This is a genomic window from Planococcus sp. TJ-302 (genome assembly GCF_058268455.1).
Genome location: NZ_JBZDOI010000004.1, coordinates 1 through 113,777, shown reverse-complemented (window position 1 = coordinate 113,777; position 113,777 = coordinate 1). Strand labels below are relative to the sequence as shown.

The following is a 113,777-nucleotide window of genomic DNA, read 5'->3' as shown; positions in this document are numbered from 1 at the left end:
CAATGGATTGCGAATGTCAGGAGGAACCCAGATGAGCAAGTTTCAGATTTATCCCGCGATTGATTTGCGCGGGGGCAAATGCGTGCGCCTGTTTCAAGGAGATTATGCACAGGAAACGGTCTACGGCGATTCGCCGGTAGATATGGCGAAAAAATTCGTCGAAGCTGGAGCCGAGTGGATCCATATGGTCGATTTGGACGGTGCCAAAGACGGCGTGCGTATCAATGATCAAGTGGTGATCGAAGCAGCGAAACTGCCGGTCCAAATACAAATCGGCGGCGGCATCCGGTCCCGCGAAGACATTCAATATTATCTCTCGAACGGCGTCAGCCGTGTCATCATCGGCAGTTTGGCAATCCGTAACCCGGACCTTGTCGTGTCGTTTATCGAAGAATTCGGAGCAGACCGCATTGTCATAGGCATTGATGCCAAGGACGGCATGGCTGCAACCGAGGGCTGGATCGAAACATCCGGCCAGTCTGCACAAGGCGTCGCTAAGTTTTTTACAGAACACGGCGCAAAGCATTTCATCTATACCGATATTGCGACTGACGGCACCTTGCAGGGGCCGAACATCGATGCCAATAAAGCACTGGTTGCTTCAAACGATGCCGGCGTCATCGTTTCCGGCGGCATCGGAACATTGAACGACATCAAGAACGTCAAAGCAGCCGCAGAAGACAGCCCGATTTCAGGCGTCATTATCGGCAAGGCGCTTTACGAGAACCGCTTTACGCTCGAGGAGGCGCTGTCATGCTGACGAAACGCATTATCCCGTGCCTGGACGTCAAAGAAGGGCGCGTCGTCAAAGGCGTCAGCTTTGTATCTCTCCGCGATGCCGGGGATCCGGTGGAGCTTGCGCGTTTCTACGACAAGCAAGGCGCGGATGAATTGGTGTTCCTCGATATTTCCGCTTCCCACGAAGGCAAGGAAACGATGGTCGAAGTCGTGAAGACTGTTGCGACGGAATTATCGATTCCGTTTACAGTTGGCGGCGGCATCCGTACGCTTGAAGACATGAAGCGCATGCTTCGTGCTGGGGCGGATAAAGTGTCACTGAACACCGCGGCGCTCGACCGTCCGGAACTGATCAAGGAAGGCGCCGATTATTTCGGCTCTCAGTGCATCGTTATCGCAATCGATGCGAAACGAAGCGGCGACCATTGGGATGTCTATACGCATGGCGGCCGCAACAAGACGCATTGGGACGCCGTGGAATGGGCGAAGAAGATCGTCGAAATGGGCGCCGGTGAAATCTTGCTGACAAGCATGGACAAAGACGGTTCAAAAGACGGCTTTGACATCGAGCTGACAAAAGCGGTTCGCGATGCAGTGGAAGTGCCGGTCATTGCGAGCGGCGGTGCAGGGAACCGGGAGCATTTTGCAGAAGTGTTTAAACAAGCTGATGCCGATGCAGCACTGGCGGCATCGATTTTCCATTACAAAGAAACAAGCGTCGCAGAAGTGAAAGACTATCTGCGGAAAGAGGGAGTGAATGTCCGATGAATAATGTGAAATTTGATAGCCAGGGACTCGTTCCCGTCATCATACAGAATGCCGAAACGAAAGAAGTGCTGACGCTCGCATACGCGAACGAAGAAGCGCTGGCGAAAACGATCGAAACGAATGAAACGTGGCTTTATTCCAGAAGCCGCAGTGAGCTATGGAATAAAGGCGCGACAAGCGGCAACACGCAAGAAGTGACGGCTGTGCGCCTTGACTGCGACGGCGATTCATTGATCTATGAAGTGATTCCAAACGGCCCGGCTTGCCATACTGGAGCAGAAAGCTGTTTCTACGAAACCTTGTCCGGCACGCCGAACGAGTCGAAGTCGGATATGTTCGGTGCACTGGCGTCGATGATTGAAAAACGCGAAATCGAAATGCCGGAAGGCGCGTATACGACTTATTTATTCCAAGAAGGCGTCGACAAAATCTGCAAAAAAGTCGGTGAAGAAGCGGCGGAAGTCATCATCGCTGCAAAAAACCGCGATTCAAAAGAATTGTCGATGGAGACAGCGGACCTCTTTTACCACGTTTTGGTCTTGCTGCAAGAACAGAAAGTCAGCCTGGATGCCGTTATTGATGTGCTGAAAGAGCGCCATGAATCAAAAACAACAAGTAAATAACAGGGAAATATGCTATAATAACAGCACATTTGAGTAAAGGAGCGATTTCATCGTTCCTTTTACTTTTTCGGAGGCATATTTTGGAGAATAAAAAGAAAAAACACAATGACAACCTTCTTTCATTCATACCGACAGGAGAATACTATTACAAAAAGGCAATGCGCGAGCTGCAGCGGGAACGGTATCCGAAAGCCCATAAATACCTGCAGCGTGCGACAGAATTAAGTCCACAGGATGCGGATATCTGGGTTCAATTCGGAATCGTGCTCATGGAGACGGGCGAATTCGAGCAGGCAATGGACGCGCTGCGCACGGCTCACGGGCTTGATGTGGACAAATCCGAAACCTTATTTTTCCTGGCAGAGGTCCACGCGCATCTCGGCATGTTTTTGGATGCCCGCAATTACGCGAAAAAGTATAGCGAAAAAGAGCCGCAGGGCGAATATAACGAAGAGGCTTTGGAAATCATCGATTTTGCGGAACAGGAAGACTGGCAGCTTTTTGATGATGAGGGTGAAGCACAGGATAGCGAATACTTTTATCAGCAAGAAAAGGCGCGCCGCATGATGGAGAAAGGGAATTTCCCAGAAGCGATTGAATTGCTTGAGAAGCTGGTGGAAGAAAAGCCTGATTTCTGGGGAGCGCATAATAATCTGGCGCTCGCCTATTTCTATGTCGGCGAAGCTGAAATGGCGAAAGCGTTGCTGCATGATGTGTTGAGACGTAATACCGGCAATCTTCATGCATTATGCAATTTAGCTGTCTTTCATTATTACGAGAAAAATGAAGAGCTAGAAGATGTTCTGGAACTCTTGAAAAAGATTCAGCCGTATGTCTTCGAGCACCGCTATAAACTAGGAGCAACATTTGCGTTGGTCGGCAAATACAAAGAAGCGTACCGCTGGCTGAGAAGCCTGCAAAAGCGCGGATTTGACGGCGACCCGGCCTTTTATTTCTGGCTGTCGCACGCCGCCTTCCATTCGGGGCATGAAGATGTCGCCAAACAGGCATGGAAACAATTGACGCAAATGGATCCGACCAAAGGCGGCTACGAACCGTGGGCCGATAATGGCGTGATGCCGCATGAAGACGCATTGGAGCATAACCGCGATTACCTCGTGAAAAAGCTTGACCATAGCCATAAAAGTGAGCGGCTATTTGGCATGTTCCTGCTGGGCAAGTCCGCCCATAAACAGGAAATCATCTCGCATCCGAATTGGCTCAAATCCGAGCAACCGTCCGTTATCGAAACATATATGCTCGGATACGCACTTGGGCATCCGTTTAAAGTGGAAGTGGCGGAAGAGCGCGCATTCAAGCGCGCAATGGAAGTAGCGGAACTGCTTTATGCCGAAAACGGCATGGTGACGGAACAAGGGTCTTATACTTTCCAAATGTGGTTCATGCTGGTTGAAAAGGCATTTGAACAGAATTACAACTTTAAAAATCCGAAAGCCTTGGCAGCAGCGGTCACCTATATGGTGAAGTCATCAAGAGACACGGCAGCGACGAAAAAATCCGTTGCCGCCCATTATGGCATTACGACTGCCACATTGACCAAATACGTCACAGAACTGATCCGTTTTTTGCCGCTGTTTGAATCATAAGCAAATAAGTTGCTGATAAGCGCGGATTCTTATACGATTTACTTACTGAGATTTAGGAGGCCATAAAATGACCGAAACTACGAATGTTTATGATGTTATCATTATTGGAGCAGGACCTGCAGGCATGACTGCCGCAGTTTACACATCACGCGCAAATCTGACGACGTTGATGCTAGAGCGTGGAATTCCGGGCGGCCAAATGGCGAACACGGAAGAAATTGAAAACTATCCAGGTTTCGACCACATCCTGGGGCCGGACCTTTCAACAAAAATGTTCGAGCACGCGAAAAAATTCGGAGCGGAATATGCTTACGGAGACGTCAAAGAAATTATTGACGGTGAAGAATACAAAACCATAATTACCGGTTCGAAAGAATTTAAAGCCCGCGCAATCATCATTACGACTGGGGCAGAGTACAAGAAAATGGGCGTTCCAGGCGAAAACGAACTTGGAGGCCGCGGAGTCAGCTATTGTGCAGTCTGCGATGGTGCATTCTTCAAGAACAAAAACCTTGTTGTTGTCGGCGGAGGAGATTCAGCAGTAGAGGAAGGCGTCTACTTGACACGTTTTGCGGATAAAGTGACAATTGTCCATCGCCGCGACGAATTGCGCGCACAAAAGATCATTCAAGACCGCGCATTCGCCAATGAAAAAATCGATTTTATTTGGAGCCACACAGTAAAAGAGATCAATGATGAAAAAGGCAAAGTCGGAAGCGTCACACTTGTTTCGACGAAAGATGACAGTGAACAGGAATTCGACGCGGATGGCGTGTTCATCTACATCGGCATGCTGCCATTGACAAAACCTTTTGCTTCGCTTGGCATTTTGAATGACCAAGGCTATATCGTAACCAATGAAAAAATGGAAACAAGTATTCCAGGAATCTACGCAGCGGGAGACGTCCGCGACAAAATGCTGCGCCAAGTAGTGACCGCTACAGGTGACGGAAGTATCGCAGCACAGGCTTCCCAGCATTATATTGAAGAATTGGTTGAAAAAATCGGCCAAAAAGCGTGATTTTAATCACTTCTTAATGGCATTGTCACACCGTTGTCATGAAGTGGTGCTAATATAGGAAGAGTAAATTGACCCCCTTTTTATAGAATACTTTGATAGACCGCTTTCCGGAGATTCCGGGGAGCGGCTTTTTTTTGTGCAGAATTATCCTTTTGAACATAGGCGTGAAATAGCGTTATTGGGCTAGTGGCGGTTAAATTATAAACAGTTCATGTTGACAGCTTGTTAGTGCTTGTTAATTTCTTTGTAGGGCATGTCAACGCCGAATTGGTGCGTGTTAAGAAAGCAATCACCGGAAACTTAGAGGTAGCTGGCTCCAGACGCCACTGTAATAGAGCCGCTTCGAAAGTTCATCAAAAACCCATTGCTCCTGTCTCTGTCCCTGCAACGCTGCGCTAGCTTCGGGACATGAAAAACCGTTGCATCGCTTCGCTAGCTTCGAGACATTAAAATGCGTTGCAGCACTTCGTGCTTCGTCGCAAAGTTCTGGCCAAATGGATTTGGCCAGAACTTGCCTGTCGAAGCTAACGGGCTCTTTCCGCTTTTCTTTTTTTGCATGACACACCAGGATAGATGTATAATGGAGAGAGTTTACAAAAGATACGGAGTGTCGATAGTGCAGCGAATAGCGAATTTACTAGTTGTCCGCAACGGACAAGTCTTATTATTAAAAAAACCTCGGCGCGATTGGTACGTTGCACCGGGCGGGAAAATGGAAACCGGTGAATCGATTTACGAAGCGGCAATCCGTGAGTTTATTGAAGAAACGGGCGCAACGCCATTGAATACGCATTTAAAAGGAATTTACACGATGATGATCCATGACGAAGGCCGGATTGTGGATGAATGGATGTTGTTTACGTTCGTTGCACACGGCTTAGAAGGAAAAACTTTCGAAGAAACGCGCGAAGGGCTGCTTGAATGGCATCCGGTTGAAAGCTTAGCGTTTCTGCCAATGGCCGAAGGGGACCGCACCAACCTTCAGTTTGCGGTGCACCAGGCGGGCATGCAATACGGCACGTTCCACTACACCCCAGAATTTCAGCTGCTGGCTGAGCACATACAAATTTCAACAGAAGAGGTGACACGCCTGAATGGAAAATCATAATAACGACGAAACTGAATTGATCATCATAACCGGCATGTCAGGAGCGGGCAAAACCGTGGCAATCCAAAGCTTTGAGGATCTCGGCTTTTTCACGATTGATAACCTGCCGCCTGCTTTATTGCTGACGTTCATCAAATTGATGAGAGATTCAGGAAAGTCGATGAAGCGTGTGGCTGCGGTCATGGATCTGCGAGGCGGAGATTTCTTCGACAGCCTGGTGGACGCCATCGATAACCTTTTGAAAGAACCGAAAGTTTCCGTGACCATCTTGTTCCTAGACGCTGACAATCAGACGCTCGTGAGCCGCTATAAAGAATCACGGCGTTCGCATCCACTGTCGCCCGGAGGCTTAGTGCTCGGAGGCATCAAAAAAGAGCGGGACATGCTGACGGATCTGCAGGGCCGTGCGAAATACATGTACAACACGTCAACGATGAAACCGCGTGAGCTGAAAGAACGGATCATGAAGGATTTCGCGACCAAGACCAGTAACGTATTCACGGTCAACGTCATGTCGTTCGGCTTTAAGCATGGAATGCCAATCGATGCAGATTTAGTATTCGATGTTCGCTTTTTGCCGAACCCATATTATATTGAAGAACTGAATCCGTTGTCCGGGCTCGATAAGCCTGTATCGGATTACGTGCTGCAATGGAGCGAAACCCAAACCTTGATCGATAAATTGACCGACCTGTTTGAGTTCATGATTCCCCACTACAAAAGCGAGGGCAAGGCACAGCTTGTCATCGCGTTCGGTTGCACAGGCGGCCAACACCGCTCGGTAACATTGGCTGAATACTATGGAAAATTATTAGCTGAAAATTATAAGACGATTGTTACGCACCGTGATGTTAAAACAAGAAAGGGCTGAGTGCATGGAAGATTCTTTGCGCCGGAAGCGTGTAGTTATCATTGGAGGAGGCACTGGCCTCTCCACGTTATTAAGAGGTTTGAAAATGTTTCCGCTCGATTTAACAGCGGTCGTGACCGTTGCTGACGACGGCGGAAGCTCTGGCCGGCTGCGCAATGATTTGGATATTCCGCCGCCAGGAGATATTCGCAATGTGATGGCGGCATTATCTGATGCTGAACCGCTCGTCGCGGAAATGTTCCAATACCGTTTTAAACAGTCCCTGGATTTGGATGGGCATTCACTCGGCAACTTGATGCTTGCCGCGCTCACTGAAATTACTGGGGACTTCTCGCATGCTGTTCGTGAGATGAGCCGGGTATTGAATGTCAACGGCACAGTGCTGCCAGCGGCCAATCAATTGGTGACGCTGCACGCTGAGTTCGAAGACGGCACAATTGTCAGTGGGGAATCAAAGATTCCGATGTACCTGCAGCCAATCAAGCGCGTGTTCTTAGAACCGCATGACGTCAAAACGCTGCCAGACACAATCACTGCCATCAGCAAAGCGGATGTTGTTATCATTGGCCCGGGATCTTTGTATACAAGCATATTGCCAAATCTTTTGGTCAAGGACATTGAACAAGCTTTGATGGCTTCGACAGCGAAGAAGATTTATATCTGCAATTTAATGACCCAGGCTGGGGAAACATATAACTATACCGCCTCAGATCATGTTAAAGCCCTATATGCACATGTAGAAAAACCATTTTTGGATGCAATTTTGCTCGATAAGATCCAAGTGCCGTTGACGGTTGCGGAGCGCTATAAGAGAGAACTGGCATCGCCAGTTGAGTGCGACGAGGAAGAACTGGAGAAAATGGGCCTTGAGGTTTACAAACAAAACATTACCAGTATATTCGGAAAAGCCGTTCGGCACGAACCGATGAAAGTGGCGCAGTGGCTGTTTGAATACGCCGGAGGCCTCGAAAAAGAAACACCGAAGCATCTGTATTTTTGATGTGAGGAGAGGGGGGACGGCATGTCATTTGCTTCCGAAACAAAAAAAGAAATGACCCAAATTGAAGTGGACGATTGCTGCGGCAAAGCCGAGCTATCTGCTTTAATCCGCATGAATGGGACTTTGTCGTTTTCGAATCGGCAGTTGAGCCTTGATATACAAACAGAAAACGCAGCGATTGCGCGGCGCATCTATACCTTCTTGAAACGTTTTTATCCAACATATCCGGTCGAATTGCTGGTCCGGAAAAAAATGCGCCTGAAAAAGAACAATATTTATATCTGCAGAATCAGGGAAGGGTCGAAGCATGTCCTGGAGGACTTGGCTATTATTTCGGAAGGCTTCCAATTTCAGCATGAAATTGATAAAAGCCTGATCGAAAAGACTTGTTGCAAGCGCGCTTATTTGCGAGGTGCTTTCCTGGCGGGGGGATCTGTCAATAATCCGGAAACTTCTTCCTATCACCTTGAAATCTACTCGCTTTACAAAGACCATGCGGATTCACTGGTCGAGCTGATGAATCACTTTCATTTGAACAGCAAGACCATTGAACGGAAAAAAGGCTTTGTAACTTATTTAAAAGAAGCAGAAAAGATTTCAGATTTCCTTAGTATCGCCGGAGCACATGTGGCATTATTGAAATTCGAGGACGTCCGCATTATCCGGGATATGCGCAATAGCGTCAATCGACTGGTGAATTGCGAAACCGCAAACCTAAACAAGACGATTGACGCGGCGCTGCGGCAAGTCGAGAATATCCGCTTTATCGACTCAGTAATTGGCATTGACCAGTTGCCTGAACGCCTTCGGGAAATTGCCAGACTGCGCGTTGAGTATCAAGATGTTACACTGAAGGAACTTGGAGAGATGGTTTCAAGCGGCAATGTGAGTAAATCGGGTGTCAATCACCGGTTGCGCAAAATCGATGAAATCGCGGAGCAATTGAGAAAAGGAGAAACGATTGGCCGGTAGCACCGCGCCAATCTTTCATATATGATTAAGTCCAGTTACGTTTTAGAGGAGGGACAGCATGGTAGAGAAACAAGTGGAAGTCCAATTGAAATCCGGATTGCAAGCAAGGCAAGCAGCTTTGTTCGTCCAAGAAGCCAACCGCTACAACGCGGATGTCTATTTGGAAAAAGACGAAAAGAAGGTTAACGCGAAAAGCATCATGGGCATAATGAGCCTGGCCATCAGCAAAGGCACGAATGTAACCATTTCAGCAGACGGATCGGATGAAGAGAAAGCAGTAAATGCATTGTCATCCCTAATCGAAAAAGAAGCATAAGAAATCCCGCAGCCTTCGAGGCTTGCGGGGTTTTTTCAACGTGTTGAGAAAGCTGCTTACTCTTTAAATGGTAAAGGGGGTATAGGTGCAGATATTCCGCAAAACAGCCCCGATAAAACATATGCTCCTGCAGCGCTGCGCTGCTTCGTCGCTACGCTGCCCCGCGGGAGTCGAAGCTGTTTTGCTACATATCTGGATAGCATGAAGAAATTGCAGAAATTTTATCTTTCATGATTTTAAAAAGTGAAATGATTTGCTATTAAGAAGGACCTTTGAATGAAGCGGAAGGCGGAGACTGAAGCCAGGCCCGCGGAACGCGTCCGCCTAGAGCGAAATGAAAAGATTAACAAGAGTTTCTCTACCACACAAAAAAATCCCGCAGCATCGAAAAGCTGCGGGATTTTTGTTTAGATATCTTCTTTAGTGTGCTGAGGCAATTTGCTGCGAGTGATGATTTGGTCGATCAAACCATACTCAAGCGCGCGCTCTGCAGTCATGAAATTATCGCGGTCTGTATCTTTGGAAATGACATCCAAAGATTGGCCAGTGCGTTCTGACAAGATCGTGTTCAATTTTTCACGAAGGAATAAGATGCGTTTTGCGGCAATCTCAATTTCTGTCGCTTGGCCTTGTGCTCCACCAAGTGGTTGGTGAATCATGACTTCAGCATTCGGCAAAGCATAGCGTTTGCCTTTCGTGCCTGCTGCCAATAGGAAAGCACCCATAGAAGCGGCCATGCCGATGCAGATAGTTTGGACATCCGGACGGATGAACTGCATTGTGTCATAAATCGCCATACCGGCTGTGATGCTGCCGCCAGGGCTGTTGATGTAGATCGAAATATCTTTATCTGGATCCTCAGCTTCGAGGAACAGCAGCTGCGCGACGATAGAGTTTGCAACATTATCGTCAATTCCGCTGCCCAGCATGATAACGCGGTCTTTCAGCAAACGTGAGTAAATATCATAGGCACGTTCGCCGCGGCTCGTTTGTTCAATTACTGTTGGAATTAAATTCATAGGTAATTTCCTCCTCATAATAAGGTATTGGCTAACTATACTGAAATCTTCTTCAGCTGTAATAATATCATACACATGATGGTCAATGAAGGTCAAATCTAACGAATTGAAAAAACAAGCTTGAAATGTTTTGTATCTCTGTATATAATAGAAAAGTCGCTAATAACGATTTGCCCTCGTAGTGTAATGGATCACACGTAAGATTCCGGTTCTTGAGATGGAGGTTCGATTCCTTCCGAGGGCATAAAATGAAAGCAGCACGCCTACTCCAGTAAATTGGAAAAGGTGTGCTGCTTTTTCTTTTGCTGCTGTAATTGCATGTAGAATATCCCGCCAAGCTAACCAAAATATCTGCCCGACACTTTACCAGAAAGCGGCTGCCGAATATAATTGGAGGAGTGAACCGGCCGAAACACAGGCTGCTTCTTTACCAGAAAACGAAGATGCCGGAACAGGTTTTTTTGGCCCTGCTTCTTCCTGCGGCGGAGCTGGACAAAGATGGCAACGAAAGAAGGGTGAACATGATTACGTTATTCACGCGGGCAAATTGTCCGTTATGCGATGAGGCTAAGCTAATGCTAAAACTGGTCCAGGAGGATTTTAATATCGACTGGACGGAAGTGGACATCGAAAGCGACGACGCCTTGCATGAAAAATACATGCTGATGATTCCGGTGATTGAGCGCAATGGCGAAACGATCATCTATGGCAATGTCGGATATATTGAATTATTGGAAGCGTTAGAACTTTAACGCTTCTTTTTATTTGCATTTATTGAAAAGCTCAGCTAAAATGAAATAAGTGGGACAGAAAAAAAGTATCGGGACGAAAAATGTCCCATGCGTAAGGAGTGAATTAATGGATCCATTAACGGAAGCGCAGAACAAGCTCGTGCCGGAAATGACCGACCTCCTGAAAAAACGTTATCAAATTTTGCAGGCTATCCAGAGAGAAGAGCCGATTGGCAGGCGCGCACTTAGCGAACTTGCCGGTATGAAAGAACGCGATATCCGCAATGAAACTGATTTGTTGCGTAGTCAGCAGCTGATAAAAGCAAAAACCGCTGGAATGGCTGTCACTCTTCAAGGTGCAGCTGTTCTGGAAGCATTAAAAGAATTCATGCGTGAAGTTTCCGGACTTTCACACATGGAGCAGCAATTGAAATCCATTTTGGGAATAGCGCGCGTGCACATCGTGCCGCAGGACAGTGATGAAATGCCGGCTGTTAAAGGCGATATCGGCAAAGAAGCTGCCCGGCTGCTTGAATCCAGGTTTGCTCAACACAAAATTGTTGCGGTGACCGGCGGCAGCACGATGGCGGCCATCTCGAAAGAATTATCCGCTGACAGGAAAGACAACGCGCTCCAATTTGTTGCTGCACGCGGCGGACTGGGCGAGGATGTCCTCCACCAGGCCAATACGATTGCATCGGCATTTGCCGCAAAAACTGCTGGCTCGGTCAAGACACTCTATCTGCCGGATCATCTCAGCGCGGAAGCGTTCGAAATGATGCTGCGCGAACCGGTCATCAAAGACATGATGGACAGTTACGACCGGACGGATATCGTGGTGCACGGAATCGGCAATGCCGAGGAAATTGCATTGCAGCGCAAATCTTCCAGCGAGGAAGTGGAGCATATCCGTTCCGGCGGTGCAGTAAGCGAAGCATTCGGCTACTACTTCAACGATCAAGGAGAAGTGGTTTATCGCATCCGTACAGCGGGAATTCAATTGGAGCAGGTCAAAAATGCCGCATTCATCCTGGCAGTAGCCGGAGGGCATTCAAAAGCACAGGCAATTCTCTCGTATTGCAAAATTGCAGCCAAGGGAACGGTGCTCGTCACTGATGAAGGGGCGGCCCGGCAAATAATAGAACTTACACAAAAACTGGAGGAATTATAAATGACTTTAAAATTAGCTATTAACGGATTCGGACGCATAGGACGCATAGTTTTCCGCCAAGCATTGATTCACGAAGAAGTGGAAGTAGTAGCAGTGAACGATTTGACAGACGCTAAAATGCTTGCGCACTTGCTGAAATACGATTCTATCCACGGCACTCTGGACGCTGAAATTTCTTCTGAAGGCGACTACTTGATCGTCAACGGCAAGAAAATCAAAGTCTTCTCAGAAAAAGATCCTTCTAACCTTCCATGGGGCGAATTGAACATCGATATCGTTGTTGAATCTACTGGATTCTTCACTGACGCTGAAGCAGCTGAAAAACATATCACAGCTGGCGCGAAGAAAGTCATCGTTTCTGCACCAGGCAAAAACATGAAAACTCTCGTTATGGGCGTTAACCATGAGAGCTACGATCCAGAACAAGACAAAGTGGTTTCAAACGCATCATGTACTACAAACGGCTTAGCCGGAATCTCTAAAGTATTGAACGAAAAATTCGGCATCAAACATGCGATGATGACAACGATCCACTCATACACAAATGACCAGATTTTGCTTGACTCACCGCATAAAGATTTCCGCCGTGCCCGTGCAGCTGCGGAATCGATGATTCCTACAACTACAGGCGCAGCAGTTGCAGTAACAAAAGTATTGCCGGAATTGGTCGGCAAATTGGATGGTATGGCAATCCGCGTTCCTACACCAAACGTTTCATTGATCGACTTGGTCGCGGAACTTGAAACTTCAGCATCTATCGAAGATGTAAACAAAGCGCTTAAAGAAGCATCCCAAAACGAATTAAAAGGCTTCTTGGAATACAGCGATCTTCCGCTCGTATCAAGAGACTACAATGGCGTAGAAGCTTCAGCAACTGTAGACGGCTTGTCTACTATGGCAATCGGCGACAACATGGTTAAAGTCTTGGCTTGGTACGATAACGAGTCTGGCTACTCAGCTCGCTGCATCGATTTGGCTCTACACATGTACAAAACGGGTTTGTAATCCCAAAATCATAGCTTAATTTCCGATGAACCTCTATAATGAAAGAGGGTAAAAGGGGTGGGGATTTACCCCGCCCCTTATTTTTTTATATGAACGGGAGGATTTTCATGTTGAAGAAAATGACCATGAAAGACGTGGACTTAAAAGGGAAACGCGTATTTTGCCGAGTGGATTTTAATGTGCCGATGTCTGAAGGAAAAGTGACAGACGACACACGGATTCGCGCAGCTGTCCCAACGATTGAATATTTGGTCGAGAACGGGGCAAAAGTTATTTTGGCAAGTCATTTAGGCCGCCCGAAAGGCGCAGTCAACGAAGACATGAGACTGGCAGCAGCAGGAGTCAGGTTAACCGAATTATTACATAAACAAGTTAAGAGCCTCGATGAATCGATCGGGGGAGGAGTGGAGCAGGAAATTTCGGCAATGGCCGAAGGAGATGTTATTCTGCTTGAAAATGTTCGCTTCCATGAAGGTGAAGAAAAAAATGATCCTGAACTCGCAAAAGCATTCGCATCGCTGGCAGACCTTTTCGTCAATGATGCGTTTGGCGCAGCACATCGTGCGCACGCGTCGACAGCTGGCATCGCAGAGCATCTGACCGCTATATCCGGCCTGTTGCTGGAAAAGGAATTGGATGTCCTCGGCAAAGCATTGTCTGAACCGGAACGTCCGTTTACGGCAATCATCGGTGGAGCCAAAGTCAAAGATAAAATTGGTGTCATCGACCATCTTTTGGATAAAGTCGATAATCTGATTATCGGCGGCGGCTTGTCTTATACGTTCAGCAAAGCGCAAGGCAATGAAGTCGGAAACTCACTTCTTGAGGAAGACAAGATCGACCTCGCCAAATCCTTCATTGAAAAAGCGAAGGAAAAAGGCGTCAACTTATACATGCCAGTCGATGTCGTAGTGGCAAAAGAATTTTTAAATGACGGCGAAACAAAAGTTGTAGGGATTTCAGAAATTCCTTCTGACTGGATGGGCCTCGATATCGGACCTGAAACCGCTAAAACCTATGCGGATGTCATCAAAAATTCGAAGCTGGTGATCTGGAACGGGCCTATGGGCGTGTTTGAAATGAGCTCATTCGAAAATGGCACCAAATCCGTCGCTCAGGCGATGGCGGAAACAGAAGCCTATACGATTATCGGCGGAGGAGACTCTGCAGCGGCTGTCGAGAAATTCAACGTAGCCGACAAAATGGACCATATCTCTACGGGCGGCGGTGCTTCCCTTGAGTTTATGGAAGGCAAAGATTTGCCTGGCGTTACTGCATTAACCGATAAATAGAAGGAGTGGTTTTGTTGAGAAAGCCGATTATAGCGGGAAACTGGAAAATGTATAAAACTTTTTCTGAAGCAAAACAATTTGTCGAAGAAGTGAAAGGCCTCGCGCCGGACGCGGACAAAGTCGATTCAGTTATTTGTGCGCCGGCGCTGTTTCTTCAGCAGCTGGCAACAGCAGCGGAAGGCAGCCCGCTTCAACTAGGGGCGCAGACGATGCACGAAGAAAAAGAAGGAGCGTTCACCGGCGAAATCAGCCCTGTGCAATTAGCGGATCTTGGCATCCAATACGCCATTATCGGCCATTCGGAGCGCCGCCAGTATTTCAACGAAACTGACGCTTCAGTAAACAAAAAAGTGCATGCCGCGTTTGCATACGGCATTACCCCGATCATGTGCGTCGGCGAAAGCTTGGAGCAGCGGGAAAGCGGTTCTACAGGCGACGTCGTCGAACAGCAAGTGGCTGAAGGACTGAAAGGCTTGTCAGCGGACCAAGCAGCTCAAACGGTCATCGCTTACGAACCGATCTGGGCAATTGGCACCGGCAAAACCGCCACAGCAGAAGATGCCAATGAAGTATGCGGCATTATCCGCAAAAAAGTGGCATCGTTATACGATGAAAATACAGCACAGCAAGTACGCATCCAATACGGCGGCAGTGTGAAACCAGCGAACATCGAGGAATTGATGGGCATGGAGCATATCGATGGCGCATTAGTCGGCGGAGCGAGCCTGGAAGCGGAGTCTTATGTGAAATTGCTAGAGGCGGGATTGCATGCGTAATACAGAATATCCAGTAGCGTTGATTATCTTAGACGGTTTCGGCTTCCGGGCAGAAAACTTCGGCAACGCAGTAGCTCAGGCGAAAAAACCGAATTTTGACCATTTGTGGAATAAGTATCCGCACGGCTTGCTGACGGCATCTGGTGAAGCGGTCGGCTTGCCGGAAGGGCAAATGGGCAATTCTGAAGTCGGCCACTTGAATATCGGCGCCGGACGGATTGTCTATCAGAACTTGACGCGTATCCATAAATCGATCAAGGACGGTGATTTCTTCGGCAATCCAGCATTCTTGGAAGCTGTTGCGAATGCCAAGCAAAATGGCACTGCACTGCATTTGATGGGGTTGTTGTCTGATGGCGGCGTCCACAGCCATTTTGAACACTTATTTGCGTTATTGAAACTAGCGAAACAGCACGGGTTGACTGAAGTTTACGTACACGGATTCCTGGATGGACGCGATGTCGGCCCTCAGACAGCATTGCAATATGTGCAAGAAACTGAGCACAAAATGGCTGAAATCGGCATTGGCAAGTTCGCTTCCATTAGTGGACGCTATTACGCCATGGACCGCGACAACCGCTGGGAGCGGGTTGAACTTGCTTACCGCGTGCTTGTCGATGGCGTCGGCGGAGCAGCGGAAAGCGCGAGCGAAGGAATTGCCAAATCGTATGATACAGGCGCTAATGACGAATTCGTCTTGCCTTTCGCGGTGACCGAGAACGGCGTACCGGTGGGCACGATTAAAAAGGGCGATTCTGTCCTGTTCTTCAATTTCCGTCCCGACCGTGCCACTCAATTGACTTCGGCATTTGTAAAAGAAGATTTCAATAACTTTCCACAAGGGCCGAATAAACCGCAAAACCTGACATTTGTTACATTTACCAGCTACACCGATGAGCTGCCTACGCGTGTTGCATTCGACACGTTGAATCTGGAACAGACAATCGGGGAAGTGTTGTCGGAAAACGGCTTGCGCCAATTGCGCATTGCCGAAACCGAAAAGTACCCGCACGTTACGTTCTTTATGAGCGGCGGGCGCGAAGATGTATTTCCAGGTGAAAAACGGATTTTGGTTGATTCACCGAAAGTAGCGACTTATGACCTCAAACCGGAAATGAGCGCTTATGAAGTGACGGACCAATTGTTGCAGGAGATCCATGATGATGCGTTTGATGCGATTATCTTGAACTTTGCAAATCCGGATATGGTGGGCCACAGCGGAATGCTGGTGCCGACAATCCGAGCTATCGAAGTTGTCGATGAATGCCTCGGCAGAATCGTCGAAGCGCTGCATGCAAAAGGCGGCGCCGCAGTTATCACAGCCGACCACGGCAATGCGGATGAAGTATTGACGTTAGAAGGCAAGCCAATGACGGCGCATACGACGAACAAAGTACCATTAATCGTTACAAAACCAGGCGTTGTACTAAGAAATGACGGTATTCTTGCCGATTTGGCACCGACTGTCTTGAAATTATTGAACGTTGACCAACCGGTAGAAATGACCGGAAAACCATTATTCTAAACTAAGGGAGCTGTTTTTAATGCCGATTATCACTGACATTCTTGCACGCGAAGTACTAGATTCACGAGGAAATCCTACTGTTGAAGTAGAAGTCTTCACAGAAAGCGGTGCATTCGGTCGAGCAATCGTACCTTCTGGCGCGTCAACTGGAGAGCATGAAGCTGTAGAACTTCGCGATGGCGATAAAAGCCGTTACCTTGGAAAAGGTGTATTAAAAGCTGTTGACCACGTAAATAATGAAATCGCTGCTGAAATCGAAGGGAAATTCACAGTGCTTGAACAAATTGCAATCGATCAGGCGATGATTGAACTTGACGGCACAGAAAACAAAGGGCGTTTAGGCGCAAATGCAATCCTTGGCGTTTCCATGGCTGTCGCACACGCGGCTTCAGATTACTTGGATATTCCTTTATACCAATACTTAGGCGGCTTTAACGCGAAGCAATTACCGGTGCCGATGATGAACATTTTGAACGGCGGCGAACACGCGGACAACAATGTCGATATCCAGGAATTCATGGTAATGCCAGTCGGTGCTAAAACTTTCCGCGATGCCGTGCAAATGGGCGCAGAAATTTTCCATAACCTGAAAATTGTTTTGAAAGAAAAAGGCTATAACACTTCAGTCGGCGACGAAGGCGGATTTGCGCCGAACCTTGGTTCAAACGAAGAAGCTTTGTCGACTATCATGGAAGCAATTGAAAAAGCGGGCTACAAGCCAGGCGAAGACGTATTGCTGGCAATGGATGTCGCTTCATCTGAATTGTATGATAAAGAAAAAGGCGTTTATAACCTGCCAGGCGATAACACGGTTAAAACTTCTGCTGAAATGGTCGACTGGTACGCGGAACTTTGCGAAAAATACCCGATCATTTCAATCGAAGACGGCTTGGATGAAAACGACTGGGCTGGCCACAAATTATTGACTGAGCGCATCGGCGGCAAAGTCCAATTGGTCGGCGATGATTTGTTCGTAACGAATACGAAAAAACTGGCTCAAGGAATCGAAGAAGGCGTATCAAACTCGATCTTGATCAAAGTGAACCAAATCGGTACATTGACAGAAACGTTTGATGCAATTGAAATGGCTAAACGCGCGGGCTATACGGCTGTAATCAGCCATCGTTCAGGCGAATCGGAAGATGTGACGATTGCGGATATCGCAGTTGCAACAAATGCCGGCCAAATCAAAACAGGTGCTCCTTCACGTACTGACCGTGTAGCGAAATACAACCAATTGCTGCGCATCGAAGACCAGCTTAACGATTCAGCACAATACCTTGGGTTGAAAACTTTCTACAACTTAAAGAAATAAGGCTTTAGCTGCAGCTTTCTTCTATTGCTATTGTCATATTTCTAAGTTTTTGGTAAACTAGGTCTTGTTGTGAAAGTTCTTTTCAGGAGGTGGAATTTATGCATACGTTGTTAATGACATTATTGGTCATCGTATCGCTCGCTTTAATTGTTGTTGTATTATTGCAATCAGGAAAAAGTGCAGGTCTTTCAGGAGCCATCTCCGGTGGAGCAGAGCAACTTTTCGGCAAGCAAAAAGCTCGTGGAGTAGACTTGGTCCTTCATCGGGTAACGATTGTACTTGCTGCCTTATTCTTTATTTTGGCTATTGCCGTAACTAAAGCTTAATGTAGACGTTTAAATCGCCTGACCATTTCACTGGTTAGGCGTTTTCTTTTTATAACGATATAATAATACTTACCTAAACAAGTTGAAGTAAAGAAGTATATGTTGAAAAACGCTTCGGACGCTTTGGGCTAGACGCGCCGCGCTAAGATATCTCTCGATATGGAGCAAAACAACGGAGAAAACCGTACTGCTCCTGTCTCTGCATCGCTGCGCTAGCTTCGAGACATTAAAGTGCGTTGCAGTGCTGCGCACTTCGTCGCAAAGACTTGCCCTCGCAGGCTTCGGGTAAGTCTTGCCCGCGGCAAGCGTAGCTGTTTTGCGGAATATCGACTATGATCATTGATTAGTTCAACTTATATAACAACTGTACAGTAGCCTATACTTGAAGTGTTCAATGAAAACTGAAAAAATGAATGGAGGATCTTTATGCGAGTTTCGCAGCCAAAACCATTTTTCTTTAAAGCAGGCCCCAGAGCGGTCCTGTTATTGCACGGCTTTACAGGGAATTCAGCGGATGTCAGAATGCTTGGCCGCTTCCTGGAGAAAAATGGCTATACGTCTATCGCACCTCATTACGCAGGGCATGGTGTCGAACCTGAAAAACTGATTCCAACAGGTCCAGAAGACTGGTGGCAAGATGTCGAATCGGCATTAAAGCAATTGAAAGAAGAAGGCTATGAAGAAATCGCAGTAGCCGGATTGTCGCTTGGTGGCGTATTCGCCCTGAAGATAGGGTATACATTTCCAATAAAGGGCCTTGTAACAATGTGCGCCCCCATGTACATGAAAACGACTGATTTGATGTACGAGGGCGTGTTGCAATATGCGCGTGAATACAAGAAATATGAAGGAAAAGACGATGCACTTATCGAAGAGGAAATGAAGAAGTTCCAGGAGCGCCCGATGGAATCTCTGCAATATCTCCGGGAACTGATTCAAGAAGTTCGTGGACAGGTGGATCATATTTACGCACCGCTCCTTGTAGTCCAAGGCTCATTGGATGATGTCATCGATACCGATTCTGCAAATGTCATCTATGACCAGGCAGAATCGATCCAGAAACACATCAAATGGTACGAAAAATCGGGACACGTCATCACACTCGATAAAGAGAAAGAACAATTGCACAAAGATATTTTAGAATTTCTTGAATCGCTCGATTGGAGCGAGTGAGATTTCGAATAGGAGGAATTGGGAATGAGTAACAATGAAATGTCGCTTGAACAGCGATTATTGGCGTTTATGCGTGAAGATGCATACAAGCCGTTAACCGTACAAGAAATTGAAGAACAATTCGGTTTTGAAGATGCAGACGAGTTTAAGGAACTTGTGAAAACACTGGTTAAACTTGAAGAAAAAGGGATGCTGGTGCGCTCGCGCGCTGACCGTTATGGCGTACCTGAGCGTATGAATTTGATGCGCGGGAAATTTATCGGCCACGCAAAAGGCTTCGGCTTTGTAGCATCGGAAGAGCCGGGTATGGACGATGTCTTTATTCCGCCAACAGAAGTGAACGGGGCAGTGAATGGCGATAAAGTCATGATCCGCGTGTCAGAAGGCTCGTCAGGCGACCGCCGTGAAGGCGCGATTATTCGCATTTTGGAGCGCGGCACGACGAAAGTGGTCGGCACGTTCCAGGATAACCGCGGTTTCGGTTTTGTCGTACCGGATGATAAAAAGATGAACATGGATGTCTTTATTGCCAAAGACGATACGCTTGGTGCAGTGGACGGCCATAAAGTCGTGGTTGAAATCACGGGATGGCCGGAAGGACGCAAGTCCGCAACAGGCATGGTGTCTCAGATCCTTGGCCATAAAAATGATCCAGGCGTCGACATTTTGTCGATTATCCATAAGCACGGCATTGAAACTGAATTCCCGCAGGATGTTCTAGACCAAGCGAATGACGTGCCGGAAGAAATCGATCCAGCTGACTTGAACAATCGCCGCGACTTGCGCGGGGAGCAGATCGTGACGATTGATGGCGCCGACGCGAAAGATCTTGATGATGCTGTACAAGTGGTGAAATTGGAAGACGGAACGTATAAATTAGGGGTCCATATTGCCGATGTCAGCCATTACGTGACGGAAGGTTCGCCGATTGACCGCGAAGCTTACGACCGGGCGACGAGCATTTATCTGACAGACCGTGTTATTCCGATGATTCCGCACCGCCTATCGAACGGCATCTGTTCGCTTAATCCGCAAGTGGACCGCTTGACGCTATCGTGTGAGATGATTTTCAACGATATGGGCGAAGTTTTGTCGCATGACATTTTCCAAAGTGTCATCAACACTTCAGCGCGCATGACGTACACGGACGTCTATGAAATATTGGAAACTGATAACCCGGAATTAAAAGAGAAGTACTCCGAGCTTGTGCCGATGTTCGAATTGATGAAAGATTTGGCGGAGGTTCTTCGTGGACGCCGCATGCGCCGTGGGGCAATCGATTTCGATTTCAAGGAAGCGAAAGTACTTGTCGATGAAGAAGGCTATCCAATTGACGTCGTTGTCCGTGAACGGACGGTTTCTGAGCGTTTGATCGAAGAGTTCATGTTGGCTGCCAATGAAACAATCGCTGAACATTTCCATCGCATGGAAGTGCCATCTCTTTACCGGATCCACGAAGATCCGAAGCCGGAAAAACTTCAGCGTTTCTTTGAATTCATTACAAACTTCGGTATCGTTGTTAAAGGCAGCGGGACGCAAGTCGAACCGAGTGCGCTTCAGGAAATCATCAATTCGATAAAAGATTCTCCAGAAGAAGCGGTTGTTTCGACGATGATGCTGCGCTCAATGCAGCAAGCGAAGTATTCGGCAGACAGCGTAGGGCATTTCGGTCTTGCGAGTGAGTTTTATACGCATTTCACCTCACCAATTCGCCGTTATCCGGATTTGATCATCCACCGCTTGATCCGTACGTATTTGATCAATAAAGACTTGTCGAAATCGACAATCATGCATTGGGATGCGAATATGGCTGACATCGCTGAACACACATCGTTGCGCGAACGCCGTGCTGTTGATGCTGAACGCGATACGGATGCTTTGAAGAAATCTCAGTATATGGCTGATAAAATTGGCGAAGAATTCGAAGGCATCATTTCGTCTGTGACGAATTTCGGCTTGTTTATCGAATTGCCGAATACGATTGAAGGCTTGGTCCACGTTTCTAATATGACGGATGATTTCTACCGTTTCGACGACCGCCAAATGATGATGATCGGTGAACGCACAAACCGCCAATTCCGCATCGGCGATGAAATCCAGATCAAAGTAATCGGAGTGAAACCTGAGGAATCTTCGATCGATTTCGAAATTGTCGGCATGCCGCAAAGCAAGCGCCGTACAAGCCGAGATGCACCGAAAGTGATCCGTGCCGGCAAACGGGACGGAGACGATAAAGGAAAAGGCCGAGGCGGCAAGCCAGGCGGCGGAAAACCGGGAAGCAAACCGGGAGCCGCTCCAGGGCGCAAACCGAAGAGCCAGAAGAAAAAGTTCTATGAAGGCGCCGCTAAACAGGGAGCCAAAAAGAAAAAGTAAAGATGCGGCTTTCAGGCCGCTCTTTTCAGATCAATTATGAGGTGAAATATTATGGCGAAGGGTGACGGGAAAGTAATAGCCCAGAACAAAAAAGCCGGATTCGATTATGCAATCGAAGAAACAATTGAGGCCGGAATTGTGTTGCAAGGAACAGAAATCAAATCTGCCCGCAATGGCAAGGTCCAGCTGGTGGATGCATTTGTCCGGATCCGGAACGGTGAAGCGTGGATTTCCAATATGCATATCGCACCTTACGAACAAGGCAATATCTTTAACCACGATCCGACGAGAGTCCGCAAATTGCTAATGCATAAAAAGCAGATCAACGAATTGATCGGCGTGTCGAAAATTCAGGGAGCGGCAATCATCCCGTTGAAAATGTACCTGAAAGACGGCTACGCGAAAGTGTTGCTTGGCGTCGGTAAAGGGAAGAAGAACTATGATAAGCGCCAGGACCTGAAAAAGAAAGATGCGAAACGGGAAATTGACCGTGCGATGAAAGAACGCAGCCGTTAAAGCTTGATGTCTGACCAATCTTGTCTTATACTGATGGTATAGCACTTAAGGCTGATCGCCTTTCCGTGTTCCTTTAATATGAGGGGACGTTACGGATTCGACAGGGATGATCTGGGCTTGGGTTGCGCGTCGGAGGGTCGGCTCCGTAAAAACGCGATTATAACAACTGGCAAAACAAACCAAAACCTAGCATTCGCAGCGTAAGCTCGGATCTGCTTTATCTATCTATCGCCCATGTGGCTAGGTAAAGCTCAACTTTAGTGGGATACGGCAGGCAGTGCCACTTGAGCTGCATGCAAGAGATTCTCAAGTTAGTGCCCAGGACGCCCGCTTATTGGCAGATTGAGGCATGAAACCCTAATAAGTAAGCTACACGCGTAGACGCTCAAGTAGCGGAGTTTCTGGACGCGGGTTCGACTCCCGCCGTCTCCATTTTGGAGAAAAAGGATTTTACGAAAACGCCAAAACCTATACTTTAGGTTTTGGCGTTTTTTTGTTGCTATTTTGCCTAAGCATCCTTGAAACACAAAAGTTCATCTTAGTGGATAAGTTTTAAGCAATATAAAAAAAGCTGAACTTGGATCATAGATGAATGACAGATCAAGTAGGAGTTCAGCTTTTCGAAAGAATCAACTATGCAGTTTTCTTATTGCTTCGGCCAAGGAGCATGATTCCGCCCGCTAATGCCAAAAGCATCCCAATCATTGTGTAAAGAGGGCCATTAGAAGCAGTAGTTGGCATTTCTTCACCAGCCATTTCTACTTGACCGCGAATTTCGCCTTCAGGATACTGCTCTGTATGGAGGTTTACATAGATATCACCTGCGACCATCGCTTTCGTGAAATCACTCCAGTTCATATCCCCCGCAAGGTCGGCTTCTGTTAGAGTGCCAGTTGCAACTTCACCGTCGTAATCCATCGGTTCTGCATTTTCAAATAACAATAATTCTACCGGTCCATTCTCTCCAGGGGGGCCGCTATGAAAATGGCCAGCAACTGTGTTGTCCAATCCATCGGCATTTACCGTAAATTCCAAAGACATGCCATCTTCGCTGAATTTTACAGTTGCGTCTCCGGTTGCGTTGCTTTCAACTTCCGCCGGTTCCTGGTCTGGCGTCATTTCCGCCATAAATTGCTGGCCTTCATGTGCAGCAAAAACCGATCCGGCAAACCCTGCGACTGCCAATACTGAAGCTAATGGTAAAGCCATGCGTTTTTTCATATATCAATCTCCTTCTTGCAAATTTCGCCCGTAGGCGATACCATATTATACAACACATTAATCTTAAAAATGTGAATTTTCTGATAAAATGAACATGAAATCCTGTCTGAAGACCTAAATTTTCCATATAATAAGTTATAGGGTAACGAAAATAGTTATATCCTTGGTAAACCTTTTCTGTATTTTACAGTTCACAAACTGATAAACTTTTCGAAAGCTGTAGAGTTCGTTAATGGAAATGAGAAGATGAAAAAGAGTCCTATTCTATTTGTTTAATGGGAGTGAAAGGCATTGAGACGAAAATTTGGAGTGATGCTCATATTAGCGGGGGTGTTGTTCGCCAGTTGGAACGGTTATGTATGGCTTTCAGAAATGTCTTCAGGCCGTGAATCCATTGATGAAAATGATATTGCAAAAGCTGTTGAAATTGACAAAGTAGAAAGCGGCAGCATCGATGTTAAGGCGCATATCAAGGAAGACAGACCGGCTGGCAAGTGGGAAGACCCTCTTAAAGAAAAAGCCATTCTCTCTTCAAAAAAAGTTGAAAAAACGGCAGAACAAAAACAGCGAAACTACGAGGAATACGAACGCGGAGAAAAAATAGGCTGGCTGCTGATTCCTTCCCTCGATAAGAAGTACCCATTGTTTTGGGGGACGGATGATGAGACGTTAACTCAAGGGGTCGGTTATCATGTTGGAAAATTCACCACACCTCCAGACGGGCAACGCCATACAGTGCTTTCTGGCCACAGGGATACGGTTTTTCGTGAACTTGGCGACTTGGATGTGGGCGATAAAATGTACGTGCAATTTGAAGACGTGCAGTATGAGTATAAAATAAAACGGACCTGGGTGACCGCTGCGGAAGACCGAACCGTGATTGTTGCAAAGGATAAACCGGTTTTGACATTGACCACCTGTTATCCGTTTACATTTTTAGGAGCAGCTCCCGATCGCTACATCATAGAAGCACCGCTTGTGGATATAACTAAAATGGAATCTTGATCATTTCCTAAAATTATCTTTGATCTCATGTGCTCCTATAAAGCTAGACAGGGTTTGCGAAGGAGAGAGGACGTACGATTGAATGAAAAAAAGCAGAAGACAGCGGAATTTTCTCCCGCTGTCTTCTGCTTTTATCTTTCCTTTAAGCTATTATTCTTTTGTAGTATCAACAAATGCACCGTACTGGCGGCGTTCGTGCTGCACCGACAGCCATTTCAATGTCGTGAACTCTTCAAGCACCCATTCGCCGTTAAAGCGGCCGAGGCCAGATTCTTTTTCGCCGCCAAATGGCATATGCGCCTCGTCGTTGACCGGTTGGTCGTTGACGTGGATCATGCCTGTGTGGATTTGGTGGGCGATGTTCGTGCCGTGATTGATGTTTGCGGAATGGACGGCTCCGCTCAATCCGAACGGATAGGCGTTGGCCATTTCAATGACTTCCTCATCGGTTTTGAAAGAAATCAGGATGGCTACAGGGCCGAATATTTCATTTTCAGCAAGCGGCATGTCGTTGGTGACGCCTGTCAATACAGTTGGCTCAAGGACATTGCCATCGGCTTTTCCGCCAAGGCGCAATTTTGCTCCTTGTTCAACGCTTGCTTCAATCTCTTTGAGGATCCGGTCGACTTGGCCGCGGTTGATCAGCGGCCCGACTTGGGTATCCTGATCCCTTGGATTGCCGAACTTCACGTTGCCTGCGCGGACAATAAACTGTTCTGCAAATCTATCGTAAATATCCTCGTGGACGAAAATGCGGTTAATCGCCATGCAGATCTGGCCCTGATGGTAAAATTTTCCAAACAATGCGGAATCGACAGCCTGGTCGATATCAGCATCGTTCAAAACGATAAAGTTGTTATTGCCACCGAGCTCCAATGCTGTTTTCTTCAACGCGCCTCCGGCAAGTTCGCCGATGCGTTTTCCGACAGGTGTTGAACCAGTGAAGGAAATCAAACGCGGTGTTGGGTGGGTAACGATGTCATCGCCAATTTCAGAGCCGCGTCCGACAACTACGTTCAATAAACCTTTAGGCAAACCAGCTGCTTCGAAAATGCTGGCGAACAGTAAACCGCCGGTTACCGGTGTGTCGGTAGCGGGTTTAATGACCACTGCATTGCCTGTAGCGATTGCCGGTGCGATAGAACGAATCGCGAGGTGCAACGGGAAATTCCAAGGGCTGATGATGCCGATGACACCCAATGCATTGCGGTACACACGGTTTTCTTTGCCTGCTTGCTGAGATGGGAGAATCTTGCCTTCCATGCGATATGGGAAGGTTGCTGCTTCTTTCAGGATGTTGATCGATGCCCCGAACTCAACTGTTGCTTTGATGACGGTGCTGCCAGCTTCTTTGACGAGCCAGTCGATGATAAGCTCTTTGTTTTCCTGCATGACTTCCAGCGCTTTTTCAATCACTGCGCGTTTGGTCTGCGGCAATTCTTTCGCCCATTCAATCTGTGCCTCAGCGGCAGCTTTATAGGCAGCATCCAAGTCGCTCTTATCGGCTGCTTGTGTAGTGACCAGTTCTTCGCCTGTAAAAGGGTTTGTATTTTTCATTTGGTTGTCACTTGAACCTGTAATCCACTCACCATTTATATAAATCTTGGAAAAATCGGTTTTCATTCAAAATCGTCTCCATTCTTTTGGGTTCCCGTTCTATTTATCATGCGTTAATAAAAAGCGGGTCCGTGTTAAATGCACCTTCTCTGTTTACCCATCCGGCTAGTTACTTTAAACAAGTTACACACCTTTCAGCCCATTAGCTTCACTGAACTTCATAAGTTTGACTTATTTTTGCCAGCATGCTAAATTGGATTTAATTAGAGATAACAAGAGTCTTTAATGTCTTTAAAATAAAAACTCAGGAGGCTCCTATGAAATATTCCAATGCAACGAATTATGCCTTGCACACGATGGTGCATTTGATGCGGCTGCCGCAAACGAGTACGATCGGCGTTCAGGAATTGGCGGAGATGCAAAAGCTATCGCCTACCTACCTGTCCAAAATTTTGACGAAGTTGACCAAAGCAGGATTGATTGAATCAATGACAGGCGTAAAAGGCGGCTACAAAATTGCCCGGTCGAAAAGCCGGATCTCTTTTTTGGATGTGATCAACGCGATTGAAGGAGACACGCATTTATTCGATTGTTCAATCCATCATGGCGAAGGCTGCCTGATTGAAAACGCCATGCGGCAGGCGGAAGAAAACATGAAAGCGGAACTGGAAAATACACTCATCAGCGATATTGTAAAAATGGCGGAATCCGCACAGCATAAAAAATAGAAATTGGAAGGAGGGAAAGCGATGATACTGGATTGTGCAGTAATTGGCGGAGGTCCGGCTGGGCTCAATGCCGCGTTGGTTCTGGGTCGGTCACGGAGGAAAACCGTTCTTTTTGATGACAATCAACCGCGGAATGCGGTGACTTCAGAGTCCCATGGCTTTATGACAAGAGATGGCATCGACCCGCAAGAGTTGAAAAGGATTGCACAGGAAGAACTGGGCAAGTACCCGGACGTGAAAGTGGAAAAACAGCGGGTACTGGATGTTGGCAAGAAAGAGGGGCTGTTTGAGATTAAAGCCACTGACGGAAAGGTCTTTCTGGCTAAAAAGCTTATTCTGGCAACCGGCTTTAAAGAAGTTCTTCCCGATACGATGAGAGTGGAAGAGTTTTACGGCAAAAGCTTATTCAGCTGTCCGTTCTGTGATGGATGGGAAATGCGGGATCGGCCGCTTGCGGTCATTTCGGAGAATGAAAACGCGTTTCACCTGGCGAAAGTCGCGTCGAATTGGACCGATGATTTGATTGTCTGTACAAATGGCAAATCTTTGTTGTCGACTGAAGAAATGAACAGTTTGGAAAGCAAGGGGATTCAAGTTTACGCAGAAAAAATTGCGAGATTGGTTGGCGATCATGGAGCTTTGGAGAAAATCGAATTTGAAAGTGGAGCGGCTGTATTGCGCGAAGGCGGATTTTTCACACCCCACTGGGTACAGGCGTCAGACATAAGTGCCTCGCTGGGCTGTAAACTGAATGCGCTCGGCGGCATCGAAACGGATGGCATGAAACGCACCAATGTAGAAGGTGTGTTTGCTTGTGGAGACACTTTGATGGCAGGGCCGTCACAGCTGATCATGGCAGCAGCCGATGGCAGCATGGCAGCAATCTGTGTAAACGCCGCTTTGATCGAGGAGAAATTCAAAAAATGAACGCTTGGAGGAATGAAAGAATGCATGAAAGTTCAAGCAAGCCTCACGAAACACCTCCTCACAAAGGGAAAATAGCGTATTTGGAAAGCCGCGAACGAAGAGGTGAATTTTCGCCAGAGCAATTGTTCAGCAAGATTCCATTGCAGCAAAGCGACAATGTGTTGGACTTCGGCGCAGGCACAGGCTATTTTTCATTACCGCTATCCAAAAAAGTGAATGGGAAGGTATACGCCATGGATATCGATCAAAGCATGCTCGACATCATTGGGGCAAAAGCGATAGAGGAACACATCACGAACATTGTGCCGCTCCACGCCGGAAGCGAAGGAATCCCATTGCTGGATGCATCCATCGATCTTGTCATCGCCTCGCTTGTGCTGCACGAAATCAAACCGCTGGCGCCAACATTGGACGCGATCAGCAATGTTCTCAAAGAAGGTGGCTTTCTGGTGTGCATCGAGCTTGAACCAAAAGGCGATCCGCTTCACAAAGCACCCCGAATCACGGCAGCCGGAATGGAAGAGGCGATAACAGCAGCAGGTTTGCGCATCACGGAAAAGTTTTTTCCAGCTGCATCGTTATACGTGCTGATTGCACAGAAAAAAGACGAAATGAAAGGTCTATTTTTTTAATTTAATTACGGATAACAAGTATCTTTAAAGTATCTAATTAACGGAAAAAACAGGAGGCAGCCGGATATTCCCGGATGCCTCCTGTTTTCAGTTCTCATCTTATTCTTGCGCAGTCTTCCAAAAGAAGACCCGGCCTTTAAATGCGATCAGGCTGGCTGCTGCCAGCAACAGGCCAGCTATCATAAAGACAGCACGGATGCCGAATGCATCCGCCAGCACACCCATCAATAAGGAAGCGACTCCGAAGGTTCCGGTGCCGATCGCACCGAGCGTCGTGAAAACGGTCGGCAGCGCATCCCTTGGGACGCTCGTCTGGATGACTGTCTGCTGCGGAATGTTCTTGAGCTGGCCAAATATGCCGACAAGAAAAGATAGGGCTAGCGCTAATAATGGCACACTATTCATTCCGAACAGCATCGTTACGGCACTGCTGAGAAAAGCACCGGCAAAAATGAACGTGCCGAGGTTCTTTTCAATCGATGCGGCAAAGCGCAGGCAAAGGAGGCTGCCACCGATCAAGCCCAAGAAGAAGGAACCGTTGATAAAGCCCCACCATTTCTCGTTCACCAATAAGGCGTCGCTGACAAAAACATAGAGGATGGCGGCAATCCACACCGTGCCAGCAATTGTCTCCAACACGTCCATCCAGGCAAGGCGTTTCAAGACCGGCGTCGAAGATACTGTCCGCCAGCCTTTGGTGATTTGCTGCCATCTTCCTTGCTCTTTGATTGGCTTTAGATTGACAGGCTCCAAAAGGCTTAATAACAAGCTGGACAATAAAAACAATCCCGCTGTTAACCACAGCAACTCGTCCGCTGCCAACCAGATCAACAAGGAGCTGCCGATAAACCACATAGCGGTCTGAATGCCTTGCGTCACGGATTCGGTGATGCTGTTCGCTTTCAAGAGCAGGCTGTTGTCCACATAAGCAGGTATCAGCGAGCGGGTGACTGGATTGGCGCAGCCATCAAGAAGCGCAATCAAAGCCAGCACGACGAACAACAGAATGTAATTTGCCATGGAGAGCTGAGGCAGCAGCAAAGCAAGCACAACCAACAAAGCTGTTTTCCCAAACTGGGATACTACCAATAGCCATTTCAAGTTGAAGCGCTCCATCAGCAGAGGTGTTAACGTGTTCGAAACAAACATGGCACCGGTAATCGTAAAAGGCACAAAAGCTGCTGCAGTTGCTGAGCCGGTCAATTCAAAGATGGCGTAGATGACGCTGACGATATACAAGATGTCGCCGGTATTAGCAAGAGACTGTCCTGCCAGCAGCAAATGGAAATTTCTATTCAGTTTCATGATTCTTATCCCCCAAGAGTTTAATGCGGATACTGTTTGATCAAGGGGTTATCAAATTGGACAAATAGTCATGAGCGATGTTCCTTTCAGATGGACGATAAATCTTGGGGGCATTTATCGTGCGTTTTTGTTATTTTCATTATACTTGAAACAGTTGGAAAATAAATGGCGAAGGAAGAAGATAATGGATATAGTGAAAAGTAAAAGGGATATTGAAACGGAGGTATATAGATGATTCAGCGTTCGTTGCAGTTAATGGGAAAACGGAACATGGCATGGCAGGAAAGCGAATTGCCGCCGCTCGGCAAAGATGAAGTGCTGATCAAAACAATCTCCACAGCAATCAGCATCGGTGCCGAACTGCCGCAATACGAACAAAGCGACGCTGCCGATCCGTTCCCTGTGTATCCGCGCAAAGTCGGCTACGAAAGCTATGGCAAGGTTGTGGCAAAGGGATCTTCAGTGAGCACTTTGAAAACTGGCGACAAAGCCATCGCTTTTTATGGCCAGAAAAACTTCGGCATTGTGAAGGCTGACAATGCCTTACCCGTCCCTGAACACATCGATTCCAGGACGGCGCTATTGGCCATCTTGTCGTGTGACGCGGCGAAGGGAGTGCGCAAGTTGAATCCCGAGAAGCAGAGCCGCGTAATGGTCACCGGCATGGGGACGATGGGGTTGCTCGCCGTCCATTATTTGAAAAACTTCTTTAAGGTCCAGCACGTGGATGTGATCGAACCCGATCGCAGCCGATGGAAGGTTGCGGAAACGTTTGGCGTCAACGTGATTTATTCGCCGGCTGACTGCCCCAAAGACCTCTATGATTTCGGGATTGAATGTTCCGCAATGACCGAAGGATTTGCTTGTTTGCAGCAAGCGCTAAAGAGCCAGGGAGAAATCTGTGTGCTGTCGGACGGCAACAAGGAAACGCTTTCGCTGCAGCCGGAATTCTTTGAGAAGGAATTGCGCATTGTGGGGTCAAGCGATGGATGGGATTACCGTGAGCACGCGCAGTGGTATTATGGAGCGGCGCAGGACACGCCTTATGTAAAAGAAATTTTTCAGCACGAGATCAATCATGCGGAAATTGAGCAATGCTTTGAAGAATTGTCCAAAAGGGAGATCAATCCGATTAAAGTTTTTGTAAGTGGCTGGGAAGGCTAAGAGAACGTGGGAGTTATAGATAGTGATTTGGGAATCGTTAAGAATTTTATGGGATAAACGCTTAAGGGCGCTTGTCCCACGGTTCAGTCTTGCCAATCACTGATTCGGGTTTTCTTGAGCGTACGGCTTCGATGACGCCTTGTGAAATTTCTTCATTTGTCAGCCATCGGGAAATTCCATTTTCTACTTTGAACCCTAACTGAATCTGATGATAAAAAACATGCTTGGGTGCTGCTGTTTTAGCTTTTAGGTCCTTCAAATTTGAACTACTGCCATTCACGTGGAAAAATTCCACGGGCTGAATGACCGGGAGCATTTCAAGTACACAAGGAATGACGTGCGGTCCGGTTGAATGCACCCAAGCAACGATTAATTCGATTGGACCATTTTTTTGTTGGATGCAGCGGATTTGTTCAGCCAATTCATTGGTTTTGGTGTAGTCAATCAAGACCGGTGTCAGCTGCGCAGGGTTTTGTTCCAATAAGCGCTACATCTTTTCCGGATTTCTGCCGTTTACAGACACTTGATAGCCATTTTTCGATAACCAAACGCATGCATTCGCAAGCATGCCAGTCCCACCGATGACCAATGCGTGTTTCATTCGCTTCACTCCTCTTCGCTTTTACAACAAAGGTGGCTTCAATTATTAATAGACAAGTATTTTCATTATACTATAATATTCAGGAAATTAATTGGATTAAAATGGAGGAATTGGATATAGTTAAAGATAGGCAGCAACTATTTTCTCGAATCAATGGAGCTGAAAAATGCCGTTAAAGTGATGAGGGCATATGTTTTATTCGTGAAAAGCGCGCTATACATATCAGAAGGTAAAACTGGAGTTGAGAAGATGTTTACTGTAAATGTTGAAGGTGCAATTTATAAGGATGAAAAGTGGCTGATTGTACGGAGAAGCGACAAAGAAGATCATGCACCGGGTGCGTTGGCTTTAGTGGGCGGCAAAGTAGATCAGGAAGGAAACTCGACCGATATTCTGGAACGGACATTGATAAGAGAAGTCGAGGAAGAAGTGGGGGTAACGGTTTCGAATCTTGCTTATGTCAATAGTTCGTCATTTGTCACAGATTCCGGCATTCCAGTCGTCGATATCGTGTTCCTTTGCTCGTATGAATTCGGAGCGCCATTCGTGAAAGATCCAGACGAAGTGGCAAGCGTTGGCTGGATGAGCACACAAGAAATTATGGACAGCGAAGAAATTCCAAGCTTTTTAAAGGTGAATATTGGCCTTGCTGACGACTTGGCGGCAAGAAAATTCGTTTCTATTTCGCATAAGTAACAACATTAATCTGCACTTTTCTTCTAAGCACGTACGGGGTTTCAAGAACGGAGCGATATTGTGAAAGAAAAAGGTACAACGCTTGTTATTGCGATAGGCAGTGTTTCAGGCGGAGGCAAGACCACGTTGACCAGCCATCTAATGCAGCGACTTGGAAATTCCCAAGCACTTTTCTTCGATGACTTTGAACTGGAGGGACCTGAGGATGTCCTAAAGTGGGTCGATGACGGGGCGAATGCGGAGGAATGGGACCTTACCCCGCTCACAAAAGAACTTGTGGAGCTGTTGGCACAACCACTCGATTTTGTCTTAGTGGATTTTCCTTTTGCTTACCGGCATTCTCAGGTGCGAGAGTTTATTGATTTAGCCGTGTTTATAGACACTCCATTGGATATCGCATTAACGCGCAGAATGGCCAGGGACTTCACTGGAAGTTCAGGTGATGACATCCTGCTGCAATTAAAACAATACGAAACTCAAGGAAGAAGGGCGTACTTGAAAATGCTTGATACGATCAAACCTGATTCTGATTTAGTGATAGATGGAACGCTTTCGATAAGCGAAATGGAAAAGATTGTTCGAGAGCATTTGGAAGTTATGCAGACACGGGTTAATCCAAATGGAATCTACAAGATATAGGAGATGGATGATGAGAGATCTGAGGATACAAAAGCTCGCTGAGTTGTTGGTTACCCACTCGATCAAGGTCCAGGAAAGCGAACATATTTTAATCCAATCGGTTTCAAAAATCGACTTGGATATTGTAAAAGAACTGATCAAGGAAATACATAAAGCCGGTGGATTTGCCCATGCAGATTTACGAGATGCCGCGGTTACGAGGCAATTGGTTCTGGGCGGATCGACAGAACAATTTGGGGTATTGGCAGAATGGGAAGTGGCGCGCCTTGAAAAAATGGACGGCTACATCAATTTAAGAAGTCCCGTCAACGCATCCGAGCTATCCGATATTCCAAGCGAGCAAATGGCGCTTTATGGGAAAACGTATGGCCAATTGCAATCGGAAGCCATCTACAAGAAAAAATGGGTGACGACTCGCTTGCCGAATCCCGCGATGGCGCAAGAAGCACGCATGAGTACAGAGGCATTCGAAGATTTTTATTTTGACGTCTGCACCATCGACTATAAGCAACTTTCAAAAGCAATGGATCCTTTGAAAGCCCTTATGGAAGAGACCAAACTGGTGGAAATCAAAGGGCCGGAAACGGACCTTTCGTTTTCGATTGAGAACATTGGCGTTATCAAAGGGGATGGCATGGATAACATCCCGGATGGAGAGATCTATACCGCACCGATCAAAAAATCTGTAAATGGAAGGATCACGTTCAACACTTCTTCGACGATGAACGGCGTGGTTTTTGAAAACATCTCGTTAACTATTGAGGAAGGGAAGATTGTAAAAGCAACGGCGAACCACAGCGAAAAACTGAATGCCATACTAGACACAGATCATGGGTCCCGTTATATCGGCGAGTTTGCGCTGGCCTTTAATCCGAAAATGCTGACACCGATGAATAATACCCTTTTCGATGAAAAAATTGCCGGCAGCTTCCACATGGCAATCGGCAGCTGTTTTGATGAAGCCGATAACGGCAACCAATCATCCATTCACTGGGATTTGGTTGCTATCCAGCGAAAAGATTGGGGCGGCGGGGAGATTTACTTTGACGGGAAATTGATTCGGAAAGACGGTCTTTTTGTAGTTCCGGAACTTGAAGGGCTGAACCCGGAAAATCTACTGCGCCAATAAAAAAAGAATTTGAACGAGAGAGTACAGAGTGAAATTATTTTCATCGTTATGAAATATAGCATCAATGCGTTGCAAAAGATTTAGGGAGGAGGGAATAAGATAGAGTCCAAGCTAATTATTTTACGTGGAAATTCGGGCAGCGGAAAAACAACAATCGCCAAAAACCTGCAGAATCATTTTGGCGAAGCGACGCTTCTGGTATCCCAAGATACGGTCCGGCGCGACATGTTGATGGTTCGCGATCGGGAAGGAAATATGTCAGTGGATTTAATAAGACAAATTGCTGAGTATGGCAAAGGCAGATGTAAGTTTGTTATTGTGGAAGGCATATTTGTGAAACAGCGGTATGTGGCGATGCTTAACGATTTAATCCATTTTTATGATGGGAACGCCTATGTTTATTATTTTGATTTGCCTTTTGAGGAAACAGTCGAGCGGCATAAGTCACGGCCTAAAGCACAGGCATTTGGGGAAGAGTCATTGCATTCCTGGTGGAGCCCAAAAGATTTCCTAGGAACAGCCGGAGAAATGAAGTTGACCCCAGATATGTCGCAGGATGACATTGTGAAATTCATTTGTAATCAGTTAGAAGAGGAATAGTAGCTTTACATGATGTGCAATGCCCGCTTGAATATTCGAGTGAGATGGGGGACTTATTCCGAATTCTACTTTAACCATTATTGATGAGGGCAATCATTATTCTTTTCTAAAGGAAGCGGAAAAATTCAAAAATACGTATAAATCATTCGTAAACGACTTGGCAGAATGATAGATGATAAAGCTGGCCAGGATTATTAACTAGAGAAAGGTGCGTGTAGGTTATTGGAGATTTCAATACATATGCTGCAAGAGGTTGATGCTCGAGAATTATTTAGATTCGAGATGGAAAATCGCGGATTTTTCGAAAGAATGATACCGAGCAGAGGAGACGACTATTATATTTGGGAAAGTTTTATAAAAAGACATCAAGTATTACTTAACGAACAAGTAAGTGGCCTTTCTCATTTTTACCTGATCAAAGACGAAGGTGAGAAAATTATCGGTCGAATCAATTTAGTGGATATCGATAATACAACGAATGCTGCAGAAGTTGGCTTTAGAATCGGCGAGTCATCTATCGGTAAAGGCATCGGTTATAAGGCATTGAACCTGTTGCTAAAGACGGCGTTAGGTATCGAGAAAATAACCGCAAAAACAACTACTGTAAACAAGGCTTCCCAAAAGGTGCTTGAAAATAACGGATTTGTTCAAACGGCTATAGACAATGAGGAGTTTGAAATGAAAGGCCAAAAGATGAAGTTCATTCATTATCTTTGGGAGAAAAAGAATTACACACCTAAGAAACATACGACAACTATCTAAAACAGAGGAAGATGTCATATGAATAATCGAAATTGGTTGATAGGTTTTGGGTTATTAATATTCCTTATCTTTGGAGGTGGTTTCTCATTCGTTTGATTCGGGACGGAGATTTTTATATCGCTGAAATGATCGGAAGCGTCATAGGGATTATGATTTTATCTATTGGATTTTTTTCGAAGAAGAAAAATTCAGCGATCAAATCCTCGGATTGGCGGATTAAATAGCGGTTTTAGCAAAAGGGGATTTGGATTGGCTTGTGCTGGTATTGCTCGAAATAGATATAGATACCAATAAAAAAGAGGAGGGGACAATGCGTAATATAGCATCGTTCCCTCCTTTTTGCTACTGAGCTTTAAAAAGACCAGAAGCTTTGGTGATCCTGATAAATTCGCCATCTTCATGTTTCTTCTCTTCCAGGAAAAGCCTAAACGCCGTTAATTTTTGGCCAGTTAATTGATCCTTCAATTCGGTGTGGCTCGATAGCAGATAAGCGATGAGCGGCTCGATCTCTGGAACTTTCAGCGCATCTGGAAACAGCTTCAGTTCTACTTGCGTGAAAAAAGGTGTTAATTGGCCGGCACCGTTTTCCAGTCCGAATGCTTTCGCGTTGTTGGTTGTAGTTGAAAAATCGAGTGAAGGATCAAATTCTCGGAGCAGCGTTCCAAACTCCATCAAATGTTTTTCACCAATCGTAGCAGCATACAACTTCCCGCCAGGTTTTAAGACCCGCCGGATTTCCTGGAAAGCTTTTTTTCTATTGGGCACATGATACAGCATGAAATTGGCGGCAACGATGTCGAAACTATTATCGGGATAAGGAATGGTTTCGATATTAATCTGCTCAAAATGAATAGCTGGCAAGTTCGTTAGTTTCTTCTGCGCATCCGCCAGCATGCCAGCAGAAAAATCGGACAGCACCACTTCCCAGTTCTCAGGAACGCGTTTTTCATTGTTGGCCCAAAACGTGCCATCTCCGCATCCGAGTTCCAGCAGTTTGCTTCCGGCTTCGATTTGATATTGTTCAAATAGCCACGAGAACCAATCCTGTTTGTTCACACTGTATAACTCGTGGAGTTTGATCCGGGCTTCTAAATTTGAAGCATCTTGGTATTGTTCTATTAACTCTTCCAAACATTTCCTCCTTTTAAAAAGTGCTTTCTTCCTCTGAATCGAAAAAATCGAATCTTGACTTGATTGATATGCTCATGCACTCTTCCCATAATACTATAATATTCTGTAAATTAAATGGATTTTAACAAGACGATTGGATATAGTATAGAAAGCTCTGTAATTCCCTTATTAAGTAAATTATGAAATGAGAAAAGATGAAAGGAGAAACGGCATGAATTATACCTTCCAACCGATGACCCAGCAACAAAGCGAAGAAATTGCCGATTGGCAGTACGAGGGCGATTATGCTTTTTACAATATGGATGCGGATGAAGACGATCTTTATGAGTTTTTGAATCCCTTAGAGCGAATGGATTCCTATTTTGCTGTTACAGAACGTCATAAATTGATCGGGTTTTATTGCTTCAAAGAAACCTCTGCCGGAATTATAGATATCGGACTCGGCATGAAACCCGGTTTCACAGGGAAAGGCCACGGTCTGCCATTTTTTAAAGCAGGGTTGGATTTCGCGATTGCTCGTTACCAGCCTGAAAAGTTTACGCTGGCAGTGGCTGCGTTCAATGAACGAGCTATTGCGGTTTATAAAAAAGCAGGCTTTCAGCCGGATGAAGTTTTTCTGCAAAAAACCAACGGCGGCCATTATAAATTCGTGAAAATGAAATTGGTTCTTGAGCCATAGAAGGCATAAAAGGGGGTTATGTAAATGGAAGTTTGGGATTTGGTAGACGGCTCCCGGAACCCAATCGGGAAACTGCATACGAGAGGCGAGGAAATCTTGCCTGAGGAATACCACATTGTCGTGGAAGTTCTGACCATTAACTGTGACGGCAAAATTCTCGTGACGCAAAGGGACGCAGCAAAAACTTATCCGTTATTGTGGGAGAGCACGGGCGGTTCCGTTAATGCCGGTGAGACCAGTTTGGAAGGCGCAATCCGAGAGCTTCATGAAGAAACAGGATTGTCCGTTAAAGAAGAAGATCTTTACTTTATTGGTGAGATGAAGCGGAAGAATTATTTCCTGGACAGCTATGTATGGAAAAGCAAAGAAAACATTGAAATCAGCGACTTGAATTTGCAGGTTGGCGAAGTTTGCGATGCTAAATTGGTGACTTTCAACGAGCTTGAGGAAATGAATGGTTTGGGAGAGGTTGTGCCGCCCCTGTGGGATCGCTGGGAGATATATGCTGAGAAGTTAGGTGGCGTCATTAAAACGTCTCCTGCTAAGAGCAATTTATAACATGTTGAATGGGGGGACAAATGGAAAAAGGAGTGAAGTTGCCATAGCGAGCAATTTGGTTATATCCATTAGAAAAATGACGCAAAATGATTATGCTGTTATGTCTGAGTGGCTAAGCACAAAAGAAGTTCTGGAGTTCTATGGTGATGTTGATTCTCCGTATACGGTAGAGCAAATAAAGCAGAAGTATGAACCGAGAATTAAAGGAGAAGTTCCGGTTTCTCCTTACATCGTAGAATTCAACCAAATACCAATAGGTTTTATGCAGCGTTATAAATTAAATGGAGAAGAACAAAAAGAATTCGGTTATCCAGCAAACTTGAACGTCTTTGGCATTGATCAATTTATAGGAGATCCAACATATTTTAACCAAGGAATAGGTACAATCATGATCCAGAAATTCTTGGAATACGTGTATCGAAATACAGATGCAGATATTGTTGTTTTAGATCCAGAGGTATCCAATTCACGAGCGATTAGATGTTACGAAAAATGCGGATTTATTAAAGTGAAAAAGATAAAAAGCGGATCTAGTTGGTTAATGGAATTTAAAGAGAGCGGGAGTCATCTTTGAGAAGAAAATTGATGTTTCTCAAAAGATAACTACCTAATCTGATTGGAGGGCAGCGCTTTGGAAAAGTTCTTATTCATATTCGGTCCGCAAGCGGTGGGAAAAATGACGGTTGGCCAAGAGCTAGCGGCCATGACGGGCTTAAAACTCTTTCATAACCACATGACCATCGATTTGTTGGAGCCGCTGTTTGCCTTCACTCCAGAGATGTGGAGCCTGACAACTTCTTTTCGCCGCGAAATATTCCAGTCTTTCGCCAAAAGCAATCAGTACGGAATGATTTTTACGAAAGTTTGGTATTTCGATCAAAAAGAGGATTGGGATGAGATTGAAAACATATGCGATATTTTCCAATCGCAAGGTGTGCAAATCTATTTCGTGGAATTGGAAGCCGATGTTGAGGAGCGGCTGGCGCGAAATAAGACACCGCATCGGCTGGAACACAAGCCGACGAAGCGGAATGTCGGCCAGTCAGAGCAGCATTTGCTGAGCAGCCTGGAAAACGGGAGATTGAATTCTGCTGAAGGTGAAATTAAAGCGAAAAACTATCTGCGCATCAACAATACGAATATGACTGCAAAAGAAGCGGCGTTTTTCATAAAAAATGAATTCAAGTTATAGAAAAGAAGTGCTAATGAAAAGCTCATTTGGATCGATGAGGAGATGCTCATAAAGGGCAAGATTGAATGAATCACACCAAAAATCATGGATTTCAATTTCTCGATTTTATTTTCACAATAGAGGAGGATATCCAGCTCTACTTACCGGTTGCAGGGTCTTTTGCGGTGATCAAATGTGCTGGGCGAGTTCTCATGGTTTATAACAAATGGCGGCAACAATGGGAATTGCCGGCTGGCAAAAGAGAAGGAACCGAAACAGCAAAACAATGCGCAGTCCGGGAACTATTGGAAGAAAGCGGGCAGGTTGTTGAAGGTCTGGAGTTCGTCGGTTTTTTGAAATTAAAACAGGTTTCGAATGGGAAGATTAAATTCAATCCCGTCTATAACGCGGTAATTGAACAATTGCAGCCGTTTGTCGCCAATGATGAAACTTCCCAAATCAAATTATGGGATGGGGTTGAGGAAATCGGCTGCTTCGATGAAATGGATTTGAAAATACTAGAATACATAGAGATCTAACAGTCCATATGCAAATTGCTTGTGAGAGGGGAAACGCGAATGGACGGAGAAAGGAAGAGTTGGAACGGTGCTGCCGCTATTATAATGGCAGAGGATAAGATGTTGATGATCAAAGAAAAAGAGTCCAAGGGTTGGAGCATACCTTCAGGCGGCATTGAAGACGGTGAATCTCCAGAGCAAGCGTGCATAAGAGAAGTTTGGGAAGAAACAGGATTCCACATTAAAATCAAAAAGCCGCTTCATGTTAAAAAGACAATTATCAAAAACTATAATGTGGCGCTCTATTATTTTTTAGGCGAAGTCACTGGCGGAGAAATTTTATACCACGATCCAGACGATGCCATTGAAGAAATTGCCTGGAAGACTGATATGGAGATGTCAGGTTTAGAACATGATTATCCAGAAGACCGAGACGTGCTGCTGTCCTTTTTTCCTGGCAACCCTTTGAAGGGATAAATTTTCAGCTCAATTGGAGGTGTTAAGATGGCATGGTTTGAAAACGTATTCCCTATATTATTTATTCTTATTTTTATGTACGGTTTGGCAAAACAACTTCAACAGTCTTTTCTGCTGCACAAAACAGTTTCACCAAGCAGTTCATTTAATAAAAGGCTGCTCATAGGAAACCATCTTTTTAGTTTTGCATTTGCAGGGTTTGTCATCATTCTCGTGTTAAATGCTTTGGTTTACACGGGAGCACTGCCTCAAACCCAGTCTGCAGGGAATATAGTCAGCCTTGCCGGTTTTCTTTTTGTGCTGCTGATGTTCGTCTTTAAATTTGCTGTTATACCTAAAAATCCCCAAGATTCTATTCCAACTATCCCAAAGAAAATTTAATGAAAACGGATAAGAATCGCGGCAAACCAAAAGGACAGAGAGAAGCTCTTGCTTGAGCGATTCTAACTGTCCTTTTAATAGCTGCACAATTTCACTTCATTAATTAAGGAAATATTCCCGGTAAATATAAAAGGTGAATCCTACCGCAAACAACAGATACACGATAGAACCGATGAAAATATAGGATCTTTCTGACACCGCAGCTTGCTGTTCCATTCGAATGCCCGTTTGCCCTTGAATCGACATATCCAAGTGGCGGCTCGCCATGCCGCCTTTGGATTTGAAAAAATAGATGACTGCTAAAGCTAAGCCCGCGAATGGAATAGCCACATCCAGGAAAGCGAGTTGGAGCAAATAAGCAGCTGCCCAGTTGCCCAATGCTAATGCAGCAATCGTAATGAGGACGATCAATAGTTTTTTCATGCATACCTCCATTTTGTATTTTTTGAAATAAATGTTAATATCCTTCCGTTATTTAATACGTTAATATGAGGAAGAGTTTTCAAAAGATTCCGTCAATAGAAAAAGGCATGACATAATCGTTGGAGCTGTAATTAATAGAAAGGAGCTTCGATTTGAATTTCGAAAATATCACCTGTTCAGCGGAGTTGGGAGTATTTATATCAGAAGTTATTGCGAAGGCCACAAGCCTGGTAGGTGAAGGGATCATCGGGGTTTATTTGCATGGTTCACTTGCAATGGGAGGTTTCAATCCAAGCAAGAGCGATATCGATTTAATCATCGCCACGGAGCAGCCGCTGGCAATTAAAACACAAAGAGAGTTGGTAAAGCTCTTTTTAAGCTATTCAAAAAAGCCTTTTCCGATTGAAATCAGTTTTTTGAACGTGTCCCAATTGCGGAATTGGCAGCATCCGACACCGTATGATTTTCATTTCAGTGAGTTTTGGCGGGAGCGCTACGTGGAGGAATTGGAAAAAGGAACATCAATTTACTTGAATGATGATATAAAGCTCGACAGCGATTTGGCTGCGCATCTGACCATTTTAAACAAATGCGGTATCTGTTTAAGTGGCAAGCCGATCCACGAAACTTTTCCGCCGATCCCGATATATGATTATGTTTCTTCCATTATTGCGGATTATGAAGAGTGTTTAGAAAAGATCCATGCGGATCCGGTTTATTGTATTTTAAATTTGATAAGGGTGTATTGGTTTTTAAAAGAAGGCGAGATTTCGTCGAAGAAAGAAGCGGGCGAATGGGGAGCATTAAATCTTCCTGTGGAGTTTCAGTCGATTGTTCAAAAAGCAGCCGAAGCTTATGGAAATAAAAGGTCTGAGGTTTTCTTTGCCGCAACTGACTTAATAAAGTTACGGGATTATTTAAAAAGGAATGTTGAAGAATTGCTAAATGATGTGGAATAACAGAGGAGAAAATGTCCAGATCTATTTTTAACTTGGCGGAGCTGTTTATTCGCTATTATTTTTAACACTTTACTTTGAAACAACCTGATTTCAAATTTTGATCTCAAGGAGGGAATTTATTGAAAAGAATACGATTAGCTGTACTTATGTCCTTTTTCTGTATTTTATCCACTTTGTCAGCATGTTCTTTGGGGAATTCACAAGCGTCATGGGCTTATTCATTTGTCGTATGGGATGGTTATATTTATCAAATAAGTGATGAATTTGTGCAAGAAGTAGATAAAGAGATTGGAGAAGTGACGGTTTATTCCGATAAAGAAGGAACTTATTCCGGAAACTTCTCCAATGAATATGAAAAAGGGACTGAGTATTATTCAATAACAGGAATTAGTACGGACGAGGCGATTGCAGTTAAAGAAAAAGATGGCAAATATCGAAAAGCAATCAGAGAAGGAAAATACAATAGCCAGTAATTGCAATAGACCAGCTTCTTTCTTATGCGGCCAATGAGCAAGATTAACGATATTCCTTAAAGGAGCATTCATTTAGGATAAATCGTTTCACTATCCCTAGGCAGCTTTTCAATATGCTTTAAATAAGGAAGGACATCCTTGCCGAACTCAGGCAAATCCAAATTCAGATTATTGGCTACATCCATAGCAAGATCTTTGAAAAGAGTACACATAGCGAACAATCCTGCCCACATATTTGGATAGCTCCCATCCGGATAAGTGAGGAGCAGTTTTTGCCACAATTCCTTATTCACATACTTTTCGACGTTTTTCCCGCCTTTTCCAGGAATGGCAGTAAAGCTGGTATTAATGCCAATCTGCCAGTTCAGCATCGTCATCAGCATATCCCGCACCGGTCCATCCATCATATTCTTAGCGAGCGGAAGCTCTTGCCGCCATAAAGCTTTGGCAATATATGTACTGACCCACCAAAACTCATTAGCGCAATCTGTAAACTCTTTCTGTCCGGGTTCCATAATACGGAACGGATTTTCGTTATTGATCAACATCGTGCAGAGCCGATCGTCTTTGTCCAATAAAATCTTCCGGGGTTCTTCCTTCGCCAAAGATTCTTTTGTAAATGTGATTGGCGTCAAGGTCAGGTCAATTCGGTTGCCGTCTGTAAAAAGCATTAAATAAGAAAAGCTTTCCCTTTTTTCTCCGGCAGGCGGTACAGCCATTCGATCAGGCATCTGCATCATAATTCTCTCCCCGAAGGAATCCACCCACGAATGATCTGCTAAATAGGGCTGCATGTCTTCAACATGATAAACGATGTCGTAGTCTTGGAAAGGATCTTTGACATTGTGAAGATGAACGCGTGAGCCATTCAGTTCCACCATTCGAATATTTTCACTGTCGGCTGCCTTCGCTAAAATCAATGACAGCATTTCTTCTTCGCTTCTCATTGTTAACCACCTCTTTGCAATCAATTGTTCCAGAATTTATTGCTTTATACAATCATTTATCAGGCAGACTTAAAAATAGGAACCCTGCTATTCATTCTAAATCTTAATTCCAGAAAGGATGATCCATTGCATGCAAAGAATCATCGGCAGAAAAATTGAGCTGACAGAAAACACGCCAGAAAACATGGGTGTCTTGTATTTCTGGCGCTTTGAAGAAAAAGAACAAGAAGCGAAAAAATGGAACGGGCCGTATATTCCTGAAAAGCTGATGACGAAGGAAGAGCATCGTGAAAACTGGATGGAAGAAGAAATTTCCGTAGGCGTGCCAGCTTCGATGGTCATAATGGCTGAAGGAAACGCAATTGGCTACGTTGGCGCCTATTGGATCGACATGAATACAAACTGGCTCGAAACCGGTATAGTCATTTACGACAAAGCTTATTGGAACGGCGGCTACGGAACAGAAGCCTATAAGTTATGGATAGATTTTCTGTTTGCAGCCACAGATTTGCATAGGCTCGGCATGTCGACGTGGTCGGGCAACGAAAGAATGATGAAAGTTGCTGAACGGCTCGGAATGACTTTAGAGGCGCGAATAAGAAAAGCCCGGACTGTCAAAGGAGAGTATTTTGATGCGATTAAGATGGGAATTTTAAGAGAAGAATGGGAAGAATTGAATGCCTGCGAATGAAAATTTTTATGAAAATGCAGTTTGTTGATTTCCAGTATTTACAATTCCTAAAATAACTGATAATCTTATTTAAATTAAGTTAGCGAAAAGCGTAGAAGAGAAGAGTAGGCGATTTGAACTTCTTTTAGAGAGCCCGGTTTGGTGGGAAAGGGCAGGAGCGGGTGGTTGAAACAAATCTCTGAGCACCATGGTGGAACCTGTGATCAACGTGGGGGATATTATGGCGGGTGCTCCCGTTACCGGGCTAAGGTATTCGCAGATTTTAAGCAGTACTGAATGAGGCGAATATGGTGACGTATTCGCAAATAGGGGTGGCACCACGGTTAGATCCCGTCTCCAAGGCTATTTGCCTTGGGGACGGGATCTTTTTTTAACATCTGTGGTGGGAGGAATTCGAGATGACGTTTAGAAGAAGACTAGAAGCATGGAAATACCCGGCCTTTCTGTTATTCGGTATTGGCACATCAAACTTTGGGGCTTGGGTTTACCTCATTGCATTGAATTTGATCGTGTTGGATATGACACAGTCACCGCTCGCAGTTGCTGGACTTTATATGGTCAAACCATTGGCGACGCTATTGACGAATACGTGGGCGGGCAGTGTCATTGATCGGATGAACAAGCGGGACATGCTGATCACGCTTGATGTTGTCAGATCATTGCTGATTGCCACGCTGCCTTTTTTTTCTTCAATCTGGGCGATTTATGCACTCGTTCTTGTTATCAATATGGCGGGAGCGATGTTTGAACCCGCATCGATGGCCTATATTACAAAATTAATCCCAGCGGAAAAGCGGCAGCGCTTCAATTCACTGCGCAGTTTGATCGATTCCGGCGCATTCTTGATCGGGCCAGCTATTGCAGGAATCCTGTTTATGATTGGCACGCCGACTGCAGCGATTTACATCAATGCAGGAGCGTTGCTGTTATCGGCGTTCGTTTTAACCAGGATGCCGAATTTGGAGAAGGGTGCTGCGCTTGCTCGTGCTAGCGGCAAGGGGTCATGGTCTATAATCCGGGAAGACTGGCGCATTGTGCTGAAGTTCAGCCGCACATCAAGCCGAACCATGCGTGTATTCATGCTTTTCAGCTTTATGGTCGTCATGGCGACGGCCATCGACTCGCAAGAAGCTTCATTTGCAAAAGCGGTGCTTTTCCTGACAGACAGCGAATATGGCTTTTTGGTCAGCATAGCGGGCGGCGGCATTATTGCGGGTTCGGTGGTCAATGCACTATTAGCTGAAAAGCTGAAGACCTATTTGCAAATCGGTTTCGGTTCTTTGATGGTGGCAGCGGGTTATCTGGTTTATGCCTATTCAAATTCATACGCTGTTGCAGCTACCGGTTTTTTCATCCTGGCATTTGCTCTGGCTTTTGCCAATACCGGATTCCATACGTTTACACAGAACAATATACCTGTCGAAGAAATGGGCAGGATCGTCAGCATTTATAGTTTAGCAGAAGCCTTTTTGATCATTATCGCTACTGGAATTGTAGGTGTGGCGGCGCAAGTGATTTCCGTACAGCCCGTTGTGATCGGTGCAGTATTCGCCATGCTGGCAGTCGCCATTCTGTTATTTATAGTTTGCGTGAAACAAGAGACTAGCAGCGCTTATCTTTGGAAAGAGGCAGAAATGGAAGAAGTAAAATGATTGCACAAGGTTTATTGATAAAAGGGCAAGAGATTATGATATCGAGATAAAAAGGCTATTCTAGAAAACTCTTCAAGAATATACGTTTCTTGCAGAAATTACCGGCGAGACATTAACACTTGATATAGAGAATGAAATGAACGAAGATATTGTCGACGCTGCTTGGATCGACATCAATGCTGTGGCAAATTTTGACCGTATCACCAAATCGCTTTTGGAATTATTGGCTGCACAAAACGATTTTTGACGGAGTTCAGGAATATCATTTTTTTCTTTAAAGAGAAGATTTATATATGAAAGTCTTGTTTTCACTCGAAATCATACAATTTAGCTCTGAAAAAATTCACCGTTTAAATATGACATGCAGTTGTCTTATTTAGAATGGTACAGTTAATTCATGAAGACGAAAGAGGTGCAGAAAGTGGAAAATCAATGCAAATGGCCGCAAGGCAGTGAAATGATGCAAGCCTACCATGATAAAGAATGGTGCAGGCCGAGCTATGATAATCGCTATATTTTTGAAATGCTGTCATTAGAAGGGGCGCAAGCGGGATTGTCGTGGAGCATCGTTCTCGCAAAACGCGAAGGGTACAAGCAGGGCTTCCATGATTTTGATATTGAATACTGTGCCAAGCTGACTGATGAGGAACTGGTCCATATCAAAGACAATTACGGCGTCATCAAACATTTGGCGAAATTGCAATCCGTTCGCAGCAATGCGCAAGCCATATTGAAAATCCAGCAAGAATTTGATGGATTCGCTGACTTTCTTTGGCAGTTTACAGAACACAAGCCGATCATCAACAATTGGGAAAGCGATGAGCAAATCCCGGCGCAATCGCCTTTATCTGTGGAAATCAGCAAAGCATTGAAAAAGCGGGGTTTTAAATTCATCGGACCGGTCACTGCCTATTCTTTTATGCAAGCGATCGGCATGGTGGATGACCATATACGAACTTGCCGTTTTCATACGAGCAATTTATAAACGAGGAGGATTAAAATGGACTTTACACAAGCAGCAAGCCGCTCGATGGCAATCAGAGAAGCTTATCATGGACTTGAAAGAAAACATCACGGCAGTGAATGGTCGGTAGAGGAAGATGCATTGGCATTTTTAACCGATGCTGCTTTAATTGGGCGTCTGGCAATGGCGCAGCAGGAAAGATGGCCAACGGGCCGCGACCCCAGTCCTGAATTATTTCATAAAATCGGGGAATCGATGTGGTGGTTGACCGTCTTGGCCGAGCGCATGGGAATGGACAGCAGCCAAGCGCTGGAACAGTTTTTGCAGAACAAAGAACAACAACTAAAGGGATGATACTTCAGGAGGCTTCGCTATGACCGTCAATCGGCATTTTGAGATCATTTATCTTTTATTGGAGCGAAAAAGAGTCACAGCGAAAGAATTAGCCGAGCATTTCGAGGTATCAACACGCACCATATACCGCGACGTCGATAGATTGAGCGGGGCCGGAATTCCCATCTACGCCAGCAAAGGAAAAGGTGGAGGGATTTCTCTCTTGGAAGGCTATGTGCTGGACTCGGCCTTTTTAACGAACGCTGAGCAAACGGATATCCTAACGGGATTAGAGGCGTTAGCGGCGATGGATTTTCCCGATTCGGAAAAAATATTGGACAAAGCTGCACGCCTTTTCAACCGGGGGACGGCAAACTGGTTGGACATCGACTTTTCTCCCTGGGGCAGCGGGACTGAAAAGAAACGCCTTTTTCACTTATTGCGGGACTCGATCATCCAACAAAAGGAACTCCAGTTTTCCTACGTCAGTTCAAAAGGTGAAAAAACCGATCGGCGCGTCGAGCCTTATCAATTGATTTTCAAACAAAGTTCCTGGTATTTGTTGGGATTTTGCGTCGAAAGGAACGATTTCCGCGTTTTCAAAATCAGCCGCATCCTAAGAGCCAATGTCACCGAAAACACGTTCATGCTGCAGTCTGTGACAGATGGCATCGGCAATGCGGAAGGGGCTGCTTCGCATTCGTCGATAGGGGTTACGCTGCGGATTGCCTCCCGCGGTGCTTTTCGCGTATTCGATGAATTCGATGAACCGGAAATTAAGAGAAACGAAGATGGTTCATTTTCAATTCAAGCTCAGTTGCCGGACGGACCTTGGCTGGTCAGTTACTTGCTGTCGTTCGGTTCTTTAATAGAAGAAATCAGCCCGCAGCATTTGCGGGTAAGGATGATCAACGAATTGAACAGTTTCCGTGAAAAGCTTAATAAGCAAAGTTAAGGTTCGATGATTGTTTCAATAATAGCAGTCAAGCCGTTTTACGTGCAGGATTGGCGGGTAAATTACTAGTTGTATAGATCATTTAAAAGCATGTATCCGTTTGAAGGAGGCTATTATGGAATATATCAATTTAGGGAAATCAGGCTTGCGAGTGCCGAAGTATATACTTGGAACGGTTCCGTTCAGCGGGACAAACGGCTTTGAAGCAGCCGGCGACATCAAAGATGATCAAGCGCGCCGCATGGTGGACCTCTCGCTTGAAGCGGGCATCAATATGTTCGACACGGCGAATCTTTATTCAAAAGGCGATGCAGAGCGCGTTCTGGGATCAGCGATACAGGGGCGCCGCGACGACGTGCTGTTGACGTCGAAAACAGGATTTCATCTTGGCGACAACCCGAATGCGCGCGGAGCTTCGCGCCATAATATCCTGACGTCCATCGACCAATCGCTGGAGCGGCTTGGAACGGATTACCTCGATGTGTATTTTGTGCATTTATGGGACGGCCGCACGCCGATTGAAGAAACTGTGGAAACGATGACGAGCCTGGTGAAGTCGGGCAAAATACGCCATTGGGGCGTTTCGAATTACAGCGGATGGGCGATGGCAAGAACGGTTTCCCTCGCTGAACGGGATGGCTTTATTCCGCCGATTACACAGCAAATCTATTACACACCGGAAGCGCGCGAAGCGGAATACGAATTGCTGCCGGCAGGAAGTGAGCTTGGTGTGGGCTCGATGATTTGGAGTCCGCTCGGCGAAGGCTTGCTGAATGGCAAAATCGGACGCGGCAAACAGGCACCGGAGAATACGCGCCAAGGCGCCGGCTGGCCGGAGCCTTGGATTCAGGATCAGGAGCGCCTCTTTGATGTGATTGATGCGCTTGAAGCAGTGGCGGCTAACCACAATGCCTCTGTGCCGCAGATCGCCTACGCATGGGTGCGTGACCGTCCGAACGTCGGTCCGATTGTTATCGCAGCACGCAACGAAGAGCAATTGAAAGAAAATATTGCATCGTTTGATATCAAGCTGAGCCAGGAAGAGCATGATCTCATCGAAAAAACGGCGCGGCCTGCACCTCTTTATCCTCATTGGCACCGTGCGATGAGCTCATATGAGATGGGAAGTCCGTCTGAAATACCGTATTTGAAAAGCTTTAAACAAACGTTGGGAATCGAAGACTGATCGAACAGCTTCCCGGCCCGTCTTTTAGCCGCATATTAAATCGTCCTTATTGTTATGGTGCTTCCACAGCTTCCATTTACAAAAAAGGGACGATTTTTTTAAGCCGCTTGCTTATGCGGATAGCGGTGCATGTAAGCGGCGCCATCCGCAATTTTAAGGTATAGACGGTTTGACAATAGCTTTGATGTTCCGTAATATGAACAATTGTGATAAAAATCAGGAGGTGTACTATATGAAGAAAGTAACAAATGTATTCTGGATAGCGTTGGGTCTTGTCATTCTGGCAGTTGCCTACGGCGCGATAGCACCAGGAAGTTTTGCAGAAGTTACCGGGAATATAGAAGGATTCCTGACAACTTCGTTCGGCTGGTATTATTTATTAATTGTTTCGCTAATGGTATTGTTCTGTCTGTTCTTCTTAGTCAGCCCAATGGGCCAGATTCGATTGGGGAAAGACACCGACAAACCAGAATTTTCGTTTGGTTCATGGATTGCAATGCTCTTTTCAGCAGGCATGGGAATTGGGCTCGTCTTCTGGGGAGCGGCTGAACCGCTGTCCCATTTCGCGATTGACCCCGCTACCGCAGAGCCTGGATCGATAGAAGCGTTCCGGGAATCCATGCGTTTCACCTTTTTCCATTGGGGCATTCACGCTTGGGCAATTTACGCAGTTGTTGCATTGTCGCTAGCGTATTCCCAGTTCCGAAAAGGCGAACCCGGATTAATCTCCGCGACGTTAAAACCGATTTTCGGCAATAAAATGAACGGGCCACTTGGTGTTGCAGTCGACGTTATTGCTGTATTTGCAACAGCGGTCGGCGTAGCTACTACGCTTGGATTCGGGACCGTGCAGATCAATGAAGGTTTGTCCTTCTTGATCGACGGAATCCCAAGTAACAACTTTACCGTGCAGCTAATCATCATTGCCGTTATCACGGTATTGTTCTTAATTTCTGCATGGAGCGGATTAAGCAAAGGAATTAAGTACTTGTCCAACACCAATATGGTGCTGGCCATTGTCTTGCTTGCTTTGGTCATTATTCTTGGACCGACTTTATTGATTTTAAATACGTTCACAGATTCCTTTGGAGCATACTTCCAGAATCTGATGGGTATGAGTTTCCGCGCAGCACCGGTTGATGGCGAGAACCGCGCGTGGATTGATGGCTGGACCATCTTTTACTGGGCATGGTGGATATCATGGTCGCCATTCGTAGGGATTTTCATCGCCCGCATTTCAAGAGGGCGGACAATTCGACAATTTCTCGTTGGGGTTTTATTGATCCCGACTATAATCAGTTTCATCTGGTTCGCGGCTTTCGGCTCTACCGCTATGGATGTACAAAATAGCGGCGTCGATTTGACGGGCTTGCTGACATCTGAAGTGCTCTTTGGGGTATTCAATGAACTGCCGATGGGCATTATCTTGTCGATCATTGCCGTCATGCTGATTACGACATTCTTCATCACTTCTGCAGACTCTGCGACATTCGTCTTAGGGATGCAGTCCACGAACGGTTCGTTGAATCCGGCCAATTCGATCAAATTGATTTGGGGAATCGCCCAGTCGCTGATCGCTGTGATCCTTCTTTCTGCAGGCGGCTTGGATGCCCTGCAGACTGCGCTGATCATCGCCGCATTCCCGTTCTCGTTCATCATGCTGATGATGATGGTATCATTCTACAAAGCAGTTACACTGGATTACAAAGCAACAAAAAGAAAACGCTAAAACGAAAACCGCCGCTTCGGCGGTTTTTTGCTTTTTAAGCGTGTATAATAGAGAAAGTGTTTTTAACGAATGGAGGAAATCTTGTGAATGAAAAACCGCATGTTTTATTAGTTGACGGCATGGCGCTGTTGTTCCGCTCTTTTTTTGCAACATCTGCGGTCGGGCAGTATTTCCGAACGTCAGAAGGGCTTGCAACGAATGCAGTGCAAGGCTTTGCCCGCCATGTACTGGCAGCGAAAACGATGATGAAGCCGACCCATATGGCCGTGTGCTGGGACATGGGCGCTCATACGTTCCGCACAGATATGTTCGAGGGGTATAAATCGAACCGCCCGGCGCCGCCGGATGATATGCTGCACCAATTCGATTTAGCGAAGAAAGTCTCCGAGGAGCTTGGCTGGATGAATTACGGCGAAAAAGGAATCGAAGCGGATGATTTTATCGGCTCGTTCACGAAGCAATGGGAAGGCCAAGCGCAGTTCACCATTATCACAGGGGACAAGGACATGCTGCAATTACTGAACCCTTCAGTGGAGATTGCTTTCATGAAAAAAGGTTTCCATGTCTATGATGTCTACACAGAAAGCCGGTTCAAAGAAGAGTATGGCATTGAGCCAGGCCAATTCGCCGACGTCAAAGCGTTCATGGGAGATGCCAGCGACGGCTATCCTGGCGTTAAAGGCATCGGACCGAAAACTGCGCTGCAGTTAATCCAGAAGTACGAATCTGTTGACGGCGTACTGGATGCCTTGGATGAATTAAAACCAGCCCAAAAGAAAAAGATAGAAGAGCATAAGGATATGCTGCTGCTATCTAAGGAATTGGCGGTCATTAAATGCGATATTCCGCTCGATGTGTCGCTGGATGAAATTACGGTACCGAATTACACAAACGATCACGTTCAGCTCTTCGACGGCCAGGAACTGAAATTGCTGGCGCGGCAATTGGAGAAAAGCGTGCTGCCAGTCAATCCATTTGAATAGGAACGATTTTGACGAACGTCAAAAACTTCCGGTTCTTTTCATAAGAAACCGCCTGCAATCTGCTGGGGCGGTTTCTTTTTCCGTTGTCGTGGAAATACAAGATCAAATCATTTTCCCGCTCCTCGAAGCCGATCAGCGGAACCCAATGGTAATTGAAAAGCGGTTTTGAAAACCAGTTAAACGAAAACCAGCGGTCAAACTTCATCGCGAGAGGCCGCCCAGCCGCTAGTTCTTTTTTCGCTTCTTCAACCGAATGGATCTTTTCAATGCGATAGCGGCCGGCGGTCAGTTTGTTAAACTTCCGGACGAGGCGCCATGTGAACAGGCCGATGCGTGTCGTGCCAAGCGCGCCGTATAGCTCACCGGCGTTCCAGTCTTTTTTTTCATGATGGCGGAGAATGGCTGCCGCTGTGACAGGCCCGCACGCAGAACCTTGCCATTTCGCATCAATTTCCGGGTCATATTGCGACATGCCGTTAAAAGGGATGAGAATTTTCATCAGCACAGCCTCCAGCCGGGAGTAATGTAAGCTCTCTTTATAGGGAAGAGAGGCTTCGTTCCGTTTCAGTCAACAAGTTTTTCAAAGCAGCCCGGAATGTCGTGTAGACTTCAAGTTCCACTTGAATGCCAGCGTGGACAATTTCCCGCACGAAGCGTGGATTGAAGCCGACGTAAATTGGGCGAAGGCCCATCAACTTTAAGGCACTGTTCAAATGCGTCAATTCGTTCGCCAGCTCATTGTAGTCAAACGACTCTACGTCTTCCATGCGGACACCGGTAAAATCAAAAATCACACGTTCGGTTTCGCGGTGTTTCTCAGCATATTCGAGCACTTTTGAGCGGATCGTTTCAAAGCGGCCACGGAAGATGAAGCCGGCAATTGGCACCAAAATGGTGTTTGACAAAATCGACGGGATGATCGGCGCGGACATATTGTGTATGACTTTTTCGTAATGCGCAACTAGTTTTTTCAATTCTTGTATTTCTTTAGTTTGTTCCATGAGACACCTCAATGTATATGTTTGCTTCTATTATATCCTAAATACAGCCAAATGATGCACTATACGTAACGCAGGAAACCAGGTTTCAGAAGACAAGGTTTCAGCTTACTGATACTCTGCAAAACAGACCCGCTAAACATATGCTCTTGTCTTTGTTTCTATATCGTTGCACTAGCTTCGAGACTTAGAAGGGCTTAGGAGCGAAATGAAAAGGGCTGACGAGAATTTCTCGACAGCCCGGAATAGCGAATTCCGTAATCACTTTAGTAGACTTTTATTTTTCCTGGCTGGACAAAAAATCTGTCACGGATTCAGGGGATTTGGCATTCGCACTGTGAAGGTGGGCTGTTTTTTCACCGTTTTTGAAAATCAGCAAGCTCGGGATACCCATGACGTCGTATTTGTCAGCAAGCTCCGGAAGCTCGTCGCGGTTTACATCAAACCATTGATATTGATTGAATTCCTCGATGATCGGGTCGATGAACATATCCATGCGCGTGCAGTCAGGACACCAGCCAGCTTGGAATTTGACGATGACCGGCTCCGTGCCGCCGATGATTTCGTTGAATTGCTCGTTCGTTGTAATGGGTTTCATAAAATCTCCTCCTAATTAATCTTTAATCAGTGTACCTTGCAGATTGTCTTTCGAAAAGAAATTAATCTCAAGGTCCAGGAAATTTCTAACGATTAAATATTGCGAAAATAGAAAAAATACTTTAAACTAAGGACATAGAGAACGTTCTATTTTTTTTACTTAAAAAATGAATGAGGATTCATTCAAAAAATACTGGGAGGGTTTTCGAGTGGCATACCAAATTAAAAAAGCGGCCGTCATCGGTTCCGGCGTCATGGGATCGGGCATAGCGGCACACCTTGCAAATATCGGAATTCCGGTTTTATTGCTGGATATTGTTCCGCGTGAATTATCAACAGAAGAGCAAGCAAAAGGCTTAACTTTGGAAAATCGCCAAGTGCGCAGCCGCATTGCTGCTACAGCAGTGCAGAAATTGCTGAAACAAAAACCGGCGCCTTTGGCAGCGAAAAAGAACCTTCAGCTAATCACACCAGGAAACTTGGAAGATGATTTGGATAAACTGAAAGACGTGGACTGGATCATTGAAGTCATTGTCGAAAACCTGGATGTCAAAAAATCATTGTACGAAAAATTAGATGCAGTAAGGAAACCCGGCACGATTATCTCGTCCAATACATCCGGCATCAGCATCAACGCGATGGCGGAAGGGCGCACGGAAGACTTTGCTAAGCATTTCCTCGGCACGCATTTTTTCAACCCGCCGCGCTATTTGAAGTTGCTTGAAGTGATTCCGGCCCAAATGACATCTCCGGAAGTGCTCCAATTTATGAAAGATTTCGGTGAAGACCGTTTAGGCAAAGGCGTTGTCGAAGCAAAAGATACGCCAAACTTCATCGCCAACCGCATTGGCACATACGGTTTACTGGTAGCGGTGCGCGAAATGCAGAACCGCGGCTATTCAATCGGCGAAGTGGATTCAGTGACTGGGCCATTGATCGGCCGTCCGAAATCAGCGACATTCCGTACTTTGGACGTTGTCGGGCTCGATACATTCATGCACGTTGCGAAAAATGTCTACGACCAAACGACCGGTGAAGAGCAGCAAGTATTCGAAGCACCTGCTTTTATGAAGAAAATGGTGGAGAACGGCTGGCTCGGCGCAAAATCGGGGCAAGGCTTCTTCTTGAAGAAAGATAAAGAAATCCTGGAGCTTGATCCGGAAACCTTGCAATACCGGTCAGCCGGAAATTTAAAAACGCCTTCACAGGAAATGGCGAAGCAGCAAAAAGGCTTGAACGCAAAAGTAAAAATGCTTGTTTACGCAAACGACCGCACAGGCGAATTGCTGTGGAACTTGCTGGCTCCGACATTGCGCTATTCCGCTCAATTGCATGGTGAAATCGCTGATGACATCGTTGCCATCGACAACGCCATGAAATGGGGCTTCGGCTGGGAACAAGGGCCGTTTGAAATATGGGACGCAATCGGTGTGCGCGAATCGGCCGCTAAGATGGCAGATGAAGGACATGTGATTCCAGCGTTCGCACAAAGCTTGCTTAATAGCGGCAATGAAAGCTTCTATAAAGAAGAAAAAGGCGACCTTTATTTCTTCAATGGCACAGATTACACGGCAGTGCCGGTCAACAGCAAAGTGATCGACTTGAAGCGCTTTAAGAAAAAGCACGGCGTCTTGAAGTCGAATTCGGGCGCTAGCTTGATTGACCTCGGTGACGGCATTCTGCTGCTTGAGTTCCACTCACGCTCAAACGCAATCGGCTTGGATATCATGCAGATGATCAATTACGCAGTCGATGAAGTTGAGAAAAACCATAAAGGGCTCGTCATCGGCAACCAAGGCAAGAACTTCTGCGTCGGCGCGAACTTGGGGATGATTTTAATGGAGGCTCAGGACGACAATATTTTCGAACTGGACTTTACGATCAAAACATTCCAAAACGCGTTAATGAAGATCAAATACAGCTCGAAGCCTGTTGTCGTCGCACCGTTTGGCATGACGCTAGGCGGCGGTGCGGAAGTGGCGCTGCATGCAGCGCATATCCAAGCTTCAATGGAAACGTATATGGGGCTTGTGGAAGCAGGCGTCGGGCTGATCCCTGGCGGCGGCGGAAACAAAGAACTATATATCAAGCATTTGAAAGGCTTGCCGCATGGCGTGACATTTGATTACCAAAACGTTGCAAGCAACGTATTCGAAGCGATTGCGATGGCGAAAGTCTCGACATCCGCTGAAGAAGCGCGCGACACCAACTTCTTGAACTTTACAGACGGCATCAGCGTCAACAGCGATCACTTGATCCATGACGCGAAACAAGCTGCGCTTAATTTATATGAAAATGGCTATCAGGCGCCAGTACGCGAAAAAGTGCCAGTCACTGGCGAACCAGGCTATGCAACGCTTTTGCTGGGCGCAGAAGGAATGCACATCTCAGGCTATATTTCCGATTATGATTTGAAGATCGCAAAAAAATTGGCACATGTCTTGTCAGGCGGAAAATTGCCGTACGGCACTTTAGTTGACGAGCAATACCTGCTCGATTTGGAGCGTGAAGCGTTCTTGAACCTGGTGTCAAAGCCGAAAACACAACAACGGATGCAGCATATGCTGGTCAAAGGCAAACCGCTCCGGAACTAATAGCTTGATATTAAAGGAGGAAAAAGAAATGCGCGAAGCAGTAATCGTGGCCGGAGCAAGAACACCGGTCGGAAAAGCGAAAAAAGGCTCTTTAGCGACTGTGCGGCCGGATGATTTCGGCGCATTGGTAGTGCGGGAAGCATTGAACCGGGCAGGCTATGACGGTCCGATAGATGATTTGATCATGGGCTGTGCAATGCCGGAAGCGGAGCAAGGTATGAACATCGCCCGCAACATCGGTGCATTGGCAGGTTTGCCGGATACAACGCCGGCAGTGACAGTCAACCGTTTTTGCTCGTCAGGTTTACAGTCGATTGCCTATGCTGCCGAGAAAATCATGGTCGGCTCTGCGGAAGCGGTCATCGCTGGCGGAGTCGAATCGATGAGCATGGTGCCAATGATGGGCAATGTCATCCGCCCCAACGCAAAATTGGCGGAAACGGCACCCCAGTACTACATGAGTATGGGCCATACAGCTGAACAAGTAGCAAACCAATACGGCGTCAGCCGAGAAGACCAGGACGCATTTGCCGTCCGTTCGCATGAGCGAGCGGGTGCAGCAATTGCAGCTGGCAAATTCGATGACGAAATCGTGCCGGTCGAAGTGACCAAACGATTTGTCGATGAAAACAATAAATACCAGGAAAAAACGTTCATGTTCAAGATGGACGAAGGTGTGCGCGACGGCACGAACATCGGCGGCTTGGCCAAATTGCGCGCAGCCTTTTCTGCCCGCGGCTCGGTGACAGCTGGGAATTCGTCGCAGACATCTGACGGTGCAGGCGCATTATTGGTAATGGACCGGGAAAAAGCGGAAGCGCTTGGGCTTAAGCCTTTGGCTAAATTCCGTTCATTCGCGACAGGCGGGGTTCCGCCTGAAGTCATGGGCATCGGCCCGATCGTGGCAATTCCGAAAGCCTTAAAACTGGCCGGCTTGTCAATCAGCGACATCGACGTCTGGGAATTGAACGAAGCTTTCGCTTCGCAATCGCTGGCTGTTGTCCGCAACCTCGGCATCGACATCGATAAAGTGAATTTCAACGGCGGAGCAATTGCCCTTGGGCATCCGTTGGGCGCAACAGGGTCGATTTTGACCATCCGCATGATGAGTGAATTGAAGCGCCAAGGCAAGCAATTCGGCGTAGTGACGATGTGCATCGGCGGTGGAATGGGCGCAGCAGGCGTCTTTGAAATGCTATAGAAATTAACAGTGAACCAATAAAAACAAGGAGGAATTCACAATGGAACAAGAAAAAACATTGATCAAAGGCGGCAGTTTCCTTATCGAAGAGGCAGACCTTTCCCGTGTCTTCACACCAGAAGATTTTACAGAAGAACATAAAATGATTGCCAAAACGACCGAGGATTACGTCAACACCGAAGTAATGCCTGTCGTAGAGAAATTGGAAAACCACGAGTTTGAACATTCCGTGCGCTTGCTGAAATCAGCTGGCGATCTTGGCCTGCTAGGAGCAGACGTTCCAGAACAATACGGCGGACTTGGACTTGATAAAATCGCTTCAGCATTGATTGCTGAAAAAATGTCGAAAGCCGGCGGATTTTCAATCACGCACGGCGCACACGTCGGCATCGGTTCATTGCCAATCGTCCTTTTCGGCAACGATCAGCAGAAACAGCAATATTTGCCGCGCTTGGCGACAGGCGAAATGATCGCTGCTTATGCATTGACTGAGCCGAGTTCAGGGTCAGACGCATTGGGCGCGAAAACAACTGCTCGCTTGAACGAAGCTGGCACGCATTATGTGCTGAACGGGGAAAAGCAATGGATTACCAATGCCGGTTTTGCTGACGTCTTTGTGGTATATGCGAAAATTGATGGCGATAAATTCTCAGCGTTCATCGTTGAACGTGCTTATGCCGGCGTTTCAGTCGGACCGGAAGAAAAGAAAATGGGCATCAAATCTTCATCTACACGCACATTGATCTTAGAAGACGCGCAAGTGCCTGTGGAAAACCTTTTGGGCGAAGCAGGGCGCGGGCACATCATTGCGTTTAACATCCTGAACATTGGCCGCTACAAATTGGGAGTGGGCACAATCGGAGCTTCAAAACGCGCGATGGAAATCACGATTCCTTATACAAATCAGCGCCAGCAATTCAAGACGCCGATTTCATCGTTCAACTTGACTCGCGAAAAATTGGCGACGATGGCTTCTCACTTATATGCTGTAGAAAGTTCGGTTTACCGCACAGTCGGTTTGTTCGAAGACCGCATGAGTGATTTCACGGATGAGCAGCAGGCTGACGGCAAATTGGTGGCCGATTCAATCGCTGAATTTGCAGTTGAATGTTCGTTGAATAAATTCTTCGGCACAGAAACGCTTGATTACATCGTTGACGAAGGCGTTCAGCTTCACGGCGGGTATGGCTTTATGCAGGAATACGAAATCGAGCGCATTTACCGCGATTCCCGCATCAACCGCATTTTTGAAGGAACGAATGAAATCAACCGTTTGCTGGTTCCGGGTACGTTATTGCGCAAAGCATTGAAAGGTGAGCTTCCGCTGCTTCAGCACGCACAGAAGTTGCAAGAAGAATTGCTGATGATGATGCCAGAAGAAGTCGGCACAGAAGCTTTGGCGCAGGAAAAATATCTTGTCCGAAACGCGAAGAAAATCGCTTTGTTGGCAATCGGCTTAGCGGCGCAGACATACAGCACGAAATTGGAGCAGGAGCAGGAAATTCTCGTGAACATCGCCGACATCGTCAGCAATGTCTTCGCGATGGAATCTGTCGTTCTCCGCACAGAGAAAGCAATTGCGGCATCAGGCGAAGTAAAAGCGCAGCAGAAATTGCTGTACACGCAGATTTATTGCCAGGAAGCATTCGATAAGATCGAGAAAGACGCGAAAGAAACATTGATCGCAGCAATCGAAGGCGACAACCAGCGCATGATGCTTTCTGCATTGCGCAAATTAACGCGTTCGACGCCATACAACGTTATCGCGAAAAAACGCGAAGCGGCAGTCAAATTGGTCGAAGCAGAAAAATACGTGGTGTAATAGGGACCAACAGGCTCATTCGGTGAGCCTGAAAACGAAAAGAGGATTGGGCAGGGGGCCTAATCCTCTTTTTGCGTTATTCGGGAGGCACAAGCGAAGGGAGTATTTTACATCGACGCAGCGCCCGCGATTTGGTAAGCTTGGAAAAAAAGGAGGATTTTTCTTGATTACCTATTACGCATATCCGAAATGCACAACTTGCCGAAAAGCGAAAAAATGGCTGGACGACCAAGGGATTGAATACAACGAGATCAATATTGCGGAAGCACCGCCTTCAAAAGAGCAGCTCAGCGAAATTTATGGAGCGAGCGGAGTCGACTTGAAGAAGTTTTTCAACACAAGTGGCATGAAATACCGCGAGCTTGGCTTGAAAGACAAGTTGCCCCAAATGAGCGAAGAAGAACAGTTGGAATTGCTGGCTTCTGACGGCATGCTCATTAAACGTCCGCTGGCTTACGGCTACGACAAAGTGACACTCGGGTTCAAAGAACAGGACTTTGAGTCCAGCTGGAGATAGAGCAATTGATTTCTTGTATTTCCGATTTGTTTATGTCAAACTTAGATATGAGTAAACTACATAATATGGAGGGTTTTCGATGAGCACACCACTAGAACTTCGTTATTCAAAAGAGCATGAATGGGTCAAGGTAGAAGGCGCGACAGCACGGATCGGCATTACTGATTTTGCACAAGCTGAACTTGGAGATATCGTTTTTGTCGAATTGCCGCAAGTTGGTGACGAACTGAAAAAAGACCAGCCTTTCGGCAGTGTCGAGTCTGTTAAAACTGTTTCTGAACTTTACGCTCCAATCAGCGGAAAAGTACTGGAAGTAAACAGTGAGCTTGAAGACAGCCCGGAATTTGTTAACGAATCCCCTTATGAAAATGCGTGGATGGTGGTAATCGAATCCCCTAGCGAAGCTGAATTGGGCGAATTGATGACAGCTGAGCAATACAAAGAAATGATCAACGAGTAATTCCAAAGCGCCTTTGTGGCGCTTTTTTTATACACAATTCTGGACATACTTTCCGAGCGAGGTGTTGCTTTATGGAAAAAGTGATTGTGGTGGAAGGAATCAGCGATAAAGTGAGGATAGCGCCGCTTATTGCAGAACCCGTGACGATTCTTTGTACAAATGGTACAGTAAGTGCAACAAGGCTTGAAGAATTGCTGCTGCCGTTTGAAGAAATGGATATCATCATATTGGTGGACGCGGACAAATCAGGCGAGAAGCTGCGCAAACTGGTGAAGCGCGAGTTTCCGGAAGCCCGCCATTTCTATATCAACCCGAGCTACAAAGAAGTAGCTGCTACACCTATCCGCATCCTGATGGATATACTGATATCAGCAAACGTTCAAGTCAATAAGTTTATAGCTGAGGGATGAAACCGCATGAATGAATGGACACATAAAGAATGGCTGAAAGAGAAAAATACAAACGACGTGGCTGCTTACTACCTGTATGCGCCGATGTGCGGAACTTGCCAGATTGCTTCGAAAATGCTGGAGGTCGTGCAGGAACTGGTACCGGATCTGCCAATGGGAAAAGCAAACTTGAACTATGTGCAGGAAATCGCTTCGCTGTATCAAGTGGAAAGCGTCCCGTGCCTGCTCATCACGCAAAATGGACAGCTGAAAGAAAAGATTTACGCGTTCCAATCCGTACCTTATCTGTATGGAAAGTTAAAATCAGTTGACGTATAAATCCAGGCATGGTAAATTAAATTTCTGAAATTAATTAAATATCGTTACTCTTATTAAGAGTGGTGGAGGGAAGTGCCCTATGAAGCCCGGCAACCGTCATGAAAATGAAATGGTGCCAAGTCACGCGAAGCTGAAACTTCGGGAAATGAGAGATCGGTTCAACTTTTTAAGTTACCCTTCTGCTCATTTCTGCGCAGAAGGGTTTTTATTTTTGGATTAGGAGTGTTTATGGAATGATTGAACTTAAAAAGTTATCGAAAGTGTTCGATACGGGCAAAGGCTCGTTGACAGCGGTCGATGGAGTGGAACTGGACATTGCACCAGGCGAGATTTTCGGCATCATCGGCTATAGTGGAGCAGGCAAGAGCACGCTCATCCGTTTATTGAACGGATTGGAAAAGCCGACGTCGGGGTCAGTCGTCATCAACGGCCAGGACATCACAGCGATCAACAGCAAGGAATTGCGCAAAGCACGCCAGAAAGTCAGCATGATTTTCCAGCATTTCAATTTGCTGTGGTCGCGCACCGTCAAAGAAAATATCGAATTTCCGCTTGAAATTGCAGGAGTGCCGAAAGAAAAACGTGCTGAGCGTGTCTTGGAACTTGTGGAGCTCGTTGGACTCACCGGAAGAGAGAACGCGTATCCTGCGCAGCTATCCGGAGGGCAAAAGCAGCGCGTCGGCATTGCCCGTGCTTTAGCGAACAACCCGGAAGTGCTGCTTTGCGATGAAGCCACTTCTGCATTGGATCCGCAGACGACCGATTCGATCCTGGATTTATTGGTGGATATCAACAAACGCTTAGGATTGACCATTGTGCTCATCACTCATGAAATGCATGTCATCCGTAAAATCTGCCACCGCGTCGCCGTCATGGAAGGTGGACGCGTCGTAGAATTAGGAGACGTTCTGAACGTTTTCCAGGCGCCAAAAGAAAACATCACCAAACGTTTTGTTGCTCAGGTGACAGACACCGAAGATTCCCAGGCAACCATCAAGCATTTGCGCGAACTGTATCCGTCGGGTGTCCTCATCAAACTGGTATTCGTCGGAGACCAAACCGAGCAGCCGATCTTAACGAAACTGATTCGTAAATACCCTGTCGATATCAACATTGTGCAGGGGAATATCGCACATACGCAAAGAGGGGCTTATGGAACATTGATCTTACAAATAAAAGGCTCACAGCCTGAAATTGATGAAGCGATCGCTTTCCTTAATGCAGAAGACGTCCAAACGGAGGTGATGGCAAATGATTGAGTCATTATTCCCGAACGTCGACTGGAATGATATGTGGGAAGCTACGCTCGAAACCATTTACATGACCGCGATGTCGACATTTTTCACGTTTGTCATCGGTTTGGTGCTCGGCATCGTCCTATTTTTGACAGCACCGAAGCAATTATGGGCCAACAGCATTGTCAATTGGCTGACCGGTGCATTCGTCAATATTTTCCGTTCAATTCCGTTCATCATCTTAATCATTTTACTGATTCCATTCACGAAGTATATGATCGGAACGATTCGCGGACCGAACGCCGCATTGCCGGCGTTGATCATCGGTGCTGCACCATTTTATGCACGCATGGTATTGATCGCCCTGAAAGAAATTGACAAAGGCGTAATCGAAGCCGCCCGGTCAATGGGTGCAAGCACGTGGACCATCATTCGCAAAGTGCTGCTTCCAGAATCAAAACCGGCACTTATTTCCGGCATCACGGTGACAGCCATTGCCCTTGTCGGTTATACCGCAATGGCAGGCATCATCGGAGCCGGTGGCCTTGGCACCCTGGCGTTCCTTGACGGTTTCCAAAGAAGCCGCCAAGACGTCACACTTATGGCCACGATCCTCATATTGATCATTGTATTTGCCATCCAGTTTATCGGTGACCGTTTGACTGTAAAGTCGGACAAACGCTAATCATAAAAAACACATAAAAAGGGAGACTGACAACATGAAGAAATTTGTAGCAGGAACATTACTAACAGCATTCGCATTAGCGGGATGCGGAGCAGACGAAGGCGGCTCAGGCGAAGAGTCATCAACATTGAAAATCGGTGCATCGAATGTGCCGCACGCTGAAATTCTTGAACAAGCTAAACCGATTCTTGAAGAACAAGGCATCGAACTTGAAATCGAATCATACCAAGACTACATTTTACCGAACCAAGACTTAGAAGCAGGTGAAATTGACGCTAACTACTTCCAGCACGTTCCTTATCTGGCTTCACAAGTAGAAGAGTTCGGCTATGAGTTTGAAAATGCCGGCGGTATCCACATCGAGCCAATCGGCGTTTATTCTCAAGAATACGATTCTTTGGAAGAACTTCCAGAGGGTGCTACTATCCTAATGAGCAGTTCAGTTGCAGATCACGGCCGCATTTTATCTATGCTTGAAGCGCAAGGTTTGATCAAGTTGGATGAAGCTGTGGAGAAAACGACAGCAGAAGTCAGCGACATTTCGGAAAACCCTAAAAACTTGCAGTTTGAAACAGATTACGAAGCAGCAATTTTAGTGCAAATGTACGAGCAAGGCGAAGGTGACGCTGTATTGATTAACTCTAACTACGCAATCGATGCTGGCTTGAACCCTATGGAAGATTCCATTGCACTTGAAGATTCAGACTCACCATATGTCAACATCATTGCGGTCCGCAAAGGCGATGAGGACAAGGAAAATGTCCAAGCATTGGTCGAAGTATTGAAATCACAAGAAATCCAAGACTTTATCTTGGAAGAATGGGGCGGCTCTGTCGTACCTGTAGATTGACAAAAAGCATCCGAGAGGATGCTTTTTTATTTTGATAAAATAATGAAAATATTCCGCGTTTTTCTCAAACTATTCTATTTTTTTGCCTCCTATGATACTTTTGAATAATAATGATAATACAATTGTTCACATGGGGAGGACAAAATAATGAAGATTAAGTTTGGTTTGCTGCCAAGAATTATTTTGGCAATCGCTTTAGGAGTGTTAATCGGTTCATTTGCGCCTGAATGGCTGGCTCGCGTTTTTGCCACGTTCACCGCTATTTTCGGAAGCTTTTTGAATTTCATTGTTCCATTGATCATTCTTGGTTTTATCGCTCCGGGTATTGCTAAACTCGGAAAAGGCTCAGGGAAATTACTGGGGCTTGCCACATTTTTCGCTTATTTCTCGACAATAATTGCTGGCATTCTGGCATTTGTGGCATCAACGACAATTTTACCGAATTTCATGAAAGCCGGATCGATGAGCAACATCGATGATCCGGAACATGCACTTGCTGCATCGTATATCGCATTGGAAATGCCGCCAGTATTCGGCGTTATGTCCGCTTTGATTCTCGCGTTTTTGCTTGGAATCGGTATGGCTTCAACAGGTAGCAAAACAATGATTTCGTTCTTTGATGAATTCCAGGCGGTTATTGAAAAGACGATTTCATATGTAATCATTCCATTGCTGCCAATCCATATTTTCGGGATTTTCGGCAATATGGCATACGGCGGGGCAGTTGCTGAAATCTTGTCATTGTTTGCTGTTGTATTCGTCATGATCCTCATCCTTCACTGGATCATGCTCCTGCTGCAATACACGACTGCCGGTACCTTGAATAAAAAAAATCCATTCTTCTTGCTGAAAACGATGATGCCGGCTTACTTTACCGCGCTTGGCACCCAGTCATCTGCGGCAACAATTCCAGTTACCGTCCAGCAAGCACGCAAGACCGGAGCCAACGAACGTGTTGTTGACTTCGCAGTGCCGCTGTTTGCAACGATTCACCTTTCCGGCAGCACAATCACAATCGTGTCTTGTGCAGTCGGCGTCATGTTATTGACTGGCGAAGTGCCGGCTTTTGGCAGCATCTTGCCATTCATCTTGATGCTTGGTGTAACAATGATTGCTGCACCTGGTGTTCCAGGCGGGGCAGTAATGGCTGCTATCGGGCTGCTTGAATCGATGCTCGGTTTCGATCAAACCATGGTCGCACTTATGATAGCCCTTTACTTAGCACAAGATAGCTTTGGTACTGCAACAAACGTAACTGGCGACGGTGCTTTGTCAATGATCGTCGATCGCTTCACAAATGGAAAAAAAGCGTTGCAATAAAACCAATATTTCCTCTATTTCGACTTTTCTCCCAAATATATACAATCAGAAAAAGCTGTGCTACTATAACTTTGGATTGTAAGAAAAAGGGGGAAATATTTATGAAGAAATTACTGGTTATCGGTTTCTCAGTTGCACTTCTATTAGGAGCTTGCGGTGAAGATAAAACTAGCGGGGCTACTGAAGAAGCACCTGCAACAAATGGTGCTGCAAAAGAGGCAGGCACTGCGAAACAGGAAATGATGCGTTTCTACATGTCAGTTCCAAATACGATCAATGCAACAGATGCAGACTTGAACGCTTTTGAAATGGCACAGACAGAAGGCACATTGCCTAAAGCTGAAGAACTTCAAACAATGAAGGATGCAGCTAAAGCTTCAGCTGAAGAAACTTCCGCAGCAGTAGAAGGAATAGAAATTCCTGAAACGCTCGAAGAACAAAAAGCTGATATCGAAGCTGCACTAGCTTCTATTAAAGAGTCTTACGACATAAAAGCTGAAGAGCTGACGAAAGAAGCTTCTTTCGAAGCGGCAAATGCAAAATTCCAAGAAGCAGACGAGAAGTTCAATGCCTTATTGGAAGCGCAAGAGCTTAACCCTTCAAGCATCTACAACGAAGTAAGCCAATAAACAAAAGGTCCGGCATCTGCTGGACCTTTTTTTGTTCCTATATTCCGGAAAATAGCTGTGAAGGCATGCATCCAAGAATTGGAGAGAGGCCGTTGCGAAGAAGCTTGCGCGGCTGAAGCCGTGCCAGCGGAACGCGTCCGCCTGTCTCTGGATTGCTTTAGTAGCTTCGAGTCATGAAAATACGGTGAAGTAAAATGAAAAATTATAATCAAATTCTGAGACATTATTCTTAAAAAGAATAAATTTAGAATGGTTTGAATTTTCTGGTAATTCATAAGACAAAAGAGCCATTTTATAGAAGTTCACTAATTTTGGGTTTTATCTGGAATATCCGGGGTATACTTTACAAGTAATACAAACCGGAAAGGGATGAACCGCTATCGATTCAAATGGAATTGAGCACACAGAAAAAATGGAACAGGCTTTTAGGGATGTCCACGGATTTGGTATCGACGAATATCAAAACGACACTGACAAGATTATTGAAGTGGAACAACGGAGAGAACAGGATTATCGGCAGGGCCAACAAGTTGCCGCTCGTTTGGAACGTCAAGTACACAGAAATTCATAATAGACGAAATTGACACGGCCGGCGCCTTTAAGTGCCGGTTTTTTGTTTGCTTATTTCTCATTTAGCGATCAGTTATTGAAAATGCGGAAACAGGTTTGGTATGAGGGAAAAACCTCTTGAAATTAGGGCAAATACAGTATTTTAAATTGTTTGCCGTTGGTTTTCAGAGCCGATTTAAAGATTTGCTACAAAGCCCCATTTCATGTAAGATTAGAATGATACTAATTAAGAATGGAATTCCATTCAACATTAACTTTATGGAGGTATATACATGTCAACTTTGATCATTAAAGATTTGCACGTTAAAATCGAAGATAAAGAGATTTTAAAGGGTGTAAACTTAACAATTAATACAGGTGAAATTCATGCCATCATGGGACCTAACGGAACTGGGAAGTCTACATTGGCTTCTGCTATCATGGGGCATCCGAAATATGAAGTAACATCAGGATCGGTATTTCTTGATGGAGAAGACGTTCTTGAAATGGAAGTGGATGAGCGCGCACGTGCAGGCCTATTCCTTGGCATGCAATACCCGAGCGAAATTTCAGGCGTGACAAATGCTGACTTTATGCGCTCTGCGATCAATGCTCGACGCGCGGAAGGCGAAGAGATTTCATTGATGAAGTTCATCCGCGAACTTGACAGCAAGATGGAGACGCTTGATATGGACCAGGAAATGGCACAGCGCTATTTAAACGAAGGCTTCTCAGGCGGCGAAAAGAAACGCAACGAAATTCTTCAATTAATGATGATTAAACCGACATTCGCGATATTGGATGAAATCGACTCCGGACTGGATATCGATGCGCTTAAAGTTGTTTCTGATGGCATCAACCAGATGAAAGGCGAAAACTTCGGTTGCTTGATCATCACTCATTATCAGCGTTTGCTGAACTATATTACACCAGACCACGTCCACGTGATGATGCAAGGCCGCGTCGTTAAATCCGGCGGCAAAGAACTTGCACTTAAATTGGAAGCTGAAGGCTATGACTGGATCAAAACTGAGCTTGGTATTGAAGACGAGACAGTAGGACAAGAAGCTTAATTGGAAGGGGAGACTAACGTGACGGTTGAAACAAACTTAAAAGTGACCGAGCAGGACGTGCGCTCCTTCTCGGCTTCTAAATCAGAACCAGAAGAGTTTACGAACCTGCGCGTCCAGGCTTTGGCAGCTGCAGAAGTGTTGCCTTTGCCAAAACCGGATAAAACGAAAATCACAAGCTGGAACTTTACGGAGTTTCCGGTACATTCGACAGAAAGCTCAACGTATTCTTCATTAACAGAGCTTCCTGAAGAAGTGAAATCATTGGTTGATCTTAAACAGAAAAATCTTTATATCCAACACAATAATACGCCGGCATTTACGGCTTTATCTGATGACTTAAAAGCGAAAGGCGTCATCTTGACTGATATTTTCACTGCAATCCGCGACCATGCGGATTTAGTGGGCAAATATTTCATGAAAGATGCGGTTAAAGCTGAAGAGCATAAATTGACTGCATTGCACGCTGCTCTTTTGAACGGCGGAGTTTTCCTTTACGTTCCTAAAAACGTTGTAGTGGAAGAGCCTGTACAAGTTATCTTCATCCACGACGATGAGAATGCGTCATTGTTCAACCACGCATTGGTCGTGGCGGACACGAGCAGCCAAGTGACATATGTGGAAACATATATTTCGACAGTGCCGCATGCAAAAGGCCTGGCAAACATCGTCTCTGAAGTTATTGCAGAAGATAATGCACAAGTCACTTATGGCGCAGTGGATGTATTGGCTGAAGGCTTCACAACCTACGTCAACCGACGCGGTGTTGCAAAGCGCGACTCACGCATCGAATGGGCGCTTGGCATGATGAACGACAGCGACACGATTTCAGAAAACACGACTTTCTTGATCGGCGACAATTCTGTCGGTGATACGAAGACGGTGGTGGTCGGACGCGGTTCACAGAAACAGAATTTCACAACGAAAATCATCCACTGGGGCAAAAACTCAGACGGACAGATCTTGAAGCATGGCGTCATGAAAGATTCGGCGTCAGCCATTTTCAATGGCATCGGCAAAATCGAGCATGGCGCAACCAAAGCCAACGCAGAGCAAGAATCACGTGTGCTGATGCTTAGCCCGAAAGCGCGCGGGGATGCCAACCCGATGCTTCTGATCGATGAAGATGATGTTACAGCAGGGCACGCCGCTTCAGTCGGCCGCGTGGATCCGCTTCAATTGTTCTACTTGATGAGCCGAGGTATTTCAAAACAAGAAGCTGAACGTCTTGTTATTCACGGCTTCCTGGCACCGGTAGTACGCGTATTGCCAATCGAAGGCGTTAAAAAGCAATTGACGGAGGTTATCGAAAGGAAAGTCCGCTAATGATACCTAAAGAGATTAAAAGCTATTTTCCGATCCTGAATCAAGAAATCAACGGCCATCCACTGGTTTATCTGGACAGTGCGGCAACTTCCCAAAAGCCGGTGCAGGTGATCGAGGCGCTGAAGAATTACTACGAATTCGACAACTCGAACGTCCATAGAGGTGTCCATACACTAGGCAACCGCGCTACTGAGAAATACGAAGGCGCACGTGAAAAAGTGCGTAAATTCATCAATGCCCAATCGACAGAAGAAATCATCTTCCTGCGCGGCACTACCACAGCCATCAATTTGGTTGCACAAAGCTATGGCCGAGCAAATGTCGAAGAAGGCGATGAAATTGTCATCACTTATATGGAGCACCATTCGAACATCATTCCGTGGCAGCAATTGGCGAAAGAACGCGGAGCTGTCCTGAAATATATTGAACTTGAAGAAGATGGTACCATTTCATTGGAACAAGTTCGTGCAGCTATTACGGCCCGGACGAAAATCGTGTCCATGGTTTACGTTTCCAACGTCCTTGGCACGATGAATCCGGTAAAAGAAGTTGCGCAGATTGCCCATGAAGTCGGCGCTGTCATGGTCGTGGATGGAGCACAAGCTGCTCCCCACCTGAAAATTGATGTTCAGGAGCTGGACTGCGATTTCTTCGCGTTTTCAGGTCATAAGATGGTCGGACCGACCGGCATCGGCGTGTTATATGGTAAAAAAGCTCTTTTGAACGATATGGAACCAATTGAATTCGGCGGCGAAATGATTGATTTTGTCGGTCTTTATGACTCTACCTGGAAAGAGCTGCCGTGGAAATTCGAAGGCGGGACGCCGATTATTGCCGGCGCTGTCGGCTTAGGTGCAGCAATCGATTTTCTGAATGATATCGGCTTGAATGAAATCGAAAAGCACGAGCATAAAATGGCTGCCTACGCGATGGACAAAATGAGCGGGATTGAAGGGCTCGAAATCTACGGCCCAACAGATCCAGCAAAACGGGCAGGCATCGTCACTTTCAATTTGAATGATGTCCATCCGCATGATGTCGCAACGGTCTTGGATATGAGCGGAATCGCTGTACGCGCTGGCCACCATTGCGCACAGCCGCTTATGAAATGGCTGGACGTTTCAGCCACAGCCCGCGCAAGCTTCTATCTTTACAATGACGAGTCGGATATCGACCGTCTTGTAGAAGGACTGCGTTCAGCAAAGGAGTATTTCAACGATGTCTTCTAATAATTTAGATCAACTTTACCGACGCGTGATTATGGACCATTATAAAACACCGCGCAACAAAGGCACGCTCGACAAGAACAGTGTTAATATAGAAATGAACAACCCGACTTGTGGAGACCGAATCTTGCTGACGCTACAAGTCGAAGACGGCATTGTCAAAGATGCAAAATTTGACGGCGAAGGCTGCTCGATTTCCATGGCATCAGCTTCAATGATGACGCAGGCGGTCAAAGGCCAAGCAGTGGAAGATGCGTTAAAACTTTCGCGCATCTTTTCGGACATGATGCTTGGCAAAGAGTATGATGACTCAATCGACTTGGGTGATATCGAAGCTCTTCAAGGAGTTTCGCAATTCCCGGCGCGCATCAAATGCGCGACGCTTGCATGGAAAGCCATGGAAAAGGGTGTACAAAGCGAAGAAAAATCGTAACACAGAACGGAGGAACGGCGATGGCTAAGAAAATGCCAGAAATCGGCGATTATAAATATGGGTTCCATGACAAAGATGTCTCGATCTTCAGATCCAAACGCGGTCTGACGGAAGACATCGTCAGAGAAATCTCGAAAATCAAGGAAGAACCGGAATGGATGCTCAATTCCCGCCTGAAAGCACTAAAATTGTTTTACTCAATGCCAATGCCACAATGGGGCGGCGACCTGGCTTCATTGAACTTCGATGAAATTACGTATTACGTAAAACCATCTGAGCAGAGCCAGACATCTTGGGACGAAGTGCCGGAAGAAATCAAAGCGACATTCGACAAACTCGGCATTCCTGAAGCTGAGCAGAAATACCTTGCAGGTGTTTCTGCTCAGTATGAATCCGAAGTTGTTTACCACAACATGAAAGTCGAATTGGAAGACATGGGAATCGTCTTTAAAGATACCGGTTCTGCACTTCGTGAAAACGAAGACTTATTCAAGGAATACTGGCAATCAGTTATTCCAGCTGCTGACAATAAATTCGCAGCTTTGAATACGGCAGTATGGTCAGGCGGATCGTTCATCTATGTCCCTAAAGGCATTAAAGTGGAATCTCCGCTTCAAGCTTATTTCCGCATTAACTCGGAAAACATGGGCCAATTCGAACGTACACTGATCATCGTTGATGAAGGCGCAAGCGTTCATTATGTAGAAGGCTGTACAGCACCGGTTTACACGACGAATTCATTGCACTCGGCTGTAGTTGAAATCATCGTGAAAAAAGACGCATATTGCCGTTACACGACTATCCAGAACTGGGCGAACAACGTCTTCAACCTTGTAACGAAACGCGCTTTCGTTGATGCGAACGGTACAATGGAATGGATCGATGGCAACATCGGTTCTAAATTGACGATGAAATATCCAGCTATTTACTTGAAAGGCGAAGGCGCACGCGGCATGACCCTGTCGATCGCTATCGCTGGCAAAGGGCAGCACCAGGATGCTGGAGCGAAAATGATCCACTTGGCTCCAAATACATCTTCGTCAATCGTTTCAAAATCGATTTCGAAACAAGGCGGGAAAGTTTCCTACCGCGGAATCGTCCACTTCGGCCGCAAAGCCGACGGCGCGCGTTCGAACATCGAATGCGATACGCTGATTATGGACAATCAGTCTACATCTGATACGATTCCATACAACGAAATCTTGAATGACAATGTTTCTTTAGAGCACGAAGCGAAAGTTTCGAAAGTATCTGAAGAGCAATTGTTCTACTTGATGAGCCGCGGCGTTTCTCAACAAGAAGCGACAGAAATGATCGTAATGGGCTTTATCGAACCGTTCACGAAAGAATTGCCGATGGAATATGCGGTAGAAATGAACCGTTTGATCAAGTTTGAAATGGAAGGCTCTATCGGTTAATGGATTAATTAATGGCCCTTGGTATGGCTTTGCTCATGCCAAGGGCTATTTTTTTGGAGTTTTATTGTTACTGAATGCAACTGATGTAAATTTTTTTCGAGTTTTCTAATGAAAAACTTTGCAGTTTTACAGTCTGCTCGTGGGGTATATAAACCAAGAAAATAGAATACAAGGAGGTTTGTTGCACATGAGCCAAGCATTCGATGCATTGAAAGAAAAGCTTAGCAACGCAGACATGGGACAAGCAAAAGACGTAATCATACAAGCTAAGCAAGCTTATGAAGATGGTCAAATCAATGAAAATGAAAAAAATGAACTGATGGAATCTGCAAAATCTGTAATTGAAAGCAAAGGGATCGGCGGAATTTTTTAAGAGGCTGAAATGAAATATTATTTGGACAAGGGAGAATAGCCTTAAGCATACTGCTTGTATGCTTAAGGCTATTTTTATACGTTAAAATAAAAGCAGGAGCTTCTAAATTAAATCGATGATTGGGATAAAGAGATTGAGTTTGAACACCACAATAAAAGCCCGGCGCATCTGCGCTGAGCTTTTACTTTTTGATATTTTTCAATGCTTCCCGAATGCTTAACGGCTGCAGCGTAGAAGCGGCAACAAAATCTCTTACCCATTCCAGATCGGTTTTGGCGTATTCCCGCAGCGCCCAGCCGATGGACTTTTGGATAAAGAACTCTGGTGAATTGGCATGCTGTAAAATGATGCGGCTGAGCACCGCAGTGTCTGTTGCTTGCTTGAATTTCAATTGATGAAGAATGGCTGCCCGGTTGGTCCACATATTACTCGCGCTTGACCATTCAAACATTGCGGCAGCACCGGCATTTCGTTCATGTTGAATCACGTGCCCGACAATACGCGGCGCGATGGAATCGACACTGTCCCACCAGGGCTTGCTTTCCACCAGTTCGCGAAGAAAAGGCAGGTCATGGACTGATAATTGGCTTTTCATCTTATCGAGCAGAGCGATTGCAGCGTACTGGTACTCGCGTTCCGGAAACTTATATAGAGTCCAGACTTCTTCCACCAAGCGGTTTAGTTCCGGGAGTCGGCATTCCGCAAACTGTTCTTTTAGCAAAGCTTTCCGCAAAGGCGTTCTTATGCCCAGGAAAGTGAACTGGTTTCTCATATAGGCAGCCATCAGAAGGGCTAGGGTTTCATCACGGTGTGCTTCGAATTTTTCGGTAAGCTTGTTATGGTTCCAATCTGTTTTCATCTTTTACCATCTCCAGTTAGCTTTTAAAAAAGTGTAGCATATTCAATAGGTGGGAAATAAAACAATAGAGGATTTTAATGAAGCAGGGTGCGGTTTACATTGTATAGAAGAAATTGCTAAATGATACCCATTCACTCCTTATTCAGCAAAAGGCTGAAAGCCGACACAAACGATTATGAAGCGTCCTCATAAAAGACGTTCGTTTTTTTCTATGCTATCATAAAATAACAGTGAAAAATGGAGGCGGGACGATGATAAACGTAGGATTGACAGGTTGGGGCGACCATCCGGACGTCTACAGCCCGGATTCGAAAAAGACTGAAAAACTCATTGATTATAGTGCCCATTTCCCGATTGTCGAGCTGGATTCTTCATTCTATGCCGTTCAGCCGGCGCGCAACATCACCAAGTGGATAAATGAGACGCCAGATGGTTTTCAGTTCGTTGTGAAAGCCTACCAAGGCATGACTGGCCATCTGCGCGGGGAAAACCCTTTTGACAGTAGAGAAGAAATGTTTGAAGCGTTTCGCTTATCGATCCGTCCCATGAAGGAAGCGGGGAAATTGGCGATGGTGCTGCTGCAATTTCCACCTTGGTTTGATTGTCAGAAGGATAATGTGGAACAAATAAGAGAAATCACCGGCCATCTACAAGAGTTCGACATGGCGATTGAATTCCGCCACCAGTCCTGGTATGCGCCGGAATTCCGCGATAAAACGCTGGAATTTTTGAAGGAAAACAACTTGATCCATACGGTATGCGACGAACCGCAGGCAGGGGATGGTTCTGTCCCGCTAGTGGCAGCGTCGACGCGCGGTGACAAAGCACTATTGCGTATCCACGGGCGTAATGTGCACGGCTGGACAAATCCAGGCGGAGGCCAAAAGTGGCGCGAAGTTCGTTATTTGTATGATTACAACGAAGAAGAATTGCGTGAAATCAGCAGCGCGGTTGAAACCCTTCAGAAATCTTCCGAAACCGTTTATGTCATATTCAATAATAATTCCGGCGGGCATGCGGCTGGGGATGCCAAACAGTTCCAAAGCATGAACGGCTTGGAATTCAATGGTTTGTCCGCAAAGCAACTGGATTTATTTGAAGGAGGATTTTAATGGAATTTGTATTGCTGGCGATTGTAGGGTTGTTATCGGGCATAGTAGGAGCGTTGATCGGACTCGGAGGCGGGGTTATTCTGGTTCCGGCGATGTTGTTCCTAGTAGCCACTGTCGCTTTCTTCCCCGATTTGAGCCCTCAGCAAATCGTCGGTTTATCTGTCATCATGATGATTTTCACCGGCTTGTCTTCCACATTGTCTTATATAAAGGTCAAGACGGTCGACTACCGGAGCGCGCTTATCTTCTTTGCAGGGAGCGCTCCGGGTACAGTAGTAGGGGCCTTTGTCAATAAAGGGCTCGACCTGCCATCATTCAATTTGTATTTCGGCATTCTGCTAGTCTTCTTATCCCTATTATTATTGGTTAGGGACAAATTGAAGGTTGTCTACTGGTTTGTTGAAAACGGTAAAAAGAACACATTCACGGATTCGATGAACAAGGAATATGTTTATGGTTATCCAATATGGTTCGCTTTGCTGCTGACGTTCGGCGTCGGTTTCGCATCGGGGCTATTTGGCATCGGTGGAGGGTCCATTATGGTGCCCGCTATGATCCTACTGTTCTTGTTCCCGCCGCATGTCGCGGTTGGTACGTCAATGTTGATGGTGTTCTTATCTTCCATTATCAATTCAATCACGCATATTTCGCTAGGCAATGTGCCTTGGATTTATACACTTGCGATTGTGCCTACGGCGTACATCGGAGCTAAGATTGGTGCGTCATTGAACAAAAAGATAAAATCGGAGACGCTTGTCGTCATTTTGCGGCTAGCGTTGCTGATCCTTGGCTTGCGTTCGATTTATGAGGGATTATTCAGTATTTAAAGAGGTGCAGAACATGGGGGAAATTATTCATATTTATCATACAAATGATCTCCACAGCCATTTTTCACATTGGCCGGAGATCCGTGCCTTTTTGCATGAACGCAAGCGCTGGCATGAGGAGGCGGGCGATACATGCTTGATTTTGGATATCGGCGACCATGTTGACCGTTCGCACCCTTTTAGTGAAGGGACTGCCGGGAAAGGCAATGTGGATCTTCTAAACGATGCTGGCTATGATGCAGTGACCATTGGGAACAATGAAGGCATTACTTTGTCGAAAAAAGAATTGGACGAGTTATATATACAAGCTGATTTTGATGTGGTGGTATCAAATCTTTTCACCGCTGAAGGCCGCCGTCCGTCTTGGGCAAAACCCTCCGCAGTCGTCTCGACTGCGGAGGGCCGGAAAATCGGGTTGGTCGGGGCGACTGCGGAATTCACGCCTTTTTACAAGCGCCTTGGCTGGACGGTGTCAGATGCTAAGCAATCCATTGTTGAAGCCGCCGCAGAGCTGAAGGGGACCGTCGATTTTATCGTCTGCCTTTCGCATCTTGGTATCAGGGAAGATGAGCTGCTTGCAGAAATGTGCAGCGACTTGGATATCATCCTTGGCGCGCATACCCACCATATTTTCCACGAAGGGAAAATGATCAATGATTCGCTGCTCGGTGCTGCCGGGAAGTTCGGCATGTTTATAGGCCATATCACAATCGACCCAGTTACGGGGGAGCGGGAAGCAGAGCTGATTGAAACGGCCGATCAGCGCAGCAATGATGAAGGGTTCAATGACATGCTCATTGAGGAGGGCAAAATGCAGCTTAACGAACCGGTCTTTTACAACGACAAGCCTTTAAAGGCAGAGTGGTTCAAAGACTCAGAACTTGCTGAACTTTTCGGCCAAGCGATGCTGGAATACTCCGGTGCGGATTGTGCGTTGTTCAATGCTGGGTTGTTCATGGAAGATATGCCGCTCGGCGAGACAACGCGTTACGATTTCCATAAGATGTTGCCGCATCCGATCAATTTGTGCATGATCGAGTTGAGTGGTGCAGAACTGAAAGAAATCTTTCTTCAATCGTTGAACGCTGACTGGCCGAATATCGAATTGAAAGGGATGGGTTTCAGAGGGGCGGTTTTCGGCAACATGGTCCGCGTCAACTTTTCATTGGTCGGGCATGAGCTGCACATTGGCGGCCGCCGCGCGCGGCATGATGAAATGTTCAACTTGATCACACTAGATATGTTCACGTTCGGCTATTTTTTCCCGGAGCTGAAGCGTGCTCCGAAAACGTATTTCATGCCGGAATTTCTGCGCGATGTCTTTAGCCAATTTTTCCGCACTAAACCGGTGAAATGAGTGAATATTCGGAGTTGAAATTCATTTGATTTCATTAATATTGTGCGCTATGCTTTTAATGAATTCAATATCGATGGGTAGAGGCTGCAAGGCTTATCAGTAGGGTGCGGGGGTATGACATGGTTGCTCGCATACGAAAGGGGGTTTTGCCGAAGTTTCTTTTTCAGCTGTCACTGAAAAAGAGGCTGGGGTCATTCTGAACAAGAATGTCACTGTCGTCTGTGTTTTGCATAGACGAAGAGCTACAGGGTTGTTTGATGTTTTACCACACAGACGAATTGTAGAAGGCTGATTGTATCCATTGGGAACAATCAGCCTTTTTTTCTTACTTTCTCTTCCATCCTATTAAAAAAGGAGGAATTTAACATGGAAAACACTATTTTTTCGATTTTGCCGCCAATCGTGGCAATCGTCATGGTCCTGCTGACAAAACGTGTACTGTTGTCGCTTGGCGCAGGGATTGTCGCTGCGGCGTTCATTTTGACTTCTTTCGCGCCGGTACAAGCCGCTACGGAAATCTTCAATTCATTTGCCATCACGTTCTGGGACGGGGGGTTCAACGCTTATAACGTCTTTATCCTGCTGTTCTTGTTTTTGCTCGGAATCATTACCGCGTTTGTCAGCCTGTCGGGCGGCAGTATGGCATTTGCCGATTGGGCATCTGAACGCATCAAAACACGCCGAGGCGCAAAAGTGCTGACAGTCGTGCTCGGAATGGTCATTTTCATCGATGATTATTTCAATGCGTTGGCAGTTGGCCAAGTAGCACGTCCGATTACGGACCGCTACAAAATTTCACGCGCTAAACTTGCTTATTTCATCGATTCAACGGCTGCACCTGTTTGTGTTATTTCGCCTGTTTCCAGCTGGGGAGCGGCAATCATCGGAATCATCGCCAGCATCTTGTCGGCACAGACTTTTGTTCAGATGTCTGCGCTTGAAGCGTTCATCTGGATGGCTCCGATGAATTTCTACGTAGTCGCAGCATTGGCAATCGTCTTTTTCGTCGCAGTGCGCGATGTCGATTTCGGTGCTATGAAAAAACACGAAACACGCGCTATTACAACGGGCGAACTATTCGATGCCAAGAAAACAATTCCTGGGGAGATGAAAGAAGACTTCCCGGTCCATGGTCACGGCCGTGTGACTGATCTGCTTTTGCCAATCATCTTGCTGGTTGCAGGAACGATCGGGGCAATGATTTGGACCGGTTACCAGAATGCAGGGCAGATCTTGGATATCTGGGCAATTTTTGAAAACACGGATGTTCCTGCTTCTTTGATGGCCGGCGGTTTATTGGGTGCGATTTCTTCCATCCTATTGTACGTTCGCCAATTTAAACACAATAAAACAGCAAAAGCGTCTTGGGTTGGAAAAGGCATCTTTGAAGGCATCCGTTCTATGCTTGGAGCTGTGCTGATTTTGATTTTTGCATGGTCGTTGAGTTATTTGATTGGTGCATTGGAGACAGGACTGTATTTGGCTGATTTTGTTACTGAAAGCAATATGCCGATTGAAATCCTTCCTGTGCTGCTTTTCGTACTTGCAGGAATCATGGCCTTCTCAACAGGAACTTCATGGGGCTCTTTCGGGATCTTGCTGCCAATTGCCGGAAATATCATGGCACAAGCTGCACCAGAATTATTGCTGCCAGCACTTGCAGCGGTTTTGGCAGGCGCAGTGTTCGGAGACCATTGTTCACCAATTTCCGATACAACTATTCTGTCGTCTACCGGTGCAGGAAGCAACCATATGGACCATGTGTTGACTCAATTGCCTTATGCATTGACTGCAGCTGCTATAGCAGCGGTCGGCTACATCGTAATAGGTTTTACAGGTTCACTTCTATGGTCGCTACTGACAGTCATAGTCATTTTAGCAGTATTATTCCTTGTATGGTCAAAACGAACTACAATTTTAGAAAAACAAGCAAATAGCTAGTGGTTTTAAAAGCAGAGATCTTGGATCTCTGCTTTTTTATTATTGCAGTAATAGTTTTTAAGAAATTTTTTCCGGAATTATCTTTACTTTAGAGGAACCCATAGTTATACTAATTTTAGATTAGTCAATAATCTGAAAATAAACAAACTTCCTATTTTTCTGTAAGAAAAATGGAAGAAGACAAAAAAGGGGGAAGAAAAATGGAACGTTCGCAATGGGGCACACGCGCCGGTTTTATTTTAGCGGCAGTCGGCTCGGCGGTAGGTTTGGGGAACATTTGGCGTTTTCCATATGTAGCCTATGAAAATGGTGGAGGAGCATTCTTTATACCGTACTTATTCGCTCTGTTGACCGCAGGGATACCAATTCTAATTTTAGAATTCACCATTGGGCATAAATACCGTGGATCCGCACCGTTATCATTCTTTAGAATGGGCGGCAAGAAAATGGAGTGGCTGGGCTGGTGGGCAGTATTTGTCTCATTTGTCATATCCACCTATTATGCAGTTATCATCGCTTGGTCTATGCGTTACACGATTTTCTCATTCAACCAGGCTTGGGGATCAGACACCGAAGCATTTCTGTTTAACGATTTCCTTCAATTGACAGTGACACCAGGGCAAACTGGCGGAATAGTATGGGGTGTATTCATTCCGTTGGTGCTTGTATGGGCCATCACACTGGGAATTCTATTTGCAGGAGTTAAAAAAGGAATTGAAATGGCGAACCGTATTTTCATTCCGACATTGGTTGTCATCTTCTTGATCGTTGTTGTCCGTGCGTTAACGCTGGATGGAGCAGCGATGGGTCTTGATGCTTTCTTCAAACCGAATTTTGATGCCATCATGAATCCTCAGGTTTGGGTAGCGGCATACGGGCATATTTTCTTCAGTTTGTCTGTTGCGTTTGCAATCATGATCACTTATTCAAGTTACCTTCCGAAAAAATCGGATATCACAAACAATGCATTCATCACTGGATTTGCCAACTCGGCTTTTGAGTTGCTTGCCGGTATTGGTGTTTTTGCGGCACTTGGCTTCATGGCAAACCAGCAAGGCGTTGCAGTAGCAGATGTGGCTGCAGCGGGTGTAGGATTGGCGTTCGTTGTCTTCCCGCAAATTATTAATGAATTCCCTGGCTTTAATGGGCTGTTCGGGGCATTGTTCTTCTTATCCTTGACGCTTGCAGGATTGACTTCATTGATTTCAATCACAGAAACTTACGTTGCGGGCTTCTCTGAAAAATTCGGCTTGGGCCGCAATAAAGCCATCGCTATAGGCGGCGGTCTTGCGGCATTGATTTCTATCTTGTTCGCAACGCAAGGCGGACTGTTCTTCCTGGATGCTGCTGATTATTTCATCAACCAATTTGGTGTCGCAGCTATCGGCTTAGTGGAAGTGGTCTTGATCGTTTGGGTATTCCGCAAAGCGGATATGCTGAGAGACCATGCTAACGCTATCTCGGATATTCATCTTGGCGGCTGGTGGAAAATCTGCTTAGGCGTAGTAACTCCAATTGTTTTGGGCTATATGATGTTTGGTTTGTTGAAAACGAACCTTCTTAAAGAGTTCGATAACGACACAGGGAACTACGAAGGTTATACCGATACGTTCATCATGTTCGGCGGCGCTGGCGTAGCAATTGCCGCAATCGTTTTGGGAATTCTCTTCTCAGTCGGAAAATGGCATAAAGACCATGCTCAGTTCGACGAGCACAAATAAGGGGGACTTACACAATGTCAACTGAAGCTATTGTTGTAATGATCATTGGTATGGTCATCATTTGGGGCGGCCTGGGCGCAAGCATCGGGCACGCTGTCAAAAAAAGCAAGGAAGCCAAAAGAGCTGCATAATTCGAAGACCCGGAAGCGGTTGCGCTTCCGGGTTTTTATGTTGTCCGACAGTGCAAGGGGAAGTCAGGCATATTGTGGGCAAGTAGTCTTTATGGTACATTTGGAAGAGAAAAGCTGGCGTTTACAAAACCAACATGAATGGGGACGATGAACGTGTCTACAAAGCAGGAACATCTTAGAAAGCCCGATTGGTTAAAGATTAAGCTGAACACAAATGAAAACTACACGGATCTGAAAAAAATGATGCGTGAAAATAATTTGAACACTGTTTGCGAAGAAGCCCGATGCCCGAATATACACGAATGTTGGGGAACGCGGCGCACTGCCACTTTCATGATTTTAGGAGCAATCTGCACCCGCGCTTGCCGTTTCTGCGCAGTGAAAACAGGTCTACCGAACGAGCTCGATTTGCAGGAGCCTGAACGCGTTGCTAAATCCGTCGAGCTGATGAACTTGAAGCATACGGTCATTACTGCTGTAGCAAGGGATGATTTAAAAGACGGAGGGTCTGCAGTGTTTGCTGAAACGGTGCGGGCCATCAAACGTGCCAACCCGTTTACAACAGTGGAAGTGCTGCCATCGGATATGGGCGGCGTTTACGAGAACCTGCAGCGGCTGATGGAAGCGGAGCCGGATATCCTGAATCACAATATTGAAACGGTTCGCCGCTTGACGCCGCGAGTCAGAGCTCGGGCGACCTACGACCGCTCACTGGAAGTACTGCGGCGCGCCAAAGAAATCCGTCCAGAAATCCCGACGAAATCGTCATTGATGCTCGGACTGGGCGAAACCCATGATGAAATCCTTGAAGTGATGGATGATCTGCGTGCGAACGATGTGGATATCATGACAATTGGCCAGTACCTGCAGCCTTCGAAAAAGCATTTGCCGGTACAAAAATATTATTCGCCGAAGGAATTCAAGGAACTTTGGCAACTTGCAATGGATAAAGGATTCTCGCATTGCCAGGCAGGTCCTCTTGTGCGCAGCAGCTACCATGCAGATGAGCAGGTGAATGCCGCAGCCAAAGAACGCCAACGGCTAGGGGATATACAGACTGCAGCAGCAGATAGTTGATAGGTGGTGACAAAGATGTTCGTATTGGACCAATGGGAATATGAAGTCCTGATTGATTACCGGGATGGATTCCAGGAAGAGGCATTGAATGGCCGCTACAGTGAAATATTATCGAAATACGATTACATTCTCGGCGACTGGGGATATGGACAGCTCCGCCTAAAAGGATTTTTTGAAGACGCCAATCACAAAGCGACTTACGATACTAAAATCAGCACATTGCAGGATTATTTATACGAATACTGTAATTTCGGCTGTGCCTATTTCGTCATAAAAAAAGGTGGAAAAGCACCTGCTCCGGCAGAAACGGCAGCCCAAGAACAAGAAGAAATACACCAAACCTCCGAAGCGGAAGCTTGATCCGCCGGAGGTTTTTTCTATCCCTATGGTATGATAGAAAGAGACGGCAGCATGAAAAGAGCTTATTTTAATGGAGGGTTTTATATGTATTTTATCGACCGCAATAAGATAACGGAAACAGTGGGGTATATGAATTCGTTGCTTGCTTTATACGAAGAGAAAAAAGAATGGCCATCTTTTACTGAGCAGCTCGCCCTTGAGCGATTAGCTAATAATGTCATCGAATCAATCATCGATGTGGGGAATTCCATGATCGACGGATTCATCATGCGCGACCCTGGCAGCTACGAGGACATCATCGATATTTTGACGGATGAAAAAGTGATTGATGCTGATATGGACCAGCCGTTAAAGACTGTAGTAGAAGTACGCAAAATGCTCGTGCGCGAGTTTATGAAAGCAGACCATCAAAAAATCCATTCCGTATTGGATAGCAATTTGCCGGCATTGAAAAAATTCGGTCCTAAAGTGGAACATTATTTAACGCACGAACTGGGTCCTGTGTCTGCATTTCTTCCGGAGGCCAACGATGAAAAGTTATAAAGCATATTGCCTGGACCTCGATGGAACCGTCTACCGCGGAACCGACGCGGTGCCGGCAGCGGCTTCATTCGTCAAACGGCTGCAGGGTAAAGGAATTGAACCGTTTTTTGTAACGAACAATGCCTCCATGACCCAAAAACAATTGAACGTAAAGTTGCATCGTTTCGGAATAGACACCCTGGAATCACAAATCGTATCATCGGCAATAGCCGCAGCTAAATACATCAAACGCTGGTACCCGGGCCAAACGGTTTTTATGATCGGCTCGGATGGGCTTGAGCAAGCGCTTGACCAGGAAGGAATCGAGCGCGTAGAACAAGGGGCTGACATCGTCTTGATGGGGATTGATCCCGGAATCACGTACGGGAAATTGGCGCAAGCCTGCTTGGAAGTCCGCAAAGGCGCTGTCTTCTTGTCAACGAACAAAGACTTGGCTTTTCCTTCTGAAAGAGGATTTTTGCCAGGCAACGGGGCCTTTACAACACTCGTTTCAGCATCGACTGATGTTGACCCGGTGTATATCGGCAAACCCGAGCGCCATATGCTGGAAACGATTCTCCATGAATATGGATTCGAAAAGCACGAAATGGTGATGATCGGGGACAATTACGATACCGATATCCTGGCAGGCATCAATTATGGCATCGATACCATCCACGTTAATACCGGCGTAACGCCGACGGATAAAGTACTCGAAAAAGAGCATCAGCCAACTTACGCTCTTGAAAATCTTGATTTTTGGCGCATATAAAAAAGCCGCTGAAAAGCGGCTTTAAAACAACGGATTTTCTTCTATAAACTCATAGACCTTGTCTGTCAATTCTTCAGGAGTATCAGCTTCGACGATTTCGCCGTTTACCAAGGCATAAAGGCCTTCAGAACATTTTGTGCAATAGCTTAAACAGCCATATTCTAGAACGTCAAGATTCGGGTCGCGGTCCAGTTTTTCGAAAGACTGTTGTGCTCCATTGACAATATTGCTGATGCAAAATTCTACAATCGGTTTCATTTAGGTCACCTCACTACAACGAAATCCTACCTTTTTTTCAAGCGCTAGTCAATTATTTGATTTCGCTTAATGTATTGTGAAAGTCATCACAATCAGCTATACTCATATTTGAGAAATTATGCAGACAGTTAAATTACAAAGGAGATATTTATGCGAAAATTAGTCTTACTTGGAGGCGGATACGGCAATATGCGAATTTTGCTTCGCTTACTGCCGAACAACTTGCCGCTCGATACAGAAATCATTTTAATCGACCGGACCCCATTCCATAGCATGAAAACCGAATTTTATGCACTGGCTGCCGGTACGGCATCAGACCATGAAGTGCGCGTCGCTTTCCCGGAAAGCGACCGTTTGACGATCGTCAACGGCGAAATCACGGAAATCCTCTTGGACGAGAAAACCGTCTGCCTGGATAACGGCGAGCGCGTCCTCTATGACGACCTCGTCATCGGGTTGGGTTGCGAAGACAAATATCACAGCGTTCCGGGAGCTGACGAATTCACCTACAGCATCCAAACGATCGGCAAATCCCGCGAAACGTATAAAACCTTGCTGGGCTTGCCCGCTGGAGCGGTAGTCGGGGTTGTCGGAGCAGGGCTCAGCGGGATTGAGTTGGCGAGCGAATTGCGTGAAAGCAGGCAGGATTTGAAGATCAAATTATTCGACCGGAGCCCGCGCATCCTCCGCGACTTCCCGGAACGTCTAAGCAATTTTGTGAAAAAATGGTTTGATAATAACAATGTTGACGTTGTTTCCAATTCCAACATCACGAAAGTCGAGCCGAAAATGCTTTACAATCACGAAGAAACGATTCCTGTGGATGCAGTAGTTTGGACTGCTGGCATCCAGCCGGTCAAGCCGGTGCGCGATTTGAACCTAATCTGCGACACCACAGGGCGCGTCCTGATCAATCAATACCATCAATTGCCGGAAGACGAGCACGTTTACGTCGTCGGCGATTGCGCGGCATTGCCGATGGCGCCTTCAGCGCAGCTCGCAGAAGAACAAGCCGAACAAATCGTTAAAATATTGAAAGCCGTCTGGAGAAATGAAGCGCTGCCGGAGAAAATGCCGGAAATCCAGCTAAAAGGCTTCCTTGGCTCACTCGGCAAAAAACAAGGCTTCGCTTATTTGGCCGATCGCACTGTGACTGGCCGCATCGCCCGATTGATGAAATCAGGCGTATTATGGATGTATAAATGGCATAACGGATAAGAATAAGAAAAAGCGCCCAAATTTTGGGCGCTTTTTGCATGCATTTATTCTGCTGCTGCAAATCCGTGCTTTTCCAGTTCTTTGTAGACTGGCTTCAATTGCACATAGCCTTCACCGACAACTTCGCCTTCCACAAGCACAAGCGGATAGAAAAATTCATCATCAAGGATGCGCTGGACATACTCTTTGCGGTGTTCTTCTGTCTGGGGTTTCTCAATATCGATATAGGTAATTGAAAATGGCTGTCCATCATATTTACGGGCTATGGCAGCCTGCAGCCATTCGTAGGTGTCTAAGGATGACGGCGCGTTTACACAGCTGGCGCAGATTACATCTGTTCCATATACTTCAATAGACAATTCTTTCGGCATTTTGGTAGACCTCCTGTGAATTCATTAGTGGCTTTTTCCTCTCAATCACATTATAATGATTATAATGAAAGGAGTCGATATAAATGACTGAAGCAATGATGGAAAGCCAAGTAATGGAAGTCCTAGATAAATTGCGTCCATTCCTTTTGCGTGACGGCGGTGACTGTGAATTGGTCGACATAGAAGATGGCATCGTAAAACTCCGTCTGCTTGGCGCATGCGGAAGCTGCCCGAGTTCGACAATTACATTAAAAGCGGGGATTGAACGTGCGCTGATGGAAGAAATTCCAGGCGTCGTTGAAGTAGAACAGGTATTTTAATGGAGAAAGGGCCTATGAGGCCCTTTTTTCTGTATATGGCATAAGCGCATTCGCTTGTAGTGGCTTGGCCGATATTGATATGATAAGAAGAAGGAGGGGATACGTATGACACAAGTTGTCGAAATAACTGAAGCAGCTTCTTTCCAAGTAAAAGAGATGATGCGCCATAACGGTGAAGAGGATTCGTTCCTTCGCGTCGCGGTCAATGGCGGCGGCTGTAGTGGCCTGACATATGGCATGGGTTTTGAAAAACAGGCGAGTTCTGAAGACGATCAATATGAACAGTATGGCATCCCGATTTTGATTGCGAAAAATGATGCGCCGATTCTGCAAGGCACTGTCGTCGATTATAAGCAATCATTGATGGGTGGGGGATTCACCATTGAAAACCCGAACGCCATCGCTTCGTGCGGCTGTGGGACATCTTTCCGCACGGCTACGAAAACAGGTACACCTGAAAACTGCTGATAGAAATGTGGCTAGCAGCCTTCTTCGCAATTTTAACTGCGAAGAAGGCTTTTTTGTATTTATGGATATTGGAGCCCAAGCTTGGACAGCGAAATTTCAAAAGATGGCGGAAGCTTGACGGTCTGTTGATGCAAGGGAGCCGACTGGGCAATCTGCAGTTGAAATAGGGTTGTAAAAGGTCTAATATAAGGTATAGGAGTTTGTATGAATTTATAGGACTCATCCAAATAAGTTATTCCGTTTTAAAATTCGATTTGAAGGTGGTTGCGATTTCATTGAAAAGACCGTCAATATTAGTATTGGGAGCAGGTTACGGTGGTTTGACTACTGTAGTGAATCTGCAAAAAGTTCTCGGCACAGATGCCGCGGACATTACATTGATCAACAAAAACGAATATCATTATGAAAGCACATGGCTGCATGAAGCTGCAGCTGGAACTTTGCTTTCTGACCAGGTCCGCTATGATATCAAAGATGTAATCGATAGCGTGAAAACGAAGTTCGTGCAAGCGACTGTTGAAGCAATCGATGTAACAGGCAAAAAAGTGACAACTGACAACGGCGTATTTTCCTACGACTACCTTGTCATTGCATTAGGATTCGAAGGGGAAACTTTCGGCATTCCTGGCCTTGATAAGTACGCTTTATCAATTGCCAACGTAAAAGCTGCCCGCTACATCCGTGAGCACATCGAATTCCAGTTCGCGAACTGGTCTACAGATGACGTGAAAGACGACAGCCGTTTGACAATTGTTGTCGGCGGAGCTGGCTTCACTGGCATCGAGTTCCTTGGTGAACTTGCGAACCGCGTACCAGAACTTTGCAAAGAGTTCGACGTACCCCGTGAAAAAGTGCGCGTTGTCTGCGTAGAAGCTGCACCGATGGTATTGCCAGGATTCGATCCTGAGCTTGTCAGCTATGCAGTAGGCAAACTAGAATCAAAAGGCATTGAATTCTCAATCGGCACACCAGTTGTCGAAGCGACTCCAGAAGGCGTAAACATCAAAAAAGGCGAAGATCATTTCGAATTCATCAAAGCCGGCACTGTTGTATGGGCTGCTGGAATCCGCGGCAACAGATTGATTGAAGAGTCAGGCATTGAAAACATGCGTGCGCGCGTTAAAGTCGACAAAGATCTTACAGTTCCAGGCTCTGATGATGTATTCGTCATCGGCGACTGCGCATTGATGATCAATGAAGAAACAAACCGTCCGTACCCGCCAACTGCACAGATTGCAATGCAGCAAGGGGAAGCGACTGCGAAGAACATTGCAGAAATGATCAAAGACGGCGAAACAACAGAATTCGTCCCTGATTTAAAAGGTACTGTTTGTTCATTGGGCGATGACGATGCAATCGGCGTAGTCTTCGGCAAAAAAGTAACAGGCAAACGTGCTTCATTCATGAAGAAAATGATTGATAACCGTGCACTTTACATGGTAGGCGGCGCATCATTGGTCATGAAAAAAGGTAAATTCAACGTATTGAAATAAGCTGAAGCTCCCGTAAATGGGAGCTTTTTTTGTTAAAGGGGTTTTATTGGCATGTCAAAACACAAAAGAGGCAATGTCTGGCTCGGTGCCGCCGGCCTGGTCATCAATTCGAATAAAGAGTGGCTTGTCGTAAAGAAGAGATACGGTGGGCTGCATGGCAAATGGTCGCTCCCGGCAGGGTTTGTGGAGCCGCGAGAAACCGTGGACCAGGCTGCTTTAAGAGAAGTGAAAGAAGAAACAGGCATCAGTTGCCGCCTGATGGGAATGGTCGGCTTTCGGAGCGGCGTTATCCGCGAAGAAATAAGCGATAACATGGCGATCTTTCTGCTGCAGCCGATAGATGAAAGCGAAAGCATCACAGTCCAAGCAGCCGAACTGTATGAAGCGGCTTGGATGACGCCGGCTTCGCTCGCTGAAGAAGGGCAGGCTTCTGTCATGCTTTATGAAATGGTCAACTACGTCCTGGAAGAAGGATTTGAATCCATTGAAGACGTTGATCCGGGTGACATTTTCGGCTATTCGACTTACAAATTATTTTTTAAAAAATAGAGAAAAACTATGGATAAAACGTGAATATGAAAGAAAAAAGGGGATGTATCCGTTTACATTCCTTTTTTTATACTTGCATAATGAATTGGACCATGTTATATTATCAGAATATTACAAACAAAACAGGAGGAGGTGTTTCGAATGAAGATATTTAAAAAATCTAAGCCCGGCAACCACTGCCCATATTGCGGAGGCAAAGGCTACTTCCAATTGAGATTGGGAGGTTCAGAAACGTGCTCCTGCTGTTCAGGATCTGGTAAAAAGTAAGGCTAAGCAAGCGTATGCGGGGATTCCCCGTGTACGCTTTTTAAATTTCTGCACGCTAAGCATCCATATTCGTGACAAACCGATGAACTCTGGTTCCGGACATTGAAAGCCGTTTCTATTTCGGGTAAACTGATGGAAGGAATATCGGAGGTTAGAAAAGATGGACACTTCATTTAGTATTGTACAATTGATGATTTCGGTTTTACTATTCTTTGTTATGTTTTTCGGCATTGGATTTTTGCTTAATATGTTATTGAGAATGACATGGCTGATGGCGATCGTTTATCCGATAGTCGTGCTGCTGATTATTGACGATGTCGGCTTTTTCGATTATTTCACAAATCCAGGCGAATCATTCACCATGCTCGGCAACACATTGATGTCGTTGACAGCAACCGATATCGCGGTTCTATCCGCAGGTATGGCAGGAGCAATCACGTCAGGCATTGTCATGAAAGTCCTGCGTAAAATGGGCTATCAAATGTTTTAAAGTTTTTTGAAAAAAAAGCGCCGACCCAATTGGGTTGGCGCTTTTATTATGTTGGTACCTTTTCATTGCGCTTCAACGTACTTTCATGTCTCGAAGCTAGCGCAGCGATGCAGAGACAGGCGGACGCTTTCCGCGGGCATGGCCTCAGCCGCTTCACTCACTGCGTTCGCTCCAGGGTCTTCGACTCGCGTCGCTCTGTCACTTTGCTCCGTCACTGCTCCCGCTGGAGTCGCCGCCTTCCACTTCATTCAAAGGTCTTTCTTAATAGCGAACTACCTCTTTGGATAAAGAATTTAAAAGTTACAAAGTTTACAGTTTCTAGCTAATTCCTCGATATGGAGCAAAACAGCGGAGACGCCTGCGGGAAAGCGAGACAGCCGAGACCCCGCAGGGAGCGAAGCGACTGAGGAGGCTTGGCGCTCGCCCGCGGCAAGCGCAGCTGTTTTGCGGAATATCGTTAAATAACATCTAGCTGTTCTTTACTGAACCAAACCATGTATCGCAAATGCGATCGCGATGCCGGTCAATGCGCCCATGAATACTTCGCTTGGCTTGTGGCCGAGAAGCGTCTTGAGCTCTTTGATTTTTTCCTCTTCCGCTTTCTGGGACCAGCTTCTCGTTTCATTCATGAACAAGTGCAGATCCTGTCGCAGCTTGTTGATGGTCAACGCGTGCTGGCCAGCTTGGAAGCGGACGCCTGTCGCATCGTACATCGTAATCACCGCAAACATCGTCGCAATTGCAAAGATGGTTGAATCCACGCCATGCTGAATGCCGACGGAAGTGGTGAGGGAAGTGACGGCTGCGGAATGTGAGCTCGGCATGCCTCCTGTAGAAGTGAAGAGGCTCCAATTGAGTTCCCGCGTTACTGCGTAGTGAATGGGGATTTTTACAAATTGGGCAAAAAGGATAGCGAATAAAGCAATCATCAGCGGAAGATTTGAGAAAAATTCCATCCAGTACACAACCTTTCCTAATCCATTAATGCTTTCAGTATATCATAATTGCCTTTTTCTCTTAATGGAAAATATTTCGTTTTACGAACGACTAGCCCTACCAAATTAATGCTACACTTGAATGGAAAACAACATAAAGGGGGATTTAAAATGGAGTTTACAATAGTAAATGATGCTGCAGCGTGTGAAGCGGATATTTTAGTGGTGGGATTGACCCGCCATCCGGAAAATACGAAAAACTGGCAAGGTTTTTCTGAACGGTTCAATGGCAAACTGGAGGACTGGACCAAGCAGGGTCTTTCCTTCGATTTGAATTCCATAGTCGCTTATCCAACATTGTCTGGTTCGATTCAACGGGTTTTATTCGTTGGATTGGATGACCGAAAAAAATTGACAGAAGACATTGTTCGTACGGCATTTGCACTCGCTGGAAAAGAGTTGGCGAAGAAAAAAATCCGTCACGCGGCTGTGTATTTGGACTCGTTTCAAAATGATGCAGTGAATGCTGAGAACGCCGCTTATTTGGCAGCAGAGGGCATTACGATGGGGACTTATAGCTTTGATGATTACAAAACGTCATCAAACGAAGCGGACGTGGAAGTGGAAATGCTGTCGTTCTTAACGGACGGCAATGAAGAAGAAGTGTCAGCTTCTGCTTTTATTGGACACGTTTTTGGCCAATCGGTCAACGAAGCGCGGACATTGGTCAATATGCCTGGCAATTTGTTGACGGCGACAATGCTTGCGGACTACGCCAAAGAACTTGGAGACACATATGGCTTCGAAACAGAAATCTTGGGCAAAGCAGAGATGGAAGAGCTGGGGATGGGTGCTATCCTTGCTGTCAATCAGGGTTCTGTCGAAGAGCCGAGGCTTATCGTCTTGAAATACAAAGCGACAGACGGGTTCGATGATCCGCTTGCGCTTGTCGGAAAAGGAATCACGTTCGATACCGGCGGTTACTCGTTGAAGCCGAAAGATGGCATTGTCGGCATGAAAGGCGATATGGGGGGAGCCGCAGCTGTGCTTGGCGCGATGAAAATTATCGGTGAATTGCAGCCAGAAAAAAACGTGGTTGCTGTGATCGCTTCGACCGATAATATGGTTTCAGGGAATGCGTTCAAACCGGATGATGTTATTACATCACTCAGCGGCAAGACAATTGAAATCCTCAACACCGATGCAGAAGGGCGCCTGGTGCTAGCGGATTCCGTGACGTATGCCAAGCAGCTTGGCGCTACAAAAATCATCGATGTGGCAACGTTGACCGGCGGTGTCATCGTGGCGCTCGGCAACGACAAAACAGGGGCATTGTCGAATGATGACGAATTTTTCGACGCGTTCATGGATGCAGCAAAAGAGACAGGTGAATTTGTCTGGCGCTTGCCGTTAACAGAAAGCGACAAAAAACGCATTCGCAAAAGCGATGTAGCCGATTTGAACAACTCGCCAGGCCGCGATGGCCACATGATTTTTGGAGGAGGCTTTGTCGGGGAATTCACGGAAGGGACGCCGTGGATCCATTTGGACATCGCTGGCACTTCCCACGCAGCTTCAGCACATGACCTTGGACCGCAGGGCGGAACAGGCGCAATGGTCCGGACACTAGCGATGCTTGTTGAGAAAATGGCTGAACAGCAATAAACAAAAAAAGAGTTGGCAAGCGATTTTCGCTTGCCAACTCTTTTTTTGTTTATTTAACGTCTTTCGGTTTCTCCCGCAATACTTTCATATCATCTCGCACCGTTTCTTTAGCCAACTCAGTGCCTGACATATAGGCAGCACGGCCGATTAAATGGCCGGAAACTGGGGACGTGATGAAAAGGAAAGCGATGGCGATGATCAATTGGGGATTAAAATGGTCTTCAATCAGCAAAAAATGGAGAAAGGTTCCTGTCAGTATGCCCAAAACGCCAAGTGTTGCACTCTTAGAAGCCGCATGGGTCCGAGTGTAGACATCAGGGAGCCTGATAAGCCCCAAGGCTGTAACGACGCTGAAAATGACTCCTACGCTAATGGAGATGACGATTAATGAATTAACGATTAGGTTTTCGATCGAAAATCACACCTCTCTCAATAAACTTCGCAAATGCCACCGTCCCAATAAAAGCAAGGATGCTCAGCAAAAGAATAATTGCAAGGAAGAACTCGGTTTCTAAAATAAGTGACAAGAGCGCGATAATGGAGACAAGCGCAACTCCTAACGCGTCTAGTGCGACAATACGGTCAGCAATGCTTGGCCCTTTAATCAGCCTGAACAGCAGCCCGACAAAAGCGACACTGATTATGAGCAAGGAAACCCAGTAAAATGTCATCATGAGCGGCTCACCTCCAAGATTGCGCGTTCAAATGTATTTTTTATCGAAGACACGGCGTCGTCGATATCTTCAAAATCGATGGCGTGGATGTATAACTTTTTCTGGTCATCAGATATGCCGAGAACGAGCGTACCTGGCGTCAATGTAATCAAAGCAGCAAGCAAGGTGATTTCCCAATCTTGTTCCAATTCGGTCTCCAGCTCGAAAATTGCTGGCTTGATGTCCAAGCGCGGCTGGATGACCAATTTGAACACTGCAAAACTCGACAGCACCAATTCTTTTAGGAACAGGAAGAAGAGGGATATGACTGCCCAGATTCGATGGAGGTAAAGCCTGCTTGAGAAAAACCTGCGCATCATGACAACGAGCAGGAGGCCAACCAAATAACCGATGGTGAAACCGGCGGGAGTAAAATTGTCCGTTATGAACATCCAGACGCCGGCCAAGAAAAAATTCAACAATATTTGCAGGGACATGGTCTTCTACTCCTTTAATACCGCATCTATATAGATGGATGGATTTAATAGAACTTCTCCTGCACCTTGAAACAGCGGCATGAACATTTCAGCACCGGCTCCAAGTACGACAGTAATGATTACAAGGACGACTGTCGGTATTAGCATTCTGCGGTAAGTTGTTTTCTCCAGAGGCATTGTTCCTTTAGGTTCGCCCCAGAATGCATAGATAAAGATTCGCATAGCACTTAGCAGCACCAGCAGGCTGGTCGCTAAAATGACGATGCTGCCCCAGAAATGGGGGCCTTCAAAACCGCCTTGGACAATCAACAATTTGCCAGGGAATCCACTGAGCGGCGGAATGCCTGCCAAACCAAATGCGGCAATCAGGTAGACCCAGCCCAGGAATGGATAGGTTTTCATTAAACCTCCCATTTCCCGAAGGTTGGTCGTGCCGAAAATGACCGCTACGATGCCGACAAGGAAGAACAGCGCGGCTTTGATGAGCATGTCATGGACTAGGTAGAAAATCGATCCATTGATGCCTGCCTCATTCAATTGGGATACGCCAAACAAGATGACGCCGACAGCGATGATGATATTGTAGATAATGATTTTCTTTACATCGAAATACGCGAGAGCTCCGACACAGCCGGCGAGTATAGTCAAAATCGAGATAATCGCCAGCAGTTCGTGCGTGAATCCGGTATTCATGATGAAAAATAAGGTGTATGTACGCATGATCGCATAGACGCCGACTTTCGTCAGCAATGCGCCAAATAAAGCCAATATCGGCGTAGGCGGAGCGTAATAAGAGCCCGGCAGCCAGAAGTAAAGCGGGAAAATGGATGCTTTAAATCCGAAGACCACTAAAAACATGACGGCAATCAAGGTTAAAATGCCCGTGGATTCGATTTGCGGTATTTTGACTGCCAAGTCGGCCATGTTCAGCGTGCCAGTAACTGAATACAAATACGCGACTGCTGCTACAAACAATGCAGAAGAAATGATGTTCACTAGCAAATACTTGATGCTTTCCCGCAATTGCGGTTTTTCGCCGCCGTGGACAATCAGCATGTAAGAAGACATCAACAGAACTTCAACGAAAACGAATAAGTTGAAAATATCTCCTGTCGTGAACGCGCCATTGACGCCGACCAGCAAGAACATTACAGCCGGGTAGTAGAATGAACGTTCACGCGCCACGCCGATTGTCGGGATGCTGTATAAAATCACAAACAAGGTAATTAAGCTTGCACTGAGCACTAGCAGCACAGAAAGCAGATCGGATACCATGGAAATTCCGAATGGTGCCGGCCAGCTTCCTAATGTAATGGCTTGGACGCCGTCATTTTGGACTTTTACCAATAATACGATAGCTGCGATTAAGGTAGCCGCCGCACCGGCAACTGCCGTGGACCGCTGCAATGAAACATTTTTTGGGAAGAACATCAAAACGATTGCAAACAACAAGGGGATAATGATGGGGAAAAGAAGCAAATTACTCATAATCTTCAGTTCCTCTCATCAAGTTCATATTGTCTGTGCCAAGTTCCTGGTATGCGCGGTAAGCAAGCACCAGAAAGAATGATGTCACTGCAAACGAAATGACGATTGCAGTCAAAATCAAGGCTTGGGGCAGGGGATCGGCATAATCCGATACGCTGACGCCATCCGCCACGACCGGCGGAGCCAATCCACCGAGTCCGCCCATCGTCAACAGCAGCAAATGGGCTCCGTGGCTCAAGAGTCCGGTGCCGATAATAATGCGGATCAAGCTTTTAGAAAGCATTAAGTAAACAGCTGCCATGAACAGAAAACCGATGACAACCGACATGATAACTTCCATTATTCATCCTCTCCAATCGTTTGAATAATGGTCATCGTAACTCCGACAACAACCAAATAAACTCCTAAATCGAACAACGCGGCAGAATGCAGCGATGTTTTGCCGAATAGCGGCAGATCAAAATAATCATAAGCGTGAGTGAAAAAAGGAACATCAAATATGATTGACGCGCCGGCTGTGCCAAGTGCAATCAGCAAGCCGATCGCAATCATGGCAACGTAATTGAGCGGAAGAATCTTTTTCACAGTATCCAGATCAAACGCCAACATCAGCAAGACGACAGCGCTCGCTGTCAGCAGGCCGCCGACAAAACCCCCGCCTGGCGTATAATGCCCGGCGAAGAATATATGGACTGCAAACAGAAGGATGATGAAAATGACAACCTTCGTAGCCGTTTGCAGCATAACATCATTTGTTTTCATGGTGGCCCTCCTTTTTGCTCAATCGGAGCTTAATCATTGTAATGATTCCGATTCCAGCAATACCGAGAACGGCAATTTCAAATAAAGTATCAAATCCACGGTAGTCAACGAGTATGACGTTGACAATATTTCCGCCTCCGGCTTCCGTGTAAACTGTTTCTTTGTAGAACTCGGAAATGGAAGGAAGGAGCTTCTGTGAATGCGCTGATAACGCAACCAATGTCATTGTAACGCCGACTCCGAGAGCGATTATCGCATTTCCGACTTTAAAGCTGATGCGTTCCTCTTTTTTGCTTTTGATTGGCAAGTGGTAAAACGCCAGCAAGAACAACGCCACGGAAATGGTTTCGATGACCAATTGTGTCAGCGCCAAATCCGGTGCACGGAATATGACAAAGAACAGCGCGACGGAGTACCCTACCGCACCTAAAGCGACAATAGCGGTCAGTCTCGACTTCGCTGCAATCGTCGTGATTGTTGCGGCAACCAGAGCAATGGCGATAAAGATTTCATACAGGCCAATCGGCGCCAAATTGCTGGTATCGAAAACAAATGCATCAACCAAATACAGCGTGCTGAGCATGATCAATACGAAGAAACCGAACATATAAGCCAGGTACGAACGGATAAAGCCTGTCATGTAAATGGCGGAAAAGCGCTTGGCACCGTTGTTACTCAGATACATCATAAAATTGTACAGGCTGTTAAGCGAAAAAGTTTCCGGCATTTTGTCATAGACAGGTTGCCATTTCCGCAGCAGCCAGAACAACAGGCCGCCGACAGCGAAAATGCCGAGCGTCATAAACAATTCAGTGTTAAAGCCGTGCCACGCGGAAACATGGACATCCACTTGATCCGGCGAGCTGTAAAGGAATGGTTGAATTGCCAACACTGCCGGTTTGACGATCCAGTCGCCGACAACATTTGGAATAAAGAATATCGCGATAACAAGCACTGCCAGGATTGCTGGGGGGATGAGCATACCGATAGGTGCTTCGTGCGCAGGCTTCGGCAACTCTTCCGGCTTGTGTTTTCCTGTGAACGTGTGAAGCACGAAATACAAACTATAAACAAACGTGAAGACACTGCCGACCCAAGCGATGACAGGGAACAACAAGCCCCAGACATCCATCGAGAACAGTTCGAACTCGGTAATGGCGAGCATCGCAGTCAAGAACGTCTCCTTGCTCAGGAAACCGCCGAACAACGGAACGCCGGCCATCGACAGCGAGCCGATCATGGCAATCGTGAAGGAAATCGGCATCAGGCTCATCAAGCCGCCCAATTTGCGGATATCGCGCGTCCCTGTTTCGTGGTCGACGATTCCAGCAACCATGAACAGACTGCCTTTAAACACTGCGTGGTTGACCAAATGGAATATGGCGGCGAATGCCGCATATTTAAACACTGTGCCAGCCGCGTCTTCTACATGGAATCCCATTGCGGAAGCACCGAGCAAGCTCATGATCAAACCCAATTGCGAAACGGTTGAAAACGCCAGAATCCCTTTCAGGTCTTTTTGTTTAAGGGCAAAGATTGATCCCCAAATCATCGTAAACAACCCGACACCGGTGACAAGCCAAACCCAAAGACCGGAAGCGGCGAAAATCGGCGTAAAACGCGCTACCAGATAAAGACCGGCTTTTACCATCGTCGCCGAATGCAAGTACGCGCTTACAGGAGTAGGCGCTTCCATGGCATCCGGAAGCCAGATATAGAATGGGAATTGTGCAGATTTCGTAAAGGCACCAAGCAAGATGAGCACGAGCGCCCATAAAAAGAACTCATGCTGCACAAGGTCCGGTGCTTGAGCGATAAGCTCGCGGATTGAATAAGTATTGCCCATGATGCTGAGAAGCACAAAGCCTCCAAGCATCATCAAGCCGCCGAAGACGGTGATCATCATTGACTTTAAAGCCCCGAAGCGTGAACGGTCGCGTGTATACCAATAACCGATCAGCAGGAATGAGGAAATGGAGGTAAGTTCCCAGAAAAGGTACAACGTAATCATATGGTCGGATTGGACGACTCCGAGCATCGCGGTCATGAAAATCAATAAGTAAACGTAAAAATTATGTAATTGCTCGCGGTTCTTATCCAAATAAAAGATTGAATATAAAACGACCAGCGCACCGATCCCTGTTATCAACAAAGAAAACAGAAGGCTCAATCCATCCAGATATGCGATGAATGCAATATCCAAGGAAGGGATCCATTGAAATTCTGAAGTGAAAGTTCCGCCTTCCATCGTTCGTGGAAGGTAAGAAGCGTAATAGGTGAATAAAATCACGGGAACAATCAAGACAAACCAGCCCGTATGGACGCGGCTAAGTTTTTTGAACAGCAGCGGAATCAGCAGGGCTGCGAGTATAGGTAAAAAAATTAAAAACACGAGTGACAAATGAATCCTCCTTTCAAGCGGTTACATGATGGGTTTCTAGAGAAATTATAACGTACATCCAATAAATTTGCACCGTTCGGCATTTGCTGCACGGCTGTTGCTGCAAGGATTTCCCGCTTAATGAAATAGGAAGAAACTCAAATAAAGAAATTGAAAATCACAGTCGAATTTAGTCGAACTTCACATTTTCCTACACAGATTAACAATCGTATACGGTTTTATTCCGGAATGAAAAAAACAGATTTCCTATTGGAAATCTGTTGCATCATGTGGATTTTAATTCCTGCTCAAGAAGGACGTCTTCAAAATCTTGTTCCGGTTTGGCGGTCGTGTATTTTAAGAAGATAAACGAAATCAAGAATAACGAGCCGGTGACGATAAAGACAGCAGGGATTCCGATAAATCCGCTGACGACGCCACCGAACATCGGGCCGATGATATTTCCTAAAAAGCGGAAGCTGGTATTGTAGCCCATAACTTCTCCTTGGATCTCGATAGGCGCTTCGCGTCTCATCAATGCGGTTGTCGTCGGAATCATGCCGCCGACGGCAATCCCGAACAAGAGCCGGAGAATCATCAATTGCCAAAGCTCTGTGACAAAAGCTTGCGGAATGATGAACACGAATGCGAGAATCAGCAGGAAGGTCAGGACTTTTTCGTAGCCGATCTGATCACCAAGCCTTCCCCAGCGCCGTGCGAATAAAAGATTGCCGACGCCTGTCGCGCTGAAAGTGATGCCGGCAAGCAAGGCGACTTGTGTGCTGTCGGTCAGATGAGCGACATAAAGCGACAACAACGGCTGGATGCTAAAGTTGCCAATCTGGATCAACGCGGTGATGATCATGACATTGAACAGCAATCGATGGTGAAAGATGCCTTGGATAATGGTTTTGCGTGCATAAACGTGAGCATCCTTATGCTTCACGCGCTTCACTTCTTTAAGGCCAACCATGACAATAAACGCCGCTAGCGCAATGACGCCGGATGTAATAAGGAAGGTATACGTAAAGCCGAATGTATCGGCCATCAATCCGCCGATTACCGGTCCGAATAGGGTCCCGGATACGCTGCCCATCTGCAGCGTGCCGAGCGTTTTGCCGGCCGTTTCCTTCGAAGTCTGAGAACTGACAAAGGCCAAGGAAGTCGGGATAAAGCCCGTCACCACGCCCATGAACAAACGGATGAAGAATAATTCATGGACCGAATCGGCCGTCCCCATTAAGAAAATACTTGTGGCAATCCCAAAACAATTGATAATAAGGATCGGCTTATAACCATATTTATCAGCAATCCGTCCCCAAATGGGTGACATGAAAAGTGCGGCGACAAAAGTGACGCCAAATACGAGGCCTGCCCAACGCTGGACATATTCCTCGGAAAAATTCCCGAGCGATTCGATATACAGCGAAAGAAAAGGCATGATCATGGTAGTACTTCCGGCTACCAGGAAATTGGAAATGATAATAATAAGGAAGTTCTTTTTTTGTCTTTCCATCCGGAGTCCCTTCTTTCTGATCCGTGAACCTGCTCCTATTATATAGTATTTCGCTACACGAAAAAAGAGCTGGGAATTACATGCCTATTCCAAATATTATATGATAAAATGTGATGGGGTGAATGATATGAAAATGAAATTGACAGCAGCAATTATGCTGGCTGGCTTTTTGGCCGCTTGCGGCACAGAAGAACAGCAAGCACAGCCAGAAAAGGCTGAAACTGAAACAACCGAACAGAACCAAGCGGCAGAACCGGCAAGCGCGGATATCTACCCGCAGCTATCCGATGAAGTCGCAGACAACGAAGAGTTGGTAGCAATGGAAACGTCGATGGGAACAATCAAAATAAAATTATTCCCGGACTACGCGCCAAAAGCGGTTGAAAACTTTCTGAGCCATGCGGAAGAAGGCTATTACGATGGTTTATTATTCCACCGTGTCATTGAAGACTTTATGCTGCAAAGCGGTGACCCGACAGGCACTGGCGGCGGCGGAGAAAGCATTTACGGCGAATCGTTCGAAGATGAATTCAGTGACAACTTATTGAACCTACGGGGCGCTTTGTCGATGGCGAACGCGGGTCCCGGAACGAACGGCAGCCAGTTCTTCATCGTGCAAGCAAAGGAAGCTCCTGCTGATAGCGTCTCTTCAGACCGACCGGATGGAGTGAAGCAAGCGTACGCCGATATGGGCGGAACGCCGTGGCTTGACGGCAAACACACTGTTTTCGGCCAAGTCATCGAAGGCATGGACGTGGTTGACGCTATCGCGGCAGTCGAAAAAGTACAGGACCGTCCGGTAGAAGATGTCACGATCACTTCAATTGACGTGCTATCCAAATAACTTTGCAATGACTCAAAGCAGCCGACACATGATTAAGGGAAGAGTTCAGGACATAGGCTCTTCTCTTTTTTTGCTTATGTGCTATTATGGCTGTTAATACTATGGAAATGTAAGGTGAAAACAAATGGGAATGAGTGAAATGAACAGAAGAGCCGCGAGAGTCTTGGGGGAATGGGATCCTTATTCAATTGGCGAGGATTTGTACAATACGGAAATTGTGGAAGTTGTAGCCCAATTGCATGTGCTCGACGATCCATCCGATTTAGCGAAACAAATTCAAAGCATCTACCAATTCACATTCGATAAATGGATTCCTCTAGAACATTGCGTCGCCATTTCCTATAAGTTGCTGGCTTTAAAATACGAAGCGAAGTGCATTATCTAATAAAAAAAGCTTTCGGCTAATTAGCCGAAAGCTTTTTTTATTGAGCTGCTTCTACACCGTCCAGCAAATTGGATGCTGGCACTTCAAGTGCATTTGAAAGTTTCAAGATGGTCTGTGTAGATGGCACTTCTTCACCGGATTCATAAGCTTGGAGCCTAGCGACGCCGATTCGTGCTTTCAACGCTAATTCGTCTAGCGACAAATGGCGTTCTTCACGAAGGAACTTTAACTGTGTGTGCAAATCTTTCTTCATATAAATACACTCCTTTGCAAAATGTTGCATGTAATTAAGTGAAGTATACCATAAACTGCCTGTTGGAGTAGATGGGATTTATGGCAGTTTAAAAACAAATAGGTGCTTAGAAAATGGATAGGATTCCTTGGATAAAGACGACGATAATGGCTACAGGAGCAACGTAGCGCACTAATGCGCGCCATACTTGGAACCAAACTGTCTGCCCAGGCAATTCTGTTTCAGCTTCGTGCTTTTTCAATACATAGCCGGCAAAAAGGGCAGTGAATAATGCGCCAATCGGCAAGCCGATCCGGCTAGTCAAAATATCCATGAAATCGAAGAATGTATAGCCGAACATGAACGGCTGCGACATAAGACCAAACGACAAAGCGCTAGGTATGCCGAAAAGGAAAATGACCAATCCGTAAAGCCATGCTACGCGGACGCGGCGATCGAATTTATTTTTTACGATGATTGAAACGCCGATTTCAAGCATGGAGATAGATGAAGTCAACGTGGCGAATAGCATGAGCACGAAGAAAATGATCATCAGCAAACCGCCCATGAATAATTGGTCGAAAATGGCCGGAAGGATGATAAAGACCAATCCAGGCCCTTGATCCGGTGTATAGCCAAGTGCGAAAACGGCTGGGAAAATGATAAGTCCGGCCATGATGGAAATAAGGATGTTCAATCCGGCAACGCTGACAGCGGAACGGGAGAGATTCTCGGATTTCGACAAATACGATGCATAAGTCATCATACCCGCAACACCGACGCTCAAGGAGAAGAAAGCTTGCCCGAGCGCAATTAAAGCGGTTTTGAAATTAAAAAACGACCAATCCGGAACGAACATGAATTTGACGCCTTCCATGGCACCGTCCAATGTCAATGAACGAACCATCAAGATGACTAGGAAAATTAACAGTCCTGGCATCATGATTTTGCTGGCGCGTTCGATGCCGCCCTTGATGCCGCCTTGGACAATCCAAATTGTCAGCAACATGAAAGCTGCTTGCGCAAGGATAACTTCTAGCGGGTTTCCGATGATGCCACCGAATAATTCAGCGAAATCAGCGTCGCCCAGATTCGATAACTGGAACAATAATGAGCGGCCAAGATAAGAAAGAATCCAGCCCCCGACTACACTGTAGAAAGATAAGATGATAAAAGAGAAAAAGAGTCCAGACCAACCGATTAAAAACCATGGTTTTCCTGGTGCCTGTTTTTTTAATGCGCTGACAGGATCTGCCTGTCCGCGTCTGCCGATGACGAATTCAGCCAGCAAGATCGGCAAGCCGATTGCCAAAGTGCTGATGATAAAGAGCAAGATAAAGACACTGCCGCCATTTGCACCGGTTTCATAAGGGAACTTCCAAATTGCCCCTAAGCCGATTGCACTTCCCGCTGCTGCGAGGATAAAGCCGAGCTTTGATGTCCATTGATCACGTTTCTGCATTTTCTCACTCCTAAACTATTTGGATTTTTTAATTCTACACGACCCTTCTATAAAAAAATAGAGACAATTTAAAGCAAGGGCATATTATTGTGTATAATAATTAAATAAAGGAAGAAGATTGAATATTTACGCAAAAGAGGTGGGTTTTAAAATGGATGCCAAGCAACAGGTGAATCAGATTCGAAATGAGCGAGAACAGACGACATCGGAATGGACAACGCGATTGCTAGGACAAGTCATGCGTTTCGGCTTTCAAAATGGCGTGCCCGCAGACAAAATAAATGCATTCCAGCAGGCGGTTTACAAGGATTTTTCTTCAGCGGCATTGGATATACAAGAAGAGATGGACGTTCAATTATATAAAGCGGCAATTTCGAACCTACATCCATTTACTAGAGGTATAGAAGCTTCGGAAGAAATATTCCGCTTTCCTGAAGACCGGGAAACTCACAAAGCAATCTTGGAGTTGGATGCGCCGGAGCGTATTGTGTTGACTCTGCATTATTTGCAGGGTAAACGGCTGCAGGACATCAGCAGAATAATAGGGTGCTCGGAACTGCAGGCACAGGAAAGCATGCGGGCCGGATTGCTGCAATTACAAGAGAGGCTGGACGTATCGGATACTGCAACAGCTGAAAAACGCCTTGAATTTGCCGCGAAGTCTTACAGCCGCATCGAGTTCAGCTTTGCGGAAAATGAGGAGGCGGAAGAAAAAATTCCGCAGCTTGCTGAAACTGTCCCGATGCCGGCGCCAGTTTCCAAACGCAGCAAAGTGCTCCTCGCCACAGCCGGGCTGTTTTTGGCAGGGGTCATCGGCACTTCTTTTATAATGGACAACGCTAAACCGAATTTGCCACTGACAGCAGCTGAAGCGGCAAATGAAAATCAGATCACCGTTGAAATGCTCGATGGCTGGAAGAAGCAGTACAATGAAATCCGGGAGTCATCTCCAAAACGGCTCGGCATTAATGAAAAAACATACACCCAGTTAGAATACGTAAAAAAAGCAGATGAGCAAATGGAGCGCTTGTTGAGCAATCAAAATGCCGAAAAAATGAAAAATGAGCAAAAAAAGATGCAGCGGCAAGTGGACGAGTTGATGTTGCAGATAGAAACGCCAAAAAAGATGGTGCTGCTTTTTAGCGACGCATTCTTATCGAGCGCTGAAACGCAGAAATTCCTGGTTAATTATGCGCTGAAGTCTAAAGAATTGATGATGCTGTCGGAAGAGGTTTTGCTGGCGAACGATATGGAACTTGCGAAAGTTGAGGTTAACGGCGAATTGTCTGCTGAAAAATTGCTTGCAGGGCGCAGCGAATACTCGGCAGATGTCCAAAACCTGCTTGACTCCCTTGGCGAACGCGGCTTGACGATTATCAAGCATCCGTTGGAAGAGCGTTTTATCATGCGGAGGGATACAGAAGCGCTGCATGCGAGCCGCTTGCTCAGTGTCGATTACGAAGCAATCAATTACGTTGGACTATTGATGGAGGAACCATATTTTGATGAAAGGGGACTTTTGCAGCCGCTCGGCCACATGCCGTATGTTCTTACCTCACTTGAAGGCCCTTTGCTCGAAGCCATGGATTCTTCCCCTTTATACCAGGATTTCGAATTAATTTTTCAGCAAGCTTTTTTTCTGACGCTGAAAGGCGGGGAAGGGCAATCGGTATTTGACAGAAAAGGAATTGTAAAAGAAGAGTATCAAGATGCATGGAAGCAGTTGGCGCATCAAGCCGGCAATCCGTTGATTTATGTGATGATGCCGATTGTGGAAGAAATGGAAGCGAGCGGTTGGACGAGTTCTGAGAGTTATGATGCGCTCAGCCATGACACCATCATGGAAGCAATGGAAATGGAAAGAGCCGGCAAGCTTGCAGCTAAATTGCCGAATGGCGAAGTTGCAATCGAACAGGAAATCATTCAATTGGACCAGCATGATTACACATCGATTGACAAGCTTTACAAGTCATTTTCAGCGCAGCACGACCTGGAATTACTGAAGAATGTTCCGCCGCTTGATGTGATGCTGCTTTTCCAGCATGCCAATTCTCGCGGAGACGCTGTAACGATGTGGCATCTGCTGTCGGAGGAATCGAAACCGGAGCTCGCTGAATACAAGCGAGTATGGCGTCAGCAACGCGACTTCAAAGATTACATCCGGTGGATCGAAGTGAGTGAAGATCAAATTACACGGGTAGGAGCCAGCCTCTTTTTGTATCCGGTTTTTGGTCCGAAAGAAGAAACAAGCTACCTGACATTTACGCCAGGCCTTATCATGGACGGTAATGCAACATGGCTTGTACAAAATCATCTGTATGAAGACTATGACTTGAGTGAAAAAGAATCGCCTTATATAAAAAACGTGGATGGCTTGTACAATGAATTCAAAGGGAACTTAGACGAAAAAGTGCTGGATAAAGCTTCGCCAGGTGAAATCGGCGGGTTGCTTTTGAAAGCCTACGAAGAAAAAAACTCGGATATGCTCGCTGCGCTTTTCGAAGAAGAGGCGCAAGGCATGGATAATCTTATGATGCAGCTCGAAGGAAGGGGCGTTCCGGCATTTTCTGCGGCGATGAACGTTGCTTTTTACAGCGATCCATTTTACAACAATGGCGGCAGAGAAAATGGAACCTTCCAATTCGAAGGTTCAAGCGAAGGCGCCGACATGAACATCAGCCAATTAACAATGGTCAAAACCCCATCAGGCTGGCGTTTTGGAGACTTGAATATGTATTGATTTTACTCTGCTGTCCATTCTGTGCTATAATTTACAGATGCCAATAAGGTGTACAGGATAATTAGATAAGACTAGGAGCGGGTATAAAATGACAAATTTTCAAACAGGCGACACAGTAACAGGTAAAGTAACAGGAATTCAGCCATACGGTGCATTCGTAGCATTGGACGATCAGACTCAAGGATTGGTCCACATCTCAGAAATCACGCACGGCTATGTTAAAGAAGTTAGCGAATACTTGGCAGTTGGCCAAGAAGTTAACGTTAAAGTTTTGGAAGTTGATGACAAATCTAAAAAAATCAGCTTGTCAATCCGTGCACTACAAGAGCAGCCACCAGCAGCTCAGCGCACTGAAAAACCAAAACAATCTCTTCAATCACACGTAAACGAAAGTGATTCTGAAGGATTCAACTCTTTGAAAGACAAAATGCAAGAGTGGATCAAACGTTCTGGTCAGTAAGAAAAGCGGAAGCGGCCGCTTAGGTTTGACAGGCATAAGACAGACCGGCGAAGTGGCGCTTTTTGCCACACAGCTGGGATGGCTTATGACCCGAGAACCTGGCCGCTGGAGCTAGACAGTAAGAAAACAGAAGCGCTTAGGCGCAACAAAAAAACGAAGCGCAGACACTATGTCTGCGCTTCGTTTTTTTTGATTTTCCGCAATCTATATTGCAGGTTTTGCCGGCTCATGCCAAGTGCGGCAGCAGCTTTCGTGACATTGCCGCCATGGAGGTCCATCGCTTTCTTCAGATAATAGCTTTCCGCTTCCTGCAAATAATCATCGAGCGGCAGCAATTCCTTGCCGGAATGGACGATGAAGTCCTCAGGGTTTAAAGCATGCTTGTTCATTGTTTTCCATTTAAAATGCTGTGGGAGCAATTCTGCCGTAAGCGACTCTTCGGTGGTTAAAAGAGACGTCGCTTCGTCGAGCAGCAATTCAAGTTCCTTTAAATTGCCTGGCCAATCGTAGGACAAGAACATTTCTTCGGCTTCTTTCGTCAAACTGCGTACCATGGAACCGAATTTCATGCGGTGCCTGGACAAATAATCATAGACAAAAGGCATAATATCTTCTTTTCGGTTTCGGAGCGGTTCGAGTTGGATGGTCATAGCTGAAAAGAAATAATAGAGTTCTTTCGACAATTTTTGTGAAGCGATCAGCTCCACTGGATCTTCACCGACACTGGCGATGAAATAAGTGTTCTGATTGGAGAGCTCTTTCGCCATCTGCAGCAAATGGGATTGCAAAGGCAAGGGCAGCAAGTCGATGCGTTCGCAATAAACAGTTCTGTGCGGCGTATCTGCCAAATCTTCCTGTAGCCGGTCGATCAATTCACTATCGGTGCCGTGGCAATACAAGGTGAATAGCTGGCCGCTGGAAGAAGATGCTGAATGGATTGACTCAGCGATCAATTCTTTTCCAGTGCCGGATTCGCCCACCAATAAAACTGGCAGCTTTAATGTCGCAGCTTTTTCGGCTGTCTGAATCACTTTTCTCATACTCTCCGAAATTGCAGTGATGCTTGAAAACGTGATCGGCTCTTCGTATCTTTTAAGCGGCTGGTAGACGACCTTTTCCAGCTTTGTGACATCCCGGGACATTTCAATGGCGCCAACCAACACATTATTGCCGAAGACTGGATGGGTGTCGTTGATGGTGGTGATTTCCTGGCCTTTGCGGTTCCAATACGTCTGTTTGACATTTAAGACTGCTTTTCCAGATTGCAGCACCTGCAGCAATGTGCTTTCGTGGTGATCAAAACGAAATAATTCAAGCAGTGAACGATCAGCCAATTCTTCGTAATCGAACCCTTCAATTTCTCTCATTTTTTGGTTATAAAATATCGTCTTGCCTTTCAAATCAATCGCGTGGATGCCGACTGCCGCGTGTTCTGCAGCGAAATGGTAGAACGGCAACAAGTCTTTCTCAACGGTTTTCAAAAAATCACCTCAAAATATTTTTAACTTTTTAATAGAAAAGACTTGATTAATGCAACAATCTTTTGCATTATTATATATGTAAATAGAATATAAGTGCAAACTTTTTTTGCGCTTGTATCAAATCCAAGGAGGATTCACATGATTCCCTACAAACACGAACCATTTACAGACTTCTCAATTGAGAAAAACCGTACTGCCTACCTAGCTGGACTTAAAACAGTTGAGGCATATTTAGGCCAAGACTACCCTTTGGTTATTGGTGGAGAACGCATTACAACAGAAGACAAAATTGTTTCATTCAACCCTGCTAATAAAGAAGAAGTGATCGGCCGTGTTTCTAAATCAAATAAAGAATTAGCTGAAAAGGCTATGCAAAGCGCTCTTGAAGCATTCAAAACGTGGAAAAAAGTAAAACCGGAAGTTCGCGCTGATGTTTTGTTAAAAGCTGCAGCGATTGTTCGCCGCCGCAAGCATGAATTTTCTGCGCTTCTTACAAAAGAAGCAGGTAAGCCATGGAACGAAGCGGATGCTGATACAGCTGAAGCAATCGACTTCTTGACATACTATGCTCACCAAATGCTTGAAATGAAAGACGGCATGCCAATCCAGAGCCGTCCAGGCGAAGACAACCGCTACGATTACATTCCTCTTGGAGTAGGCGTTGTCATTTCTCCATGGAACTTTGCTTTTGCGATCATGGCAGGAACGACTGTTGCTGCAATGGTTACAGGAAACACAGTTTTGTTGAAACCAGCTTCGACAACTCCAGTTGTAGCTTATAAATTCATTGAAGTTCTTGAAGAAGCGGGCATGCCTGCAGGCGTCGTCAACTTTATTCCTGGACCTGGCTCTGAAGTAGGGGACTACTTGGTAGACCACCCGAAAACTCGTTTCATCTCTTTCACTGGTTCAAAAGAAGTTGGCCTAAGAATTGCTGACCGTTCTGCAAAAGTGAATGAAGGACAAGTTTGGATGAAGCGCCTGATTGCTGAAATGGGCGGGAAAAACACAATGGTAATCGATAAAGAAGCAGATCTTGAGCTTGCTGCACAATCGATTGTCAAATCTGCATTCGGTTTCAGCGGACAAAAATGTTCTGCAGGATCACGTGCGGTTGTCGTTGAAGACGTTTACGACGAAGTTCTTGAACGAGTCATCGAATTGACGAACGAATTGACAATCGGCAACCCGACTGACCAATCTAATTACATGGGCCCTGTTATTGATTCAAACTCATACAAAAAAATCATGAGCTATATTGAAATCGGCAAAGAAGAAGGCCGCGTTGCTGCGGGTGGAACTGGCGACGATTCTAAAGGATTCTTCGTGAACCCGACTGTCATTGCTGATCTTGGACCAACTGACCGCGTAATGCAGGAAGAAATTTTCGGACCGGTTGTCGGCTTCACAAAAGCGAAAGACTTTAAAGAGGCAATCGATATTGCCAACAATACGGAATACGGCTTGACTGGCGGAGTTATCACAAACAACCGTGAACACCTTGAATACGCACGTGAAGAATTCCACGTAGGCAACTTGTACTTCAACCGTGGATGCACAGGCGCAATCGTCGGCTACCAGTCGTTCGGCGGATTCAACATGTCTGGAACTGACTCAAAAGCTGGTGGACCGGATTACCTGGGTCTTCATATGCAAGCAAAAACAACTTCTGAAATGTATTAAGAATCACTAGGTGGTATAATTATTCATTAAAAGGCGGACTTATTAGTCTGCCTTTTTTAAAAAAAGGAGGAATTTTAATGACAAAAACTCAAGAAATTATTGAACAAACAGAAAAATTCGGTGCACCGAACTATCATCCGCTGCCAATCGTCATCACTGAAGCGGAAGGGGTTTGGGTAAAGGATCCGGAAGGCAATAAATTTATGGACATGCTTTCAGCATATTCCGCTGTCAACCAAGGCCACCGCCATCCGAAAATCATCCAGGCATTGAAAGACCAAGCTGACCGCGTTACATTGACTTCACGCGCATTCCATAACGATATGCTGGCTCCTTGGTATGAATTGATCTGTAAAATTTCTGGTAAGGAAATGGCTTTGCCGATGAACACTGGTGCAGAAGCTGTAGAAACAGCATTCAAAGCTGCTCGCCGCTGGGCATATGACGTAAAGGGCGTTGAAAAAGATCAAGCTGAAATCATTGCTTGCGAAGGCAACTTCCATGGCCGTACGATGACTGCTGTTTCTTTATCGTCAGACCCTGATTATAGAAGAGGCTTCGGACCGATGCTTCCAGGCATTAAAATTATTCCTTACAGCGATTTGGAAGCATTGAAAAATGCAATTACGCCAAACACTGCTGCATTTTTGATTGAGCCGATTCAAGGCGAAGCGGGCATTGTGATGCCAGAAGAAGGCTTCTTGAAGGCTGCAAGAGAATTATGCCGCGAAAACAACGTATTGTTCATTGCTGACGAAATTCAGTGTGGGCTTGCGCGTACTGGTAAAATGTTCGCTTGTGAATGGGAAGATGTTGAGCCGGATATGTACATATTGGGCAAAGCACTTGGAGGCGGAGTGTTCCCGATTTCTTGTGTCGTCGCTGACCATGAAATCTTGAATGTCTTTAACCCAGGATCACACGGTTCGACTTTCGGCGGAAACCCGCTTGCTTGTGCAGTATCAATCGCTTCGCTTGAAGTGCTGCAAAATGAAAAGTTAGCTGATCGTTCGCAAGAACTAGGCGAATACTTTATTGGCAAATTACGTGAAATCCAACATCCCTCTATTAAAGAAGTGCGCGGCCGTGGATTGTTCATCGGTATGGAATTGACTGAAGCAGCGCGTCCTTATTGCGAACAACTGAAGGAACTTGGTTTATTGTGCAAAGAAACGCATGATACGGTTATCCGTTTTGCTCCGCCATTGATCATTTCAAAAGATGAACTTGATTGGGCAATCGAACGTATTCAAAAAGTATTTTCAAATTAATGACTTTCTAGCACGCAACAAGCTGGATATGTTACACTAGTTTCGAGTAATTACTATTAAATATAAAGAGGCGAATTAAAACAATGGCTGAAAACTTGAACTTGTTGACGTCAACTCAGAACGTTATTAGAACTGCGTTGGATAAACTCGGATACGAAGAATCGATGTATGAACTTTTAAAAGAACCTATGCGTATTATGGAAGTTCGAATTCCAGTTCGCATGGACGATGGAAAAACAAAAGTGTTTACAGGATTCCGTGCACAGCATAACGATGCAGTCGGGCCTACAAAAGGCGGAGTGCGTTTCCATCCTGACGTAAACCGGGAAGAAGTTATGGCGCTTTCTATGTGGATGACATTGAAATGTGGAATCGTCGATCTTCCTTATGGCGGAGGAAAAGGCGGCATTATCTGTGACCCGAGAGAAATGTCCATGCATGAAATCGAGAAACTGAGCCGCGGCTATGTCCGTGCCATCAGCCAAATCGTGGGGCCGAACAAAGACATTCCGGCTCCGGACGTTTTCACAAACTCGCAGATCATGGCGTGGATGTTCGATGAATACAGCAAAATTGATGAATTCAATTCACCTGGATTCATTACGGGGAAACCGATTGTCCTTGGTGGATCTCAAGGCCGGGATAAAGCGACTGCTCAAGGTGTAACCATTGTTATTAATGAAGCTGCTAAAAAACGCGGCCTTGAAATTAAAGGCGCTCGGGTAGTAATTCAAGGGTTCGGCAATGCAGGAAGCTTCTTAGCGAAGTTCCTTCATGATCAAGGCGCGATAGTTGTCGGAATTTCTGACGCTTACGGCGCATTACATGATCCGAACGGCTTGGATGTTGAATATTTGCTAGACCGCCGCGATAGCTTCGGTACGGTGACAACGTTATTCGATAACACGATTTCAAACAAAGAACTGTTTGAATTGGATTGTGATATCCTTGTTCCAGCAGCGATTGCCAACCAAATTACAGCTGAAAATGCACATGATATCAAAGCTTCAATCGTCGTGGAAGCGGCGAACGGGCCAACAACTTCGGAAGCAACGAAAATTCTGACTGAACGTGGAATTCTCCTTGTGCCGGATGTATTGGCTAGTTCAGGCGGAGTAACAGTTTCGTACTTTGAGTGGGTTCAAAATAACCAAGGTTATTACTGGACGCAAGAAGAAGTGGATGAAAAGCTGACTAAAAAACTGGTTGATGCGTTTGAAAATGTCTACAACGTTGCTACTACACGCAATATTGATATGCGTTTGGCCGCTTATATGGTTGGAGCTCGTAGAACCGCTGAAGCTGCACGCTTCCGTGGATGGGTATAAGATGATAAAAGATCGTTCGGGTTCTTCCCGAGCGGTTTTTTTGTGTTTTAATAGGGAAATCTACATAATAGAAAAAGAAGAGGAGGATGATTAGATGAATGCATTTTCATTTCACAACCCGGTTAAGTTAATTTTTGGTAAAGGGCAATTGAAAGAAGTTAAAAAAGAATTACCTAAATATGGTAATAAAGTCTTGGTAGTTTATGGTGGAGGCAGCATCAAAAAGAATGGCCTTTACGATGAAGTAATTGCTACTTTAGCTGAAGCAGACCTTGAAGTTTTTGAATTAGGTGGAGTAGAACCGAATCCACGGATTTCGACTGCGCGCAAAGGCATTGAAATCTGCAAAAAAGAAGGCATTGATATGCTTCTGGCGGTAGGCGGCGGTTCTGTTATTGACTGTACGAAACTGATTGCATGCGGCGCAGCATACGATGGCGACGCGTGGGATTTCGTATCACGCAAAGCTCAGCCTAAAGAGGCATTGCCGTTCGGCACTGTTCTGACTTTGGCGGCAACAGGTTCAGAGATGAACTCCGGATCGGTTATCACGAATGAAGAAACACAAGAAAAATACGGCTGGGGAAGCCCATTGTCATTCCCGAAATTCTCAATTCTTGACCCTACTTATACGATGTCCGTGCCTAAAGACCATACGGTATATGGCATTGTCGATATGATGTCCCATATTTTTGAGCAATATTTCAATAATGCCACAAACACACCCGTACAGGACCGGATGTGCGAAGGGGTATTAAAGGCAGTAGTTGAAACGGCTCCGAAATTATTGGAAGATCTTCAAAGCTATGAGCACCGTGAAACGATCTTATTCGCAGGAACGATGGGATTGAACAACTTCCTGCAAATGGGTTATAACGGAGACTGGGCTACACACAATATCGAACATGCCGTTTCGGCAGTTTACGATATACCGCATGCTGGAGGCTTAGCTATTCTATTTCCGCAGTGGATGCGCCACAACATCAAAGTAAATCCAGCGCGCTTTGCGCAAATGGCTGAACGTGTCTTCGATGTTGAAAGAGAAGGCAAATCGGACGAAGAGGCGGCATTGGAAGGAATCGAGCGCATGAGCGCATTCTGGACGTCCCTTGGAGCACCTACACGCTTAGCGGATTATGAAATTGATGGCTCTAAGATAGACTTGATGGCTGAAAAAGCCATGGTCTACGGAGAGTTTGGCAATTTCAACAAATTGCAGGGCCAGGACGTAAAAGAAATCTTAACAGCTTCACTATAAAAAAAGATTGGGCACATTATGTGCCCAATCTTTTTTTATTTGGTTTGCAATGTTGTTAAGGATTCAGGGCGCTTGCTGACATGCGTCCAATGCGTTTCACCATCGTCCGCGTCAAGCGACACAATAACATCGTCAACATTTGGCTGGTTCAAAAGAATATCAGCTAAACGGTCTTGCAAAGCATCTGCTTCGGCTACGGTCAGCGATGCATCGATTTCCACGATTGTTTTCACATGAAGGAATTCGCCTTCTTTGACAACTTCAAGTTTTTTGATATCTCTAACAGCTGGTTGATCTGTCAGGATGTGAGCGATATGATTTACCATCTGCTCATCAGTTTCTCCGATAGCGCCGCGTGCATTGTCTAAAAATACTTTGGTTACTACATAGAACATCATCAATCCGATAGCGATAGAAGCGGCACCTTCAATTGCAAGGAAGCCGGTATAATGTGCAATCAGAATGGCTACTAATGCCAAGATGCCGCCTGAAGTTGCAACTAAATCTTCAAGGAACACGAGTTTAGTCGCGGGTTTAGCACGATTCAAATGTGAGAAACTTGTCGTGAGGGGAGCAAGTGCTCCGCCTTTGACGCCGGCTTCATGCAAAACTTCCTTGCCAGCTTTGTAAAGGACAAATGTTTCCAGGAGGATGGCAATAATCAAGACGACAACACTGATAATAAATCCTTCAGCTTCTACTGGATGCGTCATCTGGTGCCAGCCTTCGATAATCGTTTCATATGCCATGATACCGACAATTAATACGGCACCAAGAAGAACGATATTGAGCAATCGGCCAAAACCATTTGGAAATTGTTTAGTCGGCGCTTTTTTAGATAATGCGGAACCGATGAAGACGAAGTATTGATTTGCTGCATCGCCGATCGAGTGCATCGTTTCGGCGAACATCGCCACGTTTCCAGTAAAGAAGAACGCGACACCTTTCATAATTGCGATAAAAGTATTGATGACTGCGGCGAATAAGGACGGCTTGTTCCCGCCTTTTAATAATGTGAAAAATTCTCCCATTCTCTTTCCTCCTTAATTGATCAGCTCAATATCAACTTCCTCGACCTTATTGATGGCCATGATTTCTTGATATAGGCTTATTGTTTCTTTGGTGTGATAGTAAGACACTCTCATCGCCAATTGATGGAGGATACTTCCGTTATCGCTTTCCTGATGGAAAATTGAAAGCGATTCGATAATCACTCCTTTTGATTTTATCTCTTTTGCGATGATAGGGAAAGACTCAGTGTCGGAAACGAAAACTTTAATGCTGGCCTCCACCATACGCAAGCGCTTTGGGCCGAATTTGAATAGGAGAGGGGCTAATGCTTCGATACCGAAAAGAATAATGGCTACTGCGAAAAATGCCTCAATGTAAAAACCGGCTGCCACGGCAATGCCGATTCCCCCAGCTCCCCAAATCATCGCAGCTGTCGTCAATCCGGATATCGAATCATTGCCGCGCTTAAGAATGACACCGGCGCCAAGAAAACCGATGCCCGAAACGATTTGGGCGGCGAGCCGCAGTGGATCCATTGTAATATTGACGCCTTCATTCTCACTGCCTTCAGCAAGGTAGGCAGTTTCAATCGAAATGATTGTCAGCAGACAGCTGAATGTGGCAATCACTACGCTTGTCTTCAACCCAACCGGCTTCCTTTTCAATTCCCTTTCAAGTCCAATGACTAAACTTAGAGCGGCGGCGATCAACAGCTTGAGGAAAGTTTCGTAGGAGGAGATGTGAAGTGCATCCAGAAAATCCATTTAATGTCCTCCTTCCATAATGCGGGATTGATAAAGAATTCGGAAACTGTCAAACTGAAAGAAGTTAATTTTGTTTCTTATAGTTTGGCACACCAACCGAAAAGGGGCTTCGCCATGGAAAAACCAGCAATCAATCCATTCATCCCGATCATCATCGGTGTTTTTTCAGTTGCACTCTCAGCGATATTCGTGAAAATGACATCCGCTGATTCAGGAGTAACAGCTTTCTATCGAATGCTTTTCTCAATCCTAATCATGAGCCCGGTATTCTTAATGAAATATACCCCGGAAATTAGGAAGCTAAGCAAGAGGGACTGGCTATTTACATCAATAGCAGGAATTTTTTTAGCATTTCATTTCATCTTATGGTTTGAATCGCTGAATTATACATCAGTCGCTAGTTCAACAGTGCTGGTTACGCTCCAGCCGCTATTCGCTTTTGCGGGCACATATTTTTTCTTCAAAGAGCGGTTGTCCATTAAGACACTTGTTTCCGGAGCAATCGCAGTCGCCGGCAGCGTGCTGATCGGTTACGGTGATTTTAAAATTAGTGGGATGGCGCTTTACGGAGATATGCTAGCGCTGATTGCCTGCGCATTAATAACAGCTTATCTGCTTTTTGGCCAAGATGTTCGAAAAAGACTCTCACTGGTCACATACACGTTTGTCGTTTATAGCGTCAGCACGATAACGTTATTCTTCTATATCATAGTTAAGGGCGAGTCATTTGGACCCTACCCAGCTTCCGAATGGATGTGGTTTTTGCTGCTGGCGATTATTCCGAACCTGCTGGGGCACACGCTTTTCAATTGGTCATTGAAATGGGTGAGTACGAATGTCATTTCAATTGCCATCTTGTTTGAGCCGGTAGGAGCGGCAATTCTGGCATATTTCATCCTTGGGGAACTTCTCAGCGCGTCTCAGATAATAGGTGGGAGCATTGTACTGGCGGGGATCATTTTGTTTGTCGCGGACTTCAAAAAAATTAAATCCAAGTTTTTTAGGGAAAAGGCTTGATTTAATTTGCTCTACGGTTTATATTAATACATGTCCTTAAGACGCCTGGAAAAATATTTTAAAATAGTATTGACTTCCAGTCGCCAACAGGATATATTGATAAAGTCGCCAATGAGCGCGGCACAAACATGAACCTTGAAAACTGAACAGCAAAACGTCAACAACACGCAACGGCCGCGCAAAACGGCCCGCGCAAAACTTACTGATCAGCATCACGCAGATCAAAAGCGAATCGTGCGTCTTCGGACGGCGATCGCCAGCAGTATTGAGCAATCAACACTACTCTATAATGGAGAGTTTGATCCTGGCTCAGGACGAACGCTGGCGGCATGCCTAATACATGCAAGTCGAGCGGAACGTCGGGAGCTTGCTCCCAACG

Annotated in this window: 124 protein-coding genes, 1 tRNA gene, 1 rRNA gene, 1 other RNA gene, 2 riboswitches and 1 other annotated feature (1 of these 130 running past the window's edge); of the genes, 98 read left to right on the top strand and 29 right to left on the bottom strand. The window is 45.9% G+C overall.

What is annotated here, in order from left to right; genetic code table 11:
• The 11 genes from hisH to AC4EHB_RS15210 all read left to right on the top strand — a co-directional run.
• On the top strand, positions 1-63 hold the 3' portion of the coding sequence (hisH, locus tag AC4EHB_RS15260; RefSeq protein WP_490976448.1) for an imidazole glycerol phosphate synthase subunit HisH. Its footprint begins 597 nt before the window's first position; the window shows 63 of its 660 coding nt (coding positions 598-660); its start codon lies off the left edge, out of view; it ends in the stop codon at positions 61-63.
• The gene (gene hisA, locus AC4EHB_RS15255; protein WP_490976449.1) at positions 32-760 is read left to right on the top strand and encodes a 1-(5-phosphoribosyl)-5-[(5-phosphoribosylamino)methylideneamino]imidazole-4-carboxamide isomerase; all 729 of its coding nucleotides are present in this window, start codon (positions 32-34) and stop codon (positions 758-760) included. The genes hisH and hisA overlap by 32 nt, the downstream gene beginning before the upstream one ends.
• The gene (gene hisF / locus AC4EHB_RS15250; RefSeq protein WP_490981964.1) at positions 754-1,506 is read left to right on the top strand and encodes an imidazole glycerol phosphate synthase subunit HisF; all 753 of its coding nucleotides are present in this window, start codon (positions 754-756) and stop codon (positions 1,504-1,506) included. Before hisA ends, hisF begins: the two co-directional genes overlap by 7 nt.
• On the top strand, positions 1,503-2,129 hold the full coding sequence (gene hisIE / locus AC4EHB_RS15245; RefSeq protein WP_490976451.1) for a bifunctional phosphoribosyl-AMP cyclohydrolase/phosphoribosyl-ATP diphosphatase HisIE: 627 nt from the start codon (positions 1,503-1,505) through the stop codon (positions 2,127-2,129). Before hisF ends, hisIE begins: the two co-directional genes overlap by 4 nt.
• An 80-nt stretch (positions 2,130-2,209) precedes the next feature.
• Positions 2,210-3,736 (top strand): tetratricopeptide repeat protein, encoded by a 1,527-nt coding sequence (locus AC4EHB_RS15240; RefSeq protein ID WP_490976452.1) that lies wholly within the window; start codon positions 2,210-2,212, stop codon positions 3,734-3,736.
• Between the two features lie 67 nt (positions 3,737-3,803).
• Positions 3,804-4,757 (top strand): thioredoxin-disulfide reductase, encoded by a 954-nt coding sequence (gene trxB, locus AC4EHB_RS15235; protein WP_490976453.1) that lies wholly within the window; start codon positions 3,804-3,806, stop codon positions 4,755-4,757.
• Between the two features lie 616 nt (positions 4,758-5,373).
• Complete coding sequence (locus AC4EHB_RS15230; protein WP_490976567.1) at positions 5,374-5,865, top strand: NUDIX domain-containing protein; 492 nt, start codon at positions 5,374-5,376, stop codon at positions 5,863-5,865.
• On the top strand, positions 5,852-6,736 hold the full coding sequence (rapZ, locus tag AC4EHB_RS15225) for an RNase adapter RapZ (RefSeq protein WP_490976454.1): 885 nt from the start codon (positions 5,852-5,854) through the stop codon (positions 6,734-6,736). Before AC4EHB_RS15230 ends, rapZ begins: the two co-directional genes overlap by 14 nt.
• A gap of 4 nt (positions 6,737-6,740) precedes the next feature.
• Positions 6,741-7,736: a gluconeogenesis factor YvcK family protein gene (locus tag AC4EHB_RS15220; RefSeq protein ID WP_490976455.1), complete on the top strand. Its 996-nt coding sequence runs from the start codon at positions 6,741-6,743 to the stop codon at positions 7,734-7,736.
• A gap of 21 nt (positions 7,737-7,757) precedes the next feature.
• Positions 7,758-8,708: a DNA-binding protein WhiA gene (gene whiA / locus AC4EHB_RS15215; protein ID WP_490976456.1), complete on the top strand. Its 951-nt coding sequence runs from the start codon at positions 7,758-7,760 to the stop codon at positions 8,706-8,708.
• Positions 8,709-8,766: 58 nt separating this feature from the next.
• Complete coding sequence (locus AC4EHB_RS15210; protein ID WP_490976457.1) at positions 8,767-9,024, top strand: HPr family phosphocarrier protein; 258 nt, start codon at positions 8,767-8,769, stop codon at positions 9,022-9,024.
• A 407-nt stretch (positions 9,025-9,431) separates the two neighbouring features.
• Here AC4EHB_RS15210 and clpP read toward each other — a convergent pair whose 3' ends face one another.
• The gene (gene clpP, locus AC4EHB_RS15205; protein ID WP_135501084.1) at positions 9,432-10,043 is read right to left on the bottom strand and encodes an ATP-dependent Clp endopeptidase proteolytic subunit ClpP; all 612 of its coding nucleotides are present in this window, start codon (positions 10,041-10,043) and stop codon (positions 9,432-9,434) included.
• A gap of 172 nt (positions 10,044-10,215) precedes the next feature.
• Here clpP and AC4EHB_RS15200 point away from each other — a divergent pair.
• From AC4EHB_RS15200 to ssrA, 13 genes are all read left to right on the top strand, one after another.
• Positions 10,216-10,287, top strand: a tRNA-Arg gene (locus AC4EHB_RS15200).
• A gap of 199 nt (positions 10,288-10,486) precedes the next feature.
• Positions 10,487-10,795, top strand: a complete 309-nt coding sequence (locus tag AC4EHB_RS15195) for a glutaredoxin family protein (RefSeq protein ID WP_490982029.1) — start codon at positions 10,487-10,489, stop codon at positions 10,793-10,795.
• A gap of 106 nt (positions 10,796-10,901) precedes the next feature.
• A complete protein-coding gene (locus tag AC4EHB_RS15190; protein WP_490976459.1) occupies positions 10,902-11,945 on the top strand; it encodes a sugar-binding transcriptional regulator in 1,044 nt (347 codons plus the stop codon).
• Entirely contained in the window at positions 11,946-12,950 is a 1,005-nt protein-coding gene (gene gap / locus AC4EHB_RS15185) for a type I glyceraldehyde-3-phosphate dehydrogenase (RefSeq protein ID WP_490976460.1), read from the top strand. It abuts the gene before it with no gap.
• 110 nt (positions 12,951-13,060) lie between these two features.
• On the top strand, positions 13,061-14,242 hold the full coding sequence (locus tag AC4EHB_RS15180; protein ID WP_490982028.1) for a phosphoglycerate kinase: 1,182 nt from the start codon (positions 13,061-13,063) through the stop codon (positions 14,240-14,242).
• A gap of 14 nt (positions 14,243-14,256) precedes the next feature.
• Positions 14,257-15,018 (top strand): triose-phosphate isomerase, encoded by a 762-nt coding sequence (gene tpiA, locus AC4EHB_RS15175; protein WP_490976461.1) that lies wholly within the window; start codon positions 14,257-14,259, stop codon positions 15,016-15,018.
• Positions 15,011-16,543: a 2,3-bisphosphoglycerate-independent phosphoglycerate mutase gene (gene gpmI / locus AC4EHB_RS15170; protein ID WP_490981963.1), complete on the top strand. Its 1,533-nt coding sequence runs from the start codon at positions 15,011-15,013 to the stop codon at positions 16,541-16,543. Before tpiA ends, gpmI begins: the two co-directional genes overlap by 8 nt.
• 19 nt (positions 16,544-16,562) lie before the next feature.
• Entirely contained in the window at positions 16,563-17,858 is a 1,296-nt protein-coding gene (eno, locus tag AC4EHB_RS15165; RefSeq protein ID WP_490976463.1) for a phosphopyruvate hydratase, read from the top strand.
• A 98-nt stretch (positions 17,859-17,956) separates the two neighbouring features.
• Positions 17,957-18,184, top strand: a complete 228-nt coding sequence (gene secG, locus AC4EHB_RS15160; protein ID WP_490976464.1) for a preprotein translocase subunit SecG — start codon at positions 17,957-17,959, stop codon at positions 18,182-18,184.
• 426 nt (positions 18,185-18,610) lie between these two features.
• Complete coding sequence (locus tag AC4EHB_RS15155) at positions 18,611-19,357, top strand: alpha/beta hydrolase (RefSeq protein WP_490981962.1); 747 nt, start codon at positions 18,611-18,613, stop codon at positions 19,355-19,357.
• Between the two features lie 24 nt (positions 19,358-19,381).
• Positions 19,382-21,730: a ribonuclease R gene (gene rnr / locus AC4EHB_RS15150; RefSeq protein ID WP_490981961.1), complete on the top strand. Its 2,349-nt coding sequence runs from the start codon at positions 19,382-19,384 to the stop codon at positions 21,728-21,730.
• Positions 21,731-21,781: 51 nt separating this feature from the next.
• Positions 21,782-22,246 carry an SsrA-binding protein SmpB gene (gene smpB / locus AC4EHB_RS15145; RefSeq protein WP_490976467.1) on the top strand — a complete coding sequence of 155 codons (465 nt, stop codon included), beginning with the start codon at positions 21,782-21,784 and terminating at the stop codon, positions 22,244-22,246.
• Positions 22,247-22,328: 82 nt separating this feature from the next.
• Positions 22,329-22,681: a transfer-messenger RNA gene (gene ssrA, locus AC4EHB_RS15140) on the top strand.
• Between the two features lie 198 nt (positions 22,682-22,879).
• Here ssrA and AC4EHB_RS15135 read toward each other — a convergent pair.
• Positions 22,880-23,467 (bottom strand): CHRD domain-containing protein, encoded by a 588-nt coding sequence (locus AC4EHB_RS15135; RefSeq protein ID WP_490976468.1) that lies wholly within the window; start codon positions 23,465-23,467, stop codon positions 22,880-22,882.
• A gap of 291 nt (positions 23,468-23,758) precedes the next feature.
• Between AC4EHB_RS15135 and AC4EHB_RS15130 the strand changes: the two genes are divergently transcribed.
• Complete coding sequence (locus AC4EHB_RS15130) at positions 23,759-24,472, top strand: class D sortase (protein WP_490981960.1); 714 nt, start codon at positions 23,759-23,761, stop codon at positions 24,470-24,472.
• A 150-nt stretch (positions 24,473-24,622) separates the two neighbouring features.
• Here the strand turns inward: AC4EHB_RS15130 and AC4EHB_RS15125 are convergent, their stop codons facing one another.
• Positions 24,623-26,095 carry an aldehyde dehydrogenase family protein gene (locus AC4EHB_RS15125; protein WP_490981959.1) on the bottom strand — a complete coding sequence of 491 codons (1,473 nt, stop codon included), beginning with the start codon at positions 26,093-26,095 and terminating at the stop codon, positions 24,623-24,625.
• 251 nt (positions 26,096-26,346) lie between these two features.
• Between AC4EHB_RS15125 and AC4EHB_RS15120 the strand changes: the two genes are divergently transcribed.
• From AC4EHB_RS15120 to AC4EHB_RS15110, 3 genes are read left to right on the top strand one after another with little or no spacing between them, the layout of a single operon-like run.
• Complete coding sequence (locus AC4EHB_RS15120; RefSeq protein ID WP_490976471.1) at positions 26,347-26,757, top strand: Rrf2 family transcriptional regulator; 411 nt, start codon at positions 26,347-26,349, stop codon at positions 26,755-26,757.
• Between the two features lie 21 nt (positions 26,758-26,778).
• A complete protein-coding gene (locus tag AC4EHB_RS15115; RefSeq protein WP_490981958.1) occupies positions 26,779-27,684 on the top strand; it encodes an NAD(P)/FAD-dependent oxidoreductase in 906 nt (301 codons plus the stop codon).
• A 20-nt stretch (positions 27,685-27,704) separates the two neighbouring features.
• A complete protein-coding gene (locus tag AC4EHB_RS15110; RefSeq protein WP_490981957.1) occupies positions 27,705-28,316 on the top strand; it encodes a class I SAM-dependent methyltransferase in 612 nt (203 codons plus the stop codon).
• A gap of 99 nt (positions 28,317-28,415) precedes the next feature.
• Here AC4EHB_RS15110 and AC4EHB_RS15105 read toward each other — a convergent pair whose 3' ends face one another.
• Positions 28,416-29,621 (bottom strand): MFS transporter, encoded by a 1,206-nt coding sequence (locus AC4EHB_RS15105; protein ID WP_490981956.1) that lies wholly within the window; start codon positions 29,619-29,621, stop codon positions 28,416-28,418.
• Between the two features lie 231 nt (positions 29,622-29,852).
• Here AC4EHB_RS15105 and AC4EHB_RS15100 point away from each other — a divergent pair, with 231 nt between their 5' ends.
• Positions 29,853-30,785, top strand: coding sequence for a zinc-dependent alcohol dehydrogenase (locus AC4EHB_RS15100; protein WP_490981955.1), 933 nt, complete (start codon positions 29,853-29,855; stop codon positions 30,783-30,785).
• A 61-nt stretch (positions 30,786-30,846) separates the two neighbouring features.
• Here the strand turns inward: AC4EHB_RS15100 and AC4EHB_RS15095 are convergent, their stop codons facing one another.
• A complete protein-coding gene (locus AC4EHB_RS15095; protein ID WP_490981954.1) occupies positions 30,847-31,266 on the bottom strand; it encodes a Rossmann-fold NAD(P)-binding domain-containing protein in 420 nt (139 codons plus the stop codon).
• 369 nt (positions 31,267-31,635) lie between these two features.
• On the opposite strand from AC4EHB_RS15095, the gene AC4EHB_RS15090 reads away from it, so the two are divergent.
• The 5 genes from AC4EHB_RS15090 (at position 31,636) to AC4EHB_RS15070 (ending at position 35,212) form a co-directional block, all read left to right on the top strand.
• Positions 31,636-32,082, top strand: a complete 447-nt coding sequence (locus AC4EHB_RS15090; RefSeq protein ID WP_490976477.1) for an NUDIX domain-containing protein — start codon at positions 31,636-31,638, stop codon at positions 32,080-32,082.
• 60 nt (positions 32,083-32,142) lie between these two features.
• Positions 32,143-32,721 (top strand): nucleoside/nucleotide kinase family protein, encoded by a 579-nt coding sequence (locus AC4EHB_RS15085; protein ID WP_490981953.1) that lies wholly within the window; start codon positions 32,143-32,145, stop codon positions 32,719-32,721.
• 10 nt (positions 32,722-32,731) lie between these two features.
• Positions 32,732-33,850: an aminopeptidase gene (locus AC4EHB_RS15080; protein WP_490981952.1), complete on the top strand. Its 1,119-nt coding sequence runs from the start codon at positions 32,732-32,734 to the stop codon at positions 33,848-33,850.
• A gap of 99 nt (positions 33,851-33,949) precedes the next feature.
• Positions 33,950-34,450 carry a kinase gene (locus AC4EHB_RS15075; protein WP_490976569.1) on the top strand — a complete coding sequence of 167 codons (501 nt, stop codon included), beginning with the start codon at positions 33,950-33,952 and terminating at the stop codon, positions 34,448-34,450.
• A gap of 240 nt (positions 34,451-34,690) precedes the next feature.
• Positions 34,691-35,212, top strand: coding sequence for a GNAT family N-acetyltransferase (locus AC4EHB_RS15070; protein WP_490981951.1), 522 nt, complete (start codon positions 34,691-34,693; stop codon positions 35,210-35,212).
• Positions 35,213-35,554: 342 nt separating this feature from the next.
• Here the strand turns inward: AC4EHB_RS15070 and AC4EHB_RS15065 are convergent, their stop codons facing one another.
• The gene (locus tag AC4EHB_RS15065; protein WP_490981950.1) at positions 35,555-36,343 is read right to left on the bottom strand and encodes a class I SAM-dependent methyltransferase; all 789 of its coding nucleotides are present in this window, start codon (positions 36,341-36,343) and stop codon (positions 35,555-35,557) included.
• A 211-nt stretch (positions 36,344-36,554) separates the two neighbouring features.
• Here AC4EHB_RS15065 and AC4EHB_RS15060 point away from each other — a divergent pair, with 211 nt between their 5' ends.
• The 7 genes from AC4EHB_RS15060 to AC4EHB_RS15030 all read left to right on the top strand — a co-directional run bounded on the left by AC4EHB_RS15060 (position 36,555) and on the right by AC4EHB_RS15030 (position 40,127).
• The gene (locus AC4EHB_RS15060; protein WP_490976482.1) at positions 36,555-37,022 is read left to right on the top strand and encodes a GNAT family N-acetyltransferase; all 468 of its coding nucleotides are present in this window, start codon (positions 36,555-36,557) and stop codon (positions 37,020-37,022) included.
• A gap of 24 nt (positions 37,023-37,046) precedes the next feature.
• Positions 37,047-37,580: an NUDIX hydrolase gene (locus AC4EHB_RS15055; protein WP_490976483.1), complete on the top strand. Its 534-nt coding sequence runs from the start codon at positions 37,047-37,049 to the stop codon at positions 37,578-37,580.
• A 1-nt stretch (position 37,581) separates the two neighbouring features.
• Positions 37,582-38,154 (top strand): GNAT family N-acetyltransferase, encoded by a 573-nt coding sequence (locus AC4EHB_RS15050; RefSeq protein WP_490981949.1) that lies wholly within the window; start codon positions 37,582-37,584, stop codon positions 38,152-38,154.
• Positions 38,155-38,211: 57 nt separating this feature from the next.
• Positions 38,212-38,772 (top strand): AAA family ATPase, encoded by a 561-nt coding sequence (locus tag AC4EHB_RS15045; RefSeq protein WP_490981948.1) that lies wholly within the window; start codon positions 38,212-38,214, stop codon positions 38,770-38,772.
• 65 nt (positions 38,773-38,837) lie between these two features.
• Entirely contained in the window at positions 38,838-39,290 is a 453-nt protein-coding gene (locus AC4EHB_RS15040) for an NUDIX hydrolase (RefSeq protein WP_490976486.1), read from the top strand.
• A 39-nt stretch (positions 39,291-39,329) separates the two neighbouring features.
• Positions 39,330-39,746, top strand: a complete 417-nt coding sequence (locus tag AC4EHB_RS15035; protein ID WP_490976487.1) for an NUDIX hydrolase — start codon at positions 39,330-39,332, stop codon at positions 39,744-39,746.
• 27 nt (positions 39,747-39,773) lie between these two features.
• The gene (locus tag AC4EHB_RS15030) at positions 39,774-40,127 is read left to right on the top strand and encodes a hypothetical protein (RefSeq protein ID WP_490981947.1); all 354 of its coding nucleotides are present in this window, start codon (positions 39,774-39,776) and stop codon (positions 40,125-40,127) included.
• A gap of 99 nt (positions 40,128-40,226) precedes the next feature.
• Here AC4EHB_RS15030 and AC4EHB_RS15025 read toward each other — a convergent pair whose 3' ends face one another.
• A complete protein-coding gene (locus AC4EHB_RS15025; protein WP_490976489.1) occupies positions 40,227-40,550 on the bottom strand; it encodes a hypothetical protein in 324 nt (107 codons plus the stop codon).
• A 152-nt stretch (positions 40,551-40,702) separates the two neighbouring features.
• On the opposite strand from AC4EHB_RS15025, the gene AC4EHB_RS15020 reads away from it, so the two are divergent.
• Both AC4EHB_RS15020 and AC4EHB_RS15015 read left to right on the top strand, forming a co-directional pair.
• A complete protein-coding gene (locus AC4EHB_RS15020) occupies positions 40,703-41,509 on the top strand; it encodes an aminoglycoside adenylyltransferase domain-containing protein (RefSeq protein WP_490981946.1) in 807 nt (268 codons plus the stop codon).
• Between the two features lie 119 nt (positions 41,510-41,628).
• Positions 41,629-41,982 carry a hypothetical protein gene (locus AC4EHB_RS15015; protein WP_490976491.1) on the top strand — a complete coding sequence of 118 codons (354 nt, stop codon included), beginning with the start codon at positions 41,629-41,631 and terminating at the stop codon, positions 41,980-41,982.
• A 68-nt stretch (positions 41,983-42,050) separates the two neighbouring features.
• Here the strand turns inward: AC4EHB_RS15015 and AC4EHB_RS15010 are convergent, their stop codons facing one another.
• A complete protein-coding gene (locus AC4EHB_RS15010; protein ID WP_490976492.1) occupies positions 42,051-42,929 on the bottom strand; it encodes an aminoglycoside 6-adenylyltransferase in 879 nt (292 codons plus the stop codon).
• A gap of 130 nt (positions 42,930-43,059) precedes the next feature.
• Here AC4EHB_RS15010 and AC4EHB_RS15005 point away from each other — a divergent pair, with 130 nt between their 5' ends.
• From AC4EHB_RS15005 to AC4EHB_RS14970, 8 genes are all read left to right on the top strand, one after another.
• Positions 43,060-43,620 carry a GNAT family N-acetyltransferase gene (locus AC4EHB_RS15005; protein WP_490976493.1) on the top strand — a complete coding sequence of 187 codons (561 nt, stop codon included), beginning with the start codon at positions 43,060-43,062 and terminating at the stop codon, positions 43,618-43,620.
• Positions 43,621-43,703: 83 nt separating this feature from the next.
• Positions 43,704-43,961, top strand: a binding site (T-box leader).
• A gap of 57 nt (positions 43,962-44,018) precedes the next feature.
• Positions 44,019-45,272: an MFS transporter gene (locus tag AC4EHB_RS15000; protein ID WP_490981945.1), complete on the top strand. Its 1,254-nt coding sequence runs from the start codon at positions 44,019-44,021 to the stop codon at positions 45,270-45,272.
• 421 nt (positions 45,273-45,693) lie between these two features.
• Positions 45,694-46,257 (top strand): DNA-3-methyladenine glycosylase I, encoded by a 564-nt coding sequence (locus tag AC4EHB_RS14995; protein WP_490976495.1) that lies wholly within the window; start codon positions 45,694-45,696, stop codon positions 46,255-46,257.
• A 15-nt stretch (positions 46,258-46,272) separates the two neighbouring features.
• The gene (locus AC4EHB_RS14990) at positions 46,273-46,590 is read left to right on the top strand and encodes a MazG-like protein (RefSeq protein WP_490976496.1); all 318 of its coding nucleotides are present in this window, start codon (positions 46,273-46,275) and stop codon (positions 46,588-46,590) included.
• Between the two features lie 19 nt (positions 46,591-46,609).
• Positions 46,610-47,524, top strand: coding sequence for a helix-turn-helix transcriptional regulator (locus tag AC4EHB_RS14985; protein WP_490981944.1), 915 nt, complete (start codon positions 46,610-46,612; stop codon positions 47,522-47,524).
• Positions 47,525-47,639: 115 nt separating this feature from the next.
• The gene (locus AC4EHB_RS14980) at positions 47,640-48,710 is read left to right on the top strand and encodes an aldo/keto reductase (protein ID WP_490976498.1); all 1,071 of its coding nucleotides are present in this window, start codon (positions 47,640-47,642) and stop codon (positions 48,708-48,710) included.
• Positions 48,711-48,942: 232 nt separating this feature from the next.
• The gene (locus AC4EHB_RS14975) at positions 48,943-50,439 is read left to right on the top strand and encodes a glycine betaine uptake BCCT transporter (RefSeq protein WP_490976499.1); all 1,497 of its coding nucleotides are present in this window, start codon (positions 48,943-48,945) and stop codon (positions 50,437-50,439) included.
• 83 nt (positions 50,440-50,522) lie between these two features.
• Entirely contained in the window at positions 50,523-51,422 is a 900-nt protein-coding gene (locus AC4EHB_RS14970; protein WP_490981943.1) for a 5'-3' exonuclease, read from the top strand.
• On the opposite strand, the gene AC4EHB_RS14965 is transcribed toward AC4EHB_RS14970, so the two are convergent.
• The 3 genes from AC4EHB_RS14965 to AC4EHB_RS14955 form a co-directional block, all read right to left on the bottom strand.
• A complete protein-coding gene (locus AC4EHB_RS14965; protein WP_490981942.1) occupies positions 51,406-51,921 on the bottom strand; it encodes a C39 family peptidase in 516 nt (171 codons plus the stop codon). The genes AC4EHB_RS14970 and AC4EHB_RS14965 overlap by 17 nt on opposite strands.
• 37 nt (positions 51,922-51,958) lie before the next feature.
• Entirely contained in the window at positions 51,959-52,423 is a 465-nt protein-coding gene (locus AC4EHB_RS14960; RefSeq protein ID WP_490976502.1) for an STAS domain-containing protein, read from the bottom strand.
• A gap of 274 nt (positions 52,424-52,697) precedes the next feature.
• Complete coding sequence (locus tag AC4EHB_RS14955; protein WP_490976503.1) at positions 52,698-53,018, bottom strand: thioredoxin family protein; 321 nt, start codon at positions 53,016-53,018, stop codon at positions 52,698-52,700.
• Between the two features lie 208 nt (positions 53,019-53,226).
• Between AC4EHB_RS14955 and AC4EHB_RS14950 the strand changes: the two genes are divergently transcribed.
• The 19 genes from AC4EHB_RS14950 (at position 53,227) to AC4EHB_RS14860 (ending at position 71,453) form a co-directional block, all read left to right on the top strand.
• Entirely contained in the window at positions 53,227-55,611 is a 2,385-nt protein-coding gene (locus tag AC4EHB_RS14950) for a 3-hydroxyacyl-CoA dehydrogenase/enoyl-CoA hydratase family protein (RefSeq protein ID WP_490981941.1), read from the top strand.
• Positions 55,612-55,639: 28 nt separating this feature from the next.
• On the top strand, positions 55,640-56,812 hold the full coding sequence (locus AC4EHB_RS14945) for an acetyl-CoA C-acetyltransferase (protein ID WP_490976505.1): 1,173 nt from the start codon (positions 55,640-55,642) through the stop codon (positions 56,810-56,812).
• 40 nt (positions 56,813-56,852) lie between these two features.
• Positions 56,853-58,634: an acyl-CoA dehydrogenase FadE gene (locus AC4EHB_RS14940; RefSeq protein ID WP_490981940.1), complete on the top strand. Its 1,782-nt coding sequence runs from the start codon at positions 56,853-56,855 to the stop codon at positions 58,632-58,634.
• A gap of 163 nt (positions 58,635-58,797) precedes the next feature.
• Positions 58,798-59,151, top strand: a complete 354-nt coding sequence (locus AC4EHB_RS14935) for an arsenate reductase family protein (RefSeq protein ID WP_490981939.1) — start codon at positions 58,798-58,800, stop codon at positions 59,149-59,151.
• Between the two features lie 79 nt (positions 59,152-59,230).
• On the top strand, positions 59,231-59,611 hold the full coding sequence (gcvH, locus tag AC4EHB_RS14930) for a glycine cleavage system protein GcvH (protein WP_490976508.1): 381 nt from the start codon (positions 59,231-59,233) through the stop codon (positions 59,609-59,611).
• Between the two features lie 71 nt (positions 59,612-59,682).
• Positions 59,683-60,021: a toprim domain-containing protein gene (locus AC4EHB_RS14925; protein WP_490976509.1), complete on the top strand. Its 339-nt coding sequence runs from the start codon at positions 59,683-59,685 to the stop codon at positions 60,019-60,021.
• A gap of 6 nt (positions 60,022-60,027) precedes the next feature.
• Positions 60,028-60,339, top strand: coding sequence for a thioredoxin family protein (locus tag AC4EHB_RS14920; RefSeq protein ID WP_490976510.1), 312 nt, complete (start codon positions 60,028-60,030; stop codon positions 60,337-60,339).
• Between the two features lie 47 nt (positions 60,340-60,386).
• A riboswitch (SAM riboswitch) is annotated at positions 60,387-60,491 on the top strand.
• 81 nt (positions 60,492-60,572) lie between these two features.
• On the top strand, positions 60,573-61,598 hold the full coding sequence (locus AC4EHB_RS14915; RefSeq protein WP_490981938.1) for a methionine ABC transporter ATP-binding protein: 1,026 nt from the start codon (positions 60,573-60,575) through the stop codon (positions 61,596-61,598).
• Positions 61,591-62,259 (top strand): methionine ABC transporter permease, encoded by a 669-nt coding sequence (locus tag AC4EHB_RS14910; RefSeq protein ID WP_490976512.1) that lies wholly within the window; start codon positions 61,591-61,593, stop codon positions 62,257-62,259. The genes AC4EHB_RS14915 and AC4EHB_RS14910 overlap by 8 nt, the downstream gene beginning before the upstream one ends.
• 34 nt (positions 62,260-62,293) lie before the next feature.
• The gene (locus AC4EHB_RS14905; protein ID WP_490976513.1) at positions 62,294-63,109 is read left to right on the top strand and encodes a MetQ/NlpA family ABC transporter substrate-binding protein; all 816 of its coding nucleotides are present in this window, start codon (positions 62,294-62,296) and stop codon (positions 63,107-63,109) included.
• Between the two features lie 147 nt (positions 63,110-63,256).
• The gene (locus AC4EHB_RS14900) at positions 63,257-64,429 is read left to right on the top strand and encodes a dicarboxylate/amino acid:cation symporter (RefSeq protein WP_490976514.1); all 1,173 of its coding nucleotides are present in this window, start codon (positions 63,257-63,259) and stop codon (positions 64,427-64,429) included.
• Between the two features lie 101 nt (positions 64,430-64,530).
• Complete coding sequence (locus AC4EHB_RS14895; protein WP_490981937.1) at positions 64,531-65,058, top strand: hypothetical protein; 528 nt, start codon at positions 64,531-64,533, stop codon at positions 65,056-65,058.
• Between the two features lie 412 nt (positions 65,059-65,470).
• Positions 65,471-65,629 carry a YuzK family famiily protein gene (locus tag AC4EHB_RS14890; protein ID WP_490976516.1) on the top strand — a complete coding sequence of 53 codons (159 nt, stop codon included), beginning with the start codon at positions 65,471-65,473 and terminating at the stop codon, positions 65,627-65,629.
• Positions 65,630-65,900: 271 nt separating this feature from the next.
• On the top strand, positions 65,901-66,680 hold the full coding sequence (gene sufC, locus AC4EHB_RS14885; RefSeq protein ID WP_490976517.1) for a Fe-S cluster assembly ATPase SufC: 780 nt from the start codon (positions 65,901-65,903) through the stop codon (positions 66,678-66,680).
• Between the two features lie 18 nt (positions 66,681-66,698).
• Positions 66,699-68,003, top strand: coding sequence for a Fe-S cluster assembly protein SufD (sufD, locus tag AC4EHB_RS14880; RefSeq protein WP_490976518.1), 1,305 nt, complete (start codon positions 66,699-66,701; stop codon positions 68,001-68,003).
• Positions 68,003-69,232 (top strand): cysteine desulfurase, encoded by a 1,230-nt coding sequence (locus tag AC4EHB_RS14875; RefSeq protein ID WP_490976519.1) that lies wholly within the window; start codon positions 68,003-68,005, stop codon positions 69,230-69,232. Before sufD ends, AC4EHB_RS14875 begins: the two co-directional genes overlap by 1 nt.
• Positions 69,222-69,662 carry a Fe-S cluster assembly sulfur transfer protein SufU gene (sufU, locus tag AC4EHB_RS14870; RefSeq protein ID WP_490976520.1) on the top strand — a complete coding sequence of 147 codons (441 nt, stop codon included), beginning with the start codon at positions 69,222-69,224 and terminating at the stop codon, positions 69,660-69,662. The genes AC4EHB_RS14875 and sufU overlap by 11 nt, the downstream gene beginning before the upstream one ends.
• A gap of 20 nt (positions 69,663-69,682) precedes the next feature.
• Entirely contained in the window at positions 69,683-71,080 is a 1,398-nt protein-coding gene (gene sufB, locus AC4EHB_RS14865) for a Fe-S cluster assembly protein SufB (RefSeq protein ID WP_490976521.1), read from the top strand.
• A 187-nt stretch (positions 71,081-71,267) separates the two neighbouring features.
• The gene (locus AC4EHB_RS14860; RefSeq protein ID WP_490981936.1) at positions 71,268-71,453 is read left to right on the top strand and encodes a hypothetical protein; all 186 of its coding nucleotides are present in this window, start codon (positions 71,268-71,270) and stop codon (positions 71,451-71,453) included.
• Between the two features lie 181 nt (positions 71,454-71,634).
• Here the strand turns inward: AC4EHB_RS14860 and AC4EHB_RS14855 are convergent, their stop codons facing one another.
• On the bottom strand, positions 71,635-72,312 hold the full coding sequence (locus tag AC4EHB_RS14855) for a DNA alkylation repair protein (protein WP_490981935.1): 678 nt from the start codon (positions 72,310-72,312) through the stop codon (positions 71,635-71,637).
• Between the two features lie 251 nt (positions 72,313-72,563).
• On the opposite strand from AC4EHB_RS14855, the gene AC4EHB_RS14850 reads away from it, so the two are divergent.
• The 10 genes from AC4EHB_RS14850 to AC4EHB_RS14805 all read left to right on the top strand — a co-directional run bounded on the left by AC4EHB_RS14850 (position 72,564) and on the right by AC4EHB_RS14805 (position 82,132).
• Entirely contained in the window at positions 72,564-73,424 is an 861-nt protein-coding gene (locus AC4EHB_RS14850; RefSeq protein ID WP_490976524.1) for a DUF72 domain-containing protein, read from the top strand.
• Complete coding sequence (locus AC4EHB_RS14845; RefSeq protein ID WP_490976525.1) at positions 73,424-74,251, top strand: sulfite exporter TauE/SafE family protein; 828 nt, start codon at positions 73,424-73,426, stop codon at positions 74,249-74,251. Before AC4EHB_RS14850 ends, AC4EHB_RS14845 begins: the two co-directional genes overlap by 1 nt.
• Before the next feature lie 13 nt (positions 74,252-74,264).
• Positions 74,265-75,608, top strand: coding sequence for a bifunctional metallophosphatase/5'-nucleotidase (locus AC4EHB_RS14840; RefSeq protein WP_490981934.1), 1,344 nt, complete (start codon positions 74,265-74,267; stop codon positions 75,606-75,608).
• A 70-nt stretch (positions 75,609-75,678) separates the two neighbouring features.
• A riboswitch (Lysine riboswitch) is annotated at positions 75,679-75,861 on the top strand.
• A gap of 113 nt (positions 75,862-75,974) precedes the next feature.
• Positions 75,975-77,549 carry a Na+/H+ antiporter NhaC family protein gene (locus AC4EHB_RS14835; protein ID WP_490976527.1) on the top strand — a complete coding sequence of 525 codons (1,575 nt, stop codon included), beginning with the start codon at positions 75,975-75,977 and terminating at the stop codon, positions 77,547-77,549.
• Positions 77,550-77,749: 200 nt separating this feature from the next.
• On the top strand, positions 77,750-79,270 hold the full coding sequence (locus tag AC4EHB_RS14830) for a sodium-dependent transporter (RefSeq protein WP_490976528.1): 1,521 nt from the start codon (positions 77,750-77,752) through the stop codon (positions 79,268-79,270).
• A 14-nt stretch (positions 79,271-79,284) separates the two neighbouring features.
• Positions 79,285-79,401, top strand: coding sequence for a methionine/alanine import family NSS transporter small subunit (locus tag AC4EHB_RS14825; protein ID WP_135501419.1), 117 nt, complete (start codon positions 79,285-79,287; stop codon positions 79,399-79,401).
• 153 nt (positions 79,402-79,554) lie between these two features.
• Positions 79,555-80,478 carry a lipoyl synthase gene (lipA, locus tag AC4EHB_RS14820; RefSeq protein ID WP_490976529.1) on the top strand — a complete coding sequence of 308 codons (924 nt, stop codon included), beginning with the start codon at positions 79,555-79,557 and terminating at the stop codon, positions 80,476-80,478.
• Between the two features lie 15 nt (positions 80,479-80,493).
• On the top strand, positions 80,494-80,838 hold the full coding sequence (locus AC4EHB_RS14815; RefSeq protein ID WP_490976530.1) for a YutD family protein: 345 nt from the start codon (positions 80,494-80,496) through the stop codon (positions 80,836-80,838).
• A gap of 84 nt (positions 80,839-80,922) precedes the next feature.
• Positions 80,923-81,381, top strand: a complete 459-nt coding sequence (locus AC4EHB_RS14810; RefSeq protein ID WP_490976531.1) for a DUF86 domain-containing protein — start codon at positions 80,923-80,925, stop codon at positions 81,379-81,381.
• Positions 81,368-82,132: a TIGR01457 family HAD-type hydrolase gene (locus tag AC4EHB_RS14805; RefSeq protein WP_490976532.1), complete on the top strand. Its 765-nt coding sequence runs from the start codon at positions 81,368-81,370 to the stop codon at positions 82,130-82,132. Before AC4EHB_RS14810 ends, AC4EHB_RS14805 begins: the two co-directional genes overlap by 14 nt.
• Positions 82,133-82,153: 21 nt before the next feature.
• Here the strand turns inward: AC4EHB_RS14805 and AC4EHB_RS14800 are convergent, their stop codons facing one another.
• Positions 82,154-82,390, bottom strand: coding sequence for a YuzB family protein (locus AC4EHB_RS14800; RefSeq protein ID WP_490976533.1), 237 nt, complete (start codon positions 82,388-82,390; stop codon positions 82,154-82,156).
• A gap of 150 nt (positions 82,391-82,540) precedes the next feature.
• Here AC4EHB_RS14800 and AC4EHB_RS14795 point away from each other — a divergent pair, with 150 nt between their 5' ends.
• Positions 82,541-83,608: an NAD(P)/FAD-dependent oxidoreductase gene (locus AC4EHB_RS14795; protein ID WP_490976534.1), complete on the top strand. Its 1,068-nt coding sequence runs from the start codon at positions 82,541-82,543 to the stop codon at positions 83,606-83,608.
• Between the two features lie 44 nt (positions 83,609-83,652).
• Here AC4EHB_RS14795 and AC4EHB_RS14790 read toward each other — a convergent pair whose 3' ends face one another.
• The gene (locus tag AC4EHB_RS14790; protein ID WP_490976535.1) at positions 83,653-83,979 is read right to left on the bottom strand and encodes a YuzD family protein; all 327 of its coding nucleotides are present in this window, start codon (positions 83,977-83,979) and stop codon (positions 83,653-83,655) included.
• 83 nt (positions 83,980-84,062) lie between these two features.
• On the opposite strand from AC4EHB_RS14790, the gene AC4EHB_RS14785 reads away from it, so the two are divergent.
• From AC4EHB_RS14785 to AC4EHB_RS14760, 6 genes are all read left to right on the top strand, one after another.
• Complete coding sequence (locus AC4EHB_RS14785) at positions 84,063-84,299, top strand: NifU family protein (protein ID WP_300992117.1); 237 nt, start codon at positions 84,063-84,065, stop codon at positions 84,297-84,299.
• A gap of 105 nt (positions 84,300-84,404) precedes the next feature.
• Entirely contained in the window at positions 84,405-84,767 is a 363-nt protein-coding gene (locus AC4EHB_RS14780; RefSeq protein ID WP_490976536.1) for a HesB/IscA family protein, read from the top strand.
• A 275-nt stretch (positions 84,768-85,042) separates the two neighbouring features.
• Entirely contained in the window at positions 85,043-86,260 is a 1,218-nt protein-coding gene (locus AC4EHB_RS14775) for an NAD(P)/FAD-dependent oxidoreductase (RefSeq protein WP_490976537.1), read from the top strand.
• A gap of 51 nt (positions 86,261-86,311) precedes the next feature.
• Positions 86,312-86,809 (top strand): NUDIX domain-containing protein, encoded by a 498-nt coding sequence (locus AC4EHB_RS14770; RefSeq protein WP_490976538.1) that lies wholly within the window; start codon positions 86,312-86,314, stop codon positions 86,807-86,809.
• A 141-nt stretch (positions 86,810-86,950) separates the two neighbouring features.
• Positions 86,951-87,076 carry a YuiA family protein gene (locus AC4EHB_RS14765; protein ID WP_290213185.1) on the top strand — a complete coding sequence of 42 codons (126 nt, stop codon included), beginning with the start codon at positions 86,951-86,953 and terminating at the stop codon, positions 87,074-87,076.
• Between the two features lie 160 nt (positions 87,077-87,236).
• The gene (locus AC4EHB_RS14760) at positions 87,237-87,566 is read left to right on the top strand and encodes a YuiB family protein (protein ID WP_490981933.1); all 330 of its coding nucleotides are present in this window, start codon (positions 87,237-87,239) and stop codon (positions 87,564-87,566) included.
• Between the two features lie 83 nt (positions 87,567-87,649).
• Here the strand turns inward: AC4EHB_RS14760 and AC4EHB_RS14755 are convergent, their stop codons facing one another.
• A complete protein-coding gene (locus tag AC4EHB_RS14755) occupies positions 87,650-87,814 on the bottom strand; it encodes a hypothetical protein (RefSeq protein ID WP_490981932.1) in 165 nt (54 codons plus the stop codon).
• A gap of 231 nt (positions 87,815-88,045) precedes the next feature.
• Positions 88,046-88,522 (bottom strand): divergent PAP2 family protein, encoded by a 477-nt coding sequence (locus AC4EHB_RS14750; protein ID WP_490976541.1) that lies wholly within the window; start codon positions 88,520-88,522, stop codon positions 88,046-88,048.
• 150 nt (positions 88,523-88,672) lie between these two features.
• On the opposite strand from AC4EHB_RS14750, the gene AC4EHB_RS14745 reads away from it, so the two are divergent.
• The gene (locus AC4EHB_RS14745; RefSeq protein ID WP_490981931.1) at positions 88,673-90,166 is read left to right on the top strand and encodes a leucyl aminopeptidase; all 1,494 of its coding nucleotides are present in this window, start codon (positions 88,673-88,675) and stop codon (positions 90,164-90,166) included.
• A 49-nt stretch (positions 90,167-90,215) separates the two neighbouring features.
• Here AC4EHB_RS14745 and mnhG read toward each other — a convergent pair whose 3' ends face one another.
• From mnhG to AC4EHB_RS14705, 8 genes are all read right to left on the bottom strand, one after another.
• Complete coding sequence (gene mnhG, locus AC4EHB_RS14740) at positions 90,216-90,539, bottom strand: monovalent cation/H(+) antiporter subunit G (RefSeq protein WP_490982027.1); 324 nt, start codon at positions 90,537-90,539, stop codon at positions 90,216-90,218.
• A 19-nt stretch (positions 90,540-90,558) separates the two neighbouring features.
• A complete protein-coding gene (locus AC4EHB_RS14735) occupies positions 90,559-90,840 on the bottom strand; it encodes a Na(+)/H(+) antiporter subunit F1 (RefSeq protein ID WP_490976543.1) in 282 nt (93 codons plus the stop codon).
• Positions 90,837-91,316, bottom strand: coding sequence for a Na+/H+ antiporter subunit E (locus AC4EHB_RS14730; RefSeq protein WP_490976544.1), 480 nt, complete (start codon positions 91,314-91,316; stop codon positions 90,837-90,839). Before AC4EHB_RS14730 ends, AC4EHB_RS14735 begins: the two co-directional genes overlap by 4 nt.
• 6 nt (positions 91,317-91,322) lie before the next feature.
• On the bottom strand, positions 91,323-92,804 hold the full coding sequence (locus AC4EHB_RS14725) for a Na+/H+ antiporter subunit D (RefSeq protein WP_490981930.1): 1,482 nt from the start codon (positions 92,802-92,804) through the stop codon (positions 91,323-91,325).
• Positions 92,797-93,144: a Na(+)/H(+) antiporter subunit C gene (locus AC4EHB_RS14720; protein ID WP_490976546.1), complete on the bottom strand. Its 348-nt coding sequence runs from the start codon at positions 93,142-93,144 to the stop codon at positions 92,797-92,799. Before AC4EHB_RS14720 ends, AC4EHB_RS14725 begins: the two co-directional genes overlap by 8 nt.
• Entirely contained in the window at positions 93,144-93,566 is a 423-nt protein-coding gene (locus AC4EHB_RS14715) for a Na(+)/H(+) antiporter subunit B (RefSeq protein WP_490976547.1), read from the bottom strand. The genes AC4EHB_RS14720 and AC4EHB_RS14715 overlap by 1 nt, the downstream gene beginning before the upstream one ends.
• Positions 93,553-95,967 carry a Na+/H+ antiporter subunit A gene (locus AC4EHB_RS14710; RefSeq protein ID WP_490981929.1) on the bottom strand — a complete coding sequence of 805 codons (2,415 nt, stop codon included), beginning with the start codon at positions 95,965-95,967 and terminating at the stop codon, positions 93,553-93,555. Before AC4EHB_RS14710 ends, AC4EHB_RS14715 begins: the two co-directional genes overlap by 14 nt.
• A gap of 265 nt (positions 95,968-96,232) precedes the next feature.
• Entirely contained in the window at positions 96,233-97,462 is a 1,230-nt protein-coding gene (locus AC4EHB_RS14705; protein WP_490976549.1) for an MFS transporter, read from the bottom strand.
• A 127-nt stretch (positions 97,463-97,589) separates the two neighbouring features.
• On the opposite strand from AC4EHB_RS14705, the gene AC4EHB_RS14700 reads away from it, so the two are divergent.
• Entirely contained in the window at positions 97,590-98,306 is a 717-nt protein-coding gene (locus tag AC4EHB_RS14700; RefSeq protein WP_490981928.1) for a peptidylprolyl isomerase, read from the top strand.
• A gap of 139 nt (positions 98,307-98,445) precedes the next feature.
• The gene (locus tag AC4EHB_RS14695) at positions 98,446-98,691 is read left to right on the top strand and encodes a DUF1871 family protein (RefSeq protein ID WP_490976551.1); all 246 of its coding nucleotides are present in this window, start codon (positions 98,446-98,448) and stop codon (positions 98,689-98,691) included.
• A gap of 37 nt (positions 98,692-98,728) precedes the next feature.
• On the opposite strand, the gene AC4EHB_RS14690 is transcribed toward AC4EHB_RS14695, so the two are convergent.
• Together AC4EHB_RS14690 and AC4EHB_RS14685 are read right to left on the bottom strand one after the other, a co-directional pair.
• Positions 98,729-98,944: a helix-turn-helix domain-containing protein gene (locus tag AC4EHB_RS14690; protein WP_490976552.1), complete on the bottom strand. Its 216-nt coding sequence runs from the start codon at positions 98,942-98,944 to the stop codon at positions 98,729-98,731.
• Between the two features lie 106 nt (positions 98,945-99,050).
• Entirely contained in the window at positions 99,051-100,385 is a 1,335-nt protein-coding gene (locus tag AC4EHB_RS14685) for a sodium-dependent transporter (RefSeq protein ID WP_490976553.1), read from the bottom strand.
• Between the two features lie 151 nt (positions 100,386-100,536).
• Between AC4EHB_RS14685 and AC4EHB_RS14680 the strand changes: the two genes are divergently transcribed.
• Together AC4EHB_RS14680 and yugI are read left to right on the top strand one after the other, a co-directional pair.
• Complete coding sequence (locus AC4EHB_RS14680; protein ID WP_490981927.1) at positions 100,537-103,125, top strand: RNA polymerase sigma factor; 2,589 nt, start codon at positions 100,537-100,539, stop codon at positions 103,123-103,125.
• Positions 103,126-103,213: 88 nt separating this feature from the next.
• Positions 103,214-103,585: a S1 domain-containing post-transcriptional regulator GSP13 gene (gene yugI / locus AC4EHB_RS14675; RefSeq protein ID WP_490976555.1), complete on the top strand. Its 372-nt coding sequence runs from the start codon at positions 103,214-103,216 to the stop codon at positions 103,583-103,585.
• Between the two features lie 167 nt (positions 103,586-103,752).
• Here the strand turns inward: yugI and AC4EHB_RS14670 are convergent, their stop codons facing one another.
• A complete protein-coding gene (locus AC4EHB_RS14670) occupies positions 103,753-105,066 on the bottom strand; it encodes an AAA-type ATPase lid domain-containing protein (protein ID WP_490976556.1) in 1,314 nt (437 codons plus the stop codon).
• Between the two features lie 138 nt (positions 105,067-105,204).
• Here AC4EHB_RS14670 and pruA point away from each other — a divergent pair, with 138 nt between their 5' ends.
• From pruA to AC4EHB_RS14650, 4 genes are all read left to right on the top strand, one after another.
• Positions 105,205-106,749: an L-glutamate gamma-semialdehyde dehydrogenase gene (gene pruA / locus AC4EHB_RS14665; protein ID WP_490976557.1), complete on the top strand. Its 1,545-nt coding sequence runs from the start codon at positions 105,205-105,207 to the stop codon at positions 106,747-106,749.
• A 77-nt stretch (positions 106,750-106,826) separates the two neighbouring features.
• Positions 106,827-108,020, top strand: a complete 1,194-nt coding sequence (locus AC4EHB_RS14660) for an ornithine--oxo-acid transaminase (protein ID WP_490976558.1) — start codon at positions 106,827-106,829, stop codon at positions 108,018-108,020.
• 83 nt (positions 108,021-108,103) lie between these two features.
• Complete coding sequence (locus AC4EHB_RS14655; protein WP_490976559.1) at positions 108,104-109,348, top strand: Glu/Leu/Phe/Val family dehydrogenase; 1,245 nt, start codon at positions 108,104-108,106, stop codon at positions 109,346-109,348.
• Between the two features lie 94 nt (positions 109,349-109,442).
• On the top strand, positions 109,443-110,606 hold the full coding sequence (locus tag AC4EHB_RS14650) for an iron-containing alcohol dehydrogenase (protein WP_490981926.1): 1,164 nt from the start codon (positions 109,443-109,445) through the stop codon (positions 110,604-110,606).
• A 35-nt stretch (positions 110,607-110,641) separates the two neighbouring features.
• Here AC4EHB_RS14650 and AC4EHB_RS14645 read toward each other — a convergent pair whose 3' ends face one another.
• Complete coding sequence (locus AC4EHB_RS14645; RefSeq protein WP_490981925.1) at positions 110,642-111,637, bottom strand: cation diffusion facilitator family transporter; 996 nt, start codon at positions 111,635-111,637, stop codon at positions 110,642-110,644.
• 12 nt (positions 111,638-111,649) lie between these two features.
• Positions 111,650-112,381, bottom strand: coding sequence for an MgtC/SapB family protein (locus tag AC4EHB_RS14640; RefSeq protein WP_490976562.1), 732 nt, complete (start codon positions 112,379-112,381; stop codon positions 111,650-111,652).
• A gap of 114 nt (positions 112,382-112,495) precedes the next feature.
• Between AC4EHB_RS14640 and AC4EHB_RS14635 the strand changes: the two genes are divergently transcribed.
• Positions 112,496-113,398, top strand: coding sequence for a DMT family transporter (locus tag AC4EHB_RS14635; protein ID WP_490976563.1), 903 nt, complete (start codon positions 112,496-112,498; stop codon positions 113,396-113,398).
• Positions 113,399-113,684: 286 nt separating this feature from the next.
• A 16S ribosomal RNA gene (locus AC4EHB_RS14630) occupies positions 113,685-113,777 on the top strand; the annotation flags it as partial.

Excerpts from the sequence above, each read along its gene's own strand:
- hisA (WP_490976449.1), top strand. The coding sequence starts at position 32 with ATGAGCAAGTTTCAGATTTATCCCGCGATTGATTTGCGCGGGGGCAAA.
- hisF (WP_490981964.1), top strand. The coding sequence starts at position 754 with ATGCTGACGAAACGCATTATCCCGTGCCTGGACGTCAAAGAAGGGCGC.
- hisIE (WP_490976451.1), top strand. The coding sequence starts at position 1,503 with ATGAATAATGTGAAATTTGATAGCCAGGGACTCGTTCCCGTCATCATA.
- trxB (WP_490976453.1), top strand. The coding sequence starts at position 3,804 with ATGACCGAAACTACGAATGTTTATGATGTTATCATTATTGGAGCAGGA.
- rapZ (WP_490976454.1), top strand. The coding sequence starts at position 5,852 with ATGGAAAATCATAATAACGACGAAACTGAATTGATCATCATAACCGGC.
- AC4EHB_RS15220 (WP_490976455.1), top strand. The coding sequence starts at position 6,741 with ATGGAAGATTCTTTGCGCCGGAAGCGTGTAGTTATCATTGGAGGAGGC.
- whiA (WP_490976456.1), top strand. The coding sequence starts at position 7,758 with ATGTCATTTGCTTCCGAAACAAAAAAAGAAATGACCCAAATTGAAGTG.
- AC4EHB_RS15210 (WP_490976457.1), top strand. The coding sequence starts at position 8,767 with ATGGTAGAGAAACAAGTGGAAGTCCAATTGAAATCCGGATTGCAAGCA.
- clpP (WP_135501084.1), bottom strand. The coding sequence starts at position 10,043 with ATGAATTTAATTCCAACAGTAATTGAACAAACGAGCCGCGGCGAACGT.
- AC4EHB_RS15195 (WP_490982029.1), top strand. The coding sequence starts at position 10,487 with ATGCCGGAACAGGTTTTTTTGGCCCTGCTTCTTCCTGCGGCGGAGCTG.
- AC4EHB_RS15190 (WP_490976459.1), top strand. The coding sequence starts at position 10,902 with ATGGATCCATTAACGGAAGCGCAGAACAAGCTCGTGCCGGAAATGACC.
- gap (WP_490976460.1), top strand. The coding sequence starts at position 11,946 with ATGACTTTAAAATTAGCTATTAACGGATTCGGACGCATAGGACGCATA.
- gpmI (WP_490981963.1), top strand. The coding sequence starts at position 15,011 with ATGCGTAATACAGAATATCCAGTAGCGTTGATTATCTTAGACGGTTTC.
- eno (WP_490976463.1), top strand. The coding sequence starts at position 16,563 with ATGCCGATTATCACTGACATTCTTGCACGCGAAGTACTAGATTCACGA.
- secG (WP_490976464.1), top strand. The coding sequence starts at position 17,957 with ATGCATACGTTGTTAATGACATTATTGGTCATCGTATCGCTCGCTTTA.
- AC4EHB_RS15155 (WP_490981962.1), top strand. The coding sequence starts at position 18,611 with ATGCGAGTTTCGCAGCCAAAACCATTTTTCTTTAAAGCAGGCCCCAGA.
- rnr (WP_490981961.1), top strand. The coding sequence starts at position 19,382 with ATGAGTAACAATGAAATGTCGCTTGAACAGCGATTATTGGCGTTTATG.
- smpB (WP_490976467.1), top strand. The coding sequence starts at position 21,782 with ATGGCGAAGGGTGACGGGAAAGTAATAGCCCAGAACAAAAAAGCCGGA.
- AC4EHB_RS15135 (WP_490976468.1), bottom strand. The coding sequence starts at position 23,467 with ATGAAAAAACGCATGGCTTTACCATTAGCTTCAGTATTGGCAGTCGCA.
- AC4EHB_RS15125 (WP_490981959.1), bottom strand. The coding sequence starts at position 26,095 with ATGAAAACCGATTTTTCCAAGATTTATATAAATGGTGAGTGGATTACA.
- AC4EHB_RS15120 (WP_490976471.1), top strand. The coding sequence starts at position 26,347 with ATGAAATATTCCAATGCAACGAATTATGCCTTGCACACGATGGTGCAT.
- AC4EHB_RS15115 (WP_490981958.1), top strand. The coding sequence starts at position 26,779 with ATGATACTGGATTGTGCAGTAATTGGCGGAGGTCCGGCTGGGCTCAAT.
- AC4EHB_RS15110 (WP_490981957.1), top strand. The coding sequence starts at position 27,705 with ATGCATGAAAGTTCAAGCAAGCCTCACGAAACACCTCCTCACAAAGGG.
- AC4EHB_RS15105 (WP_490981956.1), bottom strand. The coding sequence starts at position 29,621 with ATGAAACTGAATAGAAATTTCCATTTGCTGCTGGCAGGACAGTCTCTT.
- AC4EHB_RS15100 (WP_490981955.1), top strand. The coding sequence starts at position 29,853 with ATGATTCAGCGTTCGTTGCAGTTAATGGGAAAACGGAACATGGCATGG.
- AC4EHB_RS15090 (WP_490976477.1), top strand. The coding sequence starts at position 31,636 with ATGTTTACTGTAAATGTTGAAGGTGCAATTTATAAGGATGAAAAGTGG.
- AC4EHB_RS15080 (WP_490981952.1), top strand. The coding sequence starts at position 32,732 with ATGAGAGATCTGAGGATACAAAAGCTCGCTGAGTTGTTGGTTACCCAC.
- AC4EHB_RS15070 (WP_490981951.1), top strand. The coding sequence starts at position 34,691 with ATGCTGCAAGAGGTTGATGCTCGAGAATTATTTAGATTCGAGATGGAA.
- AC4EHB_RS15060 (WP_490976482.1), top strand. The coding sequence starts at position 36,555 with ATGAATTATACCTTCCAACCGATGACCCAGCAACAAAGCGAAGAAATT.
- AC4EHB_RS15055 (WP_490976483.1), top strand. The coding sequence starts at position 37,047 with ATGGAAGTTTGGGATTTGGTAGACGGCTCCCGGAACCCAATCGGGAAA.
- AC4EHB_RS15050 (WP_490981949.1), top strand. The coding sequence starts at position 37,582 with ATGTTGAATGGGGGGACAAATGGAAAAAGGAGTGAAGTTGCCATAGCG.
- AC4EHB_RS15040 (WP_490976486.1), top strand. The coding sequence starts at position 38,838 with ATGAATCACACCAAAAATCATGGATTTCAATTTCTCGATTTTATTTTC.
- AC4EHB_RS15035 (WP_490976487.1), top strand. The coding sequence starts at position 39,330 with ATGGACGGAGAAAGGAAGAGTTGGAACGGTGCTGCCGCTATTATAATG.
- AC4EHB_RS15030 (WP_490981947.1), top strand. The coding sequence starts at position 39,774 with ATGGCATGGTTTGAAAACGTATTCCCTATATTATTTATTCTTATTTTT.
- AC4EHB_RS15025 (WP_490976489.1), bottom strand. The coding sequence starts at position 40,550 with ATGAAAAAACTATTGATCGTCCTCATTACGATTGCTGCATTAGCATTG.
- AC4EHB_RS15010 (WP_490976492.1), bottom strand. The coding sequence starts at position 42,929 with ATGAGAAGCGAAGAAGAAATGCTGTCATTGATTTTAGCGAAGGCAGCC.
- AC4EHB_RS15005 (WP_490976493.1), top strand. The coding sequence starts at position 43,060 with ATGCAAAGAATCATCGGCAGAAAAATTGAGCTGACAGAAAACACGCCA.
- AC4EHB_RS15000 (WP_490981945.1), top strand. The coding sequence starts at position 44,019 with ATGACGTTTAGAAGAAGACTAGAAGCATGGAAATACCCGGCCTTTCTG.
- AC4EHB_RS14990 (WP_490976496.1), top strand. The coding sequence starts at position 46,273 with ATGGACTTTACACAAGCAGCAAGCCGCTCGATGGCAATCAGAGAAGCT.
- AC4EHB_RS14985 (WP_490981944.1), top strand. The coding sequence starts at position 46,610 with ATGACCGTCAATCGGCATTTTGAGATCATTTATCTTTTATTGGAGCGA.
- AC4EHB_RS14980 (WP_490976498.1), top strand. The coding sequence starts at position 47,640 with ATGGAATATATCAATTTAGGGAAATCAGGCTTGCGAGTGCCGAAGTAT.
- AC4EHB_RS14975 (WP_490976499.1), top strand. The coding sequence starts at position 48,943 with ATGAAGAAAGTAACAAATGTATTCTGGATAGCGTTGGGTCTTGTCATT.
- AC4EHB_RS14965 (WP_490981942.1), bottom strand. The coding sequence starts at position 51,921 with ATGAAAATTCTCATCCCTTTTAACGGCATGTCGCAATATGACCCGGAA.
- AC4EHB_RS14960 (WP_490976502.1), bottom strand. The coding sequence starts at position 52,423 with ATGGAACAAACTAAAGAAATACAAGAATTGAAAAAACTAGTTGCGCAT.
- AC4EHB_RS14955 (WP_490976503.1), bottom strand. The coding sequence starts at position 53,018 with ATGAAACCCATTACAACGAACGAGCAATTCAACGAAATCATCGGCGGC.
- AC4EHB_RS14945 (WP_490976505.1), top strand. The coding sequence starts at position 55,640 with ATGCGCGAAGCAGTAATCGTGGCCGGAGCAAGAACACCGGTCGGAAAA.
- AC4EHB_RS14940 (WP_490981940.1), top strand. The coding sequence starts at position 56,853 with ATGGAACAAGAAAAAACATTGATCAAAGGCGGCAGTTTCCTTATCGAA.
- gcvH (WP_490976508.1), top strand. The coding sequence starts at position 59,231 with ATGAGCACACCACTAGAACTTCGTTATTCAAAAGAGCATGAATGGGTC.
- AC4EHB_RS14925 (WP_490976509.1), top strand. The coding sequence starts at position 59,683 with ATGGAAAAAGTGATTGTGGTGGAAGGAATCAGCGATAAAGTGAGGATA.
- AC4EHB_RS14920 (WP_490976510.1), top strand. The coding sequence starts at position 60,028 with ATGAATGAATGGACACATAAAGAATGGCTGAAAGAGAAAAATACAAAC.
- AC4EHB_RS14915 (WP_490981938.1), top strand. The coding sequence starts at position 60,573 with ATGATTGAACTTAAAAAGTTATCGAAAGTGTTCGATACGGGCAAAGGC.
- AC4EHB_RS14910 (WP_490976512.1), top strand. The coding sequence starts at position 61,591 with ATGATTGAGTCATTATTCCCGAACGTCGACTGGAATGATATGTGGGAA.
- AC4EHB_RS14905 (WP_490976513.1), top strand. The coding sequence starts at position 62,294 with ATGAAGAAATTTGTAGCAGGAACATTACTAACAGCATTCGCATTAGCG.
- AC4EHB_RS14900 (WP_490976514.1), top strand. The coding sequence starts at position 63,257 with ATGAAGATTAAGTTTGGTTTGCTGCCAAGAATTATTTTGGCAATCGCT.
- AC4EHB_RS14895 (WP_490981937.1), top strand. The coding sequence starts at position 64,531 with ATGAAGAAATTACTGGTTATCGGTTTCTCAGTTGCACTTCTATTAGGA.
- AC4EHB_RS14890 (WP_490976516.1), top strand. The coding sequence starts at position 65,471 with ATGGAACAGGCTTTTAGGGATGTCCACGGATTTGGTATCGACGAATAT.
- sufC (WP_490976517.1), top strand. The coding sequence starts at position 65,901 with ATGTCAACTTTGATCATTAAAGATTTGCACGTTAAAATCGAAGATAAA.
- AC4EHB_RS14875 (WP_490976519.1), top strand. The coding sequence starts at position 68,003 with ATGATACCTAAAGAGATTAAAAGCTATTTTCCGATCCTGAATCAAGAA.
- sufU (WP_490976520.1), top strand. The coding sequence starts at position 69,222 with ATGTCTTCTAATAATTTAGATCAACTTTACCGACGCGTGATTATGGAC.
- sufB (WP_490976521.1), top strand. The coding sequence starts at position 69,683 with ATGGCTAAGAAAATGCCAGAAATCGGCGATTATAAATATGGGTTCCAT.
- AC4EHB_RS14860 (WP_490981936.1), top strand. The coding sequence starts at position 71,268 with ATGAGCCAAGCATTCGATGCATTGAAAGAAAAGCTTAGCAACGCAGAC.
- AC4EHB_RS14855 (WP_490981935.1), bottom strand. The coding sequence starts at position 72,312 with ATGAAAACAGATTGGAACCATAACAAGCTTACCGAAAAATTCGAAGCA.
- AC4EHB_RS14850 (WP_490976524.1), top strand. The coding sequence starts at position 72,564 with ATGATAAACGTAGGATTGACAGGTTGGGGCGACCATCCGGACGTCTAC.
- AC4EHB_RS14845 (WP_490976525.1), top strand. The coding sequence starts at position 73,424 with ATGGAATTTGTATTGCTGGCGATTGTAGGGTTGTTATCGGGCATAGTA.
- AC4EHB_RS14840 (WP_490981934.1), top strand. The coding sequence starts at position 74,265 with ATGGGGGAAATTATTCATATTTATCATACAAATGATCTCCACAGCCAT.
- AC4EHB_RS14835 (WP_490976527.1), top strand. The coding sequence starts at position 75,975 with ATGGAAAACACTATTTTTTCGATTTTGCCGCCAATCGTGGCAATCGTC.
- AC4EHB_RS14830 (WP_490976528.1), top strand. The coding sequence starts at position 77,750 with ATGGAACGTTCGCAATGGGGCACACGCGCCGGTTTTATTTTAGCGGCA.
- AC4EHB_RS14825 (WP_135501419.1), top strand. The coding sequence starts at position 79,285 with ATGTCAACTGAAGCTATTGTTGTAATGATCATTGGTATGGTCATCATT.
- AC4EHB_RS14815 (WP_490976530.1), top strand. The coding sequence starts at position 80,494 with ATGTTCGTATTGGACCAATGGGAATATGAAGTCCTGATTGATTACCGG.
- AC4EHB_RS14810 (WP_490976531.1), top strand. The coding sequence starts at position 80,923 with ATGTATTTTATCGACCGCAATAAGATAACGGAAACAGTGGGGTATATG.
- AC4EHB_RS14805 (WP_490976532.1), top strand. The coding sequence starts at position 81,368 with ATGAAAAGTTATAAAGCATATTGCCTGGACCTCGATGGAACCGTCTAC.
- AC4EHB_RS14800 (WP_490976533.1), bottom strand. The coding sequence starts at position 82,390 with ATGAAACCGATTGTAGAATTTTGCATCAGCAATATTGTCAATGGAGCA.
- AC4EHB_RS14795 (WP_490976534.1), top strand. The coding sequence starts at position 82,541 with ATGCGAAAATTAGTCTTACTTGGAGGCGGATACGGCAATATGCGAATT.
- AC4EHB_RS14790 (WP_490976535.1), bottom strand. The coding sequence starts at position 83,979 with ATGCCGAAAGAATTGTCTATTGAAGTATATGGAACAGATGTAATCTGC.
- AC4EHB_RS14785 (WP_300992117.1), top strand. The coding sequence starts at position 84,063 with ATGACTGAAGCAATGATGGAAAGCCAAGTAATGGAAGTCCTAGATAAA.
- AC4EHB_RS14780 (WP_490976536.1), top strand. The coding sequence starts at position 84,405 with ATGACACAAGTTGTCGAAATAACTGAAGCAGCTTCTTTCCAAGTAAAA.
- AC4EHB_RS14770 (WP_490976538.1), top strand. The coding sequence starts at position 86,312 with ATGTCAAAACACAAAAGAGGCAATGTCTGGCTCGGTGCCGCCGGCCTG.
- AC4EHB_RS14765 (WP_290213185.1), top strand. The coding sequence starts at position 86,951 with ATGAAGATATTTAAAAAATCTAAGCCCGGCAACCACTGCCCATATTGC.
- AC4EHB_RS14760 (WP_490981933.1), top strand. The coding sequence starts at position 87,237 with ATGGACACTTCATTTAGTATTGTACAATTGATGATTTCGGTTTTACTA.
- AC4EHB_RS14755 (WP_490981932.1), bottom strand. The coding sequence starts at position 87,814 with ATGAAGTGGAAGGCGGCGACTCCAGCGGGAGCAGTGACGGAGCAAAGT.
- AC4EHB_RS14750 (WP_490976541.1), bottom strand. The coding sequence starts at position 88,522 with ATGGAATTTTTCTCAAATCTTCCGCTGATGATTGCTTTATTCGCTATC.
- AC4EHB_RS14745 (WP_490981931.1), top strand. The coding sequence starts at position 88,673 with ATGGAGTTTACAATAGTAAATGATGCTGCAGCGTGTGAAGCGGATATT.
- AC4EHB_RS14735 (WP_490976543.1), bottom strand. The coding sequence starts at position 90,840 with ATGATGACATTTTACTGGGTTTCCTTGCTCATAATCAGTGTCGCTTTT.
- AC4EHB_RS14730 (WP_490976544.1), bottom strand. The coding sequence starts at position 91,316 with ATGTCCCTGCAAATATTGTTGAATTTTTTCTTGGCCGGCGTCTGGATG.
- AC4EHB_RS14725 (WP_490981930.1), bottom strand. The coding sequence starts at position 92,804 with ATGAGTAATTTGCTTCTTTTCCCCATCATTATCCCCTTGTTGTTTGCA.
- AC4EHB_RS14720 (WP_490976546.1), bottom strand. The coding sequence starts at position 93,144 with ATGGAAGTTATCATGTCGGTTGTCATCGGTTTTCTGTTCATGGCAGCT.
- AC4EHB_RS14715 (WP_490976547.1), bottom strand. The coding sequence starts at position 93,566 with ATGAAAACAAATGATGTTATGCTGCAAACGGCTACGAAGGTTGTCATT.
- AC4EHB_RS14705 (WP_490976549.1), bottom strand. The coding sequence starts at position 97,462 with ATGGAAAGACAAAAAAAGAACTTCCTTATTATTATCATTTCCAATTTC.
- AC4EHB_RS14700 (WP_490981928.1), top strand. The coding sequence starts at position 97,590 with ATGAAAATGAAATTGACAGCAGCAATTATGCTGGCTGGCTTTTTGGCC.
- AC4EHB_RS14695 (WP_490976551.1), top strand. The coding sequence starts at position 98,446 with ATGAACAGAAGAGCCGCGAGAGTCTTGGGGGAATGGGATCCTTATTCA.
- AC4EHB_RS14690 (WP_490976552.1), bottom strand. The coding sequence starts at position 98,944 with ATGAAGAAAGATTTGCACACACAGTTAAAGTTCCTTCGTGAAGAACGC.
- AC4EHB_RS14685 (WP_490976553.1), bottom strand. The coding sequence starts at position 100,385 with ATGCAGAAACGTGATCAATGGACATCAAAGCTCGGCTTTATCCTCGCA.
- AC4EHB_RS14680 (WP_490981927.1), top strand. The coding sequence starts at position 100,537 with ATGGATGCCAAGCAACAGGTGAATCAGATTCGAAATGAGCGAGAACAG.
- yugI (WP_490976555.1), top strand. The coding sequence starts at position 103,214 with ATGACAAATTTTCAAACAGGCGACACAGTAACAGGTAAAGTAACAGGA.
- pruA (WP_490976557.1), top strand. The coding sequence starts at position 105,205 with ATGATTCCCTACAAACACGAACCATTTACAGACTTCTCAATTGAGAAA.
- AC4EHB_RS14660 (WP_490976558.1), top strand. The coding sequence starts at position 106,827 with ATGACAAAAACTCAAGAAATTATTGAACAAACAGAAAAATTCGGTGCA.
- AC4EHB_RS14655 (WP_490976559.1), top strand. The coding sequence starts at position 108,104 with ATGGCTGAAAACTTGAACTTGTTGACGTCAACTCAGAACGTTATTAGA.
- AC4EHB_RS14650 (WP_490981926.1), top strand. The coding sequence starts at position 109,443 with ATGAATGCATTTTCATTTCACAACCCGGTTAAGTTAATTTTTGGTAAA.
- AC4EHB_RS14645 (WP_490981925.1), bottom strand. The coding sequence starts at position 111,637 with ATGGGAGAATTTTTCACATTATTAAAAGGCGGGAACAAGCCGTCCTTA.
- AC4EHB_RS14640 (WP_490976562.1), bottom strand. The coding sequence starts at position 112,381 with ATGGATTTTCTGGATGCACTTCACATCTCCTCCTACGAAACTTTCCTC.
- AC4EHB_RS14635 (WP_490976563.1), top strand. The coding sequence starts at position 112,496 with ATGGAAAAACCAGCAATCAATCCATTCATCCCGATCATCATCGGTGTT.